The organism is Pseudomonas sp. WHRI 8519 (assembly GCF_040224055.2).
GTDB classification, from domain to species: Bacteria; Pseudomonadota; Gammaproteobacteria; order Pseudomonadales; family Pseudomonadaceae; genus Aquipseudomonas; species Aquipseudomonas putida_X.
In genome coordinates this window covers 2,908,740-3,021,796 of sequence record NZ_CP167996.1, presented here as the reverse complement: position 1 = coordinate 3,021,796, position 113,057 = coordinate 2,908,740, and the positions used below count along the sequence as shown (strand labels likewise).

General features: G+C 62.4%; 103 protein-coding genes, 3 pseudogenes and 2 riboswitches (1 of these 108 only partly in view). Of the genes and pseudogenes, 54 read left to right on the top strand and 52 right to left on the bottom strand.

What is annotated here, in order from left to right; translation table 11 throughout:
- Position 1 precedes the first annotated feature (1 nt).
- Positions 2–541, bottom strand: a complete 540-nt coding sequence (locus ABRP30_RS13895) for a gluconokinase (RefSeq protein ID WP_241803546.1) — start codon at positions 539–541, stop codon at positions 2–4.
- A gap of 207 nt (positions 542–748) precedes the next feature.
- On the opposite strand from ABRP30_RS13895, the gene ABRP30_RS13890 reads away from it, so the two are divergent.
- The 3 genes and pseudogenes from ABRP30_RS13890 (at position 749) to ABRP30_RS13880 (ending at position 3,213) form a co-directional block, all read left to right on the top strand.
- Positions 749–1,768 (top strand): LacI family DNA-binding transcriptional regulator, encoded by a 1,020-nt coding sequence (locus ABRP30_RS13890; RefSeq protein ID WP_349975611.1) that lies wholly within the window; start codon positions 749–751, stop codon positions 1,766–1,768.
- Between the two features lie 125 nt (positions 1,769–1,893).
- Positions 1,894–2,628: pseudogene (locus ABRP30_RS13885) on the top strand (PAS domain-containing protein); the annotation flags it as partial.
- Positions 2,629–2,640: 12 nt separating this feature from the next.
- Positions 2,641–3,213, top strand: coding sequence for a methyl-accepting chemotaxis protein (locus ABRP30_RS13880; RefSeq protein WP_372490490.1), 573 nt, complete (start codon positions 2,641–2,643; stop codon positions 3,211–3,213).
- Here ABRP30_RS13880 and ABRP30_RS13875 read toward each other — a convergent pair.
- The 7 genes from ABRP30_RS13875 to ABRP30_RS13845 all read right to left on the bottom strand — a co-directional run bounded on the left by ABRP30_RS13875 (position 3,188) and on the right by ABRP30_RS13845 (position 9,722).
- Positions 3,188–6,463 carry a transporter substrate-binding domain-containing protein gene (locus ABRP30_RS13875; RefSeq protein WP_349975609.1) on the bottom strand — a complete coding sequence of 1,092 codons (3,276 nt, stop codon included), beginning with the start codon at positions 6,461–6,463 and terminating at the stop codon, positions 3,188–3,190. The genes ABRP30_RS13880 and ABRP30_RS13875 overlap by 26 nt on opposite strands.
- 13 nt (positions 6,464–6,476) lie before the next feature.
- Positions 6,477–7,091, bottom strand: coding sequence for a response regulator transcription factor (locus tag ABRP30_RS13870; RefSeq protein WP_241803542.1), 615 nt, complete (start codon positions 7,089–7,091; stop codon positions 6,477–6,479).
- Positions 7,092–7,316: 225 nt separating this feature from the next.
- Positions 7,317–7,559, bottom strand: a complete 243-nt coding sequence (locus ABRP30_RS13865; protein WP_267816172.1) for a DUF1272 domain-containing protein — start codon at positions 7,557–7,559, stop codon at positions 7,317–7,319.
- A 66-nt stretch (positions 7,560–7,625) separates the two neighbouring features.
- Positions 7,626–8,378, bottom strand: coding sequence for a precorrin-4 C(11)-methyltransferase (gene cobM / locus ABRP30_RS13860; protein ID WP_241803540.1), 753 nt, complete (start codon positions 8,376–8,378; stop codon positions 7,626–7,628).
- Between the two features lie 31 nt (positions 8,379–8,409).
- Positions 8,410–8,802 carry a cobalamin biosynthesis protein gene (locus tag ABRP30_RS13855; RefSeq protein WP_267823976.1) on the bottom strand — a complete coding sequence of 131 codons (393 nt, stop codon included), beginning with the start codon at positions 8,800–8,802 and terminating at the stop codon, positions 8,410–8,412.
- 17 nt (positions 8,803–8,819) lie between these two features.
- A complete protein-coding gene (locus tag ABRP30_RS13850) occupies positions 8,820–9,527 on the bottom strand; it encodes a CbtA family protein (protein WP_349975608.1) in 708 nt (235 codons plus the stop codon).
- Positions 9,528–9,536: 9 nt separating this feature from the next.
- Positions 9,537–9,722, bottom strand: a complete 186-nt coding sequence (locus ABRP30_RS13845; protein WP_349975607.1) for a CbtB-domain containing protein — start codon at positions 9,720–9,722, stop codon at positions 9,537–9,539.
- Positions 9,723–9,830: 108 nt separating this feature from the next.
- Positions 9,831–10,056: riboswitch (cobalamin riboswitch) on the bottom strand.
- 1,020 nt (positions 10,057–11,076) lie between these two features.
- A riboswitch (cobalamin riboswitch) is annotated at positions 11,077–11,287 on the top strand.
- Positions 11,288–11,385: 98 nt separating this feature from the next.
- On the opposite strand from ABRP30_RS13845, the gene cobW reads away from it, so the two are divergent.
- From cobW to ABRP30_RS13825, 4 genes are all read left to right on the top strand, one after another.
- Positions 11,386–12,453, top strand: coding sequence for a cobalamin biosynthesis protein CobW (gene cobW / locus ABRP30_RS13840; protein ID WP_267816165.1), 1,068 nt, complete (start codon positions 11,386–11,388; stop codon positions 12,451–12,453).
- 3 nt (positions 12,454–12,456) lie between these two features.
- A complete protein-coding gene (cobN, locus tag ABRP30_RS13835) occupies positions 12,457–16,218 on the top strand; it encodes a cobaltochelatase subunit CobN (protein WP_349975282.1) in 3,762 nt (1,253 codons plus the stop codon).
- A gap of 1 nt (position 16,219) precedes the next feature.
- Complete coding sequence (locus ABRP30_RS13830) at positions 16,220–17,221, top strand: ATP-binding protein (protein WP_267816161.1); 1,002 nt, start codon at positions 16,220–16,222, stop codon at positions 17,219–17,221.
- A 77-nt stretch (positions 17,222–17,298) separates the two neighbouring features.
- Positions 17,299–17,889: a VWA domain-containing protein gene (locus ABRP30_RS13825; protein ID WP_267823974.1), complete on the top strand. Its 591-nt coding sequence runs from the start codon at positions 17,299–17,301 to the stop codon at positions 17,887–17,889.
- A gap of 114 nt (positions 17,890–18,003) precedes the next feature.
- On the opposite strand, the gene ABRP30_RS13820 is transcribed toward ABRP30_RS13825, so the two are convergent.
- Positions 18,004–18,270, bottom strand: a complete 267-nt coding sequence (locus ABRP30_RS13820) for a hypothetical protein (RefSeq protein WP_012314620.1) — start codon at positions 18,268–18,270, stop codon at positions 18,004–18,006.
- A gap of 341 nt (positions 18,271–18,611) precedes the next feature.
- Here ABRP30_RS13820 and ABRP30_RS13815 point away from each other — a divergent pair, with 341 nt between their 5' ends.
- Positions 18,612–19,937, top strand: a complete 1,326-nt coding sequence (locus ABRP30_RS13815; RefSeq protein ID WP_267816157.1) for a sigma-54 dependent transcriptional regulator — start codon at positions 18,612–18,614, stop codon at positions 19,935–19,937.
- Between the two features lie 50 nt (positions 19,938–19,987).
- Here ABRP30_RS13815 and ABRP30_RS13810 read toward each other — a convergent pair whose 3' ends face one another.
- The 13 genes from ABRP30_RS13810 to ABRP30_RS13750 form a co-directional block, all read right to left on the bottom strand.
- A complete protein-coding gene (locus tag ABRP30_RS13810) occupies positions 19,988–22,183 on the bottom strand; it encodes an LTA synthase family protein (protein ID WP_267816155.1) in 2,196 nt (731 codons plus the stop codon).
- 134 nt (positions 22,184–22,317) lie between these two features.
- Positions 22,318–23,598, bottom strand: coding sequence for a hypothetical protein (locus tag ABRP30_RS13805; RefSeq protein WP_267816153.1), 1,281 nt, complete (start codon positions 23,596–23,598; stop codon positions 22,318–22,320).
- 46 nt (positions 23,599–23,644) lie between these two features.
- Positions 23,645–24,388 carry a hypothetical protein gene (locus tag ABRP30_RS13800; RefSeq protein ID WP_267816151.1) on the bottom strand — a complete coding sequence of 248 codons (744 nt, stop codon included), beginning with the start codon at positions 24,386–24,388 and terminating at the stop codon, positions 23,645–23,647.
- Between the two features lie 32 nt (positions 24,389–24,420).
- Positions 24,421–25,101 (bottom strand): C39 family peptidase, encoded by a 681-nt coding sequence (locus tag ABRP30_RS13795; RefSeq protein ID WP_241803528.1) that lies wholly within the window; start codon positions 25,099–25,101, stop codon positions 24,421–24,423.
- 66 nt (positions 25,102–25,167) lie between these two features.
- Positions 25,168–26,664: a heme utilization protein gene (locus ABRP30_RS13790; RefSeq protein WP_267816148.1), complete on the bottom strand. Its 1,497-nt coding sequence runs from the start codon at positions 26,662–26,664 to the stop codon at positions 25,168–25,170.
- Positions 26,665–26,711: 47 nt separating this feature from the next.
- Positions 26,712–27,290, bottom strand: coding sequence for an adhesin (locus tag ABRP30_RS13785; protein WP_267816146.1), 579 nt, complete (start codon positions 27,288–27,290; stop codon positions 26,712–26,714).
- Between the two features lies 1 nt (position 27,291).
- Entirely contained in the window at positions 27,292–27,729 is a 438-nt protein-coding gene (locus tag ABRP30_RS13780; RefSeq protein ID WP_267816144.1) for a hypothetical protein, read from the bottom strand.
- 297 nt (positions 27,730–28,026) lie between these two features.
- Positions 28,027–28,578, bottom strand: coding sequence for an AAA family ATPase (locus ABRP30_RS13775; protein ID WP_267816142.1), 552 nt, complete (start codon positions 28,576–28,578; stop codon positions 28,027–28,029).
- Positions 28,575–29,153 carry a nicotinamide riboside transporter PnuC gene (gene pnuC, locus ABRP30_RS13770; RefSeq protein WP_241803523.1) on the bottom strand — a complete coding sequence of 193 codons (579 nt, stop codon included), beginning with the start codon at positions 29,151–29,153 and terminating at the stop codon, positions 28,575–28,577. The genes ABRP30_RS13775 and pnuC overlap by 4 nt, the downstream gene beginning before the upstream one ends.
- Before the next feature lie 653 nt (positions 29,154–29,806).
- The gene (locus tag ABRP30_RS13765) at positions 29,807–30,331 is read right to left on the bottom strand and encodes a hypothetical protein (RefSeq protein ID WP_267816138.1); all 525 of its coding nucleotides are present in this window, start codon (positions 30,329–30,331) and stop codon (positions 29,807–29,809) included.
- Positions 30,332–30,385: 54 nt separating this feature from the next.
- Positions 30,386–30,736 (bottom strand): hypothetical protein, encoded by a 351-nt coding sequence (locus ABRP30_RS13760; RefSeq protein ID WP_267816136.1) that lies wholly within the window; start codon positions 30,734–30,736, stop codon positions 30,386–30,388.
- 2 nt (positions 30,737–30,738) lie between these two features.
- Positions 30,739–30,930, bottom strand: coding sequence for a hypothetical protein (locus tag ABRP30_RS13755; RefSeq protein ID WP_267816133.1), 192 nt, complete (start codon positions 30,928–30,930; stop codon positions 30,739–30,741).
- A 124-nt stretch (positions 30,931–31,054) separates the two neighbouring features.
- A complete protein-coding gene (locus ABRP30_RS13750) occupies positions 31,055–32,689 on the bottom strand; it encodes a methyl-accepting chemotaxis protein (protein ID WP_267816131.1) in 1,635 nt (544 codons plus the stop codon).
- Between the two features lie 300 nt (positions 32,690–32,989).
- Here ABRP30_RS13750 and ABRP30_RS13745 point away from each other — a divergent pair, with 300 nt between their 5' ends.
- Together ABRP30_RS13745 and ABRP30_RS13740 are read left to right on the top strand one after the other, a co-directional pair.
- Complete coding sequence (locus tag ABRP30_RS13745) at positions 32,990–33,820, top strand: undecaprenyl-diphosphate phosphatase (protein WP_267816129.1); 831 nt, start codon at positions 32,990–32,992, stop codon at positions 33,818–33,820.
- Between the two features lies 1 nt (position 33,821).
- Positions 33,822–34,250 carry a DUF1294 domain-containing protein gene (locus ABRP30_RS13740; protein ID WP_349975283.1) on the top strand — a complete coding sequence of 143 codons (429 nt, stop codon included), beginning with the start codon at positions 33,822–33,824 and terminating at the stop codon, positions 34,248–34,250.
- 28 nt (positions 34,251–34,278) lie between these two features.
- Here ABRP30_RS13740 and ABRP30_RS13735 read toward each other — a convergent pair whose 3' ends face one another.
- Together ABRP30_RS13735 and ABRP30_RS13730 are read right to left on the bottom strand one after the other, a co-directional pair.
- Complete coding sequence (locus tag ABRP30_RS13735) at positions 34,279–34,623, bottom strand: MmcQ/YjbR family DNA-binding protein (protein WP_372490489.1); 345 nt, start codon at positions 34,621–34,623, stop codon at positions 34,279–34,281.
- A gap of 7 nt (positions 34,624–34,630) precedes the next feature.
- Positions 34,631–35,533, bottom strand: a complete 903-nt coding sequence (locus tag ABRP30_RS13730) for a LysR substrate-binding domain-containing protein (RefSeq protein ID WP_267816123.1) — start codon at positions 35,531–35,533, stop codon at positions 34,631–34,633.
- A 134-nt stretch (positions 35,534–35,667) separates the two neighbouring features.
- Between ABRP30_RS13730 and ABRP30_RS13725 the strand changes: the two genes are divergently transcribed.
- Positions 35,668–36,279, top strand: a complete 612-nt coding sequence (locus ABRP30_RS13725) for an FMN-dependent NADH-azoreductase (protein WP_349975285.1) — start codon at positions 35,668–35,670, stop codon at positions 36,277–36,279.
- A gap of 60 nt (positions 36,280–36,339) precedes the next feature.
- Here the strand turns inward: ABRP30_RS13725 and ABRP30_RS13720 are convergent, their stop codons facing one another.
- The 3 genes and pseudogenes from ABRP30_RS13720 to ABRP30_RS13710 all read right to left on the bottom strand — a co-directional run.
- Positions 36,340–37,533 (bottom strand): MFS transporter, encoded by a 1,194-nt coding sequence (locus ABRP30_RS13720; protein ID WP_349975286.1) that lies wholly within the window; start codon positions 37,531–37,533, stop codon positions 36,340–36,342.
- A 186-nt stretch (positions 37,534–37,719) separates the two neighbouring features.
- A complete protein-coding gene (locus ABRP30_RS13715; RefSeq protein ID WP_241803514.1) occupies positions 37,720–39,306 on the bottom strand; it encodes an ABC-F family ATPase in 1,587 nt (528 codons plus the stop codon).
- 20 nt (positions 39,307–39,326) lie between these two features.
- A pseudogene (locus tag ABRP30_RS13710) lies at positions 39,327–39,521 on the bottom strand (site-specific integrase); the annotation flags it as partial.
- A 772-nt stretch (positions 39,522–40,293) separates the two neighbouring features.
- Between ABRP30_RS13710 and ABRP30_RS13705 the strand changes: the two are divergent.
- The 7 genes and pseudogenes from ABRP30_RS13705 to ABRP30_RS13675 all read left to right on the top strand — a co-directional run bounded on the left by ABRP30_RS13705 (position 40,294) and on the right by ABRP30_RS13675 (position 51,798).
- Positions 40,294–42,849, top strand: coding sequence for a type VI secretion system Vgr family protein (locus ABRP30_RS13705; protein WP_267816116.1), 2,556 nt, complete (start codon positions 40,294–40,296; stop codon positions 42,847–42,849).
- Positions 42,846–44,870 (top strand): DUF3274 domain-containing protein, encoded by a 2,025-nt coding sequence (locus ABRP30_RS13700; RefSeq protein WP_267816114.1) that lies wholly within the window; start codon positions 42,846–42,848, stop codon positions 44,868–44,870. The genes ABRP30_RS13705 and ABRP30_RS13700 overlap by 4 nt, the downstream gene beginning before the upstream one ends.
- Positions 44,867–46,549: a DUF2875 family protein gene (locus tag ABRP30_RS13695; protein WP_267816112.1), complete on the top strand. Its 1,683-nt coding sequence runs from the start codon at positions 44,867–44,869 to the stop codon at positions 46,547–46,549. Before ABRP30_RS13700 ends, ABRP30_RS13695 begins: the two co-directional genes overlap by 4 nt.
- Before the next feature lie 2 nt (positions 46,550–46,551).
- Positions 46,552–46,821, top strand: coding sequence for a PAAR domain-containing protein (locus tag ABRP30_RS13690; RefSeq protein WP_267816110.1), 270 nt, complete (start codon positions 46,552–46,554; stop codon positions 46,819–46,821).
- A 39-nt stretch (positions 46,822–46,860) separates the two neighbouring features.
- Positions 46,861–48,484: pseudogene (locus ABRP30_RS13685) on the top strand (DUF2875 family protein).
- Positions 48,485–48,581: 97 nt separating this feature from the next.
- Positions 48,582–50,141 (top strand): DUF2875 family protein, encoded by a 1,560-nt coding sequence (locus ABRP30_RS13680; protein WP_372490466.1) that lies wholly within the window; start codon positions 48,582–48,584, stop codon positions 50,139–50,141.
- A gap of 97 nt (positions 50,142–50,238) precedes the next feature.
- On the top strand, positions 50,239–51,798 hold the full coding sequence (locus ABRP30_RS13675; RefSeq protein ID WP_372490465.1) for a DUF2875 family protein: 1,560 nt from the start codon (positions 50,239–50,241) through the stop codon (positions 51,796–51,798).
- A 205-nt stretch (positions 51,799–52,003) separates the two neighbouring features.
- Here the strand turns inward: ABRP30_RS13675 and ABRP30_RS13670 are convergent, their stop codons facing one another.
- The 3 genes from ABRP30_RS13670 to ABRP30_RS13660 form a co-directional block, all read right to left on the bottom strand.
- Positions 52,004–52,255, bottom strand: a complete 252-nt coding sequence (locus tag ABRP30_RS13670) for a helix-hairpin-helix domain-containing protein (protein WP_267816106.1) — start codon at positions 52,253–52,255, stop codon at positions 52,004–52,006.
- 228 nt (positions 52,256–52,483) lie between these two features.
- Positions 52,484–53,161, bottom strand: a complete 678-nt coding sequence (locus tag ABRP30_RS13665) for an NAD(P)H-dependent oxidoreductase (protein ID WP_349975288.1) — start codon at positions 53,159–53,161, stop codon at positions 52,484–52,486.
- Between the two features lie 30 nt (positions 53,162–53,191).
- Positions 53,192–53,674, bottom strand: coding sequence for a GNAT family N-acetyltransferase (locus tag ABRP30_RS13660; protein WP_267816103.1), 483 nt, complete (start codon positions 53,672–53,674; stop codon positions 53,192–53,194).
- Between the two features lie 90 nt (positions 53,675–53,764).
- Between ABRP30_RS13660 and ABRP30_RS13655 the strand changes: the two genes are divergently transcribed.
- A complete protein-coding gene (locus ABRP30_RS13655; protein ID WP_349975289.1) occupies positions 53,765–55,201 on the top strand; it encodes a PLP-dependent aminotransferase family protein in 1,437 nt (478 codons plus the stop codon).
- On the opposite strand, the gene ABRP30_RS13650 is transcribed toward ABRP30_RS13655, so the two are convergent.
- Positions 55,194–55,673: a carboxymuconolactone decarboxylase family protein gene (locus ABRP30_RS13650; RefSeq protein WP_241803509.1), complete on the bottom strand. Its 480-nt coding sequence runs from the start codon at positions 55,671–55,673 to the stop codon at positions 55,194–55,196. The two genes, ABRP30_RS13655 and ABRP30_RS13650, sit on opposite strands and share 8 nt — an antisense overlap.
- Before the next feature lie 162 nt (positions 55,674–55,835).
- Between ABRP30_RS13650 and ABRP30_RS13645 the strand changes: the two genes are divergently transcribed.
- Positions 55,836–56,036 (top strand): hypothetical protein, encoded by a 201-nt coding sequence (locus ABRP30_RS13645; RefSeq protein ID WP_241803508.1) that lies wholly within the window; start codon positions 55,836–55,838, stop codon positions 56,034–56,036.
- Positions 56,037–56,066: 30 nt separating this feature from the next.
- On the opposite strand, the gene ABRP30_RS13640 is transcribed toward ABRP30_RS13645, so the two are convergent.
- Positions 56,067–56,414, bottom strand: coding sequence for a hypothetical protein (locus ABRP30_RS13640; protein ID WP_267816097.1), 348 nt, complete (start codon positions 56,412–56,414; stop codon positions 56,067–56,069).
- 376 nt (positions 56,415–56,790) lie between these two features.
- Between ABRP30_RS13640 and ABRP30_RS13635 the strand changes: the two genes are divergently transcribed.
- The 8 genes from ABRP30_RS13635 to ABRP30_RS13600 all read left to right on the top strand — a co-directional run bounded on the left by ABRP30_RS13635 (position 56,791) and on the right by ABRP30_RS13600 (position 61,993).
- Complete coding sequence (locus ABRP30_RS13635) at positions 56,791–57,774, top strand: DUF1852 domain-containing protein (RefSeq protein WP_349975290.1); 984 nt, start codon at positions 56,791–56,793, stop codon at positions 57,772–57,774.
- 27 nt (positions 57,775–57,801) lie between these two features.
- A complete protein-coding gene (locus tag ABRP30_RS13630; protein ID WP_349975291.1) occupies positions 57,802–58,836 on the top strand; it encodes a methionine synthase in 1,035 nt (344 codons plus the stop codon).
- Between the two features lie 110 nt (positions 58,837–58,946).
- Positions 58,947–59,453, top strand: coding sequence for a flavin reductase family protein (locus tag ABRP30_RS13625; protein ID WP_267816091.1), 507 nt, complete (start codon positions 58,947–58,949; stop codon positions 59,451–59,453).
- A 115-nt stretch (positions 59,454–59,568) separates the two neighbouring features.
- Complete coding sequence (locus ABRP30_RS13620) at positions 59,569–59,898, top strand: hypothetical protein (RefSeq protein WP_241803503.1); 330 nt, start codon at positions 59,569–59,571, stop codon at positions 59,896–59,898.
- Positions 59,899–60,289: 391 nt separating this feature from the next.
- Entirely contained in the window at positions 60,290–60,517 is a 228-nt protein-coding gene (locus ABRP30_RS13615) for a hypothetical protein (RefSeq protein WP_349975292.1), read from the top strand.
- A gap of 103 nt (positions 60,518–60,620) precedes the next feature.
- Positions 60,621–60,917, top strand: coding sequence for a hypothetical protein (locus ABRP30_RS13610; protein ID WP_267816086.1), 297 nt, complete (start codon positions 60,621–60,623; stop codon positions 60,915–60,917).
- A 231-nt stretch (positions 60,918–61,148) separates the two neighbouring features.
- Positions 61,149–61,481: a hypothetical protein gene (locus tag ABRP30_RS13605; protein WP_241803499.1), complete on the top strand. Its 333-nt coding sequence runs from the start codon at positions 61,149–61,151 to the stop codon at positions 61,479–61,481.
- 182 nt (positions 61,482–61,663) lie between these two features.
- Positions 61,664–61,993 carry a hypothetical protein gene (locus ABRP30_RS13600; protein ID WP_349975294.1) on the top strand — a complete coding sequence of 110 codons (330 nt, stop codon included), beginning with the start codon at positions 61,664–61,666 and terminating at the stop codon, positions 61,991–61,993.
- Between the two features lie 33 nt (positions 61,994–62,026).
- On the opposite strand, the gene ABRP30_RS13595 is transcribed toward ABRP30_RS13600, so the two are convergent.
- Positions 62,027–62,224, bottom strand: a complete 198-nt coding sequence (locus ABRP30_RS13595; protein WP_349975295.1) for a hypothetical protein — start codon at positions 62,222–62,224, stop codon at positions 62,027–62,029.
- Positions 62,225–62,416: 192 nt separating this feature from the next.
- On the opposite strand from ABRP30_RS13595, the gene ABRP30_RS13590 reads away from it, so the two are divergent.
- Both ABRP30_RS13590 and ABRP30_RS13585 read left to right on the top strand, forming a co-directional pair.
- Entirely contained in the window at positions 62,417–63,217 is an 801-nt protein-coding gene (locus ABRP30_RS13590; protein ID WP_349975296.1) for a lipopolysaccharide biosynthesis protein, read from the top strand.
- Positions 63,218–63,290: 73 nt separating this feature from the next.
- On the top strand, positions 63,291–63,791 hold the full coding sequence (locus ABRP30_RS13585; RefSeq protein WP_349975297.1) for a methylated-DNA--[protein]-cysteine S-methyltransferase: 501 nt from the start codon (positions 63,291–63,293) through the stop codon (positions 63,789–63,791).
- A 41-nt stretch (positions 63,792–63,832) separates the two neighbouring features.
- Here ABRP30_RS13585 and ABRP30_RS13580 read toward each other — a convergent pair whose 3' ends face one another.
- Together ABRP30_RS13580 and ABRP30_RS13575 are read right to left on the bottom strand one after the other, a co-directional pair.
- Positions 63,833–64,075 carry a hypothetical protein gene (locus ABRP30_RS13580; protein WP_349975298.1) on the bottom strand — a complete coding sequence of 81 codons (243 nt, stop codon included), beginning with the start codon at positions 64,073–64,075 and terminating at the stop codon, positions 63,833–63,835.
- Entirely contained in the window at positions 64,072–64,815 is a 744-nt protein-coding gene (locus ABRP30_RS13575; protein ID WP_349975299.1) for a carbon-nitrogen hydrolase family protein, read from the bottom strand. Before ABRP30_RS13575 ends, ABRP30_RS13580 begins: the two co-directional genes overlap by 4 nt.
- A gap of 202 nt (positions 64,816–65,017) precedes the next feature.
- On the opposite strand from ABRP30_RS13575, the gene ABRP30_RS13570 reads away from it, so the two are divergent.
- On the top strand, positions 65,018–65,710 hold the full coding sequence (locus tag ABRP30_RS13570) for a metallophosphoesterase (protein ID WP_241803492.1): 693 nt from the start codon (positions 65,018–65,020) through the stop codon (positions 65,708–65,710).
- Here the strand turns inward: ABRP30_RS13570 and ABRP30_RS13565 are convergent.
- On the bottom strand, positions 65,691–66,305 hold the full coding sequence (locus ABRP30_RS13565) for a LysE family translocator (RefSeq protein WP_349975300.1): 615 nt from the start codon (positions 66,303–66,305) through the stop codon (positions 65,691–65,693). The two genes, ABRP30_RS13570 and ABRP30_RS13565, sit on opposite strands and share 20 nt — an antisense overlap.
- A gap of 86 nt (positions 66,306–66,391) precedes the next feature.
- A complete protein-coding gene (locus ABRP30_RS13560) occupies positions 66,392–67,213 on the bottom strand; it encodes an AraC family transcriptional regulator (protein WP_349975301.1) in 822 nt (273 codons plus the stop codon).
- 131 nt (positions 67,214–67,344) lie between these two features.
- On the opposite strand from ABRP30_RS13560, the gene ABRP30_RS13555 reads away from it, so the two are divergent.
- Entirely contained in the window at positions 67,345–67,968 is a 624-nt protein-coding gene (locus ABRP30_RS13555) for a LysE family translocator (RefSeq protein ID WP_241803489.1), read from the top strand.
- Positions 67,969–67,977: 9 nt separating this feature from the next.
- Here ABRP30_RS13555 and ABRP30_RS13550 read toward each other — a convergent pair whose 3' ends face one another.
- From ABRP30_RS13550 to ABRP30_RS13500, 11 genes are all read right to left on the bottom strand, one after another.
- Positions 67,978–68,253: a peptidylprolyl isomerase gene (locus tag ABRP30_RS13550; RefSeq protein ID WP_046786145.1), complete on the bottom strand. Its 276-nt coding sequence runs from the start codon at positions 68,251–68,253 to the stop codon at positions 67,978–67,980.
- 36 nt (positions 68,254–68,289) lie between these two features.
- Positions 68,290–70,251: an acetoacetate--CoA ligase gene (locus ABRP30_RS13545; RefSeq protein WP_349975302.1), complete on the bottom strand. Its 1,962-nt coding sequence runs from the start codon at positions 70,249–70,251 to the stop codon at positions 68,290–68,292.
- Positions 70,252–70,322: 71 nt separating this feature from the next.
- On the bottom strand, positions 70,323–70,802 hold the full coding sequence (gene eco / locus ABRP30_RS13540; protein ID WP_349975303.1) for a serine protease inhibitor ecotin: 480 nt from the start codon (positions 70,800–70,802) through the stop codon (positions 70,323–70,325).
- Between the two features lie 55 nt (positions 70,803–70,857).
- Positions 70,858–71,628 (bottom strand): 3-hydroxybutyrate dehydrogenase, encoded by a 771-nt coding sequence (gene hbdH / locus ABRP30_RS13535; protein WP_349975304.1) that lies wholly within the window; start codon positions 71,626–71,628, stop codon positions 70,858–70,860.
- Between the two features lie 11 nt (positions 71,629–71,639).
- Positions 71,640–73,031, bottom strand: a complete 1,392-nt coding sequence (locus ABRP30_RS13530; protein WP_349975305.1) for a GntP family permease — start codon at positions 73,029–73,031, stop codon at positions 71,640–71,642.
- Positions 73,032–73,252: 221 nt separating this feature from the next.
- The gene (locus ABRP30_RS13525) at positions 73,253–74,635 is read right to left on the bottom strand and encodes a sigma 54-interacting transcriptional regulator (protein ID WP_349975306.1); all 1,383 of its coding nucleotides are present in this window, start codon (positions 74,633–74,635) and stop codon (positions 73,253–73,255) included.
- Positions 74,636–74,669: 34 nt separating this feature from the next.
- On the bottom strand, positions 74,670–75,686 hold the full coding sequence (locus ABRP30_RS13520; protein ID WP_349975307.1) for an ABC transporter permease: 1,017 nt from the start codon (positions 75,684–75,686) through the stop codon (positions 74,670–74,672).
- Positions 75,686–76,744 (bottom strand): microcin C ABC transporter permease YejB, encoded by a 1,059-nt coding sequence (locus ABRP30_RS13515; RefSeq protein WP_349975308.1) that lies wholly within the window; start codon positions 76,742–76,744, stop codon positions 75,686–75,688. Before ABRP30_RS13515 ends, ABRP30_RS13520 begins: the two co-directional genes overlap by 1 nt.
- Complete coding sequence (locus ABRP30_RS13510; protein WP_267816052.1) at positions 76,741–78,666, bottom strand: extracellular solute-binding protein; 1,926 nt, start codon at positions 78,664–78,666, stop codon at positions 76,741–76,743. Before ABRP30_RS13510 ends, ABRP30_RS13515 begins: the two co-directional genes overlap by 4 nt.
- Positions 78,667–78,679: 13 nt before the next feature.
- The gene (locus ABRP30_RS13505; protein WP_003248318.1) at positions 78,680–78,961 is read right to left on the bottom strand and encodes a peptidylprolyl isomerase; all 282 of its coding nucleotides are present in this window, start codon (positions 78,959–78,961) and stop codon (positions 78,680–78,682) included.
- A gap of 79 nt (positions 78,962–79,040) precedes the next feature.
- A complete protein-coding gene (locus tag ABRP30_RS13500; protein WP_349975310.1) occupies positions 79,041–80,102 on the bottom strand; it encodes a 3-deoxy-7-phosphoheptulonate synthase in 1,062 nt (353 codons plus the stop codon).
- A 688-nt stretch (positions 80,103–80,790) separates the two neighbouring features.
- Between ABRP30_RS13500 and benA the strand changes: the two genes are divergently transcribed.
- From benA to ABRP30_RS13445, 11 genes are all read left to right on the top strand, one after another.
- The gene (gene benA, locus ABRP30_RS13495; protein WP_267816048.1) at positions 80,791–82,149 is read left to right on the top strand and encodes a benzoate 1,2-dioxygenase large subunit; all 1,359 of its coding nucleotides are present in this window, start codon (positions 80,791–80,793) and stop codon (positions 82,147–82,149) included.
- Positions 82,146–82,631 carry a benzoate 1,2-dioxygenase small subunit gene (gene benB, locus ABRP30_RS13490; protein ID WP_267816046.1) on the top strand — a complete coding sequence of 162 codons (486 nt, stop codon included), beginning with the start codon at positions 82,146–82,148 and terminating at the stop codon, positions 82,629–82,631. Before benA ends, benB begins: the two co-directional genes overlap by 4 nt.
- A gap of 70 nt (positions 82,632–82,701) precedes the next feature.
- On the top strand, positions 82,702–83,715 hold the full coding sequence (benC, locus tag ABRP30_RS13485) for a benzoate 1,2-dioxygenase electron transfer component BenC (RefSeq protein WP_349975311.1): 1,014 nt from the start codon (positions 82,702–82,704) through the stop codon (positions 83,713–83,715).
- A 169-nt stretch (positions 83,716–83,884) separates the two neighbouring features.
- Positions 83,885–84,646, top strand: coding sequence for a 1,6-dihydroxycyclohexa-2,4-diene-1-carboxylate dehydrogenase (locus tag ABRP30_RS13480; RefSeq protein ID WP_349975312.1), 762 nt, complete (start codon positions 83,885–83,887; stop codon positions 84,644–84,646).
- 54 nt (positions 84,647–84,700) lie between these two features.
- Complete coding sequence (locus ABRP30_RS13475) at positions 84,701–86,023, top strand: aromatic acid/H+ symport family MFS transporter (RefSeq protein ID WP_349975313.1); 1,323 nt, start codon at positions 84,701–84,703, stop codon at positions 86,021–86,023.
- Positions 86,024–86,142: 119 nt separating this feature from the next.
- The gene (gene catA, locus ABRP30_RS13470) at positions 86,143–87,057 is read left to right on the top strand and encodes a catechol 1,2-dioxygenase (RefSeq protein ID WP_349975314.1); all 915 of its coding nucleotides are present in this window, start codon (positions 86,143–86,145) and stop codon (positions 87,055–87,057) included.
- A gap of 131 nt (positions 87,058–87,188) precedes the next feature.
- Positions 87,189–88,388, top strand: coding sequence for a benzoate/H(+) symporter BenE family transporter (locus tag ABRP30_RS13465; protein ID WP_349975316.1), 1,200 nt, complete (start codon positions 87,189–87,191; stop codon positions 88,386–88,388).
- A 53-nt stretch (positions 88,389–88,441) separates the two neighbouring features.
- Positions 88,442–89,692 (top strand): OprD family porin, encoded by a 1,251-nt coding sequence (locus tag ABRP30_RS13460; RefSeq protein ID WP_349975317.1) that lies wholly within the window; start codon positions 88,442–88,444, stop codon positions 89,690–89,692.
- A gap of 95 nt (positions 89,693–89,787) precedes the next feature.
- On the top strand, positions 89,788–90,873 hold the full coding sequence (locus ABRP30_RS13455) for a metal-dependent hydrolase (RefSeq protein WP_349975318.1): 1,086 nt from the start codon (positions 89,788–89,790) through the stop codon (positions 90,871–90,873).
- Between the two features lie 3 nt (positions 90,874–90,876).
- Positions 90,877–91,578: a TraX family protein gene (locus ABRP30_RS13450; protein WP_349975320.1), complete on the top strand. Its 702-nt coding sequence runs from the start codon at positions 90,877–90,879 to the stop codon at positions 91,576–91,578.
- 67 nt (positions 91,579–91,645) lie between these two features.
- Entirely contained in the window at positions 91,646–92,557 is a 912-nt protein-coding gene (locus ABRP30_RS13445) for a LysR family transcriptional regulator (RefSeq protein ID WP_349975321.1), read from the top strand.
- Between the two features lie 84 nt (positions 92,558–92,641).
- Here ABRP30_RS13445 and ABRP30_RS13440 read toward each other — a convergent pair whose 3' ends face one another.
- On the bottom strand, positions 92,642–93,739 hold the full coding sequence (locus tag ABRP30_RS13440; RefSeq protein WP_349975322.1) for an alkene reductase: 1,098 nt from the start codon (positions 93,737–93,739) through the stop codon (positions 92,642–92,644).
- Positions 93,740–94,072: 333 nt separating this feature from the next.
- Between ABRP30_RS13440 and ABRP30_RS13435 the strand changes: the two genes are divergently transcribed.
- Positions 94,073–96,253, top strand: coding sequence for a PQQ-dependent dehydrogenase, methanol/ethanol family (locus ABRP30_RS13435; protein WP_349975323.1), 2,181 nt, complete (start codon positions 94,073–94,075; stop codon positions 96,251–96,253).
- Between the two features lie 7 nt (positions 96,254–96,260).
- On the top strand, positions 96,261–97,694 hold the full coding sequence (gene aldA / locus ABRP30_RS13430; RefSeq protein WP_349975324.1) for an aldehyde dehydrogenase: 1,434 nt from the start codon (positions 96,261–96,263) through the stop codon (positions 97,692–97,694).
- 388 nt (positions 97,695–98,082) lie between these two features.
- On the opposite strand, the gene ABRP30_RS13425 is transcribed toward aldA, so the two are convergent.
- From ABRP30_RS13425 to ABRP30_RS13415, 3 genes are all read right to left on the bottom strand, one after another.
- The gene (locus ABRP30_RS13425) at positions 98,083–99,996 is read right to left on the bottom strand and encodes a sigma-54-dependent Fis family transcriptional regulator (RefSeq protein ID WP_349975325.1); all 1,914 of its coding nucleotides are present in this window, start codon (positions 99,994–99,996) and stop codon (positions 98,083–98,085) included.
- 93 nt (positions 99,997–100,089) lie between these two features.
- On the bottom strand, positions 100,090–101,610 hold the full coding sequence (locus tag ABRP30_RS13420) for an apoptosis inducing factor family protein (RefSeq protein ID WP_267816021.1): 1,521 nt from the start codon (positions 101,608–101,610) through the stop codon (positions 100,090–100,092).
- A gap of 159 nt (positions 101,611–101,769) precedes the next feature.
- Positions 101,770–103,098: an MFS transporter gene (locus tag ABRP30_RS13415; protein ID WP_267816019.1), complete on the bottom strand. Its 1,329-nt coding sequence runs from the start codon at positions 103,096–103,098 to the stop codon at positions 101,770–101,772.
- 163 nt (positions 103,099–103,261) lie between these two features.
- On the opposite strand from ABRP30_RS13415, the gene ABRP30_RS13410 reads away from it, so the two are divergent.
- The 9 genes from ABRP30_RS13410 to asnB form a co-directional block, all read left to right on the top strand.
- Complete coding sequence (locus tag ABRP30_RS13410; RefSeq protein WP_349975327.1) at positions 103,262–104,359, top strand: sugar diacid recognition domain-containing protein; 1,098 nt, start codon at positions 103,262–103,264, stop codon at positions 104,357–104,359.
- A 112-nt stretch (positions 104,360–104,471) separates the two neighbouring features.
- Entirely contained in the window at positions 104,472–105,611 is a 1,140-nt protein-coding gene (locus ABRP30_RS13405) for a glycerate kinase (RefSeq protein WP_349975328.1), read from the top strand.
- Positions 105,612–105,972: 361 nt separating this feature from the next.
- Positions 105,973–107,289: an AMP-binding protein gene (locus ABRP30_RS13400; RefSeq protein ID WP_349975329.1), complete on the top strand. Its 1,317-nt coding sequence runs from the start codon at positions 105,973–105,975 to the stop codon at positions 107,287–107,289.
- Entirely contained in the window at positions 107,286–109,001 is a 1,716-nt protein-coding gene (locus ABRP30_RS13395) for a prenyltransferase/squalene oxidase repeat-containing protein (protein WP_349975330.1), read from the top strand. Before ABRP30_RS13400 ends, ABRP30_RS13395 begins: the two co-directional genes overlap by 4 nt.
- A 9-nt stretch (positions 109,002–109,010) precedes the next feature.
- A complete protein-coding gene (locus ABRP30_RS13390) occupies positions 109,011–109,418 on the top strand; it encodes a hypothetical protein (protein ID WP_349975331.1) in 408 nt (135 codons plus the stop codon).
- A complete protein-coding gene (locus ABRP30_RS13385; protein WP_349975332.1) occupies positions 109,415–109,699 on the top strand; it encodes an acyl carrier protein in 285 nt (94 codons plus the stop codon). The genes ABRP30_RS13390 and ABRP30_RS13385 overlap by 4 nt, the downstream gene beginning before the upstream one ends.
- A complete protein-coding gene (locus ABRP30_RS13380) occupies positions 109,696–110,691 on the top strand; it encodes an AMP-binding protein (RefSeq protein ID WP_349975333.1) in 996 nt (331 codons plus the stop codon). Before ABRP30_RS13385 ends, ABRP30_RS13380 begins: the two co-directional genes overlap by 4 nt.
- On the top strand, positions 110,678–112,063 hold the full coding sequence (locus ABRP30_RS13375; protein ID WP_349975334.1) for an amidase: 1,386 nt from the start codon (positions 110,678–110,680) through the stop codon (positions 112,061–112,063). Before ABRP30_RS13380 ends, ABRP30_RS13375 begins: the two co-directional genes overlap by 14 nt.
- Before the next feature lie 10 nt (positions 112,064–112,073).
- A protein-coding gene (gene asnB, locus ABRP30_RS13370) for an asparagine synthase (glutamine-hydrolyzing) (protein ID WP_349975335.1) crosses the window boundary here: on the top strand, positions 112,074–113,057 show its 5' portion. Its footprint extends 852 nt past the window's final position; 984 of the gene's 1,836 nt are visible here — the first part of the coding sequence; its start codon is at positions 112,074–112,076; the stop codon falls past the right edge of the window.

Genomic DNA, 113,057 nt, shown 5'->3' with positions numbered 1-113,057 from the left:
TTCAAGCGGTCCGCGCCAGGTCCCGCTCACCGCAGGGCTTTAGCCAAGTGTCTACCGTCTCGGCCAGCGCATCGATTGGCTGCGTGGCATCGAGGGGAAGGGTCAGAGGCTCGCCATGGGGGGGCTCAAGGGCAGCGAACTGGCTATCGATCAAGCTCGCCGGCATGAAATGGCCGGGGCGAGCGAGCACGCGCTTCTCGGCTTCTGCAGGGGTGAGTTCGAGAAACACGAAGACCAGCTCCGGCATGGCCTGGCGCAAGGTGTCGCGGTAACGGCGCTTGAGTGCCGAGCAGGTCAGGATCGGACGTTCGCCCGCCTGGACCGTGGCTTGCAACTCTTGGCCCAGGCGCACCAGCCAACCGGCGCGGTCATCGTCGTTCAATGGCGTGCCCGCGCTCATCTTGCGGATGTTTTCGGCAGGATGGAACGCGTCGCCTTCGATCAGGCGGCCGCCACTTCTGGCGGCAATGGCAGCGCCGACGCAGCTTTTGCCGCAACCGGCCACGCCCATCACCACGATGGCGGACAGGGGAGAATTCATCAGTACCTCCTGCGGGGTGAGATAGCGCTGTCTCGTTGATGACGAAACACTAGCTCCCCGATGTTGTTGATCTTGTCGTTACGCAGTATGGACGCTTGGCAGAAGGCGTGTAGTGGCCACCACCAAAGATTACGTTGCCTGCGTCCTGAGACAGCGCTACCTTAGTGGCCGTTCCCCTCCCTTGCAAGTAGTAAAATTACAACACTCATGTCGCGATCAGGCTCCCGCACTACCGGTCGACCCACTCTGGCAGAAGTGGCCAGGCTTTCCGGGGTTTCCCCTATCACAGCGTCCCGCGCGTTGCGCGGTGTCAGCACCGTGGCTCCGGCTCTGGTGGAAAAAGTGGTGGCCGCGGCAGCGAGCCTTGGCTATATCGCCAACCCCGCTGCCCGGGCGTTGGCCTCTGCACGCAGCCAGTCGGTGGTCGTGCTCATTCCGTCGCTGTCCAACCAGCTGTTCATCGACACGCTGGAGGCCATTCACGAAGTGATGCGCCCTCGAGGGCTCGAGGTGCTGATCGGCAACTATCACTACGATATCGACGAAGAAGAGAACCTGATTCGCAATTACCTGGCGTACCAGCCATGCGGCATCCTGCTCACCGGTTTCGAGCGTAGCGAGGCTTCCCGGCAGATGTTGGCTGCCAGCGGCGTGCCTTGCGTACACATGATGGAGCTGGGGGGGCCGTCAGGCATGTTGTCGGTAGGGTTCTCGCAGCAACAGGCTGGCCGGGCTGCTGCCAGGCACCTGCTCGAGCGGGGCCGGCGGCGCCTGGCATTCATCGCCGCGCAACTTGACCCACGGGTGATGCAGCGTGCCGAAGGGTTCCGCCAGGCGCTGACTGAAGCGGGCGTGCACGCAACCGAACTGGAGGTGCTGTCGCCGCAGCCTTCCTCCATTGCACTGGGCAGCGAACTGTTCAGCCAGTTGCTGGCGCAGGCACCGGATGTGGATGGCATCTTCTTCTGCAACGACGACCTCGCCCAAGGGGCTGTGCTGCAGGCCTTGCGCCAAGGTATCGACGTTCCAGGGAGCGTGGCCATGGTTGGGTTCAATGACCTGCCGGCCTCGGCGCACATGGTCCCGCGCCTGACCTCCATCCGCACACCGCGGGCCGCCGTTGGTCGGGGCGCGGCACAGGCACTGCTGGCGTTGCTCGATGGCAAGCGGGTAGCCACTGAGCAGCAGGACCTGGGGTTTGAACTGATGGTGCGGGAAAGTTCTTGAGCGGGCGAGCGCCGGTCGTCCGTGGGCTGAACGAATACACTAATCACTAAGTGATAGCAGTCTGCTTGCACGTGTTGGGCGCCGATCTATGCTCAGAAAACCCTGCGCATAAAGGACCCGGCGCCATGTTCGATTTCCATCGCAAGTCAGATCTGCTCGAGATTCAGCGCGCTCGCCAGGCTTTGGCACAAGCCCAGGCCAAACTTGCGGCGATCAGCCGCTCAATGGCGATGATCGAGTTTGGCCCCGATGGCACCATTCTCGATGCCAATGCCCAGTTCTGCCTGGCAATGGGTTACAGCGTCGACGAGTTGCGCGGCAAGCACCACCGCTTGTTCTGCGACCCTGACTACAGCAAAAGTGCCGAATACCAGCAACTGTGGCGCGAGTTGGGTGAGGGCAAGCCCATCAGCGGTACCTTCGAGCGTATCGACAAGGCCGGCCGTGAAGTCTGGCTGGAGGCCAGCTACATGCCGGTGCTCGATGAGCGTCAGCAGGTGGTCAGTGTGATCAAGGTGGCTTCCGATATCAGCCAGCGTATAAAGGATGAACACGAGAGCGAAAGCCTGCTCAAGGCCATCGGTCGGTCCATGGCGGTGGTGGAATTCACGCCGCAGGGCCGGGTGATCAAGGCTAACGAGAATTTCCTGAAGACGATGGGCTACCGCCTGGAAGAGGTGGTGGGGCGCCATCACGGTCTGTTTTGCCTGGCGCATGAACGGGAGTCCTCCGCCTACCGCGACTTCTGGGCGTCGCTGAACCGTGGTGAGTATCACTCCCATCGTTTCGAGCGGGTCAACAAGCAGGGCCAGACGGTGTACCTGGAGGCCTCATACAACCCGATCTTCGACAGCAAAGGGCGGTTGTACAAGGTGGTCAAGTTCGCCAGCGACATCACCGCGCAGGTCAGCACCCAGCAAAGCGCGGCTGAGGCGGCCCACGCCAGTTCAGTGCAGACTGACGCGTGTGCACGCAAGGGTACCGAGGTGGTACAGCAAACCGTGCAAGTGATCGAGCAGATTTCTGCAGAGCTCAACGACGCGGCGCGCAGCATCGATGCCGTCAGCAAGCAATCGGACGTCATCGGGCAGATTGTGCTGACCATTCGCGGCATTGCCGATCAGACCAACTTGCTGGCGTTGAATGCTGCGATCGAGGCGGCCCGTGCCGGTGAACATGGGCGGGGTTTCGCCGTGGTGGCGGACGAAGTGCGCAGCCTGGCGGCCCGGACCAGCAAGGCGACCCTGGAGATCGTCGACGTGGTGCGGCAGAACCATGACCTTTCGCTCACGGCTGTGGCCAGCATGCAATCGAGCCTGACACGCACGGGACGAGGTGTGGCCCTGGCTAATGAGGCAGGTACCGTGATCATGGAGATCCAGCAGGGGTCGCGCCACGTGGTCGATGCAATCAGCCAGATCAATTCGACGTTGCAATTGCACTGAGCGCGTCGGACAGTTCGCGCTGCAGGGTTTGCAGGCTGGTTTCCAGTTGCAGGCACAGGGCCTCGGTGGGCACGCCCTGCGCCAAGGCTTGTTCGATCGCTTCGCAATCCTTGACCACGCCGCGCACCTTGACCATCTTGGCGCCGCCCTTGATACGGTGTACGACAGCGCGCACCGCATCACCGTCCGCTTCACTACCCAGGCCGCGCAGCGCGGCGAGGTCTTCGCTGGCGCTTTGCGTAAGCTGCTGAAGCAGGCGCCGGACAAGCTGATCATCGTTCTGCGTCAGGTGGTGCAACTCGTCCAGGTTGAGGCTGCTTGCCTTCCGCTGTGGTGCAGTCGTAGTGGCCTGGCCTTGCGGCAAATGGGCTTTCAGGGCACTGAGCCCGACCGGTTTGAACAGGCAGTCGTCCATGCCGCTGGCCAGGCAACGTTCATGCTCTTGGGTCTGGGCGTTGGCGGTGACCCCAAGGATGGTGCAGGCAGGCAGGCCCCGTTCATGCTCCTGCGCGCGAATGCTGCGTGCCAATTGATGGCCGTCCATGATCGGCATGCTGCAGTCGGTGATGACCAGATCGAAGCGTTCAGCCTGCCAGAGGGCCAGCGCCGCTTGGCCATTTTCGGCCACCGTCACTCGATGGCCCAATGTATCGAGCTGCTTCTCCAGCAACAGCAGGTTGGCCGGGTAGTCATCCACCACCAGAATGTTCAGAGGCCCGCTTTCAGCGCCTTGGCCAGGTGCCGCGGGCTCCACCGGTGCGGGTGCTTCGCACGTCGGCAGTTGCAGCTCGACCGCTACTTTGGTGCCTACGCCTTCGACGCTTTGCAGCTCAAGGGTACCGCCCATCAGGTTGGCAAGCGTGCGGCTGATCACCAGCCCCAGCCCGGCACCCTGCCGCGCCCGTGGGCCCTCAGCCTGGACAAAGGCGCTGAACAGGCGCGCCTGGTCTGCCGAGCCAATGCCTATCCCGGTGTCACGCACGCACAACTGGATGCGCGCGCTGTTGCCGGCGGTTAGCCGCTCGAGGGCCAGGCTTACGTGAACCTCCCCGCGGTCGGTGAATTTGATCGCATTGCTCAACAGGTTGGAGAAAATCTGCTTGATCCTCAGCGCGTCTGCCAACACCCAGGCGGGCCCTTCTGGTAGCGAGCAGTGCAGGCTCAGCCCCTTGACGCGGGCATTGCCATCAAAGACCCTCACGGTGCTGCGCACCAGTTCGACCAGGTCGGTGGCCTCAGGCTGCAGGGTCATGTGGCCAGATTCGATGCGGGAAATATCCAGGATGTCGCCAATCAAACCCAGCAGGCCCACGGCCGAATCGTGCGCGGTCTGCAGGGCCTGAGCATCGCAGTGGCCTTTGCGACTATCTTCCAGCGCGAGCTCGAGCAAGCCGATGACTGCGTTCATCGGGGTGCGGATCTCGTGGCTCATGGTCGCCAGGAACGTGCTTTTGGTATGGCTGGCCCGCTCGGCATCGTCCTTGGCCTGGCGCAATTGTTCGAGCAGGCCGCGGCTCAGGGTCAATTGCGCCTGTAACGCGCGTTGTGCCTCAGTACGCTGATTTATCAGCTTGCGCAGGTAACTGTTCCAGAACACCACGCCGGCCAGCAGCAGTGCAGAGAGCACCAGCACCTGCAATGCCAGTGTCCGGTAGTTGCGCCATGGGCTGTCGCTGACCACCGTGCTGATTCGCCAGCGATTGATCAGTTGGTCGAGTTCTTCGGGAGGGATGCTCAACAGGGCTTTGTCGAGAATGGCCTGCAACTGCGGCTGGCCAGGGGCGACGGCGAACGCCGCCGTCGCCGGGTCATCACCCAGCACAGTGGCTATGCGTAGCTGGTCTTTGAACACATGGGTAATGTAGTACTTGGCGTTGATATGGCTACTGTAGGCGACGTCAGCATCGCCGTTGGCAACGGCTTCCATCAAGCCCAGCGGGTTGTTCACTTCCACCACTACCGCCTTGGGGTGCTGGCGTTGCACTTCTGCTCGCAGAGGTGAGCCACGCAGCAGGGCGATACGTTGGCCTTCCAGAGTTCGTGACTGTGGCGGCCAGGGCGCCTGGCTGCGTGTGACCAGAACTCTCGGGCTGACCAGATAGGGGCGGGTGTAGCGCAGTTGCGTCTGGCGCTGCCCACCATAGCCCAGCGCCCCGATCATTTGCGCCTCGCCCCGTGCCACTTGCTCGATCATGGTCTGCACGGCGTTGCGCTCGATGAGCTTGAATGTCAGCCCGGTGCGCAGGGTGATCTGCTTGAGCAGGTCGATGGTAATCCCGCTGGGTTGCTGTTTGGCATCGTTGAAGGTCAGCGGCGCAAGTGCGGTGTCGACCAGTACGCTGACGGTGGGGTTCTGCTCTATCCACGCCTGTTCCTCATCGGTAAGTGCTGACAGATGGCGTTCGAGCAACAGGCTGGTGTTGCCACTGGTCCAGCGGCGCAGGATGTTCAAGCGTTCGCTTTCTGTGATTCTTGCCAGTGCCATGTCGATCAGCCGGCGCAGGCGCGGGTTGTCATCGGCGAGGGCGAAGGAAAAGGTGCCCGCTGGCCCACGGCAGAAATGGTCGATCTTCACCGTACCCTGGTAACTTTTGCCAATCAGAAAGTCGGTGCTGATGGCATCCCCGAGATAGGCGTCCACCTCGCCCGTTTCCACCGCCGCCAGCCCAGCCAGGGTCGAGCGATAGAGGCTCAACTGTGCGTTGGGGTAGAGCGCACGGACTGTTTCACTCGGCAGGTAGTGATCGACCATGCCCAGGCGCAGGTCTTTCAGGTCCATGTCGTTTTTAAGGGTGCGCCCTTCGCGGGTCACGATGACTGGCAAATCGTCTGCATAGGGCTGGCTCAGGCTCAACTGGGCATCGGCCGCTTCGAAACCGTTGGAGCTGCCCAGCAAATCGATTTTGCCGTCGCGCAAGGCTGCGATCGCGGCATGGCGGCTGGGAAAGCGCCTGACCTCGACCGGTATTCCCAGAAGTTCGGAGATGAGCCCGGCATAATCTGCGCTCAAGCCCTCATAGTCGCTCGGGCTGATATTGATCTCGAACGGTGCGTAATCGGGACGCGAGCTGCCCAGCAGCAGGACTTTGCGCTGCTGCAACCAGTGGCGGTCCTGGCTATCGAGTTGCAGTGGTGAAGCGGTGCTGACAGAACGCGCCAACAACTGCCGCGTTTCCACATCTGCCGGTGTGGCGAGCGCCGAGCCACCCATGCCAATGGCCAGCAAAAGTGCCAGCAGTACGCACCTCATGCCGATCATGCGCCTAGTTGACGTTGTTGCGTTTGGCCAGGTCGACCATTTCTACCAATGATTCTGTCTTGAGCTTGTCCATGATGCGCCCACGGTAAGTGCTGATGGTCTTGGCGCTGAGGTTCATGCAATGGCCGATGTTCTTGTTGTTCTCGCCACGGGCCAGGCGCCGAAGCACTTCCATCTCCCGATTCGACAGGCTGCTCAGGCGCCCTTGCTCGCTATCCAGCGTGTTGCTGTTCACCGACATCTGCGGGAAGGTCGAGTACCCTTTGACCAGGGCTTTCATGGCAAAGACGACGGCATCGAGATCTTCATCTTTGGTTACGAAAGCGCCGATACCGGCGTCCAGGCAGCGGCGTACGTACAGTTCCGAGGCCTGCCCGGTCAGGACCATGATCCTGGGAGCGTGTTCAAGCTGCTGCAGGCGTTTGATGACTTCCATACCGTCGAGGCCGGGAAGCCCTATGTCCAGCACTACCACATCGGGGCGCAGGTTGCGTGCTACCTGCGCCACTTCGCTACCGTTGTCGACTTCACCCACAACTTTGAAGCGCTCGCGCTCAAGCAGCATGCGCAGGGCAAATCGAACGGTAGAGTGATCGTCAACGATCAGCACGGTTGTCATGAGGCTAACTCCTGTCGGAATGTGGTCCGTTTCCTAAGGCTAATCAGGAATACGTCTGCAAGGTCTTTCTGCAGCGCAGCACGATACGTCCATTCCGGTTCCTTGGTAATGGCGAGTATAGATGTGTTGAGTAAGGGGGACGACTTTGTTGAAAAGTCCTACAAAATCGGCTGAGAACAAGCATCGCCGGGGTATGTTTCGACGATGCTTGGGGCTGCAGGTTGCTCAGGCACAGCGGGCGTGGGGCTTGAGCACGCGCGCTGTGGCAGGCGGGTTGTTGCGCAAGGCGGTGCCGACCCGGGTGGGGCGTGCGACCAATTGACCTGAGCAGTTTGGGCAGCGGCCCTGGAAGTGGGTTTGTGCACAGCGCTTGCAGAATGTGCATTCGAACGAGCAGATCAGCGCGTCAGGGCTGTCGCCCGGCAGATCGGCGTTGCAGCATTCGCAATTGGGACGTAGTTCCAGCATGGGGGCGACTCCGGTCCGCGGGATGGAGCCTGGAGTCTGCTATGGCGGGGATCGGCTTGGCAATGTTCAACTGCCCTGGCGATAGAGGTGCGCATGCCCGGCACGGTACAGGGCTGATTCGGCGAACGGCGCATCACCCAGCACATGCCCGACGAGGATCAGCGCGGTGCGACGAAAACCCTTCGCGGCTACCTGCTCGACGATATCGTGGAGGGTGCCCCGTACCCAGTCCTGATCGGGCCAGGTGGCCCGGTGAACAACGGCCACGGGGCAGTCTGCGCCGTAATAAGGAACAAGCTCATCGACGATTCGTGCCAGGTGTTTCACGCCGAGGTGGATCGCCAAGGTGCAGCCATGACGTGCCAGGTCGCCCAGTTGCTCGCCTGCCGGCATGGGCGAGCTGTCACCGTAGCGGGTCAGGATGACCGTCTGTGCCACCTCAGGCAGGGTCAGTTCGCAGCCCAGCAAAGCGGCACTGGCGGCGGTAGCGGTTACGCCCGGAATGATCTGGTAGTCGATGCCCAGCTCGCGCAGGTGGCGGATCTGTTCGCCGATGGCACCATACAAGCTGGGATCGCCGCTGTGGACACGGGCGACATCCTGGCCCTGTTCATGTGCCGCGTGCATGGCCGCAACGATCTGCTCCAGGTGCAGTTCGGCGCTGTTTATCACGGTCTGGGCCTGGTGCCCTTCGAGCACGGCAGCGGGCACCAGCGAGCCGGCGTAGATGATCACTGGGCACTGACGAATCAGGCGCTGCCCTTTGACCGTGATCAATTCCGGGTCGCCTGGGCCGGCGCCGATGAAGTAGACCGTCATGGAAAATCCTTGCAGGTGAATGGTGAAACAATTATCCGCCGCTGGCGAGGGCGAGGGTAGCGCCGCCAAGGGTTTGCCGCGTGACCACGAGCGCGGCGTTGCCACATTCATGATCGGCCAGGGCCAGGGCTGCGCTCTCCGCCACGCCCCAGCAACCGCTGTGGGCGAATGCTACCGCAGAGCGGTGGCTCAGTTGCGGCTCGTATGCCTGCAGTTGCGAGGGTGCGAACACCAAAAGGGGCAGGTCGTGACGTTCGGCGAGTTGTCGCAGGCCGGGTTCGTCCGCTTTCGCTGTGATGCTGGCGATGCCTCGCAGCGCCGCCAGCGTCAGCCCGTGGCTATGCAGTGCCTGGTGTAGCAGTTCGTCGAGGGCCTCCACCGGGCAGCCCCGGCGGCAACCAAAGCCGGCGTAGAGCGCCGGCAGTGTGCATTGGCTTGCCATCAGGCCTGGCTGGAGCGGCGGTACAACCAGGCGCTGAGCAGGCCCAGGGCCAACCAGAAGGCAGCGTTGGTTACCCACGACGCGATCTTGAATTGGGTTTCCAGCGCTTCTGGGGCCAGGCTTTGGTGAACGTCGGGTTGCGGAGCACCGATCACGTGCGGGACTACCAGCAACACGGCGCCGCAGGCCTTGAGCAGCCAATGACGCGGGAACACCAGCAAAGCAAGCCCCAATGCGGTTGCGGCGGCCGTGCCAATCCACCAGCTCTGGCGCTGGCCGAGGTCGGCCGCGGCGGTGCCTGGTAGCTCTGGCGGCAGGCCCAAGGTGGGTGCCAGGCAGAACACGGCGAAGCCGGCCAAGCCCCACAATGCGCCGGTGGTGACGCGGTTGGGTTCGCGCAGGCTGTACAGCGCGGCAAGGATCAAGGCAAAGCCGACGGCTACGACCAGGTTGCCTCCGGTGGTGGAGAGGATGCGTTGCCAGCCATCCTCTGGTGACCACGCCTCTGCGCTGTGTTCGTGCGCGGCGGCGTGTTCATGCCCGGCGGTTGCCTGGCTATCGTGGTGGTGTTCGGCGGCGGGGGCTGCCGATTCATAGGTTTCTGCCTCAAGAATCAGCGGTGCGACCCAGAAGCTTTGCAGCAGGGTCAACAACAGGGCTGCGAGCAGGCCGCTGAAGCCTGCGGTGCGGGCGATGCGCTTGATCATGGGGCGGTCTCAGTGGCAAGGGAATGCGGCGCTGTGGCGGGTGTCGTGGGCGGCGTTGTGTACCGCCTCGATGTGTGAGAAGCCGGCAAAGTAGATCAGGCACAGGCCCAACAGGCTGGCAGCGGTGGCGATGACCACGCGCTGGCTGAGGGTGACGGGGGTGGCGATACCGTGTTTGGCGCTGGTGATGGGCATGACGCGTTCCTCTGCTTTGTGGGGCATTGTGCTTATTGAGCAACAGGCAAGCGCGGCAGCCCCGGGCTTGGGTGGCCCAGAGAAATGCGACAGCGCCCGCCCACCGCGGGGTGTTCATTGACGCCAGGCCGGTCTCCGGGCTTGCGAGGAGGAGCAGGGCTCCTGGTAAAGCGTCACCTTCCCATGCCGGATGGCGTGGCACAGTGGTCTAGACGCTTCGCTCGCTTACCGTTGCGGGGGCAGCACCGGGATTGTCCGGCCCTGATCGAGGGCCTGCGACGCACCGGTTTCCCGTTTCACCCCCGATGGGGGCACCTGAACGTAAGGTGCAAGGAGAGCACGGGGCAGGGTTTGCGTCAATCGCAGCCCTTATCGCATGCCACGATTTCCCTGCCGTTGCCGTTGCCGTTGCCGTTGCCGTTGCCTTGCTTTTGCTCTTGCCTTTGCTTTTCAGTGCGCGATAGATCAGACGCTGCAGATTGCGACTTCAGGAGGCCGAACGGAGGTCTTGCGGAGGGAGGTGACGGGCATGGATGCCCGTCAAGCGCTTCGGCCCATGGATGGGCCGTGAGCGCGGTCTTCCCGGGAGCAAGGCCGGAGTGAGGGAACCCCGAAGCGAAGCGTAGGGGCCGGATGATGGGAGCGGGCGGTTTTTTGGTTCCTTTTTGCCAAGACAAAAAGGGACCCGCCGTAAGGGCGGAAAGGTGATTCAGCGCCGCCCCGGCAAATGGATATTCACGCTAGCTGAAAGCCGCAAGCCGCAAGCCGCAAGCCGCAAGCCACAAGCCACAAGCTCATGCTGGGGTTTTGATTCATCTGGGCATATCCATTTGCTATGGCGACGCTCACTCACCTTTCCGCCCTTACGGCGGGTCACTTTTTGGCAAACGCCCCAAAAAGTAACCAAAAAAGGCTGGCTCCTATCATCCGGCCCCTACGCTGCGCTTCGGGGTTCCCTCGCTCCGGCCTTGCTCCCGGGAGGACCGCGCTCACGGCCCATCCATGGGCCGAAGCGCTTGACGGGCATCCATGCCCGTCACCTCCCTCCGCAAGACCTGCGCTCGGCCTCCTGAAGTCGCAATCTGCGGTGCCTGCACTTGCGCGCTAGAAAATCAAGAGCAAGAGCAAGAGCAAGAGCAAGAGCAAGAGCAAGAGCAAGAGCAAGAGCAAGAGCAAGAGCAAGAGCAAGAGCAAGAGCAAGAGCAAGAGCAAGAGCAAGAGCAAGAGCAAGAGCAAGAGCAAGAGCAAGAGCAAGAGCAAGAGCAGGGGCAGGGGCAGGGCTTGGGCTTGGGCTTGGTTCATTGCGTAGGGGGGGGACGGGCGCGTCAACAGTTGACCACCTGCCACCCCCCGCGTAGCCTTGCCGCTTCGAGGTTCTTCGGCCAGGCCGAAGCTAAGACGGGAACGCGGTACAAGCCGCGGCTGCCCCCGCAACTGTAAGCACCGGTAACGGATCGACACAGCCACTGCGCCTGAGCGCGGGAAGGCGTCATCCCGCCAGCCCCTTGATCGAAAGGGCCGCAACGGTGCAAGCCAGGAGACCTGCCTCGCAACGTTTTCGACTATCAACCGGGCGGGGTGATCCGGTGGCGAACGAGCCCGGCCGGTCCGACCGCGGCTTTCGTCCCGCATGCCCGCGCCATCCTGCCAAGGGCAACGCGACATGAAAACACTGGCCAAGCTCCCCGTCACCATCGTCACCGGCTTCCTCGGCTCGGGCAAGACCACCTTGCTCCGGCACATGCTCGACAACGCCCAAGGCCGCCGCATCGCAGTCATCGTCAACGAGTTCGGCGAACTCGGCATCGACGGCGAAATCCTCAAACAATGCAGCATCGGCTGCACCGAAGAAGAAGCCAGCGGCCGCGTCTACGAACTGGCCAACGGCTGCCTCTGCTGCACCGTTCAGGAAGAATTCTTCCCGGTCATGCGTGAACTGGTGGCGCGCCGTGGCGACCTCGACCATATCCTCATCGAAACCAGCGGTCTGGCACTGCCAAAGCCCCTTGTGCAAGCCTTCCAGTGGCCCGAAATCCGCAACGCCTGCACCGTCGACGCGGTGATTACCGTGGTCGACAGCCCGGCTGTCGCCGCCGGTACCTTCGCCGCCTACCCAGACCAGGTCGACGCCCAACGCAAGCTCGACCCCAACCTGGACCACGAGTCGCCGCTGCACGAACTGTTCGCCGATCAACTGGCCAGTGCCGATCTGGTGGTACTGAACAAAGCCGACCTGATCGACGCCGAAGGCCTGGCGAAAGTCCGCGCTGAAGTGGCCGATGAATTGCCGCCCGCGGTCAAGGTAGTCGAGGCCAGCAGCGGCCGCCTGCCGCTGAACGTGCTGCTGGGCGTCGGCGCAGAGTCCGAAGCGCACATCGATGGCCGCCGCACCCACCATGATTCGCATCACGACGGCGAAGACCACGACGACCACGACCATGATGCCTTCGACTCCATCTCCATCGACCTGCCAGAGGCCGACGAAGCGCTGCTGCTCGACGCCCTGACCCAACTGGTGGTGGAATTCGGCATCCTCCGTGCCAAAGGCTTCGCAGCCATTCCTGGCAAGCCCATGCGCCTGCTGGTGCAGGGCGTAGGTACCCGTTTCGACAAGCACTTCGACCGCGCCTGGCGTGCCGATGAGCCGCGCGTCACCCGCCTCGTGCTGATCGGCCAAGACCTTGACGCCGCACAGCTGGAAGCTCGTCTGCGCCAGGCACTGGGCGCCTGACCCATGCACTTGCTGCGGACCCAGCCCGGCGGTTTCGTGCCGGACGACAGCATCGCCGACTTCGGCCAGACACCCGCCGAGCTGGTGATTCTCTGCAGCGGCGACTCGCACTTGGCATTGCTCGCTGAAACCGCCGAGCAACTGCCGGACGACTACCCCAGCCTGCGCCTGGCCAACCCCATGCAGGTGCAGAACCATGCCTCCGTCGACCTTTATGTCGACCAGGTGCTGCGCCACGCCAAGGTGATCCTGGTGTCGTTGCACGGTGGCGTGGGCTACTGGCGCTATGGTGTGCAACAGCTGGTCGAACTGGCTTCGCGCGGGGTGCAGTTGATCCTGGTGCCCGGTGACGACCGCCCCGACCCGGAGTTGACCGGGCTGGGCAGCATCACCGGGGAGCCAGCCGAGCACCTTTGGCATTACCTGCGCCAAGGGGGCAAGGCCAATGCCATCAACCTGTTCAAATACCTGGCCAGCCAGTGGCTGGGCCGCGATTACAGCTGGGATGCACCGCAACCGTTGCCACGCACGTCGGTGTATCACCCCGGCACCCCCACTGCGACGCTCAAGGACTGGTTCGGCCAGTGGCACCCGGAGCACCCGGTAGCACCACTGCTGTTCTACCGTTCGCACCTGCAGGCCGCCAATACCGCGTTCATCGACGTGTTTTGCCAGCGCCTGCAGGCGGCGGGCCTCAATCCGTTGCCGATCGCCGTTGCCAGCCTCAAGGAATGCGCCTGCCTGGAGCAGGTCGAAAACTGGCTGGACGAAGTGGGGGCCGAGGTCCTGATCAATACCACGGGCTTTGCCATGTCCAGCCCGGAACGTCCCAACCTGCGGCCGTTTCGCCGTGACATTGCGGTGCTGCAGGCGATCTGCGCGCAGGACAACCAACCCGGTTGGGAAGCCAGCGAGCAGGGCCTGGGCGCTCGCGACCTGGCCATGCACATTGCCTTGCCCGAGCTGGACGGGCGCATCATCACGCGGCCGGTGAGCTTCAAGGACATGGCCTGGCGCAGTGAGCGCAGCCAGTCTGATGTGGTGTGCTACCGCGCCCATCCAGAGCGTATGGATTTTGTCGCCGAGCTGGCCAGGCGCTGGGTGGCGCTGGCGCGCCTGCCCAATGGGCAAAAGCGCGTTGCGCTGGTGCTCGCCAACTACCCGACCCGAGACGGGCGCATCGGAAATGGCGTTGGCCTCGATACCCCCGCAGCGGCGCTCAACATTCTCAAGGCGCTGCAGGCTGAAGGCTACCCGCTGGGCGAACTGCCAGACAGCGGCACGCAACTGATTCACCAGCTGCTCGGCGGCGTCACCAACGACCTCGATCACCTCGACCAGCGCCCCTGCACCCAGAGCCTGAGCCTGGCGGATTATCAGGCTGCTTTCGAGCGCCTGCCCGAAGCCAACCGCCAGGCCGTGCTGGAACGCTGGGGGGCGCCCGAGCAAGACCCGATGTACCGCAGCGGTCGCCTGATGGTGGCCGGGCTGCGCTATGGCCTGACGTTCGTCGGCATCCAGCCGGCCCGCGGTTACCAGGTCGACCCCAGTGCCGTTTACCACGACCCGGATCTGGTTCCGCCGCATGGCTACCTGGCATTCCATTTCTGGCTGCGCCACGCCTTCGCCGCCGATGCGGTCATCCATGTGGGCAAACATGGCAATCTGGAGTGGCTGCCCGGCAAAGGTGTCGGCCTGTCCGATCAGTGCTGGCCGGATGCACTGCTTGGCCCGCTGCCGAACATCTACCCGTTTATCGTCAACGATCCGGGCGAGGGCGCTCAGGCCAAGCGTCGCACGCAGGCTGTGATCATCGACCACCTGATGCCACCGTTGACCCGAGCCGAAACCTACGGCCCGTTGCGCCACCTTGAACAGCTGGCAGACGAGTTCTACGAAGCGCAGATGCTCGACCCACGCCGCGCCCGTGAACTGCAGCGCGATATTCTGGAGTTGGTCAAGGCCAACCACATCGACCGTGAGCTGCAACTGGAAGGGCAACTGGACGACGCTGCCGTGTGGCTGCCACGCCTGGATACCTACCTGTGCGACCTCAAGGAGTCACAGATCCGTGATGGCTTGCACGTGTTCGGCCAGTCGCCGCAAGCACGGCTGCGGATCGACACCCTGCTGGCTTTGCTGCGCGTCGAGCGCGGTGATGGTCGGGGTGGTAGCGCCAGTTTGCTGCGTACACTCGCCAAGGCTTTGGCGCTGGGCTTCGACCCGTTGGACTGTGACCTTGGGCAAAACTGGGCGGGGCCGCGTCCGGCGCTATTGCAGGGGGTGAGCGACGCGCTGTGGCGTACCTGTGGCGACACCCGGGAACGCCTTGAACTGCTGGCACTGCAGGTGATCGAGCACGCTTTGGGCGGTACGCTGCAATTGCCCGACGAGGCGCAGTGGCAGCCGGTCCATCAGGTGGTACAGGCATTACAGGGGCAGGTAGCTCCAGACTTGGACGCCTGCGGGGCGGCCGAGATCAATGGCCTGCTCGCCGCCTTGGCGGGGCGCTTCGTACCCGCCGGCCCCAGCGGAGCCCCTAGCCGCGGCCGCCTGGATGTGCTGCCCACGGGGCGTAATTTCTACACCGTGGACATACGTAACCTGCCCACCACCACTGCCTGGCGCCTGGGTTTCGCCTCAGCGAATCTGATCCTCGAACGCCATTTGCAGGACCACGGCGACCACCTGCGCCAGCTTGGCCTTTCGGTATGGGGCACGGCGACCATGCGCACCGGCGGTGACGACATTGCCCAGGCCATGGCGCTGATGGGCGTGCGCCCGGTGTGGGCCAGCGGTAGCCAGCGTGTCGATGATTTCGAGATCCTGCCGTTGAGCCTGCTCGATCGCCCTCGGGTGGATGTGACCTTGCGCGTCTCGGGGTTCTTCCGCGACGCCTTCGGCAACCTGATCCGCCTGTTCGATGCGGCGGTGCAGGCGGTAGCCGCACTGGACGAACCGCAAGACCTCAACCCCCTGGCGGCGCGGGTGCGTGCCGAGCGCGCGGCATTGCAGGCCGAGGGCGTTGAGGCCGAACAGGCTGCACGCCAGGCCGGTTGGCGGGTATTCGGCGCCAAGCCCGGCGCCTACGGGGCCGGGGTGCAGAATGCAATCGATGGCCGCCTCTGGCATAGCCGGGAGGATCTGGCCGAGGTGTACCTCAACCATGGCGGCTACGCGTACGGTGGCAGTGACGAAGGTACCCCGGCGCGTGCCCAGTTCGCCAGGCGGCTGGGCCAGGTCCAGGCGGTGCTGCAGAACCAGGACAACCATGAGCATGACCTGCTCGATTCCAACGACTATTACCAGTTCCAAGGGGGCATGCTGGCGGCGTCGGAAACCTTGTCCGGTGCGGGGGTGGCCAGTTACCACGGCGACCACAGCCAGCTCGACCGGCCGCGCATCCGTACCCTCAAAGAGGAACTGAACAGGGTCATTCGCGCCCGTGCCCTCAACCCCAAATGGATCGACGGGGCCAAGCGCCATGGCTACAAGGGCGCCTTCGAGCTGGCGGCGACGGTCGACAACCTATTCGCCTTCGATGCCACCACGCACCTGATCGATGACCATCATTATCAGTCGCTGGCCGATGCCTATGTGCTCGACCCGGCGACCCGCGACTTCATGCGTGAGCATAACCCCGAGGCTTTGCGAGACCTCACCGAGCGCTTGCTGGAGGCCCAGCAGCGCGGGCTCTGGGAAGCACCTGGTGACTACCGGGAAGCCCTCGAGGAGCAGTTGCTCAACGGCGAGGAACAAGCTTGAAATGAATGAGCCCGTACAATTTCCCTTGGCGGCGGTGGTCGGTGCAGACGACCTGAAGCTGGCGCTGTGCCTGACCGCAATCGACCCGAAGATCGGCGGTGTGCTGATCGAGGGCCCGCGTGGCATGGCCAAAAGTACCCTGGCCCGCGGCTTGGCCGACCTGCTCGGTGAGGGGCCATTCGTCACCCTGCCACTGGGCGCCAGCGAAGAACGGCTGGTCGGCACGCTCGACCTCGATGCGGCACTGGGGCAGGGCAAGGCGCAATTTTCGCCAGGGGTGCTGGCCCAGGCTGATGGCGGCGTGCTGTACGTCGATGAGGTCAACCTGCTACCCGACACCTTGGTCGATCTTCTGCTCGATGTGGCTGCCAGCGGCACCAACCGTATAGAACGTGACGGTATTTCCCACCGCCACAGTGCCCGTTTCGTTCTGATCGGCACCATGAATCCGGAAGAAGGCGAGTTGCGTCCGCAGTTGCTTGACCGCTTTGGCCTGAACGTGGTGCTGGACGGGCTACCAGAGCCACAAGCGCGCCAGCAGATCATTCGTCGCCGCTTGGCATTCGACAGCGACCCGCTGGCGTTCTGTGAACAGTGGGCCGCTGCCCAGGCGCAATTGCGGGAGCGCTGCCAGGTGGCGCGCCAAGGCCTTGCTGCGATCGCGCTGGACGACCGCGCCTTGGGTTGGATTACCGAGCGTTGCTTCGCCGCGGGGGTCGATGGCATGCGAGCCGACCTGGTGTGGCTACGTGCCGCCCGCGCCCACTGTGCCTGGCGCGGCGCGGGGGCGATCGAAGAGATCGATATCCAAGCAGTAGCAGAATTTGCGTTGCGCCATCGACGCAAAGTACCGCCTGAGGTTGCTCCTCCCTCCGAGCCCCCACAGGCAGGTGGGCGCGATGGGGATAGCCAAGGCGGGCAGGGTGACTGGGGCGCGCTGCCTGCGCAGCCCGTGGCCAGCGGCGCCCGGCGCGAGGTACCGAACTGGGCAAAAAAGCCCTGAGCATCCGCCCGTCAGGCACCAAGGTGGCGGATGCCTTGCCCCGGATTGGAAAACACAATGGAGCCAGCCGTGGGCGCGTGCGGGCGGCGGGGAAAGGCCGGGTTGCCTGGCTTTCGACGTTGCTCAAGGGGCGCCCACGCCTGCCCGAGGACCTTTGCTGGCAACAGCGCCAAGGCCGTGCTGCCGAACTGTGGGTGGTGATCGTCGATGCGTCGGCCTCGACCCGCCGGCATCAGGCGCTGGCCCAGAGTAAAGGGCTGCTGGCAGAGCTGTTCGATCAGGCTTATCGCCAGCGCGCCCGGCTAGCCTTGCTCACAGCCAGTGGCGGGGCACCGCAGTGGCAGCGCCATGGCCTGAAGGCCTCAGCGTCCCTGCAACCTTGGTTGAACGCGCTGGGTGCTGGCGGCGGTACGCCGTTGGTTGCAGCCCTGGAGCAGGGCAGACGTTGGTTGCACGCACGGCAAAAAGCCCATCCGCAAGAGCAGCAGCGCTGCCTGGTATTCACCGATGGCCGTCTGCAGCGCTCGAACGATCTACAGCCGATGCCCTGCGCCACACTGTTGGTCGACATGGAAATGGCGCCAGTTCGTCTGGGGCGAGCACGGCAGATGGCCACGCAATTACAAGCGGACTATCAGCATATCGAGCACTTCAGGCTCAAACAGTGATGCACTGTGCGAGGAAGGGGTGACACTTTGTCGCAGTTATAAAAGTTGCCTGACTGGCACTGGAAAAGTTGCCCAAGTGCGTGCCAAGCACGCACTTGCAGGCGAACGCTGATATTACTTCGGCATCGACCAGGGTTGCAGGGCATAACCTTTCTGGCACAGTTCGGCGCGCACTTCCTCGATGAGGCTGGCCCACTGGGCCGGGTCGGAATAGATGCGCGAAGACACTTGCTTGCTGCCGATACGGGTGCTGGTCCGGTCGATCACTGCCAGGCTCAGCTCACCAGTACCATTGGGTGCATCCCAGGCGACGCACTGGAAGGGTTCGAAGGCGTGGTCGGCGATCAGCAGTGCTTCGTTGACACGGAGCGGGGCATTCATGGTTCGGTCTCTCTATGGTCCCAAACATCGAAATTCAAGTCCGCTTAACTGCATCATCGCTTCAGCGAGTGGCGATTCGCAGCGCGGGGTTACTTGTACTGATGCTCCAAGTTAGGGGTGGAGTCACACGGTGGCTGTAAATTTTTTACGGCCCACACGTTTTTGTTTCCTGCGCCGCCTGTGACGCCGTTTATTATGAAAAATTCCCGAGCGCGCAAAAACCGTCGGAAATGGGCGGACAGACGGTAGTGGGCAGCGTCAAGTTCGTTGCTACTGTTAAATGGGCGCCGCAACTTACTGTTTTCTCGTAAAAAACCATAATCTGGCGCCAAGGAACGGTCATGCACGAAACCGCATCCCTTCGTCGCTTGCTCATCGTCGACCCCTGCGACGATTGCCACCGCTTGCTGCCAGGCCTTGAGAGCGCCGGCTGGGATGTGCACAGTTGTAGCCTTGACCTGGCGCTGGAGCACCGGTGCGATATCGGCCTGTTGCGCTTGCAGGATTCGCATTTGCGACACCCCGATGCGGTCAAGGACATGATCAAACGCAGCAACACCGAATGGATCGCGGTACTCAACGCCGACCAGCTGCGAATGCAGAACGTGGGTGACTTCGTCTGCGAATGGTTCTTCGACTTCCATACCTTGCCGTTCGATGTCTCACGGGTGCTGGTGACCTTGGGCCGCGCGTTCGGCATGGCGCGCTTGCGCGGCAAGGGGGCGGTGCCGATCGATGGGCTCAAGGACGAGTTGCTCGGCGACAGCCGGCCGATTCTCGAATTGCGCAAACTGCTGGGCAAGCTGGCACCCACCGAATCACCCGTGCTGATTCGCGGGGAAAGCGGTACAGGCAAGGAACTGGTCGCGCGCACCCTGCATCGCCAGTCGCAGCGCTGCGACATGCCGTTCATCGCCATCAATTGCGGTGCGATACCCGAGCACCTGATCCAGTCGGAGCTGTTCGGGCATGAGAAAGGCGCTTTTACCGGCGCCCATCAGCGTAAGGTCGGGCGTATCGAAGCGGCCCATGGTGGCACCTTGTTTCTCGACGAAATTGGTGACCTGCCGTTGGAGTTACAGGCCAATCTGCTGCGGTTTCTGCAGGAAAAGCATATCGAGCGGGTAGGTGGAAGCCAGCCGATACCGGTCGATGTGCGGGTGCTCGCGGCCACGCACGTGGACCTGGAGCGTGCCATCGAACAAGGCCGCTTTCGCGAGGACCTGTACTACCGGCTCAATGTCCTGCAGGTGGTGACCGCGCCGTTGCGAGACCGGCATGGTGACCTTTCGATGCTGGCCAACCATTTTTCTCATTTCTACAGCCTGGAAACAGGCCGCAGGCCCCGCACATTCAGTGATCACGCGTTGGCTGCGATGGGCCGCCATCATTGGCCGGGCAATGTACGGGAGCTGGCCAACCGGGTGCGTCGCGGCCTGGTGCTGGCAGAAGGGCGCCAGATCGAGCCCCAAGACCTTGGCCTGCATGTGGTGGAACAGGAAGACCTGCCGTTGGGTACCCTGGAAGACTACAAGCATCGGGCAGAACGTCAGGCGTTGTGTGATGTGCTCAACAGGCACAGCAACAACTTGAGCTTTGCCGCGAAGGTGCTCGGGATATCGCGGCCTACGTTCTACCGCCTGTTGCACAAGCATCAGATTCGCTGAACCTTTCCCAGCGGCGCCTGACCCCGGAGCCGGCTGCGACCCAGAGCCAATCAGCTCGACTGAGCGATATGCGCGTCGGGACCTTCTTCGACCGTTTCATCTTCCCCTGGCAGCGCCGTGATCACGCTGAAATCGCTGACTTCGACTTCCCCTGCACCGTACCCCAGCAGGTGGAACGAAAACGCCTTGCGCTGCGTGGGGTTGTCGAAGCCGAACTCCATCTCCAGCGGTTCAGCGGCAGTCACGCGAATTTCCTCGGGCAGGCCCAGCGGCACATCTTGTTCCCGTTCCTTGGCCTTGAGCCGAATGTAGGCCGCATGCCGTGGGTCGAGTGCGCGTACCTTGACCTTCACCCGCGTGCGTGACCCCCCCGGCATCTCCAGGTACTGGGCGCCAATCAGGTTATCGGCCCAGTCATCATGAATTCGCGCCTGCAGCTGGATGGGCGAGGGCCCACCGAACTGATAGCGCAGGTTGAGCGGCGTTTGCAGCAAGGACTGATCGAGCACGCCGACGAGGGCGCCGAGCTGAGCGCCGAGTCGGCTGTCGCCAGCGCCGAGGTATTTGGCCTTCTCGGCGATGAAGCCCTCGCTGGCGTAGCGGCGGCAGCGCTGCTGGAAGTCGCATTCGGTGAACACGCCCTGGCCATCGTGGTAGCGCAACATCGCGTTGGTGTAGGAAATCATCTCGCGGCCAGTATCGTAATCGCGATAAAGCGAGCGGCCGCCCAGGGCGGCGGGTATTGGCAAGGCGAAATAGTCGAGCAAGGACGTCGCCAGGTCGATATGCCCATAGGTGCCCTGTTTGATGTGAGGCAGCTGCGCCTGCTCCGGGGCCAATGTCAGGTTGAAGCCCCAAGCGGAGGCAAGCCGCACCCCGTCGATACCGTGGGACTCGTCCGAGGTGACTACCACCAGGGTGTCTTCGAGCACGCCCTGGTGTTCGAGGTTGTCGAGGAAGGCACCGACTGCGTCATCCAGATAAGCCACCGCGGCCTGCTTGGCTGTGTCATGGCGCTTCAGGTACTCAGCGGGCGCCGAATAGGGTTGGTGGGTACCCACGGTCAGCAGGGTGAGCATCCAGGGACGGTCTTGTTGCCTGAGCTGGCCAACGTAGTCCAGCGCACCCTCGAAGAACGCGCGGTCGTCCTTGCCCCAGGGGAATTGCAGGTAGTTCTCGTTGCTGAACCACTCCTGGCCGTGCACCGAGTCGAAACCGATGTGCGGCATGATGCGGTCTTTGGCCATGAAGCGCAGGCCAGCGCCTTGCAGGTAATGCGTGGTGAAGCCGGCCTGGCGTAGCTGGGCTGGCAGGCAAGCCTGGTTACGCTGGTGCTGGGTGAGCAGTTCCATCCCCTTCGGGGTACCGTTGGCCAGCTTGTCGTAGTCGCCGCAAAGCATCGCATACAGGCCACGAATGGTCTGGTGGGTGTGCAATACGTAGTCTGGCGTGTTCATCCCACGCTCGGCCCAGCGGCTGAGGTTGGGCATCAGGTTTTCATCGAAACGGCTGTGCAGAGCCTGACGGTTGGGCTGCACGTAGGCCCCCGGGATGCCTTCGAGGGTGATCACCAGCAGGTTACGGGCACGCCCGCTTGGCAGCTTCTGGCCGTGCAGGTCGGACTGGGTCAGGCCGGCACTGGGCAGGGGGGTGATTGGTCGCGTTTGCCCGGCCCAGCTCAGTGCCTCGCGCTGCAGCGTACCGACGCCACCGGACATGAGCTGGTGGGCAAGGTTGTACTGGCGCCACTGCTCGGCGTCGGACGGTAGCAGATGCTGAGCGCCCCAGTGCACACCAAACAACGCCAACGGGATGGCCAGCGCCTTGAACCCCAGCGGTGCGCCAGGCCTTGCGCGGTTGCGCCAGGCAGTGTGCGCCCAAACCAGCAGGCCGGCGCCCATGACCCAGGGTAGCCAGGCATGGGCAAGGCCACCGGCGGTGGAGTTTTCCATGAATTGTGTATCGAACAGGTAGCTCAGGTCGGCACTTGTTGGCAGCCGGCCCACCGCGCTGACCAGCTCCGCCGAAGCGATCCATGATGCAGCCCACGCCAGCAACACCGGTGCTGCCAACCACCCGGGCCTGCGGTGCAACAGCAGCACCAGCAGGCTGCCCAAGGCAAGGTCCGAAAGATAACCCAGCGGGTTGGACCACCCCAACAGGGTCCGCACAGCCAGGGGGATCACCAGTACCAGGGTCGCGAGGGCTACGAGCCGGGTATGCGGATGGCCGTGCAGGTTTTTCACGAAAACTTTCCTTGATTGCCGTTAAAACGTCACAAATATGTGAGCAATCATAGCAGGGCGGGGGCATGAAAGCGGCGTATTACAAGGTTGGTAACCAAAGGCCGGGCCCGCTGTGAGCCCGGTCATCAATGGCGTCAGAAGTAGTACGGGAATTTCAGGCTGAAGGAAAAGTCCGGGGCGTCGTCGGTCAGGCCGATGGCAAGGTTCGGGACGATGGTCAGGTTGTTGGAGGCCGCGAAGGTCATGCCGATGTTGAAGTTCGCCGCGTTGTAGTCGCTGTTGGTGATCGACTGCCAGTCACCGCCGTCAGGCTTGATCTTGCTTTTTCTGGAAAACTGATCGGTGACCGAGAACGACATGCTCATCTTCTCGTTCAAGGCGAACGCGATGCCCCCGCCGATCTGCCAGGAATCCCCGAGTTTCACGTCGCCAGGCACCTTGGTGTTGACGGTGGGGCTGATGTCGCTGAACGAGTCCTCCATGTTGTAGGTGTACGACAGGCTGGCGAACAACACGGCCGGGTCGAAGGTCTTGACCAGCGAGATGCCGGGCGTGATCGCCCAGACGCCGTTGCCGGTTGGCAGGTCCTCCGGGACAGCCAGGTTGTCATTGCCGGCAACCGGGATGAGTTTGATGCCGTAGGGGTCGTCGCCTGTGGGCGCCTTGATGCGCAAGGTGGCCACTGCGTCGGGCCAGTTCTCCGACTCATCCAGGAACTTGTAGGCCACGCCGACGTTGATGTCGCCAAGGGCCGGGTCGCGGGTAACGGTACCATCGGAGCTGACACCGGCAGCCCCACCTGCGCCGCCGGAAGAGTAGGTGGATTCGCGGTAGACGATGGGAACGTTGATGTCGAACTGCCAACGCTGATCGACGTTGTAGCGGGCCGTCAGGTCCAGCGTCCAGTTGTCTGCCTTGATACGGTCGATGTTGATGTTGCCGAGGAAGATCGAATCGAGGGCGAGGAAGCCGTTGAGGGTCAAGGCGCGTGTGTCGTAGTGGGTGTAGGTCAGGCCGGTTTCGACACTGAACTTGCCGCCGCCAAAGAAGCCACTGGCTTCGTCATACAGGTTGGAGACACTTTGCGCAGGTTCCGAATCGTCCTGCAGCGATTGGCCATAGGAGCTGCCGGTGGTCCCCGGTGCGCCCGATGCCACGGTTTGCCCGCCCTTGACGCCCTCTGCAGGGGACTTTGTCAGGCGCTTGGGCGCTGGCGCTTGCGGTGCTTGCTCCACCTGGCGCAGGCGTTGCTCGAGTACCATCAGTGCGTTCTGTTGGGCTTCGTAGCGCTCTTTGAGCGCCATCAGTTCCTGTTTGAGGATTTCGACCTGTGGGTCGGTTGCCGCCTGTAGCAGAGTGGCCGGGGCCAAGGTTGTCAAACAAACGATAGCTCTGAACGTCAACAAACGGTGCATGGGTTAGCCGTCCCTTCTGACTACATACGATGAGACTGAGCGTAGATCAGTATCCGAGATTACGAAGGCCTTTGAGCTGATCAAGGTTGGGGGCCATCGATCCGGCTGTGGGCGCGTCACGCAGCACCACATTGAGCGACGTCAGGTTGCTGACCCGGTTGCTGCTTCCGAGCAGGGTAGTGTTCTGCATGAGGCCGCCTTGCCCCAGGCGCTGCAGGGTGTTGCCCTGGTTGTTGCCGGCGATGATGCTCAGCTGCACGCCGCGGCCACTGGAGGTAACGCTCAGCGACCCTGCACCATTGGCGCCGACCAGCGTAGCGCCAGCGGCCAGGGCCTGCCCTTGGGGTTGTGTGGTGGGCGCCTGGTTAGCCTTGGTGACGTTGATATCGACATTGTTATGGGCGGTGTTGTAATCGCCGGCAGCACGCACGACCTGGGTCACGCCTTCGGTGGTGTTCAGGCCGGCACCGCCGGTGACGGTACCTGTACCGGAGCTGCCCGACTGCGGCCTGCCTGTGCCTTTTTCATTGATCATCGATACATAGAACTGCGGCTTGATGGTCGACTGCTGGATCTGCATCGCGGAGGTTGCACCGATCACTTCACCGTTGGCGTTCTGCCAGGTGCTGGTCATGACGATGCCAAAGCTAACGATGCGCCCCGGCATTACGTAGCGCCCGCGCAGGTCGGCCAGTTCCTGGTCCTTCAACTCGATCGGTTTGAACGTTTCTGCCTGTGTCGCAAGGCTGGCGGCCATGCAAGTGACGGCCAGCCAGATTGAGGTCTTCATGGGTTGCTCCCGGAGCGTCTTGCCCATTGTCGTTAGAAGAAGTCGCTTTGGATGAAGCCGAAGTCCATCAGCTCGGCGTCTTGCACCGGGGTGAAGTTGCTGACACGGTTCTTGGCGCTCAGCGGCAGCGGCGGATCGAGCAAGATGTTGCTCTTGTCGTACCCTTGGCCGATGACGGCGAAGATGATGCCGTTCCAGCCTTTGATGAAGTCATCGATCTTGAACCGCTTGTGTCCCAGTACCGGGTCGCCGATGTAGACCCAGCCCTTGTCGACTTTCTGCATCACTACGAAGTGCTTGTAGCCGCGGATGTCCATCAGCACGACCACCGGAATGCGGATACTGTGCAAGGTGTCCGGGGCTACCCGATAGCCGCGAGCACGCATGCCCAGGCTTTCCACGTAGCGCTTCATGTCGAGCATCGAGAAACCTTGAGTGCGGACCAGGTCCTGGTCAGCGTGTGCCAGCATGCCTTCTATGACGTGTTGTTCGTCGACGTCCAGCCAGTAGGCCTGGCGCAGGATGGTCGCCAGTGAGGCTGCACCGCAACTAAAGTCGGTTTTCTGCTGTACCAGGTCAGCGAACTTGCGCTCACGGATACTCTGGATGGGTTTGTAGATCACCGCGCCACCCGGTAGCACGGACAATGGCATCTGGGCTGCTTCGCTTACACCGGCCATGCTCAGCAACATTGCCAAGGCGATCATGCGCATGTTCGATGCCCCCTGTTTTTCTTGTTAGAAAGAGGCCCCCCGAAGGGGGCCTCCAGGCCGCAGTTGTTACATCGAGGTGTTGGAGATGGCCAGCGAGTTGCTTTGCTGGTTGCCCACACCTGCTGCCACGTTGACGCCCAGGTTGCCGCTGCCACCATTGACCGAACCACTCAGGGTAGCGGTGTTGGTCACAGGGTTGGCCCAGCCGGTCGGGGTCAGCACTTGGAACGACACGGTGTTGCTCAGTGCAAACTCGCTAGACTCGCTGAAGCTCTTCGAGATGCTGTCCGAAGATTCCGACGCTTTTTCGCCAGCTTTCTCGTAGGCCGAAGCGCTTGCTTTTTCCCATGCCGAGTCATGTGCCTTCTCGTAGGCGGTATCACGAGACTTGTCGTAGGACGAGTCACGGGTACGGTCATACGAAGAGTCATACGCCTTGTCGAAGGACGAGTTGTAGGACTTGTCAAACGACGAGTTGCTGGCCGACTCGTGCGAGGTATCGACAGATGCATCGAGCGAGGCATTGAGCGAGGCGTCGAACTCGGCGCTGCGAGAGCGCTCGAAGCGACCAAAGGTTTCAGACGAGGAGGAGCTGCCGTTGGCGCTTGCATCGAGCGATGCATTGAGCGAAGCGCTGGACGAAGCGCTGTGGTCCCGGCTGGCCGAACCACTGGCGTCCCAGCTGTTGGAGCCGTTGGCAGCCATGCTGTTGGTGCCACTGGCGCTGCTGCTGCTGGAGCCGCTGGCGGTCATGCTGCTCGAGCCGCTAGAGCTGCTGCTCTTCGAACCGCTGGCGCTGCTGCTGTTGGAGCCAGCAACGCTGAAGCTCGAGCTGGAGCTCTTGTCGATGCTCGCATCGTAAGAGCCGCTGCGCGAGGAGGACCCGCTCTTGCTGGTGGTGAAGGTCAACGTATCGACGGTATAGGTACGGTCGGCACGGTTGTTCACTTCCAGGCCAGGGCCGCTCTGATCGGCCGAAGCGGTGGCGCTCGAGTTACCGATGCCTGCGGCATTGTTGGCGATTGCCATGGTATTTTTCTGCTGGTTCAGGTCGCCGCCAGCCACGTTGATACCAATGTTGCCGCTGCTGCCATCAGCCGAGCCGCTCATGACGGCCGAGCTTTGGGTCGACCAGTTGTTGACGGTGTTATTGTTGCTGCGCTGAATTACATCGGCGGAGGCGGTGGCGGTGCCGAAGACGAAGCTGTTGTCGATGTCGGCGTTATCGGACGAGGTGTTGGCAATGGCCGCGGCGTTGTCCTGCTGGTTGCCGTTACCGGCCGCCACGTTGACGCCGACGTTGCCACTGGCACCCGCGCCGGAGCTGCTCATTTCGGCTTCGTTGATGGTGCCTTCGTTGCGGATGGAGTTACCCGTGCTCCGTTGGGAATCAGTAGCTGTGGCACTGGCGTTGGTATAAACCGCCCTGTCCATTTGCTGGTGATTGTTGTTGTTATTGTGGCCGTGGCCACCGCGTCTATCATTCTGATCCGCTTGTGCAGCAACAGCCATGACCGCAGCAATTGCGAAAACCAGAGGCTTGATTGCCATCGAGGGTTTCATGGTGTTTCTCCGTCTTTTAGGTTAAGTGTTGTTCTCACCTGTTTGGGTCAGTTCGCGACCCGTACGCTCAGGGTGTTTGCCGTCTGGTTGCCCACCCCGGCGCTCTGATTCAGCTGGATGACCCCGCGACTACCGGTGAATGCCTGGTCACCGGTGGTGACCTGGCGATAGCCGGGTGAGGTATCAGTTGGATCGGAGCTGTTGATCAGCGCCACGTTCTGCTGCAACAGGACGCTGTCATCGATGCTTTGCGGTTGTGTACTGATGCTGATGCGCAGGGCATTGGCCTGCTGGGTGCTGGCGCCTGCGCTCTGGTTGACCCCCAGAGCGCCGCTGCCATGGCTGAAGGCGCCGCCCTGGATGCTGGCGGTGGCTCCCATATTGGGGTCTACCAAAGATTGCTGGCGCTGGCGAATCTGCGTGGTTGCATCAGCCCCGTGGCCAATCGCAAAAGCCCGGGCATTGGCCTGCTGCTGCCGGTCGCCGGCGGCCTGGTTCACGCTGAAGTTGCCTTGGTATTGCGCGCCAGAACTGTCGATGGTGGCAGTGTTCAGTACGGGAACGGGAGATTGGGCGAGGGCCGAAACACTGAACAACGTGGCCAGGATAGATAACGTCTGCCTCATCTCATTTGCCTCCGGTCAGGATCTGCAAGGGGGCAAGGCCACGCTGGACGCTCGAGTTGACCATGTTTGAAATGCCGTTGCCGGAGCCTGTGCCACGGCCAGCTGCCAGGTTCGGTAGCTGGTTCTGGTTGCTGATGTTGCCGCCCAGGTTGTCGGTCTGCTGGGTAATCAACGAAGAGATGCCCGTGCCGCTGGTGATGTTGGCGAAGTCGCCGTCACTGAGTTCTGTGCTCTGTTTGAGCACGTACGCGGACGGGTTGGCATTGGCGGTGGTTGGGTTGGGGTCGGGCGCCAGTGGCGCACGGATCGCCATGCGAGGTTGCACATCGCGGGTGATGACGATGATCCCGTCGGCTGCCTGGACCGGCAGCGCCACGCTTGCCCCTAACACGCAACTGACCAACAGGAGGCGGGTAATGCCTTTATCCAGTGTGCTCACGACGGCGATTCCTTCTTTGTGCGCTGGCCTGGTTCAGCGTTGCGAGGAGGAGAGCAGGAGCCGTGCCGCTTTTGGATAACGCTTCGAATTCAGTGGGTTGCAGAAATGAGCTGGGAGAACCCGGAAGTTGTTGTATCAGTGCTGAGACAGATTTGCCGGCAGTTGCCGTTTTGCCCGCTATACACGTTGCCCGCAGCGCGCTTTTCGACAATGTCTCATCCGCTTGACACTCCCCCCGCAATCGGTGGGGAAGTGCGCAAATACGGGGGTCAAGGCCCAGGCAGGTGTATCGCCGGGTTAACACTCGGTAGGGCAGTGCGCCACGCTGCCCTGCAGTAGGTTCTGCACAGCACGCAATGCTGAAGCGCTACGCTGGGGCCAGTGGCCATCGATGATTTCCAGCCTTTGTTGATGCCGTTGCAGCCATTGCAGGCTGTCATCGAAGAAAGCCTGGCGGTCAGCCAGGTCGGGCTGGCTGCGCTGGCCATCGGCAACCCAGCCAACCCCTTGCGGGCTCAGCAGCAGATGCAGGTCGTAGTGGCGTGCAAGCAAAGCCTGTTCCAACCAGGGAGGGCAATCCTGGAACAACGCCTGGCTCCAGAGCATATTGCTGAGCAGGTGGGTATCGAGGATCAGCAACGGCGGCGCCATCGCCCGGGCCTGGTCCTCCCAGGCCAACTGGCCGCGGGCGATGGGGGTGATATCGGCATAGCAGGTGTCGCGGCAGTGCTGGTCGATGAAATGCCGCACGTACTCGCTGACCACCACGCCGCCAAAGTGCGCCTGGATTTCGCCGCTTAGCCAGCTTTTGCCGCTGGACTCGGGGCCGCACAGTACCACCACCTTCATGGCTGCACCCCGGTTGCCCGCAGGGCCGGGTCATGGCGCCACTCCAGCCAGCCACGCACGGCGATGAGGGTCAGCAAGGCGAAGAAGCCTGCCGTGAAGTACAGCTGCTGGTGCAGGTACTGGCCGACATAGACGACATCGACCACCACCCAGAGCGGCCAGCATTGCACGCGTTTCTGCGCCATCCACACTTGCGCGACGAGGCTGAAGCCGGTCAGCGTGGCATCCAGCCAGGGCAGGACGGCATCGGTCCAATAGGCCATGGCTGCGCCCAGGGCAATGCTCAGCACCAGGCCAAGCGCCAGCCCGGTGAATACCGCTCGCCTGGACAGGTGCGACACCACACGAGCATCCTCGGCGCGGTCCGGGCGTTTCCATTGCCACCAGCCGTACAGTTGCAACACCGCGTAGGCGCCTTGCAGCAGCATCCCCGAGTACAGCTTCACATCGAAGAACAACCAGCCATAAATAAGCACCATGACCAGGCCCACCGGCCAGCACCAGGCGTTCTGTTTGACGGTGAGCCACACGGCAGCAGTGCCTAGGATGGCGGCGATGAGTTCGAGGCCGGACATCGGCGATCCTTGGAACAATCGGGGGGGCGCGATTGTACCGCGAACGCCGTCCAGTGCCAGCGGTAATGTTGCCATTAAGTGCCGCCACTTCAAAAAACTATTAGTTTTGTCAGTTGTCGCCATGACTTTATAACTTAAGCCTCATTCATGCAGTTATATCAATTGCACTACTGAACAGAGGCAATGTCATGAATATATTGGCAGGCAACGTCGCGCCCGTGTTATTTATTCCGCTCATAACGTTCACCATTTCAGTGCAGGCTGCTAGTTGTGAGTCTGTCGTGTCGGAAGTTACCCGCTGGTACAACGACACGCCGTCCGGTTGCGGTAACGACCCCGCGGTGGACTGCTCAGGCGTGATGATGCGCGCGACGCATCGGTGGGATGAGGCGGGCGCAAGGCAGCCGAACCATTATGACGTGTGGAACCCTAGCCCGGCCTCGCAGGCCTCTGGGGGTGTGTCGGTGTCCTGGATGCGCAGTGATCGAATAGGTTATGAAGACCCAGGGATGAAAGCGAATAACGGCATTATTTTCACCCCGCGCCAGTTTGTCGAACGGCCTCTGGCGAAACTCGATGTTTATTGTGCCTACCCCATCGATGCCTGGACGGATGATCGCACCGAGCGCGGGTGTGGTGATAACAGGCAAACATCAAACGTCGAAAAAAGTTGCCAGGCACTGGGTATCAATGACCTCAATGGTTGGAAACAGCACTACGAGGGGTTGGGCGGTAGTGCAGACCGTCAAGAGCGCCACAAACGCCAGTGTGCGTTCAGCATGCGCGGTAGCAAACCGTTGAGCAGGGGGCTTGCTGAAGTCCAGGCGCAGGATCGGTACAGCGTAGCCCTGGGCATAGAGCTTGCGCTGGAAACTGCGCGCAGGTTCCAGCCCTTTGGTGGGTTTGGGCGTCTTGACATCGCCCCGTGTGCTGCCGACGTGGGTGCTGTTGACATCCCAGACCACCGCGTCGATGTAGGGCAGGCGTGCACTGCCATCGTCGGGTGATTTTTGTACCGCCGGTTCCACGTTGCTCAGCAATAGCTCGTTCAGCAATTCCTTGCGGGCAAACGTGTCCGTGCCGATGGTTTTGGGGTTTTCGTGAACAGCGATCATCGCCCTCCAGTCCGACGGCTGCTCGGCATTCCAGGAGCATTGAGTCACCTGGATGCGATTCATGTCGTTACGTGCGTAGCGGTAGTTTTTGCGCCATTGCTCCGCGTTGTGGACACCTCACGTATCACAGTTGCCGTAGGCGAGTGCTGCGTTGCGGTTAGGCGGGGAGGTCGCCGAATTTTTCAGGTGGTTCGCCGGCAGCGGCGCGCCATAACGGCCGCATCCGTACCATTTGCGTTCGGGGCCGGTGAAACCGTCGAAGCTATAGATGCACACGAAGCCTTTCTCCATGACCGGCAGGCCCAGCTCCCGCGCGTTCATGGGCGTAAGCAGGATATACCCGGCGGGCCGGATGAGGCGGTTGGTGCTCAAGTCCCTGCGGATCCAGCTGAATGATGTGGCGCCCGTCTTGATGGCGTAGGGGCTGTAGTCCCAAGGATTGAAATTGCCATCGTCGACCATGCGCAAGGTTACGCCGCTGCAGTAGTAGTGCCCCGCGGTGCCAGCGTATCTGGCTCACGGCAGGCATCGGTCACCTTGTTGTAGTTGCGGTTGATACGCTGCAGCGTTTGCATCGGGTCAAGTTGGATGATGAGTTGCGGGTCCGCCCAGGCAGGGGAGAGGGCGACTAGCAGCGCACCGCAAAAGTAACGGGTATCCATGGTGAAACCTCCAGGTCAAAGGAGGTTTCACAGTGTTCAGCGGGCCGTTACCGGTCTACTGGCAAAAATGTCAGGTCGGCGCTTTAGCCGCTCTAGCGCGGGGCTTGGCAAGATCGTGACGGCGCTAAACGCGGAACTGACGCAACAATTGCTCCAGCTCTTCACTCAATTGCCCCAATGCCACGCCTGCCTCACTGGATTGGCGGGCCGCAGCGGCGGTCTGCTGCGATAACCCGGCCGTATCCAGTACGTTCCGATTGATCTCCTCCACCACGTGCGACTGCTGCAACGTGGCGCTGGCAATGGTGGCGTTGAGCACGGTGAGGTTGTGCAGCGCCTGGCTGATGGCGTCCAGGCTGGAGCCGGCCTCCCGGGCTTGCTCCACTGTCTGGCGCGAAGCTTCGCTGCTGGTGTCGATGGCCTTGACCGCGGCGTCCGATTGCCCTTGCAGGTGCTCGATCATCGTGTGTATCTCTGCCGTCGACTGGGCGCTGCGTTGAGCCAGCAGCCGCACTTCATCGGCCACCACCGCGAAGCCACGGCCCTGCTCGCCGGCGCGGGCCGCTTCGATGGCTGCGTTGAGGGCCAGCAGGTTGGTCTGTTCGGCGATGGAGCGTATCACCTCCAGCACCCCGCCGATTTTCGTGCTGTGCCCGGCCAGGTCACGGATCACCTGCACAGCCTGGTCGATCGTCGCCGAAAGCCGGTCGATCTGCTGCAGGCTGCCATGGATCGCTTGCTGCCCGTGCTCCACCTGCTGCTGAGCCGCGCGCATTTCGCCTGCAGCCTGCTCCGCGGTCTTGGCCACGTCCTGCACCGCGTAGGTCACCTCATTGACCGCGGTTGCCACCTGATCCATCTGCATCGATTGCTGTGCGCTGCGTTGTTGCGCGGCACCGGCGTTGTCACCAACATGCCCGGCGGACTGCGCCAATGAGTGCGCCGCGCCCTGCAGTTGGCCGACCACACGCTGCAACTTGCCGTTGAAACGATTGAAGTGCTCGCCCAGGTGGGTAATCTCGTCTCGGCCATGGGTATCCAGGCGCCGGGTGAGGTCGCTTTCGCCGCTGGCGATGTTGCCCATCGCCTGTACCGCCTCCTGCAACGGGCGGGCGATGCTGCGGGCGATGAGCATGACCACCAGAGCCATCAGCAGGGCGATGCCCAGGCCTACCAGCGAGGCATGGCGCAACTGGCGGGCGAATTCGTTCTGCACATCATCGATGTACACGCCAGAGCCGATGATCCAGCCCCATGGCTTGAACAGCTGAATATAAGACGTCTTGGCCACCGGTTCGCTGGCACCGGGCTTGGGCCAGCGGTAATTGACCGGGCCAGCGCCCTGGCTGCGGGCGAGGGCCGCCATTTCGTTGAACACGGCGAAACCGTCAGGGTCGCGAATGGCGGAAAGGTCCTGGCCATCGAGCTTGGGGTTGGCCGGGTGCATGATCATTTTCGGCCCCAGGTCGTTGATCCAGAAGTAGTCGTTCTGGTCGTAGCGCAGCGTGCGCACCACCTGTAGGGCCTGTTGCTGGGCAGCCTCGCGGCTGAGCGTGCCGGCCGCCTCCAGGCCTTGGTAATAGGCCAGCACGCCCGCAGCGGTCTGCACCACATGGTGGGTTTTCTCCGCCTTGGCATGGTACAGGTCGCCATGGATCTGGCGCAGCATCAGCAGGCCGAGGATCACAAGCATTGCCACCGCAACCAGCAGTATTAGCCACAATCGGCGGCTGATCGACATTGACCTCAAGTTCTTCATGAACGGCACTCCCGCATTGTTATTTTTATGAAGGTGCATCCAAGCATGCTTCGGCGCTTGGCCAAACCCGACTAATGGCTAAGTGCTAGTTAACGGCTGAACTGCCGCATGCCGCGCAAGCCTTTGCAAAGCCGCTCTGCTAGGATTTCGGCCGCGCAAGATGAAACCTTTAGCCCACGTGAACTTTTGCACTGGCATTGGTCCCAACTGACGCTGTAAAAAGGCCGCGCCGCACGCGGCAATCACAAGCAAATCAAGAACAAGGGGCCTGCAAGCAGCAGCGCTCCAACCGGGGGAACGATGGATTTTTGGACTGCCTTTCAGGCAATCATCTTGGGCGTGGTCGAAGGACTGACAGAATTTTTGCCGATCTCCAGTACCGGTCACCAGATCATCGTGGCAGACCTGATCGGCTTTGGTGGCGAACGGGCCATGGCCTTCAACATCATCATCCAGTTGGCGGCCATCCTGGCGGTGGTATGGGAGTTTCGGCGCAAGATCTTCGATGTAGTGTTCGGCCTGAAAAGCCAACCGACGGCGCGGCGTTTCACCGCCAACCTGCTTCTGGCGTTCATGCCTGCGGTGGTGTTGGGCGTGCTGTTCGCCGACCTGATCCATGAATATCTGTTCAACCCGATCACCGTGGCGACAGCGCTGGTGATCGGTGGTGTGATCATGCTCTGGGCCGAGCGCCGTACCCACAGCGTGGCGGTCGACCACGTCGATGACATGCGCTGGTCGCATGCCTTGAAGATCGGCTTCGTGCAGTGCCTGGCGATGATCCCAGGCACCTCGCGCTCCGGCTCGACCATCATCGGCGGCCTGCTGTTCGGCCTGTCGCGCAAGGCAGCCACCGAGTTCTCGTTTTTCCTGGCCATGCCGACCATGGTCGGTGCGGCAGTGTACTCGGGCTACAAATACCGCGACCTGTTCCAGCCAAGCGATCTTCCGGTATTCGCGATTGGCTTCGTGACGTCGTTCATCTTCGCCATGATCGCAGTGCGCGGCCTGCTCAAGTTCATTGCGAACCACAGCTACGCCGCTTTCGCCTGGTACCGCATAGCCTTCGGTTTGTTGATCCTGGCCACCTGGCAGTTCGGCTGGGTCGATTGGTCGACGGCGCACGGCTGATATGCCTCGGGCCCAAACGGAGCAGCGGCGCGCAGCGCGCAAGGAGCAGGGCATACGCAATGTGCGCCTGAAGCTGCTGATGCTCGGGGTGTTGTGCCTGCTGCCGATGGCGGGTGCGGCGCAGATGGCCTGGAGCGGGCAGTCATGGCTGCCGCTGGCGACTTATCCTGCCGTAAGCCTGGTTACGCTGCTGTTGTATTGGCAGGATAAGCAGCAGGCCCGCACCCAGGCCTGGCGCACGCCAGAGAAGGTGCTGCATGCCGGTGAACTGCTGGGTGGCTGGCCAGGGGCGCTGATCGCCCAGCAGCTTTTCAGGCACAAGACCCGCAAGGCCTCTTACCAGATGGTGTTCTGGGCGATCGTCTTGCTGCACCAGGTGTTTTGGGTTGATCACCTGCTTCTGGGTGGGCGTGTGCTGTCGCTGGGTTGATGGTCTGCTACTGCCTTTCGCGGGCCGCTCACATCAGCAAGCCCACCTGCAATCGCTTCGCCAGCCGCCGCACTACCAACTGGTGCGAGCGCTGCAGCAGGTCACTCAACTCATCCCGGCCCATGGGGTAGGGCGGCGCCATACTGATCCAGCGCGCCCGTGCCAGATACGGTGCCGGGCGTATACCTGGCCTGTCGCAATACCCCAGAAACAGCTCATCGGCCACCTTGAACGACAAGCCAGCCCCTGCCAGGTCGAGTACCGCGAACATCTTGTTACCGGCCACCGAAAATACCCGGATGCCGCCCCACTTGTAGTCTTCCTGCGCCCGGGGCAGCGCCAGGCAGAACGCCGCCACCTGATCCTCGGTCATGGTCTGTCTAGACATAACGGTCTCCACACGCTTCGAACGATGCTGCCAGATGATCGATCCACACCCGTACTGCAGGCAGCAAACCACGCCGATGCGGGTAAACCGCTTGCAGATAGCCACCCGGCAGCGACCAGTCCGGCAGCAGCCGCACCAGCTCGCCGCGTTCGAGCTCATGCTCGCAGAACATGCTCGGCAACGCAGTAAAGCCTAGCCCGGCACGTACGGCGGCATTGCGTACCACAAAATCATCAATGGCCAATCGCGGCTCCAAGGCGATTTCCTCTTGGCGGCCGTGGGGCCCGAGCAGACGAAAATGCACCAGCCGGTCCGCTTCAGCAGCGCCCAGTACCGGCAGGGCGGTCAGCTCGGACGGCTCACGGACATGGTCGGCGAAGCCGGGAGCGGCCACCAGCTGCATCTGCGCCTGACGCAGCCGGCGCGTGACCAGCGCAGGGTCTTCGTCGCCCAGATCGCGCACGCGCAGGGCGACGTCGATGCCCTCGGAAATCAGGTCTACACGGCGGTTGAGCAGCACCATGTCCAGTTGCACCTGGGGGTACAGATCCAGAAAACGGCTGATCACATCCGGCAGGAACGCGTGGGCCAACGCTACCGGGCAGGACACCCGCAAGCGCCCACGCGGCTCGCTGCTCATGCTGGCCACTGCCTCGTCAGCGGCCTCGGCCTCCAGCAGCATGGCCTGGCAGTGATGCAGATAGCGTTCACCCACTGCGGTGAGCTTCAGTTGGCGCGTGGTGCGCTGCAGCAACCGCGTCCCCAACCGCTCTTCCAGTTCGGCGATACGCCGCGACAGACGCGATTTGGGTATGCCCAGCTGGCGTCCGGCGGCGGCGAAGCCACCGGCCTCGACTACGCGAGCAAAATAGAAGAGATCGTTGAGGTCTTGCATGAAGGCTGTCTCACTGTTCTATCAGTGGGACAAACTAACGCATTTTTGCTGGCTTATCAGCTATTCGACGGCCCGGTAGGATTCTCTCCATCCTGATCGCCCAATGCTGCGGTCTTCATTCACAGGAGAGTCCCATGAAACTGTTGCACATTGATTCGAGCATCCTGGGTGACAATTCCGCCTCGCGCCAACTGAGCCGTGAAGTGGTTCAGGCCTGGCAAGCCGCTGACCCGAGCATCGAAGTGGTCTACCGTGACCTCGCCGCCGATGCCATCGCCCACTTCTCTGCAGCCACCCTGGTTGCAGCCGGCACTCCGGAAGACGTTCGCGATGCAGCCCTGGCTTTCGAAGCCAAGCTCAGTGCCGAGACACTGGACGAGTTTCTTGCCGCCGACGCCGTAGTGATTGGTGCGCCGATGTACAACTTCACCGTGCCGACCCAGCTCAAGGCATGGATCGACCGCGTGGCAGTGGCCGGCAAGACCTTCCGCTACACCGAGGCAGGCCCTGAAGGGCTGTGCGGTGACAAAAAAGTAGTACTGGTGTCCACTGCTGGTGGCCTGCATGCCGGCCAGCCGACCGGCGCGGGCCACGAAGACTTCCTCAAGGTGTTCCTGGGCTTCATCGGTATCACCGACCTGGAAATCGTTCGCGCCCACGGCCTGGCCTATGGCCCGGAACACCGCAGCAAGGCCATCGATGCTGCTCAGGCGCAGATTGCCAGCGAACTGTTCGCCACGGCTTGAGCAACCTGTATCACAACAAACGGCTGTCGCTTGCGCGGCGGCCGTTTTCATAGGTGACGCTCAGGCGCGACGGCTGCGATGCGCCAGCAACAACGTCAGGCCAACCCCGCTCAAGGCCAGCAGGGCCGCGACGCAGAATATCGACGCGTAACCAAGGTGTGCCGCCACAGCGCCCATAACCGGGCCGGCGATCGCCAACGCCATGTCGAAGAACACTGCATAGGCCCCCAGGCCGGCACCCCGGCTGCTGCTGGGCACCTGCTTGATGGCCTCCACGCCCAGGGCGGGGTACACCAGCGACAGGCCGAAACCGGTGAGGCCGGCCCCCACCAGTGCCCACAGCGGGGAGGGTGCGAGCCACAACAGGCTCAGGCCGAGCACTTCCGTGGCCATGCAGGCTACCGCCACGTTGTAACCGCCAAAGCGGTTGACGGCGTTGACGAACAGCAACCGCGAAATGATGAAGCACACACCGAAGGCACTCAGGCACAACGCGGCGCCTACCCATCCACGTTCCAGGTAATAAAGCGTGACGAACGTGGTCAGGGTGCCATAGCCGATCGAGGCCAGGGTCAGGCCAACGCCGCAAGGCGCAACACGGCTGAACGCCGACCAGAACGGCAGGCGCTCACCGCGCACCACTACCACATCCGGGCGTTTGCGCAGCGCCAGCATGGCCAGCACGGCGAGCAGCACCAAGGCGGGGCCGAGCACGCTGAAGTTCAGGTTGTCGACGGCGAGCACGCCAACGGGGGCGCCAATGGCGATGGCTCCATATGAGGCGATACCGTTCCAGGAGATGACCCTCGCCGTATGTTCAGGCCCCACCTGGCTGATCCCCCAGCTCAGGGTGGCAACGCCGATCAGGCCTTGTGCGAGCCCGAGCAGCACGCGCCCACCGAGCAGCAGCGCGAGGCTCAGCAAGGGCGCCGACAAGGTCCAGGCCGAGGCCAGCGTCAACACCCCACAGGCCGCGATGCCCAGCAAGCCGTAGCGGATCGCCTGCTTGCCGCCCAGCGTATCGGCCACTCGGCCCGCGAAAGGCCGGCTGAGCAGGGTGGCCAGGTACTGCAGGCCGATGGTCAGCCCGGCAATTACCGCGCCGAAGCCCAGTTGGTCATGGACATAGCTGGGCAGCACCGCGATCGGCAGGCCGATGCAGAGAAACGCGATGAAAGTGTAGAAAACGATCGAGAGAATTTGCAGGGTGATGGAGGCGGTGCTGCTGGCGGGGGCGGGCTGTGGCGCGGTCATGGGCTCGTTCGCGGGCGGGCGGTGGGCGTGGCCCCATCATGGCCGTTGCGCGAAGGAAATGAAAGCAGGCTAACGAACTATTCAAGTGGCAACCGCTTCCACAGGCACTGCGCAGTGCCTGTGGAAGCGGTAACCGCAACAGAGACCGGCCTGATCACCTGAGAGGGCCAGGCCAGCTCAACGATTTCAGACCAGCACACCCTGGCTGCGCAGGTAGTCGTCGTAGGTACCGCTGAAGTCCACCACACCGTCCGCCGACAGCTCGATGATACGGGTCGCCAGCGACGACACGAATTCACGGTCATGGCTCACGAACAGCAGGGTGCCTGGGTAGTTTTCCAGGGCCAGGTTCAGCGCCTCGATAGATTCCATGTCCAGGTGGTTGGTCGGTTCGTCCATCACCAGCACGTTGGGCTTCTGCAGGATCAGCTTGCCAAACAGCATGCGGCCCTGTTCACCACCGGAAATCACCTTGACCGACTTGAGGATCTCGTCGTTGGAGAACAGCATGCGCCCCAAGGTGCCACGGATGACCTGCTCACCAGAGGTCCATTGGCCCATCCAGTCGAACAGGGTCATGTCTTCTTCGAAATCGTGCGCATGGTCCTGGGCGTAGTAGCCCACTTCGGCGCTGTCGGTCCATTTTACCGAGCCCGCATCCGGGGTCATTTCGCCGACCAGAGTGCGCAGCAGGGTGGTCTTGCCGATACCGTTGGGGCCGATGATCGCGACGCGCTCGCCGGCTTCGACCGTGATGTCGAAATTCTTGAACAGCACCTTGTCGTCGAAGGCTTTGGCCATTTTTTCCACGACCACAGCCTGGCGGTGAAGCTTCTTGGTCTGCTCGAAGCGGATGAACGGGCTGACCCGGCTCGAAGGCTTGACCTCGGCCAGCTGGATCTTGTCGATCTGCTTGGCCCGCGAAGTGGCCTGCTTGGCCTTGGAGGCGTTGGCCGAGAAGCGGCTGACGAAGGTCTGCAGTTCTGCGATCTGGGCTTTTTTCTTGGCGTTGTCCGACAGCAGCTGCTCACGCGACTGGGTGGCCGCGGTCATGTACTCGTCGTAGTTGCCTGGGAACAGGCGCAGCTCACCGTAGTCCAGGTCGGCCATGTGCGTGCACACGCTGTTCAGGAAGTGCCGGTCGTGGGAAATGATGATCATGGTGCTGTTACGCGCCGTCAGAATCGTTTCCAGCCAGCGGATGGTATTGATGTCCAGGTGGTTGGTCGGTTCGTCGAGCAGCAGCACGTCCGGGTCCGAGAACAGCGCCTGGGCCAACAGCACCCGCAGCTTCCAGCCCGGGGCCACCTCGCTCATCGGGCCAAAGTGCTGTTCCAGCGGAATACCCAGGCCCAGCAGCAGCTCGCCGGCGCGCGATTCGGCGGTGTAGCCGTCCATCTCGGCGAATTCGGTTTCCAGCTCGGCGACGGCCATGCCGTCTTCTTCGGTCATTTCCGGCAGCGAGTAGATACGGTCGCGCTCGGCCTTGACCTTCCACAGTTGGCCGTGGCCCATGATCACCGTGTCGATCACGGTGAATTCCTCGTAGGCGAACTGGTCCTGACGCAGCTTGCCCAGGCGGGTGTTCGGCTCGAGCATGACCTGACCACCGGAAGGCTCCAGGTCGCCGCCGAGGATCTTCATGAAGGTCGACTTGCCACAACCGTTGGCACCGATCAGGCCATAGCGGTTGCCGTTGTTGAATTTGACCGAGACGTTTTCGAACAGCGGCTTGGAGCCGAACTGCATGGTGATGTTAGCGGTGGAGATCAAGGAGCTTACCTATCAATAACTTACGTGGCTTCTTCGCAGCTGCGGACCAATTTCGGACCCATCTGGAGCGTTTCCGGCTCCTGCCAGTCGTTGGACGAGTTAATCCAGCGCGCATAAGTCGATGAGAGCATCTGCACGCCATGCCCGAGCTGTTGGGCGATAAATGTGGGGTTGAGACCAGACATTGAGCGTATTGTCGCATAGGTGTGGCGGCATTGGCGCATCGCGGGCACCGTTTTATTCATCGCAATCTTCTTTCTGGCCGTACAGATCGGCGCAAGGCTCTCAGGGAAAGCCGCTTTTGGCGAAGTATTTGACGGCATAGTCTTAACGACGTTCGCCGGAGGGATGTACTACCTGGCAAGCCGAGGGTGGCCCTCCCTGGTGAACTACCCTGCAGACACTTCAGGGCTTGTACTCAATGGTGTACGCCGCATCCGTTTGAGGGTCAAAGGTAATCGGCATGCCGAATATTCCCTATAGCACCAGCTTAGCCCCACCCAGCCAGACCCCCGGTTGGTGGTGCCCTGTCTCGCTGCGGTAAAAGCGCTTCATCAGCTATGGACATGCTTGCCCACCTTGCCACTAGGGCGTTGCGCGTCACCGAACCTGGCAACCGCCCGTTTTCTTGCCAATTCGATCACCTCTTTGTTTACCCCGATCTCCCTGCCCAAGGCATCCAATACATGGGGTATGGACGCAGATGCCCTATTGTGCACCGTCATCGCTGACCCAGCGCCAATCGTCTGGGTAGAACGGCTGCCACACGCGGATTGCCTGGCCTGTGTCGTCACATTCCGTCTTCCCGGGTAGTCGGCCTTCAACACCCACCACCCACGTCGGTGAAGCTGTCGGTGGTAAGCGAAAAACGCTGTCAATGGGACGACCGTCACAGTTTGTCAAATTCTGACTTGCCCCGATGGGGTTGATCCTCCCGGGCCCTGTGATACTTTCCGCAGCTAGTTTTAACAGGGAGTAATATCGTTGATGGAATTGACGAGTATCTTTGCACCACAGAACCGCCGGCTGATCAAACTCACCACTCCCATCCGAGATGACCAGGCGTTGTTGCTGGAGCATTTCAGCGGCAGTGAAGGGTTATCCACGCTGTTCAGCTTCGAGCTGTCGTTGATCAGCCAGGATGCCAGGCTCGAACTCAAATCGTTGATCGGCCAACCTGCCTGTCTCGACATCGAGCTGGCCAACGGCGGCGTACGCCACATCCATGGTCACATCACCCGGTTCAACCTGCTGGGCAGCGATGGTGGCCTGGCGCGTTACAGCGCGACACTGAGCCCGTGGCTGTGGATGCTGACCCGACGCGTTGACTCGCGGATCTTTCAAGAGCAGACCATTGAGGCGGTCATTCGCACCGTTTTCGAGCATTACGGCGGGCTGGGCACATTCGAGTTCCGCCTGCTGAAGCCTCTCAAGTCCCACAGTTACATAACCCAGTATCGCGAAACCGACCTGGATTTCGTGTTGCGTTTGCTGGAGCAGGACGGCCTGTTCTTCTACTTCGATCACGGCAGGGACGGGCACAGCCTGATCATCATGGATGAATCCCAGGCTCTGCAGGCGTTGCCCGAACAACCGCAAATCCGCTACCACAGCGCCTTTGTCACCGAAACCAGTGACTCGATCACCCAATGGCGCAGCCACCGGGTATTGCAATCGGGCAAGATGGCCATCCAGACGTTCGATTACAAGCAGCCAAGAAATCCGCTGCCCATCCACATGGGCAGCCTCAATGAACAGGGCGATGTTGCGCCCTACGAGGTGTACGATTTCCTCGGGGCCTACAGTCATCGCCTGCCTGACGAGGGCGAGGCGCTGGTCCGCCGCCACCTGGAGGTCATCGAAGCCCAGGCCAAGACCTTCACCGGCACCAGCAACTGCCGGGCCATGCGTGCGGGCTACACCTTCGAACTGACCCAGCACTTCGACCATGAGGACGGTGCGCCAGAAGATCGCCAGTTCCTGCTCGTGTCGGTCGAGCACCGGGGGCGCAACAACTATTTCTCGGATGAGTCTGCAGGTTACGACAACCAGTTTGTCTGCATTCGCCGAAGCATCCCTTACCGCCACCCGCTCACCGTGCCGCGCCCCACCGTCAACGGGCCGCTCAGTGCGATCGTGGTCGGGCCGGAGGGCGAAGAAGTCTTCACCGACGAGCTGGCGCGGATCCAGGTCAGGTTCCACTGGCAGCGCGGCGACAGCCTGCCGCAGGGTACCACCTGGGTGCGTGTGGCGATGCCCAGCGCTGGCGGGGGTTTTGGCCATCAGTTCTTGCCACGGATCGGCCAGGAAGTACTGGTCACCTTCCTGGCAGGCGATATCGACCGCCCCGTGGTCACCTCTGTGCTGTACAACGCCGAGCAGACACCGCCGCGCTTCAGCAAAGCCTCGGGCCTGCCAGGCAACCGCGCGCTTTCCGGCATCCAGACCAAGGAGCACAAGGGCCGCGGTTTCAACGAGCTGTTGTTCGACGACACACCGGGCGCTTTGCGTGCCCGCGTCGGCACCACGCACCAGGCCACAGCGCTCAATCTGGGCAAACTCACCGAGCCACGTACTGACGGCCAGGCCAAGGCCCGTGGCAACGGTGCCGAATTGCGCACCGACGCCGCGATTGCGCTGCGCGCCGCCCAAGGCATGTTGCTGACCACCTATGCACGGCAGGACGCCAAGGGCGCGCAGCTGGACCGCGAAGAACTGCTCACGCTGCTGGCCGAGTGCGGGGAGTTGTTCAAAAGCCTCGGGCAAACCGCCGCCGCGCGAGGCGGGGCAGCGGTGCACAGCGAGGGCATGGACGCCTTGAGCCAGGCGCTGAAACAGTGGCCAGCGCCCGACAGCGACGGTGCGGGCGAGCCCGTCATGGCCGTTGCGGCCCAGGCGGGTATTGCCAGCGCCACACCGCGCTCGCAAATCCACTATGCCGGCGCCAACCACGACACCACCGCACAGGACCATCTGCAGTTGACCAGCGGCGCCGCCATGCGCCTGCAAGCCGGCAAGGGCATCACTGCCTTCGCCCAGGATGAGGGCATCAATGCCATCGCCAACCGCGGCAAAGTGCTGGTCCAGGCCCAGGAAGACGACATCACCGCCAACGCGCAAAAGAACCTGCACCTGTCGGCCGCAGAAGGCGAGGTAGTCGTCACCGCACCCACCATTCGCCTGGTGGCCGATGACGGCAGTTACATCAAGATCGGTGGCGGTGTCGAAATCGGCAGCCAAGGCAAGGTGATCGTCCAGGCCAGTGAGCATGACTGGATGGGCCCCAACACCGACAGCGCCCAGGTGCCGGCATTCACCCGCGACCCGGCGGCGCAACGCCTTGCCTTCCACTACCCGGGGCACGCCGACGACAGCGTGCGAATGGCCGTTAACCACGCCTACCAAATCAAGCTCGAAGACGGCAGCACCGTGCAAGGGTTGACCGACGCCAGCGGGCTCACCGAACACGTCGAGCGCGAAGCGATGCACCAGGCGCAAGTAGCTGCCTTGCGCAGCGTCGGTAGCAAAGGAGGCAGCCAATGAGTGGCGATCAAATTACCGTGGCTGAAAGCGTCACCCGGCTGGTACCCAATTTCAGTACCGAACGCAAAATGGAGGTGCCCGCCGACCTGCCAGGGGTGGTGATCTTCTTGCACGGCGTGAATGACCCGGGGGCTTCATACGAATCGGTGGAGACGGGGTTGTGTCAGGGGGTGAATGAGCGTTTGGATCGGCCTGATCTTAAGGCGGGGCGGTATGGGGCTGACTACAATGCTGCAAAAAAAATCCCGATTCAGGACCTCGGTGAAGATCACAAAGCCACACTCGATGATCCAGACACGTTTCTTTATCAGCGAGACACGGCCGACCCCAATACCCGCAGCCTGATGATCCCGTTTTATTGGGGCTATCGCGCCGAGCCTGGCGAGATCAAGCGCGATAAAAATAACGACCCGACCAAACTGCGCGACCAATATCAGGACGTGTTCGAGAACCGTCTGGACCGGCACTTTGCCAAGGGCGGCGGTTTTTTCGCCAACGCCACCAACAACCTGCTGGAAATGTACAGCCAAGGCTTTGCCAAGCTTGTCCGGCACGTTGCGCAAGTCCAACTATCCAACACCCAGTACATGGGAAAAGGGCCCCACCGGCGTTACTTTGTGTTCGCAGCAACGCGTTTGGCCATGTTGGTCAGTGAGATCCGCCGTGTATCGCCTGATGAAACCATCACCATCATGGGCCACAGTCAAGGCACCTTGATTACCCTGCTTGCTCAAGCCATGCTGATCGACAAGGGCCAACGCTGTGCCGACACCGTCATCATGGTGGACACGCCTTACAGTGTGCTGCCAAAGGCCACACCCAAAGGCCACGACACACTCGCGACATTGATCAACATCGCCACCGCAGTCACCCAGGCACCCCATGCCCAGCCGCCGTTGTCCGCGCTCAGGGACAGCAAGACCTACGGCGGTCGCACGGGCCCCAAGTGGTCACCCACACAGGGCTCGCGCAAGGACAAGGTGGGTAACCTGACCGTTTTCCCCGAACGTGACAACCGCGGCAAGGTGTACCTGTACTTTTGCCCGGACGACACCACGGTCGCCCTGGACGACGTTCATGGCATCGGTACCTATGGGGTACCCAATGCCTTGGCTGACGGTAAACCGGCGATGGCGGCGTTGCAGTCCTTGCGCTTTTACCAGCGCATGTGGACCAAGCGTCATCGCAACGGCGAGCCGGTACTGGTCGGCGAAGCCATTCAACAAACCGTGCTGCGTGCCGAGGGTGAACCCCGCTACCCTGGCGGCTGGTCGGCCGCCGCCGTGGCCTCACAAGCATCAATCGCGAAAGGTGAAGAGCGCCTGATCAATGCCGAACCTTTGAACCCGCCCCATGCGCCACAGATGTTTGGCGGCGAGGCGGTAACCGGCACCCCCACCCAGGCAGGCCTGGACAGCCCTGATGACGTGAGCATCCGCTCCGCGCTGGGCAACCCGGAGGCCAAGTTCAAATGGTTCAAGGTGCGTACCAACCCTACCCGAATCGACCTGGAAGAAGAACGTGCCCGGTGGAACAGCGGCAAAGAGCCCGGCGATCAAACTGCAGCCATACGTCAAAAACCGGTATCGGGTAATGCAATGCTGAAGACCCAGGATCATTACGTCATTTTCCGCGAAGAGACGCCCAATGAAATCAAGGCCCGAATGCCCGTAGATCCGGATGAAATGGACCCTAACAGCTACCACTCAGCCGTTCTGCGCAGCCCGGAGAACCAACGCTGGGTAACGGCGATGGACATTGCTATTGGCCAGGCTCACAGCCTCGATGATCCCGCTATGCGGGAGGTGTTGGTAGCGATTGCAGATTGGAAGATGGATGAAGCCGCCTTCACAAAAACCTCTACATTACCGGCTTGGGAAAGACTGAGTGAAGAGGCCCAAGCATTGGTGACTGCGAGTTATCAGTATTATCAGAGCGGCCTGTTTCCGCCTTCTGGACTGGTATCACTTAAGCCACCTACCGCAATAGCCAATGCTCCTGACAAAGGAGTACGCCGATGAAGATCCACCAGCCCTCCCCTAAGACAAGACCCAACCTGAAACCGTATCAGATGATCGCTGGGGTGCTAATTGTGCTCTGGCTCAGCTTTATCTGGATTGTCCAACTCAAAGCACAGGAAACCGGCATGGTACTTCGCGACATGAAACCCGTCATGGCTTGGGGCATTGCCGCTATTGTCGGCCCGCTGCTGGTGATCTTTGGCACTCACTGGTGGGGCAATGTCCTGGCCAGTGAGAAGGCAGAGCTTGCCAATTATCGAAAACAGATAGAGGCCAAAAACGCCGAACAGCAGGCCACACAAGCGCGGACCTACGCCCTGGAAATTCGGGGAGTGGGACTTGGAATTTACACAGACGGCCAGTCCAAAATCTGGCAGTTCATAAAAAAGAAAAACGACAATTTTTCTTCGATTTACTCGCAGGACGCGAAAGACTACAACCCTTCACTAACCTCCAGGAGAAACTCTGCAGGCATCAAAGTCCGTATCGCATTCAAAAATTCAGCGGGTGAATCAGTGGCATACTGGCCAATCCCGGTGTTTGCGCTTGGGCCGCCTGATCCTTACGCAAGCGGTTTCAGTGCATCGGGCCTGATCAGTTCAGGTCGTAATGCTGCAACCTTGGGCGTTACCCAGTTCCTGTGGCAGGACGATGAGAGCACGGCCCATGCGCAAGGCATGATCGAGCGGCTGTTCACGTTTTTTGACGATAACCCCAAGGTGCCACAGGCCTTGATCGCAAGCCGTGACGGTGACGTAACACGAGACCCTTACCGCAAACCCGGCACACCGGGATTGCAGGATGGCCATGTGGTTCCGACGATCTACGAGAGTATGACTGGCCTTCTGGTCACGCGCTCAGACCGGGTTGACCGCTACGTACGCCCTTTCGTCACCCAAGACGCCGAGGATAATCAGGACAAAAACACTGACTTGGGCAAGCTGTGGGCATTTTATTGGGACCGGAACAGAGCATTTACGGAGTGGTATGTAGCGGCCGAGCGTGCCAAAGGCGCTAAAGTCTCTATCCCCCCCAGCACTATGTCGACCGCCTACTGGCAATCGCAACTCCCTAACTTGTGGAAAACCATCGACAACCGTGGCCCAGGCCATTTCGAACCGTCCCCCTGGCTGCCGGTGCGTTGGGCCGAACACCAACTGAAAGAGTTCGACGCAGCGCCAGTGCTGGGCTACCTGCACCGTCCGATCAAGGTTTCCATGCAGGACGAGCACGGCAAGCGCCTCAAACCCGCGTTGCAGGCCAAGGCCTTGCAAGCAGGTTGGCTCAAGGCCCTCGACACGCTGCCCGATGGGCAAAAACCGGTGCGCGTGTTCTACGACACTACTAACAACGCTGAAGCAGAAATCGCCCTGACCAACGCCTTGCACAGCCTCAATACCGACGGCCATGGCCTGGACGTGGGCAATGTCGACGAGGGCTATGACATCGGTCGACGCCTGGGCAATACCGGCGTCAGCAGCGCGCTGGTGGAAATCAACCTGGCCACCATCGCCAGCTACCACGATGGCGGTGCCAGTGCCGTGGTGTACGCCGGCAGCGACGGCAGCCTCACCGTGCAGATGATCAGCCCGCCCGATGAGGCACGCAAAGCGAAAAACCAGCAAAACCGTGGCGCTGACCCCTTCAAGTATGGCCTGCCAAGTGTCGGACGATCCTAGGCATGAACCATCCGATCTGCCTGGGCGACCCCACCAGCAGCGGGGGCAGCGTGCTGTCATGCCAACTGGCTGGCACCCACACCGTCAACGGTAAAACACCAGCGGTGCTGGGCGACAAGGCTAGTTGCCCGCTTCACAAAGGGATTTTTGCCTTTGTCGAAGGGCATCCAAGCCGACGCATGAATGGTAGGCCGGTGGTGCTGCATGGCCATCGGCTGGCATGCGGGTGCCACGGCGTGGCCAGCCATGCGCTGACTGTGAGCGTCGAGTAGTCACGAGTCAGACCGCCCGACTTCAAACCTCATCAGCGGATCGCCGGGGTGCAGCTTGTGCTCTGGCTCTGTTGGATTGTCCAAAAAAGCACAGGAGTGCGACATGGTACTTCGCAACATGAAACCCGTCATGGCCTGGGGCGTTGCCGCTATTGTCGGCCCGCTGCTGGTTATCTTTGGCACTCACTGGTGGGGCAATGCCCTGGCAAGTGATAAGGCAGAGCTTACCAATTATCGAAACCAGATAGAGGGCAAAAACGCCGAACAGCAGGCCACGCAAGCGCGGACCTACGCCCTGGAAATTCGGGGAGTGGGACTTGGAATTTACACTGACGGCCAGTCCGAAATCTGGCAGTTTATCCAGAAAAAGAACGACAATTTTTCTTCGATCTACTCGCAGGACGCGAAAGACTACAACCCGTCACTAACCTCCAGGAGAAACTCTGCAAACATCAAAGTGCGTATCGCATTCAAAAAGTCGGCAGGTGAGGCAGTTGCGTACTGGCCAATCCCGGTGTTTGCGCTGGGGCCGCCTGCCCCCTACGACAGCTCCTATAGCGCCGCGGGCCTGATCAATTCAGGCCGTAATGCTGCAACCTTGGGCGTTACCCAGTTTCTGTGGCAAGACGATGAAAGCACTACCCATGCTCAAGGCATGATCGAACGACTGTTTACGTTTTTTGACGATAACCCGAAGGTGCCACAGGCTTTGATCGCGAGCCGAGAAGGTGACGTGACACGAAACGGTTATCGCAAGCCCGGCACACCGGGATTGCAGAATGGCCACGTGGTTCCGACGATCTACGAAAACGCGACTGGCCTGCTGGTCACGCGTTCAGAGCGAGTGGATTGCTACGTGCGCCCCTTCGTCAGCCATGACGCCGAGGACAATCAGGACAAAAAAACTGACTTCGGGAAATTGTGGGCGTTTTATTGGGACCGGAGCAGGGCATTCATGGACTGGTATGAAGCCGCTGAGCATGCCAAAGGCGTTAAAATCTTGCTAGGCCCGACCACCATGTCCAGCGCCTACTGGCAATCGCAACTACCTGACTTGTGGAAAACCATCGATAACCGCGGCCCAGGCCATTTCGAACCGTCCCCCTGGCTGCCCGTGCGTTGGGCCGAACACCAACTGAAAGAGTTCGACGCAGCGCCAGTGTTGGGCTACCTGCACCGTCCGATCAAGGTTTCCATGCAGGACGAGCACGGCAAGCGCCTCAAACCCGCATTGCAGGCCAAGGCCTTGCAGGCAGGTTGGCTCAAGGCCCTCGACACGCTGCCCGATGGACAAAAAACGGTGCGCGTGTTCTACGACACCACTAACAACGCTGAAGCAGAAATCGCCCTGACCAACGCCTTGCACAGCCTCAATACCGACGGCCATGGCCTGGACGTGGGCAATGTCGACGAGGGCTATGACATCGGTCGACGCCTGGGCAATACCGGCGTCAGCAGCGCGCTGGTGGAAATCAACCTGGCCACCATCGCCAGCTACCACGACGGCGGTGCCAGTGCCGTGGTGTACGCCGGCAGCGACGGCAGCCTCACCGTGCAGATGATCAGCCCGCCCGATGAGGCACGCAAGGCGAAAAACCAGCAGAACCGTGGCGCTGACCCCTTCAAGCATGGCCTCCCAAGTGTCGGGCGACCCAAGGCATGAAGCGTCCCATCTGCCTGGGTGACTCATCAGCGGATCCCCGGAGTGCAGCTTGTGCTCTGGCTCTGTTGGATTGTCCAAAAAAGCACAGGAGTGCGACATGGTACTTCGCAACATGAAACCCGTCATGGCCTGGGGCATTGCCGCTACTGTCGGCCCGCTGCTGATGATCTTTGGCACTCACTGGTGGAGCAATGTCCTGGCAAGTGAGAAGGCAGAGCTTGCCAATTATCGGAACCAGATAGAGGCCAAAAACGCCGAACAGCAGGCCACGCAAGCGCGGACCTACGCCCTGGAAATTCGGGGAGTGGGACTTGGAGTTTACACAGACGGCCAGTCCAAAATCTGGCAGTTCATAAAAAAGAAAAACGACAATTTTTCTTCGATTTACTCGCGGGACGCGAAAGACTACAGCCCGTCATTAGACGACAGGGAAATTTCCCGAGATATCAAAGTGCGTATTGCATTCAAGAATTCAGCTGGTGAGGCAGTGGCTTACTGGCCGATTCCGGTGTTTGCGCTTGGGCCGCCTGATCCTTATGCAAGCGGTTTCAGTGCATCGGGCCTGATCAGTTCAGGTCGTAATGCTGCAACCTTGGGCGTTACCCAGTTCCTGTGGCAAGACGATGAGAGCACGGCCCATGCGCAAGGCATGATCGAGCGACTGTTCACGTTTTTTGACGATAACCCCAAGGTGCCACAGGCCTTGATCGCAAGCCGTGACGGTGACGTAACACGAGACCCTTACCGCAAACCCGGCACACCGGGATTGCAGGATGGCCATGTGGTTCCGACGATCTACGAGAGTATGACTGGCCTTCTGGTCACGCGCTCAGACCGGGTTGACCGCTACGTGCGCCCTTTCGTCACCCAAGACGCCGAGGATAATCAGGACAAAAACACTGACCTGGGCAAGCTGTGGGCATTTTATTGGGACCGGAACAGAGCATTTACGGAGTGGTATGTAGCGGCCGAGCGTGCCAAAGGCGCTAAAGTCTCTATCCCCCCCAGCACTATGTCGACCGCCTACTGGCAATCGCAACTACCTAACTTGTGGAAAACCATCGACAACCGTGGCCCAGGCCATTTCGAACCGTCCCCCTGGCTGCCCGTGCGTTGGGCCGAACACCAACTGAAAGAGTTCGACGCAGCGCCAGTGCTGGGCTACCTGCACCGTCCGATCAAGGTTTCCATGCAGGACGAGCACGGCAAGCGCCTCAAACCCGCGTTGCAGGCCAAGGCCTTGCAAGCAGGTTGGCTCAAGGCCCTCGACACGCTGCCCGCTGGGCAAAAACCGGTGCGCGTGTTCTACGACACCACTAACGGCGCTGAAGCAGAAATTGCCCTGACCAACGCCTTGCACAGCCTCAATACCGACGGCCAAGGCCTGGACGTGGGCAATGTCGATGAGGGCTATGACATCGGTCGACGCCTGGGCAATACCGGCGTAAGCAGCGCGTTGGTAGAAATCAACCTGGCCACCATCGCCAGCTACCACGACGGCGGTGCCAGTGCCGTGGTGTACGCCGGCAGCGACGGCAGCCTCACCGTGCAGATGATCAGCCCGCCCGATGAGGCACGCAAGGCGAAAAACCAGCAGAACCGTGGCGCTGACCCCTTCAAGTATGGCCTCCCAAGTGCCGGGCGACCCAAGGCATGAAACGTCCCATCTGCCTGGGTGACTCATCAGCGGATCCCCGGAGTGCAGCTTGTGCTCTGGCTCTGTTGGATTGTCCAAAAAAGCACAGGAGTGCGACATGGTACTTCGCAACATGAAACCCGTCATGGCTTGGGGCATTGCCGCTATTGTCGGCCCGCTGCTGGTGATCTTTGGCACTCACTGGTGGGGCAGTGCCCTGGCAAGTGATAAGGCAGAGCTTGCCAATTATCGAAACCAGATAGAGGCCAGAAACGCTGAACAATTGGCCATGCAAGCGCGGACCTACGCTCTGGAAATTCGGGGAGCGGGACTTGGAATTTACACTGACGGCCAGTCCGAAATCTGGCAGTTTATCCAGAAAAAGAACGACAATTTCGCTTCGATCTACCCGCAGTACGCGAAAGATTACGATCCGTCATTAGACACTAGGCGAATCTCAGCAGACATCAAAGTCCGTATCGCGTTCAAAAACTCGGCAGGTGAGGCAGTAGCGTACTGGCCAATCCCGGTGTTTGCGCTGGGGCCGCCTGCCCCCTACGACAGCTCCTATAGCGCCGCGGGCCTGATCAATTCAGGCCGTAATGCTGCAACCTTGGGCGTTACCCAGTTTCTGTGGCAAGACGATGAAAGCACTACCCATGCGCAAGGCATGATCGAGCGACTGTTTACGTTTTTTGACGATAACCCGAAGGTGCCCCAGGCTTTGATCGCGAGCCGAGACGGTGACGTGACACGAAACGGTTATCGCAAGCCCGGCACACCGGGATTGCAGAATGGCCACGTGGTTCCGACGATCTACGAAAACGCGACTGGCCTGCTGGTCACGCGTTCAGAGCGAGTGGATCGCTACGTGCGCCCCTTCGTCAGCCATGACGCCGAGGACAATCAGGACAAACAAACTGACTTCGGGAAATTGTGGGCGTTTTATTGGGACCGGAGCAGGGCATTCATGGACTGGTATGAAGCCGCTGAGAATGCCAAAGGCGTTAAAATCTTGCTAGGCCCGACCACCATGTCCAGCGCCTACTGGCAATCGCAACTACCTGACTTGTGGAAAACCATCGACAACCGCGGCCCAGGGCATTTCGAACCGTCCCCCTGGCTGCCCGTGCGTTGGGCCGAGCACCAACTGAAAGAGTTCGACGCAGCGCCAGTGCTGGGCTACCTGCACCGTCCGATCAAGGTTTCCATGCAGGACGAGCACGGCAAGCGCCTCAAACCCGCGTTGCAAGCCAAGGCCTTGCAGGCAGGTTGGCTCAAGGCCCTAGACACGCTGCCCGCTGGACAAAAACCGGTGCGCGTGTTCTACGACACCACTAACGACGCTGAAGCAGAAATTGCCCTGACCAACGCCTTGCACAGCCTCAATACCGACGGCCATGGCCTGGACGTGGGCAATGTCGACGAGGGCTATGACATCGGTCGACGCCTGGGCAATACCGGCGTCAGCAGCGCGCTGGTGGAAATCAACCTGGCCACCATCGCCAGCTACCACGACGGCGGTGCCAGCGCCGTGCTGTACGCCGGCAGCGACGGCAGCCTCACCGTGCAGATGATCAGCCCGCCAGATGAGGCACGCAAAGCGAAAAACCAGCAGAACCGTGGCGCTGACCCCTTCAAGTACGGCCTGCCAAGTGCCGGACGACCCAAGGCATGAACCGTCCCATCCTCATCAGCGGATCGAAAGCATGACTGGCCAACTGGTCACGCGCTCGGACCGAGTGGATCGCTACATTAGCCCATTTGTCACCCATGTCGCATTCACGAGGGCCATGGCCAGTTACACGCCCTGCACCGCGACATCAGCGCCATGGCTACGCCTTCATCATCCCCACGCTGAAATGCCCAAAAGCGTGGCCAAGTCAGGATGAGCTATTCGTTAACGAGCCTTTCGCAAGCTCGACGGCGGCGGTCACCGCTGCTTTTGCTTGAGGACTATTTTTCCAGCATGTCGACCCTACGGCAGCGGATGCCCGGGCCAAGATGTCGGTAACGCTGGCCCTGCTCAGCTCGAACATTGATTCGATACCCAACTGCTCAAGTCTGGTGATGACGGTGGGGCCTACGCCCTTAAGGGCTAATAGTGCAGCACGTTCCTTCGGTGAAAACGGCATCCATGCAATCCTTTTATGCGATGTTGACCGCCCGAATATTGCCTGATGCTGAATGGCGCCGCTACAAGCGCTACAAGTGCGTGCAGTCAAAACATCACGGCTGAGCCAACACCGCCTAAGGAACGATTTGAGTCTCTGCCGCAGGCCAGCGAACATGGACGCTGACCAGGCCAGGAATTTGCCCATGGCGATCTACACCGCCAGTGCGGGCGCGCCGACCGGTTGGTCTTAACGCGGACTACAGACTTGATCCACTCTTTGCCCACTCTTACTGAAGAACGCCCGCACTTCACCGTACGCTGTTTCTCTTCCAGTATTCAGTGACTCCACCCCCTTGGCCGTGCCTTCAACGGTAAAGTAATCCACGTGATTCAGCCCAATGGTGGCGAGGACGGCGGACAGGTAGGGGCGCAGAAAATCGGGTTGCCGGGCATTTGAGCCGCTGATCGCGCCACCGCTGGCTATGGCGACGTAAACCGGCCGATCCGCCAGCGTGCCCACCTTGCCTTTGGCGGTGCCGAGAAACGTTTTGCCCACGCGCACCACTTGGTCGATCCACGTCTTGAGCGAGGCGGGCACGCTGTAGTTGTGCATCGGCGTGGCAATCAGCAGTACGTCGCAGGCCAGCAGTTGGTCGATCAATTCGTCGGAACGGCTCAAGGTACCTTCCTGGCCGCTTGCTACGGTCACGCCCTGATTGGCTAACGCCTGGGCATATGGCGCATCGACTGGGGCCAAGGTGTTGAGGTCAAGATTGGTCAACTGGATGCCCCTTCTGCCGGACTGGTTGGCCAGGGCGAACAGGATCTGCTGGGACAGTTTCAAACTTTCAGAAGCGTCTGCATTGGGGCTGGCGATCAGGCGAAGAATACGCACAGGAGCAAGTGGCTGCTGGGACGTTGTCATGCTGGTTGCCTCCTTGGAAGAGTAGGGGGGTTATGGCGTAACGAACTGTTTTTGAAAGCGCAGAGCACCGGTCAACAGGCCTTCGCGGAAGTAGAACCGTTGTGCGCGGGCGTTAGCCAAACCCGTGTCGAGCACCAGGCGTGCACAACCGCTGGCACGGGCCAGTCGTTCCAAGCCCTGCAATAAGCGCGAACCCCAATGACCACCGCGCTGAGCCTCGGCGGTTACCAGGTCATCGACATACAGGAATGCGCCGTAGACCAGGTTTTCCTGGAGGCGGTAACCCGCCAGCGCCACGAGAACGCCTGAGTCGTAGGCGCCAATCAGGCGATAGCCGTCAACGCGCATACGCTCGATGCGGCTGATGAAGTCGGCTTCGCTGGTCAGGTGTGGGCGCAATTGCTGCATTACCGGGAATGCGCTGCGCAGATCTTGGGTGCTGTCCAAGGGACGCAGGGCGGTGTCGTTCAGATCGAGCACGCTGGGTACGAAGTTGTGCGAAGTGAATGTCATGGGGGTTAGCCTCATCAGTAGCTGATGGCGCTATAGTGAACGTGCAATGACCCACTTGCCTGAGCCAAGAAATGGGATATGAACTAGGCCATGATGACTCCCCCCACGCCGTCTTTTGCACCCTTGCAAGAGCAGTCCGGTTTGCCTCTGTATCGTCAACTCTACGACCGCGTGCTGGCTGCCGTTGCCGCCGGCACGTTGTCTCCCGGTGACCGCTTGCCGTCGGCGCGCGCCATGGCCAAGGACCTGGGGGTGGCCCGTGGTACCGTCGAACTGGCCTATTCGCTGCTGGTCAGCGAGGGTTACCTTCTGGCGCTCGGGCAGAAAGGCACCGTGGTCAACCCCGAACTGCAGAAGCCTGTATCGACGGCCACCGCGTTACCGGTCAGCAGCCCAGTGATCGAAGACTGTGCTGATTCGCTCTGGCGTCCGCCGCAACTGTTGCCGTTCCAGATGGGGGTGCCGGCGCTGGATGCATTTCCGCGCAAGATATGGGCGCGCCTCGGTGCTCGGTATCTGCGCGGGATGCGCCTGGGGGACCTGGACTATCCGGCCCCCCACGGCCTGGCGGCGTTGCGCAGCGCCATCGCCTCGTACCTGCAGGTGTCCCGAGGTATCGATTGCGGTGCTCATCAGGTGTTCATCACCAGCGGTTGGCGCAATAGCCTGTCGTTGGTCGCGCATACCTTGTTGCAGCCAGGCGAGCGCGCCTGGGTGGAAGACCCGGGCTATCCCACTACGCGCCAGGTGCTTCGCCAGTTCGGCTTGGCGCTCGAAGCGGTGCCGGTCGATGCCGATGGAATGAATGTGGAGCAGGCCATCGCCGCTTCTCGGCCGGCTCAGGTGGCCATGGTGACACCGGGGCATCAGAGCCCGCTGTCCATGGCGCTGTCGCTGCCGCGCCGACAGTTGCTACTGGATTGGGCTGCCCGCACCGGTGCCTGGATCGTCGAGGACGATTACGATGGCGAGTATCGCTACGTCAGTCGTCCACTTCCTGCGCTGGCCAGCCTGGATCGCCATGGGCGCGTGCTGTATGCCGGCACCTTCAGCAAGGTGCTGTTCCCTGGCATTCGGCTGGCTTACCTGGTGGTGCCGCAGGCTCAGGTGGCAGCGTTCGAGCGCGTGGGCCGAGCCTTGTTCGCGGCCGGATCACCGTCCATTACCCAGGCCTTGGTGGCGGAGTTCGCTGCCGAGGGGCACTTCGCTCGGCATATTCAACGCATGCGCCGACTGTACAACGAGCGACGGGCACTGACCATCGAAGCGCTGGAGCGAACATTGCCCAGGGGTATGCAGGTGGAGCGCTCGCCAGGCGGCATGCACCTGGTACTGCGTTTGCCGGAGGAGGTGAGCGACACAGCCCTGGCCGAGCAGCTGCTGGCCAAGGGCATGTCGGTACAAGCGTTGTCGCGCTGGGCTGCCTCATCGCAGCGCCAGTCAGGCCTGCTGCTGAGTTTTACCAACTGTGCCACGGCTGCTCCGGGCGAGCAGCTTGGCACTTTGATCAGCCAGCTCCTCAGTTGAGGTTGGCCTTGTTCAGGCCGAACAGCTCATCGGACGAGCCCGGGACCGCCTGGAAAGCCACATTGAGGCGATTCCAGCCGTTGATGGCAACGATCAGGAACGTCAAGTCCGACAGCTCCTGCTCGGAAAACTGCTCGCGCACACGTGCATACAGGCTGTTGGAAACACCATGAGGCGGCAGTTGGGTCAGGGCTTCAGTCCACTCCAGCGCCGCTCGCTCTACTGGCGAGAACAGCTGCGATTCACGCCAGACGGCGACATGGTGAAGACGCAGCTCGCGCTCGCCATGGATCTTGGCCTCTTTCACATGCATATCCACGCAGAACGCACAGCCGTTGAGCTGCGAAGCCCGTAGCATGATCAGGTGGGCAAGCTCGGCCAGTGGCGGCTTCTTGCTCAGCTGCAGGGTGAGCTCGACCAGTTTGTTGGACGCTTGGGGAGACAGCTTGAAGTAGTCAAGGCGGTTGTTCATGGGGAGTTACTCGCAGTGGGTTGGTGTTCGTTGGCGCCCACTGTAGCTACGCTTGGACTAGCCCCACAGGGCCAAGAGGGTGATTTCGAACTAGGCCATGTCGGTATCGATGCGCGCGTCGGGTTATCCTGAGTTCATCAGTGAACACGAAAGGAGGCATGCATGCTGTGGTTCGGAACCGACAAGGCCAGGTTCAAGGTTCAGCGCCGCATCGCGGGCGCCGTGTTATTCATCGCGGTCTTTTTCCTGGCCACGCAGATCGAGGCATGGTGTTCAGGTAAAGCCTCTTTTGGCGATGTGTTTGACGGCATCGTCTTGACGGCGCTTGGTGGAGGGATGTTCTACCTGGCAGGCAGAGGGTGACCCTCGCTGGCAAGCTACCCTGCAGACGCCTCAGGGCTTGTATTCAATGGTGTACGATGCATCGGTTTGCGGGTCGATGATGACCGGCAGGCCGAACAGCTTGCCTTTACACTCACTGACGACGCAGCGGTAAATGGACCCCTGCTTGAGCTGAGCCCACAAGCCTTCGTCATGTATCACGATACACAGGACGCGGGCTTCTGGATCCTCTCTGACCTGAGCGACGTGGTGGTCCAGGTCGCAACCGAAATCAGGGGTGGTGAACTCTGGATCGTAGCCAATCAACACGCCATGCCTTTTCAGATCTTCCCTGATACGCTCAATCACGTCGTCTGCTTCTTGTTTTAGCATGATCGTCATCTCACGGTGCGTGGACATACCAAAACTCTAGCTCACCCTGCCTGTGTTCGCCGGCTTCCGGTATTGCCTAGACGTTTTTTTTGACCACCCAAACACCCAGCCGATTGTGAGTACTGCTGGCGTCAGGGCGTCAGGGCGTCAGGGCGGGGCGTGGGGTGAAGATCAGCAATCGCGAGCGTCCAAGGCCTAAAAGCTCAGCTGAGTGAAGGGTATTCATCTGATCCTGGCCTGATCATGAGCAGCGCTAACGATCCTTTGAAATCAATTCATTAGCCACCGCTCAACCGCGCTCTATAAACTGCCCCTCAATTAGCGCCAGTGACCCACTAATTAGCTGATCAAAAAAGCTATACGGTGCACTGAACGGATTACGAGATCAGGACGTCAGGCCAACATGAGCAATGAATTTGCATTTGCCCTCAAAAGCATTCGCTTCGATGAGCATTATCAGCCATCGGACAATACGCGCACAACGACCAATTTCGCCAATTTGGCGAGAGGGGCGAGTCGTCAAGAGAATTTGCGCAATACGCTGAAGATGATCGACAATCGCTTCAATGCCTTGGCACATTGGGACAACCCCAATGCTGATCGTTATGCGGTCGAGCTTGAAATCATTTCCGTTGAAATGAATATCGGTGCTGTACGCAGCACGCATGCCTTGCCATTGATCGAGGTCTTGAAAACGACGGTCGTCGACCGTCACACCAATGAGCGTATCGCCGGTATGGTGGGGAATAACTTCTCCTCGTACGTCAGGGATTATGATTTCAGCGTGCTGTTGTTGAGCCACAACAAGGGCCAGGCGCAATTCAGCACTCCCGACAAATTTGGCGACCTCCACGGCAAGCTGTTCAAGTCCTTCGTCAGTTCGGACACGTATAAGGCGCATTTCAGCAAGCCGCCGGTCATCTGCCTGAGCGTCTCCAGCGCCAGGACCTACCAGCGCACAGAGAATCAGCACCCCGTGCTCGGCGTCGAGTACCGGCAGGACGAGTATTCCCTGACCGATGAGTATTTCAGCAAGATGGGCCTGAAGGTTCGCTACTTCATGCCGCCGAACAGTGTTGCACCGCTGGCCTTCTATTTTGCCGGTGATTTGCTGGGTGACTACACCAATCTGGAATTGATCAGCACCATCAGCACGATGGACACGTTCCAGAAAATTTACCGGCCTGAAATCTACAACGCGAACTCCGCAGCCGGGAAGTCTTACCAGCCCAGCTTGCAACACCAGGATTATTCGCTGACGCGTATTGTTTATGATCGTGAAGAACGCAGCCGGCTCGCTATCGAGCAGGGGAAGTTTGCCGAGCAGCACTTCATCAAACCCTATTACGCCATTCTTGAGCAGTGGTCTGCCAGTTACGCCGCTTGAATCGTCTAACGTATAAGGTCTTTTATTGTGAAAAAATTGCTCCCCACGTCAACGGCTGGCAGCTTGCCTAAACCGTCCTGGCTCGCTGAACCTGAAAAACTTTGGTCCCCGTGGAAGTTGGAAGGTGATCAACTGATCGAAGGCAAGCAGGACGCGCTGCGCTTGTCTTTGCAAGAACAGCAACATGCCGGTATCGACATCGTCAGCGATGGCGAGCAAACACGTCAGCATTTCGTCACGACCTTTATCGAGCATCTCGATGGCGTGGATTTCGAACAACGTGAAACCGTCAGGATTCGCGATCGCTACGATGCCAGCGTGCCAACGGTGGTGGGCGCCGTTGCGCGGCGCAAGCCGGTCTTCGTCGAGGACGCCAAGTTCCTGCGTCAGCAAACCTCGCAACCGATCAAATGGGCGCTACCAGGCCCCATGACCATGATCGACACGCTGTACGACGCGCATTACAAGAGCCGCGAAAAGCTGGCTTGGGAATTCGCCAAGATCCTCAACCAGGAAGCGCGCGAACTGGAAGCCGCCGGTGTCGACATCATCCAGTTCGACGAGCCCGCGTTCAACGTCTTCTTCGACGAGGTGAACGAGTGGGGTGTCGCTACCTTGGAGCGCGCCATCGAAGGCCTCAAGTGCGAAACCGCCGTGCACATCTGCTACGGCTATGGAATCAAGGCCAATACCGACTGGAAAAAGACCTTGGGCTCGGAATGGCGTCAATACGAAGAAGCCTTCCCCAAGCTGCAGAAGTCCAGCATCGATATCGTCTCGTTGGAGTGCCACAACTCCCACGTGCCCATGGAATTGATCGAGTTGATCCGTGGCAAGAAAGTGATGGTCGGCGCCATCGATGTGGCAAACCACGCCATCGAAACCCCGGAAGAGGTAGCAAACACGCTGCGCAAGGCCCTGCAGTTCGTAGATGCCGACAAGCTCTACCCCTGCACCAACTGCGGTATGGCGCCGCTGCCGCGTGAGGTGGCAAGAGGCAAGCTCAATGCGCTGAGCGCGGGCGCGGAAATCGTCCGTCAAGAGCTCCTGAACAAACGCTGAGCCCAAGTCGAAGGTGCTCAGCGAAGGCTCAGGTAAGGTTCAGCCCGAATGCTCGGGCTGACTAGGCTTTTGCTGCACCTTCGCGCGGTAATCAATACCCAGGACCTACTATGTCATTCCCTAATGCTATCGAGCCGACGCGCTTGCGCGAAGCGCTTGGGCACTACGCCTCCGGCATCACGGTGATCACAACCCACATGGGTGACGAGCCGATTGGCTTCACGTGCCAGTCCTTTTACAGCGTGTCGATGAGCCCGCCGCTGGTGTCATTCAGCGTAATGTCCAACTCGGCCAGCTATCCGAAGATTCGCCAGGCAGGTCGCTTCGCGGTCAACATTCTGTCCGGTGAACAGGTCGGGATCTCCAACCAGTTCGCGCGGCGCGGGACGGATAAGTGGCACGGGGTCGAGTGGCAGCAATCGCCTTTGGGCAACCCGATCATCGCTGGCAGTCTGTATTGGCTCGATTGCGAAATTCACGCAGAGCACGAAGCCGGCGACCATCTGATCGTGATCGGTGAAGTGAAGGCGCTGAACCTGCACAAAGCCGCTGATGCGCAGCCATTGCTGTATTTCAAGGGACAATACTGCAACCTCGCCGAACCCATCGCGGTTTGAGCACGCCGCTTGCAAATGTAAAAGAATGTAACCTTGTCGTTCCTGCCTGGATTCCCCGGTGCAGCTGTGTATGCTGTCTTCCCGGTCAGGAATGTCAAAGGTGAAGGTCCGCTCCATGCGCAATCGCGGCAAGATTTATTGGGACTGGGCCAGTCCAGAATTACATGTGCGCAACTACGACGAGCGGCTCTCCTGCGGCACCTTGATCAATATCCAGGCACGGCTTTCAAGGGATAACGTCACGCAGCTGTTCCTGGGCATCTATGGGAAAAAAGGCGTGCTCCTGCTCGAGGAGAGCTTTACTGATTGCCCTGGACAGAAGCTCTCCGCAGCCATGGCCTGGGCGCTGGACAGGGCTCGCGATTGGGTTGCCCGCACGTTTCCAGCGCCACAGCCACCCGCCCCAGAGCCGCTGCCGCGAAAAGGCTCGCGACTTTCCAGGTAACCGCACTGGAAAACGGAACGCACGCGTGAACGCACCAGTCGTATTTGCAGTAGAGGTGCAATCAGGGCGCCCGTTGGAGAATCAGATGAACCTTCAGTCCACCAATCATGACCTTTATGTGCATTCTTACCTGGGTTACCAGGCATCCATTTACGTTTTGTGGGAATCGTGCACTGAATCACCCACCGGCATGCTGGTAGAGGTCGGCCGACCAGGCAGTGTTTCGAGAACGCTGCGAGTGAGTCGGGCATTTTCGTCCTCCACGGAGGCCATCCTCGAAGGCAAGGTGATGGCTGAGCAGTATGTCCAGAGCCAGGCGGGCAGAGCCTGATGCCTGCCACTCGATCGAGCGCATGCATGGCCGGCAAGGGCCCGGCACCTGGCAGGTCGAATGGACATTGCTGACCAATACCAACTGATAGCCGACGCCTCCGGCCTCACCATTGGCCAAGTGGGTAGTTACCTGGCCCACGTGGCTGTTCAGGCAGACGGTGCCTGGCTCGTCTGTTTCGCACATGAAGTGGCGCGTGACCCCGATGTCGCCAGCAAGCTTCCTGCTTCAAGGACCGTGCTGATCCCGAAGCAGCAGGTGGACGCTTACGAGCGTGCCAGAGGCTGAGGCGCCTGGCGGGCAGCTTCGACGGCCTTGTCAGGTTGCAGGCGCGCGCGCTCACATTCGTCTATGCCTATAACTGAGGTTGTATTCGGATCAGGAGGTTTGAATGAAGCGGCCAATGCTGGGCGTTTTTCTGATTGCTGTTGCAGGTATGGCCAACGCAGGCATCCCATTGGTGAATGCCACATGCCCGGGCGACATCGAAGTGCACGCGGATGAAGGCGGCCCTGTCTACATCAATGCCAAGGAGGCAAAGGTGAAGAAATTCAGTGACGCGTATTACGAAGCCAAGGGCGCTGGGGTTACCGTCTCCATCATGGTCAACCCGGATGAGTCTGTGGGAGTCTCGTACACGGGCAAGGGCGGTGCAAATGGCGTTTGTGAACTGACCGAGCAAGATTGAGCGCTGCGGTTGGCACTCCTCATGCCGAGTGCCCGTCAGCAACAAACCAGCTAGGACGCTGTCGCCAGCCATATAGCGAAGAAGAATATTGCCCTGCTAATAGTGAGGGTAATATGAGCAGGGCAAAATAAAAACAGGGCGTTTCTCATTAGCTGTTTTTCGAGGGTTGTTGACGGGGGCGCCGGAGCGTGTCGCGTGAAAAACTCTAGATCGTTCGCAAGCGCAATACTGATGTCAGCCTTGGCTGCAACTTTTTTGGCCGGGTGTGCACATAACCCCGATGTTCGGGATGGGCATGATCAGACCTCTGGTATCACTGAGAAGAGCCCACCGGATTATCTGGGGTGCGTCAAGGAAGAGTTGCATGGGAGTGCTACCACCTATGAGGTGGGTAGTGGCGACTCGGTCCGCCTGTTCGTCGACAGTACCGACCCCAATACAGCCAATGGCCTTGTAGAGTTGCGTAGCTACGGCACGCGTCACCAGTTCATGGCCTATCAGCGTGATGCCTGGTATGACCACGGGCGGCTGCTCGACGCAGCGCTCATGTGTTCGAAGGCCTAATTCGCCAACTGCAACCCTGAGCATGAAAGCCCGCGCCACACAGGTGCGGGCTTTTCATTCTCAGCGCCCGCGCCTGAGCAGGCTTGATTGCATGCGGAACGATTTCGAGTCCTACCTTGGTGGATTAGTGCTGATGCAAAACCGTGGTTAAAATGCACCCTGTTCACTTGAGTCAAATGCAAATGCCTAACTTTCGCATCTTTTTCTGCTCCGTTCTGGTGATGAGCCTGGCCGGTTGTGCAAACCCCGGAAAGCCGACAGCCAGCAAGCTGACCCGCAAGTCGCCAGAAGGCTATGTCGCCTGTGTATTGCCCAAATGGCAAGCGCTGGCGCCAATGACGACGCAAAAAACCATTTCCCACGGCTACCGCCTGACCGCACCCAGCGCAGTGACTTCCGACGAAGTCCTTGAAGTCGTGGAGTCCGGGGAGGGCAGCCGGGCGACGTTCTACAAAGGTAGTTTCCTCTCGGGCAACAAACTGCGCCTGGCGGCCAGGGAGTGCCTGGATTGAGGTGACGCCTGGCTCCTGGCACTCCCATGCCTTCTAGGCCTTCAGGTTCATCTGCCGGCATTGCACCTGCGCATCCTCTTTGCTGGAGTAACTGGGCTTGAGACGCTCCTTTGCTTGGTTGTCGTAGATGTCGTAGCCGCCGCTGACGGTTGCTGCGTAATAACGGCCGGCGACACGGAATGATTCCCTTTCGATAGGTACTGCGGGAACGATAACGAATCTTGGTTGCATTGTTCGTGCCTCCCCAGGCAGAGAGTTAAGTATTAGTACCGCCAGGGGTAACCAGCAAGGAGACTCATGAATAAATGACGCCGGCGCTTGATACGCAGGGCCAGACATTGCCCAGGTGTGTGCGCTCTGTATAAATGATCGTACGGTGCCCGGGGTATTGTGTTTTGAGTACTGCAAACCGATGATGGCACGATGAATACATCTCCTACACGGCTCAACGCCGAGCGTGGCGCGTTCTCAAGTTTCGAGGCGTGCCGAAATACCCAGAAAGGGCCTGTGGTGATTCTTGCGTCGGGCGCTTCTGCCAAACAGTTCCCCTTGCTTGAATTTGCACACCTTCCTGTGATTGCCATGAATGGTTCGGTTTCCCTCACCGATGCGTGTGGTGTGAAGCCGTTCTTTTACCTCTGCACCGACAAAAGCTTTCCCACGCAGCAGCCGGCGTTGTTTGCCCTGGCGTTGCGCGATAGCCAGCGCTTGGCATTGTGGCCCGAGCAGTTTGTCGGCGCGGATATCCCGCTCGGTACCGCGTGTTACCCACTGCATAAAGCCGACAACCCCGGCTTGCTCGACGGGTTGCGCGGGCACGGCGCGTCCCATGTCTGCAGCAGGGCGTTGTGGAGCAAACGGGCGCGATCGATCGCCTTCAGCAAAGACCTCTCAAGGGGCTACTACGATGCCCGGACAGTGGTTTATGTAGCGCTGCAACTGGCCTATCACCTGGGTTTCGAGCAGGTGTTGCTGGTCGGTGTCGACCTCGACCAGTCACTGGGGCGCTTTTACGAGCAGGCCGAGGGGCAGCATTCCCCCTGTGGGCTCGATCAGCACTGGGAGAGCCGCATACTGCCGTCGCTGACGCTGATGGCCGAGCAGGTTGTCAGCGAGCGGTTCCGGGTTTACAACCTGTCCGAGGTTTCTCGCATTCCCGCGACGTTGATCCCGAAAATTGACCTGGCCCAAGCCCGCCGCATCGCGAGCGGCGTGGATGCCTGAGCAAGAAAACGGATGCGCGGTGCCAGGGCCGACGCTACAGTGCCCGCACCCAGCCTTGCAGTGAGAAAATCCCATGTCCAGTGCCTTCACCTTGATGCAGTCCCCGGTCGGCACCTTGACCCTGGTGGCCCGCGGCGAGTGCCTGGCCGCTGTACTGTGGGAACAGGAGCGGGAGAACCGCGTGCGCCTGGGTGAGGTGCATCGCGATGATGAAAAGCCAATACTGCGCCAAGCCGCTGGTCAGTTGGATGAGTATTTTGCTGGCAAGCGCCAACGTTTCGAGTTGGCACTGGACTTTGCCGGCACCGCGTTTCAGCGCCAGGTGTGGGCGGCGTTGCTCACCATTCCGTTCGGCCAGACCCGAAGCTACAGCGACATTGCCCGGCAGATCGGTAACCCCAGCGCCGTACGCGCGGTCGGTGCGGCCAACGGCCGTAATCCGATCTCGATCATTGCCCCGTGCCACCGGGTGATCGGCGCATCCGGGAGCCTGACCGGGTTTGCCGGGGGAATACCGACCAAGCAGTACCTCCTGGCGCTGGAAGGCCAACAGAGCCAGGCTTGGGACTTTTAGCCAGGTATTGGCGGTGAAGGGTCGCGACTGAAACTGGCCACTCAACTGACCCAGTATGCGATCAGGCAAACCACCACTGCCAGCGTCGAGCCTGCCATCAGCGTGTACTGCCGATGCGCCCGGCGGGCCTGGGGCCTTACTTCGCGCAGGTACTGGCCGGGCGGTGGCGCATCCGGGCGATGGCGCAACCCCTCGGCCAGCTCATTCAGATGGCTGTCGATCAACAGGCCCACCACGTGATGGGTGCTGGCAAAACAGGCCGCTGTCAAAAGCAGATACTTCATGGCGACGGCATGCTCAGCGATACGCCGCTGGCGCTGGCGTTCGTGGTATCCAGCAAGATGATGCCTTCCTGGCGGCCGTCCAGCGCTGCCAGCAGGTTGCCCTGGCTGTCCCAGGCCGCCGAGCCGCCGGCACCCACGAAGTTGTCGGCCGGCCCCACGCAGTTGGCCATCAATACCGGCATACCCAAAGTGCGAGCGACTTGGGGGTAGTGCTCATGGCCTTCACGGACGCCCTTTGCCGTTTTCGCCACGCTCACCAGATACAGTTCGGCGCCGCTGTCGCGGGCTTGTGCTGCGTGCGCGAGGAACATCGACTCGTAACAGATGGCGGGCGCTATCTGCAGTTGCCCTGCGGCGAAAACCAAGGGCTGATCGCCCGCGGAGAAAAACGCCAACTCGTCCTCGTGCAGCCGTTGTTTGGCGTAGGCCAGCCGCGGTTGACCGGGACGCAGGATCGGCATTGCGATCTGAATGCCATCAGCCGTGGGCAGCGGCAGGCCCACGGCTACGCAGATTTCCAGGCGGTCGCAGAGTTGCTGTAACGGATCGAGCCGGGCCGAGGTGATCGGCAAGGCCACCTGCCGTGCCAGGGTCGGCTCGTAACCGGTCAGCGACAGCTCGGGGAATACCACCAGTTCGGCGCCCAGGCCTGCGGCCTGCTCTATGCAGTGCAGGTGACGGTCGAGATTGACTTGCAGGTCGCCTTTGACGGATGCCAGCTGTACGGCACAGAGTTTCATGGGTAATCCCTTTCCCTGGTACAGGTCGAAGGCCGAGCATACTACCGCCACGGATGCCTGTACCAGTGAAGGGTATTTCAGCGGGCCGCAGGCGGGGCGAAACTTGTGCCATGCTGTTGCTTGACAGGGGCATGAGCACGTCATGGACGAGCGCGGCACCCGTCGTCCGCTCCCCAGCGTGCAGCAGCAGAGGAAGAATGCAATGAGCCGGTTTCGGCGGGTAGCCGCCAACAGCCACGGCCGTGATCTGGCAGTTGGCGATATTCACGGGCATTTTCGGCGGCTTGAGCAATGCCTGGCGGCGGTAGGGTTCGACCCAGCAGTGGACCGGCTGTTCAGCGTCGGCGACCTGGTCGACCGCGGCCCTCATAGTCTCGAGGCACTGACGTGGCTGACCAAGCCGTGGTTTTACGCTGTGCAGGGCAACCACGAATCGTTGGCCATCACCTGTCATTACGGGGGGCGGCTGGATCTGGACATGTATCGGGCAGCGGGCGGCGGTTGGTTTCTCGACCTGCCAAAAGATGAGCAGGCGGTATTCGTCGAACACTTCCTGCAGCTGCCGATAGCCATGGAAGTGCAGACAGAGGCCGGACTGATTGGTGTGCTGCATGCCGACAGCCCCTTTACAGACTGGGCCGAGCTGCGCGCCAGTCTGCTGGAAGATGATGACCCGGGCGTGCGTGAAGTGTGCCAATGGTCCCGGCGGCGGCTCAAAGAAGGGGACACCGGCGCCGTTGAAGGCGTGCGTGCCCTGCTGGTGGGGCATACGCCGGTGCTCCAGGCCAAGCGGTTGGGCAACGTCTGGCACCTGGACACCGGGGGGTGGGCAAGCGGGCATTTCAGCTTGATGGGCTTGGCTGACCTGGCATTGCTCAACCCTGCGCCAGTTTGAACAGCAATGCACCTGCCAGTGCTATCAGCATCATCCCCGAGGCCCGCTCCAGCCAGGGCAGGGCATGAGCAAAGCGCCGCAGAAGGCGCTGGTTGCCGATCGCTGCCGCTACCAGTAAGTCCCACAACAGAACGGCGCTGAACATCCAGACACCATAGGCCCATTTCCAGCCAACACTGCTGCTGGCGACCATGCTGGCGAGGCTGGCGTAGAACAGTCCGTTCTTGGGGTTGAGCCCGCCCGATACGAAGCCCATGCCCAGCCCTCGCCACCACCCGCTCACTGCCCCTCGGGTACCGACCGCAGCCAGACTGGATCGTCCGGCGTGGCGCAGGAACAGCGCGCCTATGTAAAGCAGGTAAAGCGCGCCGGCCAGCTGCAAGGCGATGAACACCAGGCTGCTTTCCTGCAGTACCGCCAGGCCTGCGAAAGCCAGGCTGATGAACAGGCCATTGGCCAGGGCGATGCCCAGGCAGGCGCCGCTGGCAACGCGCCAACCGGCGCTGATCGAGGTGCGGGCGACCAGGAAGAAATCCGGGCCAGGGGACAGCAGGGCCAGGAAGTGGGCGAGGGCGACGATCAGAAACTGCTCCATGGGGCGGCTTTCTCAAGGGGTGGAGCCGCAGTGTGCAGGTGCGTCAGGAGCAGGTATTGAAGATTATTGCAGGTTGCCCAAGGCGGCTAACCCCGGCGCAGCCGATACTGACCCGGCGTCACGCCCACATGCGCCTTGAATACCCGCTGAAAATGGCTCTGATCGGCAAAACCCAATCGATAGGCCACCTCGGCCAGCGCCAGCCCGTCGCTTAGCAGCCGGCGGCCACGGTTGATGCGGGCATTGATCAGGTAGGCATGCGGCGTCAGCCCGGTGGCGGCGCGAAACGCACGGATCAACTGATAGCGGCCAAGCCCTGCTTGCCGGGCAAGCACTTCAAGGCTGAGCCGGGCAGGGTCCTGTGCTTCGATGTACTCAATCAGGCTACCCAGGGCCGGCAGGCCTAACACAGGCGCTGGCGCGGCTTCCAGGTGCGGATGCTGGGCAAAATCATGATCACCCATGAAGGCGATAAGGGCGGCTTCCTTTTCGCCGCTGCTTGCAGCCGAGAACAGCAATTCATTCAACGCACAGAATTCCCGGTACAACGCAGGCAGCCGGCTTATCCGTGCCGGGGCCCCCGGCGCGGCCGCATCGAGCCCCGACTCCAGCCGCAGCTGCGCAAGCCACTGGGCCTCGACATGCAGCATCTGGTAGCTCCAGGCCTGACCGGGTTCGGGGTTACAGGCATGCACCCGCTGCGCCGGCACCAACACCAGCGTGCCTGGGGTCAGGCGCTGTTGCCCATCACCTGCCCCGGTGAAGAGGCTGTACCCCGCGTCCACCGCTCCGATGGAGAAGGTCGGGTGACTATGGGCCTTGTAGCAGGCGCGGCTGTGGCAGGCCCGGCGGCTTTCCACCCAGGGCAGGGCCGGATCGCGCCAGAGTGAGGTGCGGGTAGGGTGCATGCTGAAGTCCTTGGTCTGGCTGGCAGCTTAACAGCGCCGAACGCACTGCCGTACAGTTTTTGCCTGTGGCTGTACCTTGACCCGGTACCGCTTGAGCATCGAAATTGGCGGCAGATTTCCAGGAGAACGAAATGGACCTGTCGAGCCTGCTGTTATTCATCCCTGCCTGCTTTGCCCTGAACATGGCACCTGGGCCGAACAACCTGTTGTCGTTGCACAATGCCAGCCGCTATGGCCTGCGTACCGCCTGCGTGGCAGGTGGCGGGCGCATCATCGCCTTCAGCGGCATGATTGCCTTGGCGGCGATGGGCCTGGCGGTGGTGCTGCACACCAGCGAATACCTGTTCCTGGTGATCAAGGTGGTGGGTGCGGCCTACCTGTTCTACATCGCCTGGCAGCTGTGGTGCGCTCCGGTGGGCGAGGCGCTGGTGGCCAGCGAGCAACCGCGTGGCAGTTGGCGCCTGGCGCGGCAGGAGTTCTGGGTGGCCGCGGGCAACCCGAAAGCGATCCTGATTTTTACTGCTTTCCTGCCACAGTTCGTCACGGTAGGCAGCACCACCCCGGTCAGTGAGCAGTTTCTCTGGTTGGGGGTACTGTTCCTGCTGCTGGAATGGGTGGCGATTGCCCTCTATGCCGGCCTTGGCGCCTACCTGCAGCGCTGGTTCAGCCAGCCGGGCCCGCGCCGGGTGTTCAACCGGGTCAGCGCCGGCCTGCTTGGTTGCGCAGGTCTCGGCTTGCTGGCCGCGCGCCGTTAACGGCGGGTTTCAGTCGCGGTAGAACGTCTGCACCAGGTGGTAGCCGAACTTGCTTTTTATCGGCCCGTGCACCACACGCAGGGGTTTCTTGAAAATCACCTGGTCGATCGCCCCGACCAGCTGCCCTGGCCGCACTTCGCCCAGGTCGCCGCCGCGCTTACCTGAAGGGCAGGTGGAGAACTTCTTGGCCAGCACGTCGAAGGCCTCGCCATTGGCGATGCGCTGTTTGAGCTTTTCGGCCTCTTCAGCGGTCTTGACCAGGATGTGGCGAGCTTGAGCTTTCATGAGACACCTGTGCTTCGGGGTGAAAAAAGGGCGCCATTATGCCTGAACGTGCAACTCCGTGCGGTCACGAAAGTATTCGAGCGCTTCGGGGTTGGCCAACGCGTCGGTGTTTTTCACGGGTAGCCCGTGCACCACGTTGCGCACCGCCAGCTCCACCAGCTTGCCGCTGATGGTCCGTGGAATATCACCGACCTGTACGATCACCGCCGGTACATGGCGCGGCGTGGTGTACTGGCGGATCACCTGGCGAATGCGCTGTTGCAAAGCGTCATCGAGCGTGAGGCCATCACGCAGGCGCACGAACAGCACGACACGTACATCGCCTTTGCACTGCTGGCCGATGGCGACGCTCTCAAGCACCTCTTCGACCTTTTCTACCTGGCGGTAGATTTCCGCCGTGCCGATGCGCACGCCCCCTGGGTTGAGCACGGCATCGGAACGCCCATGGATCACCATGCCGCCTGTGCTGAGCTGCTCGGCGTAGTCGCCCTGCGCCCAGACACCGGGAAATTGACTGAAGTAGGCCTCGCGGTAGCGGCTGCCATCGTCGTCGTTCCAGAAGCCCAGGGGCATCGACGGGAAGTGGCGGGTGCACACGAGCTCGCCTTTTTCACCGGTCACCGGGCGACCATGCTCATCCCAAACTTCGACAGCCATACCCAGGCCCTTGCAGGCAATTTCGCCTCGGCGTACCGGCAGCGTGGGGTTGCCCAGCACGAAGCAGGACACGATATCGGTGCCCCCGGACATGGACGCCAGGCACACTTCGGCCTTTATCTTGCGGTAAACGTAGTCGTAGCTGTGCGGCGACAGCGGTGAGCCAGTGGAGAGGATCAGGCGCAGGCTGTCCAGTCGATGACTGCGTGCCGGCTCCAGGCCCTCCTGTTCGAGCGCGGCCAGGTACTTGGCGCTGGTGCCGAAGGCCTGGATGCCTTCGGCGTCGATCAGGTCGAGCAGGCGCTCGGGGCTCGGGTGGAAGGGGGAGCCGTCGTACAGTATCAACGTGGCCCCCACTGCCAGGCCACTGGCCAGCCAGTTCCACATCATCCAGCCGCAGGTGGTGTAGTAGAACAGCACGTCATCGGCCTTGAGGTCATTGTGCAGGCCGTGTTCCTTGAGGTGTTGCAGCAACACACCGCCCGCGCTGTGGACGATGCACTTGGGCACGCCGGTGGTGCCGCTGGAATAGAGGATGTACAGCGGGTGATCGAACGGTAGCGGGGTGAAGCCTGGCTCACCGCCTGCCTGGTAGAAGTCGCCCCACAGGCTGACCTTTGCAGGGGTACTGAATTCGTCGGCTTGGGTCTGCTCGCGCGTGTAGGGCACCACGATCAGTTGCTGCAGCCCGGGCAACTGCGCGCAGACCTGGTTGATCTTGTCGACCTGGTCGATCTGCTTGCCGGCGTACTGGTAACCGGCACAGACGATCAGCAGCTTGGGCTCGATCTGGCCGAAGCGATCGATGATGCCGTGCAGGCCAAACTCCGGCGATGACGTCGACCAGATGGCGCCGAGGCTGGTGCAGGCCAGCATGGCCACGAGGGTTTCCCAGGTGTTGGGCATCACCGCGCCAATACGGTCACCTGGCTCGATGCCGGCATCCTTGAAGGCCGTTTGCAGCCCGGCCACTTCCGCGGCCAGTTGCGCGTGGCTCAGTGACCTGCGCTGGCCGTCCTCGCGCAGGGCCGTCACCGCAGTGTGATCGTCACGCCGGCGTAGCAGGTGCTCGGCGAAATTGAGCGTGGCGTCGGCGAACCAACGCGCATCGGGCATGTGCGCACCTTCGCTCAGCACCTGGCTGGGCGGGGTATGCCACAGCACCTGAAAATAGTCGGCAATGGCTTGCCAGAACGCGGCGCGTTGCTCGATGCTCCAGCGGTGCAGGGCTGCGTATTCGGTGAGCTGTAGGTTGTAGCGCCGGTTGATCCAGCGGCGAAAGGCATCCATCGTGCTGGCCTCGATTTGCGCCGCAGCAGGACTCCAAAGCACATCATTCATGCCATACCTCCCAGTGCCATGACGCACCTGATCAGCGGCTTGCCGGCGATCAGGTACCGCTACGCTTGAATTTACTCCACCTTGGCCGTTTGCACCTCCTGCGCTGCCGACCACACCCGGTAACGCACCTGCACACCTTCGGGCACATACACCACCACAGGCAACTTGCTGTTGTAGCGCAGCAGGAAGCCTTCACCGACCACTGGCACGAACGCCTCGGTCTTTTTGCCATCCGGGCAGGCCATCAGGGTGCTGGCCGGCCCGCCGACTTTGTCCAGGCGGTAATAACTGTAGCCCCAGCCTTCAAGGGTGTGTTCCTCCAGGCTGCCGGCCAGGCGCTGGCGGTTGCAGTCCACCTGGAGCGTCTTGCCAGCGATGATTTCAAGTTTGTGGGCTTGCTCGTCGGCTTGCGTGGGCAGGTGGATGACCTGCCGGGTAAAGCCTTTTTCGGCCTCGGGGTAAGGTGCGACGTCCTTCAGGCTGGCGGCCATCGCCGGGGCAGTGGCCGTCAGGGTCAGGGCCAGGATCGCGGATGGGGGGATCGGGCGCATAGGGCCTCCTTGCAGTTGAACGATGGCAAGCGCCGCGCCAGGCCGAGGCCACCCATCACTGGGCCAGCCAGCCACCATCGACATTCCAGGCGGCGCCGCGGACCTGGCTTGCGGCCTCGCTGCAGAGGAATAGTACCAGTTCGCCCAGTTGCTCAGGCGTGACGAAGGCCAATGACGGTTGCTTCTCGGCCAGCAAGTCCTCTTGCGCCTGCTGCGGGGTGACACCCTTGGCGGCACGTTCGTCGATCTGCTTTTGCACCAGCGGGGTCAGCACCCAGCCTGGGCAGATGGCGTTGCAGGTGACATTGCCGGTGGCGGTTTCCAGCCCCACGACCTTGGTCAGGCCGACCACGCCATGCTTGGCCGCCACATAAGCTGCTTTGCCGGTGGAGCCGACCAAGCCGTGCACCGAAGCGACGTTGACGATGCGCCCCCAGTTGCGCGCACGCATGCCGGGCAGGGCCAGGCGCGTGCCATGGAATACCGCCGACAGGTTCAGGGCGATGATCTTGTCCCAGCTTTGCAGCGGAAACTGCTCGACCGGCGCCACATGCTGGATGCCCGCGTTGTTGACCAGGATGTCGACGCCACCGAAGGTCTGTTCGGCAAACGCGAACAAGGCTTCTATCTGGGCGACATCGCTAAGGTCGGCCGGATGGTGCGCAACCTTCGCCCCCTGTTGCGCAACCTCGGCCACCGCCGCTGCCGGGTCGCCGAAACCGTTGAGCAGGATGTTGGCGCCGGCGCGGGCCAGCACCTGGGCGATGCCCAGGCCAATGCCGCTGGTGGATCCGGTGATGAGTGCAGTCTTGCCTTTGAGGGTCATGCAAAAGCTCCTTAGACGATGCCGGTGGCGTAGAACGTGGCGATGACCACGAAGACCGCCAGGGTCTTGATCAGGGTAATACCGAAAATGTCCTTGTAGGCCTCGCGGTGGGTCAAGCCGGTGACGGCCAGCAAGGTGATCACCGCACCGTTGTGCGGCAGGGTGTCCATGCCGCCGCTGGCCATCGCGGCCACCCGGTGTAGCACCTCGAGCGGGATGTTGGCGGCGTTCGCCGCGGCGATGAAGCTGTCGCCCATGGCCGCCAGGGCAATGCTCATGCCGCCCGAAGCGGAACCGGTGATACCCGCCAGCAGCGTCACGGTGATGGCTTCATTGACCAGCGGGTTGGGGATGCCGCGCAGGGCATCGGCCAGCACCAGAAAGCCTGGCAGCGAAGCGATCACTGCACCAAAGCCGTATTCTGACGCTGTGTTCATGGCGGCCAGCAAGGCGCCACCGACAGCACTTTTGGTGCCTTCGGCCAGCCGCGCACGGATGGCGCCGAAGGCGCAGACCAGCACCATCAGGATGCCCACCAGAAGCGCGGCCTGCACTGCCCAGATTGCCGTGAGCTTGGCCACGTCGCTGTTCACCGGCGCACTCATGCCCGGCAGCTGCAGGGTATGGCTGGCGCCGTACCACTGCGGGATCCAGTGGGTGAACAGCAGGTTCATCACACCCACCAGCACCAGCGGCGAGAGCGCCAGCCAAGGGTTGGGCAAGGTCAGGTCGGCGGCAGTCTCCGGTTCGTTGCGCAGGTTGCTGCCATAGCCCTCGCTGGCGCGCTGGGCTTTGTTGCGCTGGCGTTGCAGGTAAAGCATGCCGCTGCAGAACACGAACACCGTGCCGATCAGCCCCAGCCAGGGCGCGGCCCAGGCAGTGGTGTTGAAGAAGGTGCTGGGGATGATGTTCTGGATCTGTGGGGTGCCGGGCAGGGCGTCCATGGTGAACGAGAAGGCGCCCAAGGCGATGGTCGCCGGGATCAGGCGCTTGGGTATATCGCTTTGACGGAACATTTCTGCAGCGAACGGATACACCGCGAACACCACCACAAACAGCGATACCCCGCCATAGGTGAGCAAGGCGCAGACCAGCACGATCACCAGCATGGCCTGTCGCGTGCCGAGCAGGCGGATGGCCGCGGCGACGATCGAGCGCGAGAAACCGGACAGTTCGATGAGCTTGCCGAACACTGCGCCCAGCAGGAACACCGGGAAGTACAGCTTGATGAAGCCGACCATCTTTTCCATGAACACCCCGGTGAAGGCGGGCGCCACGGCGGCGGGGTCGGTCAGCAGCACCGCGCCGAGGGCGGCGATGGGCGCGAAAAGGATCACGCTGTAACCGCGGTAGGCGGCCAGCATCAGCAGGGCCAAAGCGGCGAGAGCGATGAGCACGGTCATCGGGTAGATCTCCTGGGTAAGTCTTGTTGTTATCGGTAGCCGGGAGATAGCGGGAATCGTGCCAATATTTAAGTCATTGATTTGTATCGTTTTTTACTAAAAACAAGATCGCTGTGTCTCCCATTCGAGACTGACTTGGGCAAGAATCCAACCCAAACGCCGCGTCTGTCAGAGCGCTAAGCGCTGTCTCCGATCAGAAACATTAGTCTCTAAAAAGAGACTTACACTCCCAAAGCCACCCTTTTCTTGTAGAACGTCGAACGACCCAAGCCCAATGCTTTCGCTGCTTCGACCACATTTCCGGCGTGCTCGGCCAAGGCATCGGCAATCAGTTTGCGCTCGAATTGCGCACAGGCATCGCGGTAGCTTTGCCGCTGGGGTGGCGTAGCAACGGGCGTCACCGGCCCGAGTGCCTCGCGCACGTCCATGGCGGCAAGGCGCGGCTGGTCCGCCAGCAGGGTCGCCCGCTCCAGCACGTTGCGCAGCTCACGGATGTTCCCGGGCCAGGCATGGCGGGCCAGCAATTGCAGCGCATCGGGCTCCAGCTCGAACTGGCTGCCCAGTTCGGCGAGGATCGCCTCGCACAATGCCGGCAGGTCTTCGAGGCGCTCGCGCAGCGGCGGGGCCTGGATTGGCAGCACATTCAGGCGGTAATACAGATCGGCGCGGAACGCCCCGCGGGCGATGGCCGCCTGCAAATCGATCGAAGTGGCAGCGATGATACGCACGTCGCTGCGCAGCATCTGGTTCGAGCCCACCGGTTCGTATTCCTTCTCCTGCAGCACTCGCAGCAGCTTGCTTTGCAGGGCCAAAGGCATGTCGCCGATTTCGTCGAGGAACAAGGTGCCGCCTTCGGCCAACTGCAACTTGCCGCTACGCCCCTTGCGGTCAGCGCCGGTAAAGGCGCCTGGTGCCGTGCCGAAGAACTCGGCCTCCAGCAGCGCCTCGGGAATCGCTGCGCTGTTGATGCTGACAAAGGCTTTGTGCGCACGTGCCGACGCTGCGTGGATGGCGTGGGCCAGCAGCTCCTTGCCGGTGCCGGTTTCGCCAAGCAGCAACACGGGTGATTCGCTGGCCGCGCCACGCCTGGCCCGGCGTTTGGCCTCAAGGCTCGCGGCGCTGCTGCCGACGAACTGGGCAAAACTGTATTTGGCCTGGCGCGCGCGCAACTGCGAGCGTGTCGTGGCCAGTTCCTGCTGCATGCTCGAATAGCGCTTGAGCAGTGGCGACAGGCTGCGCAATTGGTCGAACAGGGCAAAGCCGATGGCACCGATCAGCGCCCCTTGGGCATCGTGAATAGGCAGGCGCATGACCACCAGTGGCTCGTTGGGAGTGTCGAGCATGTCCAGCAGGATCGGCCGGCCGTTACTCACCACCTCGCGCATCAGGCTGCCCGGGATCACCGTTTCGCATGGCTGGCCGATGGCACTGGCTGCGTCGGCCAGGCCAAAACGCCGGGCGTAGCGTTCGTTCATCCACACGATTCGCGCCTCGCGGTCGACGATCACCGTGCCTTCGCTGGACTGCTCGATGATTTCGAACAGCGAGCGGATCGCCAGTTGCCGTACCTGAGGGTAGTCCTTGAGGGTGTTGCTTTCGTGCATGGCAGTTCCCTGAAACTGTGATGGCCGCGCCAGCCTAAACTCTCGGGTCGAAAGCCTCGCGCATGGCATCTCCGATAAACACCAGCAATGACAGCACCAGCGCCAGCGCAAAGAACGCGGTGAAGCCCAGCCAAGGTGCCTCCAGGTGCTGTTTGCCCTGGGTGACCAACTCGCCCAGCGAAGCACTGCCGGCCGGCATGCCAAAGCCGAGGAAGTCCAATGCGGTCAGTGTGGTGATGGCCCCGGTGAGCATGAATGGCACATAGGTCAGCGTGGCATTCATCGCATTGGGCAGGATGTGCCGCAGCATCACCTGGCTGTCCGGCAGGCCCAGCGCGCGGGCGGCCTTGACGTACTCCAGGTTGCGCCCCCGCAGGAACTCGGCACGCACCACATCCACCAGGGTCAACCACGAGAACAGCGCCATGATCCCCAGCAGCCACCAGAAGTCCGGCTCAACGAAACCGCTGAGGATGATCAGCAGGTACAGTACCGGCAACCCTGACCACACCTCCAGCACGCGTTGCCCGAGCAGGTCCACCCAACCACCGTGGTAGCCCTGCAGGGCCCCGGCGGTGACGCCGATCAGCACGCTGACCACGGTCAGGGCAAAAGCGAACAGCAGCGATACCCGGGTGCCGTACAACACCCGCGCGAGCACGTCGCGGCCCTGGTCGTCGGTACCCAGCCAGTTGCTGCTGCTCGGTGGGCTTGGCGTGGGGACTTGCAGGTCATAGTTAGGGGTGTCGGCACTGAACGGAATCGGTGCGAACAGCATCCAGCCCCCCTGGCCCTCGATCAACTGGCGTACATACGCGCTACGGTAGTCCGGCTGGAACGGCAGTTGGCCACCAAACTGCTGCTCGCTGTAGCGCTTGAGCGCAGGCATGTACAGCTCGCCCTTGTAGCCCAGCAGCAAGGGTTTGTCGTTGGCCACGAGCTCTGCGCCGAGGCTGAGCAGCAGCACGCCAGCGAACAGCCACAACGACACCCAGCCACGACGGTTGCGACGAAAGCGTTGCAGTCGGCGACGCGAAACCGGCGAGAGCATCAGTGCGCCCTCGCGTCGAAGTCGATGCGCGGATCGAGCAAGGTGTACGACAAATCGCCGATCAGGCGGATCAACAGGCCGGCCAGGGTGAAGATGAACAGCGTGCCGAACACTACCGGGTAATCACGCGAGACCGCTGCCTCGTAGCTCATGCGGCCGAGGCCATCGAGTGAGAAAATCACCTCGATCAGCAGGGACCCGGCAAAGAACACCGTGATCAGCGCCTGCGGCAAGCCGGCCAGCACCACCAGCATGGCATTGCGCAGTACGTGGCCGTACAGCACCCGGCGCTCGCTCAGGCCTTTGGCCCGCGCTGTGACCACGTACTGACGGGAGATTTCGTCGAGGAAGGCGTTCTTGGTCAGCAAGGTCAGCGTAGCGAACCCGCCGACCACCAGTGCCCCCACCGGCAGCACCAGGTGCCAGAAGTAGTCGGCGACTTTGCCCAGCAGGCTGAGCTGGTCGAAGTGCTCCGAAACCAGGCCACGTACCGGGAACCAGTTCAACGAGGTGCCACCGGCGAACAGCACGATCAGCAACAGGGCGAACAGGAAGGAGGGCAGGGCGTAACCGATCACGATCAGCGCACTGCTCCAGGCGTCGAAGCGGCTGCCGTGGCGCACCGCCTTGCGGATGCCCAGCGGGATCGACACCAGGTAGGTGATCAACGTGGCCCAGAACCCCAGTGACAAGGTCACCGGCAGTTTGTCCAGGATCAGGTCGGTGACCTTGGCACCGCGGAAGAAGCTTTGGCCGAAATCCAGCCGCGCATATTGGCCGAGCATCAGCCACAAACGCTCCGGCGCCGTTTTGTCGAAGCCGTACTGGCGCTTGATCTCTTCGATCAGTTTCGGGTCCAGGCCACGGGTGGCGCGGGATTGGCCTTGAACCACCTCGGCCCGCGCGCCCGGCGCCCCGCCGCCGATGCCTTGCAGCCTGGCCACGGCCTGCTCCACTGGCCCGCCAGGGGCGGCCTGGACAATGGCGAAGTTGACCAGCAGGATCGCCAGCAGCGTGGGAATGATCAGCAGCAGGCGGCGCAGAATGTAGGACGTCATGGCGCAGCCTTCTGGCGCTCGGCCATCTGTGCGTTGGTCAGGGCGGTAGGGCTGACTTCCCACCAGCTGTCCAGCCCTTCGTCATAGGCAGGCTGGACCTTGGGCAGGCCGAAGCGGTTCCACCACACGGTCGAACTGCCTGGCGGGTAGTAGTTGGGGATCCAGTAGTAGTTCCATTGCAGCACACGGTCCAGCGCATGGGCGTGATGCAGCATGTCAGCCTGGGTGTCGGCGCGCACCAGCCCGTCGATCAGGCTGTCTACCGCAGGGTCCTTGAGCACCATCAGGTTGTTCGAGCCTGGATCGTTGGCTGCCGCAGACCCGAAATAGTTGTAGAGCTCGGCACCCGGCGACAGGGTGACCGGGTAGCCGGTGACGATCAGGTCGTAGTCACGGGCCATCAGGCGATTGACGTACTGGGCCGAGTCGACATTGCGGATGTTCAGGGTAACCCCGATCTGCGCCAGGTTACGCTTCCAGGGCAGCAGCAGGCGCTCGAGGCCGGCCTGGCCATTGAGGAAAGTGAATGTCAGCGGCTGGCCTTCGGCGTTGACCAGGTGATCACCCTCAGGCTGCCAGCCGGCCTGCTGCAGCAGGGCCAGGGCCTGCAACTGCTGCGTGCGCACGATCCCCGAACCGTCGGTTACCGGTGCTGTGAAGACTTGGGTGAATACTTCGTCCGGGACCTTGCCGCGCAGCGGCTCAAGCAATTGCAGCTCACCGGTATCCGGCAGTTCACGCGCCGCCAGCGGGGTGTTGGAAAAAATACTCTGCTGGCGGATGTACAGGTTGCGCATCATCTGCCGGTTGCTCCACTCGAAGTCCCATAGCATGGCCAGCGCCTGGCGCACGCGGCGGTCCTTGAACTGCGGCCTGTCCAGGTTGAACACGAAGCCCTGGGCGGTCTGTGGCTTGGCCGGGCCCAGGTGGGCGCGCTGCAGGCGGCCGTCATCCAGTTGTGCACCGTTGTAACCCAGGGTGAATGCCGTGGCCGAGAACTCGCGGTTGTAGTCGTAGCCACCGCCCTTGAGCACCTGGCGCGCCACTTCGGTATCGCCAAAGTACTCGACGCGAATGCGCTCGAAATTGAAACGACCGCGGCTGACGGGCAGGTCCTTGGCCCACCAGTGGCGGTCACGCTCGAAGGTGATGCTGCGGCCATTGTCGATCCGCCCGATGCGGTACGGGCCGCTGCCGACCGGGGTGTCAAAGCCGGCGCCGTTGGCGAAGTCGCGGTTTTTCCAGTCGTGTTCGGGCAGGACCGGCAAACTGGCAAGGTCCAGGGGCAAGGTGCGGCCATGGGGCTGCTTGAAGTCGAAGCGCACGCGGTGTGGGCCTTCGACCGTCACACCCGCCACATCGGCGAACTGGGTCCGGTACTTGAGGCTGCCCTCGCTCATCAGTTTGTCGTAACTGAAGCGCACATCCTCGGCACGCACGGGCTTGCCGTCGGCGAAGGTTGCCCTGGGGTCGATATCGAAACGCAGCCAGGCGTCCCGGGGGCCGCGCTCCATGCGCCGGGCGATCAGGCCATAGACGGTGTAGGGCTCATCGAACGAACGCACTGCCAAGGGCGCGTACAGCCAGCCATCGACCTCACTGACGCCGATGCCTTTGTCGATGTACGGCAGAATGTGGTCGAACTGACCGATTTCGGTAGCTGAGCGGCGCAGGGTGCCGCCCTTTGGGGCGTTGGGGTTGACGTAGTCGAAGTGGCGGAACGTCTGGGCGTAGCGCGGGGTTTCACCGTAGACGGTGAGGGCGTGGGTCGGTTCGGCTAGGGCAGTAAAACCCATGCAGGCCAGCACGAGCCCCAGAAACGCCTGGGGGAGCTGGCGTGCCCGCGAAAAGGCCTGGCCAGGCAACGGTGTTGCCTGCACGGGCGCATTCGCGGGCAACGCCGCTCCCCCAGAGGTGGTCATGGTCAGCGTGGACTTAGTCCTGGCGGCTGGTCACTTCCAGCAGGTGGTAGCCGAACTGGGTCTTGACCGGGCCTTGCACGGTGTTGACCGGGGCGCTGAACACAACGGTATCGAACTCCTTGACCATCTGGCCTGGGCCGAACGAGCCCAGGTCACCGCCCTGGCGGCTGGACGGGCAGGTGGAGTTGGCTTTGGCGATTTCAGCGAAGTCGGCACCGGCTTCGATCTGGGCTTTCAGTTCGTTGCACTTGTCTTCGCTGCTGACGAGGATGTGGCGGGCAGTGGCGCGTGCCATGGGTACTACTCCTTGGGTGAAAAGGGCAAGCCTAGCGCACTTGCTTGGGAAAAGTCTCGCAAGGCTTGCTGTACAGCTCCTACATACGTGTCGCAGCCTCGCGCAGCAGGGTTTGTGTCGCTTCCCAGCCCAGGCAGCCATCGGTGATCGACACGCCGTACTTCAGCGGGCCTTTGCCCAGCGCCTGGCACCCGTCGAAAAGGTGGCCTTCAAGCATCACCCCGACAATCGATGTGTCGCCGGCCAGGCGCTGGGCCAGCACCTCCTCGAACACCGCCGGCTGACGCGCGGGGTCCTTGCCACTGTTGGCATGGCTGCAATCAACCATGATCCGCGCCTGCAATCCCGCTTTGGCCAGCCCTTGGCGGGCTTGGGCAATGCTGGTGCTGTCGTAATTCGGGCCTTTGTGGCCGCCGCGCAGCACCAGGTGGGTGTCCGGGTTACCCAGGGTCTCGATGATTGCCGGGTGCCCTTGCGCATCCATGCCGAAATGGCGGTGGGCGGCGGCGGCGCTGCGCATCGCGTCGCACGCGATGGCGACACCGCCATCGGTGCCGTTCTTGAAGCCGACCGGCAACGCCAGGCCGCTGACCATCTCACGATGGACCTGCGATTCGGTGGTCCGCGCGCCAATCGCCGCCCAGCCCAACAGGTCATCGAAGTAACCGGCCACCAGCGGCTGCAGCAGCTCGGTGGCGATCGGCAGGCCGCGTTCGATCATGTTCAGCATCAAGCCGCGGGACAGGGCGATGCCGCCATGCATGTCGTCGCTGCCATCGAGGTGCGGGTCGTAGGCCAGGCCTTTCCAGCCCACTGTGGTGCGCGGTTTCTCCACATAGGCGCGCATCACCAGCAGCAACTTGTCGTCGACTTCGCGGCTCAGGGCCGCCAGGCGGTCGGCGTATTCAAGGGCCGAGCGCGGGTCGTGGATCGAGCACGGGCCGACGACCACCAGCAGGCGCGGGTCGCGGCCTTCGAGGATGGCGCGAATGGCCTGGCGCTGGGCCTGGACGTGCTGGGCATGTTCGATTGGAAGCGGCATCTGCTGCTTGAGCAGGTGCGGGCTGGGCAGGCGACGGCTGACGATGGTGTTGGCAGCGTTTGGCTGGGTCAGGGGCAGAGCGAGGTTCGAGGCTTGCATGGCGTAGGTTCCCTGGGCGGACGGCGGGTTCTGACCCGCGCAGTCGGCCCCTATCGAGATGTTCGACTGATCGTTGAATTCAGATTGGCTGCAGCATTGCCACCGTGGACGAACCGGTCGGAGGCGGCAGGCTGGCCCGAGCGGGATTGGCTAAATCGCCAGGCGTAGGTGCTTGCGTAGTAATAAGTGGCGTAGTTCATGGAAGTGTCCTCAGTGTGATTCGGTAATGTGCAAAGGCCAGAAAAGCAAAACCCCCGGTCGGGGGGCCGACCGGGGGTTTGAGTATTCTCATGTTCGGCGGCCCCTCGAAGGTGGGCGCCGTGTGGGTATCAGCGGCGCCTAGTGGCTAAACCAATACCCAAAATAAAAGCAGGCAACAGCCTTGCAGCCGGCAACGGCCAGCACAGGGCGCAGGTTGCGACCGGTGTGGTTGGCGTGGTTGCGGGGGTGTTTCGGCATGTTGCTCTCCAGTTGATGTCCCCGAGCTTACTTCAGGTGGCACGGCGCGTTCAATGGATAATTGCGATGGCCGCACAAACGTCATTCGCCTTGGCCGGGCCAAGGCGCCGCACCCAGCGGGCCACAGGCCTGCAGGAACTGGATAGCCACGTGCACGATCTGGATATTCGCCCTCGAATCTCTGCCCTAACCTGACCCGGTCTGAACAATAACAATGGAGACCCTGGCCATGTCCCTGGGATTCGACTACCTCAATGCCATGCTCGAGGACGACCGTGAAAAGGGCATCTATCGCTGCAAGCGCGAGATGTTCACCGACCCACGCCTGTTCGACCTGGAGATGAAACACATCTTCGAGGGCAACTGGATCTACCTGGCTCACGAAAGCCAGATCCCCGAAAAAAACGACTTCCTCACCCTGTCCATGGGGCGCCAGCCGATCTTCATCGCGCGCAACAAAGACGGTGAACTCAATGCGTTCCTCAATGCCTGCAGCCACCGCGGTGCCATGCTCTGCCGGCACAAGCGCGGAAACCGCGCAAGCTATACCTGCCCGTTCCATGGCTGGACCTTCAACAACAGCGGCAAACTGCTCAAGGTCAAAGACCCGAGCAACGCCGGCTACCCCGACAGTTTCAACTGCGACGGCTCCCATGACCTGACCAAGGTTGCCCGGTTCGAATCCTACCGTGGCTTCCTGTTCGGCAGCCTCAATGCCGATGTCAAACCGCTGGCCGAACACCTGGGCGAGTCGGCCAAGATCATCGACATGATCGTTGACCAGTCCCCCGAGGGCCTGGAGGTGCTGCGCGGGGCCAGTTCGTACATCTACGAAGGCAACTGGAAGCTGACCGCCGAGAACGGCGCCGATGGCTACCATGTGAGCTCCGTGCACTGGAACTACGCCGCCACCCAGAACCAGCGCAAGCAGCGCGAAGCGGGCGAAGAGATCAAGACCATGAGCGCGGGCGCATGGGCCAAGCAGGGGGGTGGTTTCTACTCCTTCGACCACGGCCACCTGCTGCTGTGGACCCGCTGGGCCAATCCCGAAGACCGCCCGGCCTTCGAGCGCCGCGAACAACTCGCCGCAGACTTCGGCCAGGCGCGTGCCGACTGGATGATCGAGAACTCGCGCAACCTGTGCCTGTACCCCAACGTCTACCTGATGGACCAGTTCAGCTCGCAGATCCGCATCGCGCGGCCGATATCGGTGAACAAGACCGAAATCACCATCTACTGCATCGCGCCAAAAGGCGAGAGTGCCGAGGCCCGGGCCAGCCGCATTCGGCAGTACGAAGACTTCTTCAACGTCAGTGGCATGGCCACGCCGGACGATCTCGAGGAATTCCGCTCGTGCCAAACCGGTTACGGCGGTGGTACCGGATGGAACGACATGTCGCGTGGCGCGGCACACTGGGTCGAGGGCGCCGACGAGGCCGCCCGCGAAATCGAACTCAGCCCGCTGCTGTCGGGCGTGCGTACCGAGGACGAGGGCCTGTTCGTCCTGCAGCACAAGTACTGGCAGGACACCATGCTCAAGGCCCTCGAGGACGAGCAGCGACTGATCCCCGTGGAGGCCGTGCAATGAGCCTTCATGAGACCGTGCGCGACTTCCTGTACCGCGAAGCGCGCTACCTGGACGATGCACAGTGGGACCAGTGGCTGGAATTGTATGCCAGCGACGCAAGCTTCTGGATGCCTGCCTGGGATGACGACGACCGCCTGACGACCGACCCGCAAAGCGAGATCTCGCTGATCTGGTACGGCAACCGTGGCGGCCTCGAGGACCGGGTGTTCCGCATCAAGACCGAGCGTTCCAGCGCGACCGTGCCCGACACCCGCACCTCGCACAACATCAGCAACATCGAGATCGTCGAGCAGGGCGAGGGTCATTGCCAGGTGCGCTTCAACTGGCACACGTTGAGCTTTCGCTACAAGACCACCGACAGCTACTTCGGTACGAGCTTCTACACCCTGGACCTGCGCGGCGAACAGCCGCTGATCAAGGCCAAGAAGGTGGTGCTGAAGAACGACTACGTGCGCCAGGTCATCGACATCTACCACATCTGAACCGAGGTTACGCGAACGGCCCGGTGTGCCCCATGGCGCACCGTGGCCAGGTTCGCCCGCGAGGTGCAACATGAGCTTCCAGATCGCGCTTAATTTCGAAGACGGGGTAACCCGCTTCATCGAGGCCAGCGGCCATGAAACCGTGGCCGACGCCGCTTACCGCCAAGGCATCAATATTCCGCTGGACTGCCGCGATGGCGCCTGCGGTACATGCAAGTGCAAGGCCGAATCCGGCCGTTATGACCTGGGCGACAACTTCATCGAAGACGCCCTCAGTGAAGACGAAATCGCCGAAGGCTATGTACTGACCTGCCAGATGCGCGCCGAAAGCGACTGCGTGGTACGCATCCCGGCATCTTCGCAACTGTGCAAGACCGAACAGGCGAGCTTCCAGGCCGCCATCAGTGATGTACGCCAGTTGTCAGCCAGTACCATCGCCCTGTCGATCAAGGGTGAATCGCTGAACAGGCTGGCTTTCCTGCCCGGGCAGTACGTCAACCTCACAGTGCCAGGCAGCGACCAGAGTCGCGCCTACTCCTTCAGTTCGTTGCAGAAGGACGGTGAGGTCAGTTTCCTGATCCGCAACGTGCCGGGCGGGCTGATGAGCAGCTTCCTCACCAGCCTGGCCAAGGCCGGCGACAACATGAGCCTGGCCGGGCCCCTGGGCAGCTTCTACCTGCGCCCGATCCAGCGCCCCTTGCTGCTGCTGGCCGGTGGCACGGGCCTGGCACCGTTCACGGCGATGCTGGAAAAGATCGCCGAACAGGGCAGCGAGCATCCCCTGCACCTGATCTATGGGGTGACCAATGATTTCGACCTGGTCGAGCTGGACCGTTTGCAGGCCCTGGCTGCGCGCATCCCCAACTTCACCTTCAGCGCCTGCGTGGCCAACCCCGAAAGCCAGTACCCGCAAAAGGGCTACGTGACCCAGCACATCGCGCCGTGCCACCTCAACGATGGCGATGTCGATGTTTACCTGTGCGGCCCGCCACCGATGGTCGAGGCGGTCAGCCAGTACATCCGCGAGCAGGGCATCACACCGGCCAACTTCTACTACGAGAAGTTCGCTGCTGCCGCAGCCTGAGTTTCCTTGGGGCCACCCCATCGTGCGGGTGAAGGTGGCCTTTTTTTCTTCCAAAGCCGGCAGTTGGGCCTGATAGCACCGCTGTGCCTGCGGACGCCGGCTTGCCGGCGATCGGGCCAGTGCAGGCAAGGCAAGGTTGCGCCTGAAAAACAGGATAAGGAAGTAGCAGATGAACAACCGATTCCATAACAAAGTAGCCCTGGTCACCGGCGCCGCCCAAGGCATCGGCCGTGGCGTGTGCTGGCGGCTCAAGGCCGAGGGCGCGCAGGTGGTTGCTGTGGACCGCTCCGAACTGGTTCACGAACTGGCCGGGGAGGGCGTGCTGACACTCACCGCCGACCTTGAGCAATACCCCGACTGCGCCCGCGTCATGGCCTCGGCGGTAGAGGCGTTCGGTCGCATCGACATTCTGGTCAACAACGTTGGCGGCACCATCTGGGCCAAGCCGTTCGAACACTATGAAGTGGCGCAGATCGAAGCCGAAGTCCGCCGCTCGCTGTTCCCCACCCTGTGGTGCTGCCACGCGGCGCTCCCCTACATGCTCGAACGCGGCAGTGGCGCCATCGTCAACGTCTCCTCGATCGCCACCCGCGGCGTCAACCGTGTGCCGTACGGCGCAGCCAAAGGCGGCGTCAACGCACTCACCGCGTGCCTTGCGTTCGAGACCGCAGGGCGCGGCATCCGCGTCAACGCCACCGCCCCTGGCGGCACCGAGGCGCCACCCCGGCGGGTGCCACGCAATGAGGCGGCGCAGAGCGAGCAGGACAAGCGCTGGTACCAGCAGATTGTCGACCAGACCCTGGACAGCAGCCTGATGCACCGCTACGGCAGCATTGACGAACAGGTTGGCGCGATCCTTTTCCTGGCCAGCGACGAAGCCTCCTACATCACCGGTGTGACCCTGCCGGTGGGGGGCGGCGACCTCGGCTGAGCAGCACCCCAAAGGCAGTTTTACTCCACAACAAAAACAACAGAGACACATGCCATGCGAACCCTTGACGTTCACCCGATCATCGACAACGCCCGTTTCACCGCCTTCCACTGGATGGTCATGGCCTGGTGCGGCCTGCTGCTGGTCTTCGACGGCTACGACCTGTTCATCTACGGCGTGGTACTGCCAGTCATCATGAAAGAATGGGGCTTGGCCCCGTTGCAGGCCGGCGTCCTGGGCAGCTATGCGCTGTTCGGCATGATGTTCGGTGCCCTGGCCTTTGGCAGCCTGGCCGATCGCATCGGGCGCAAGAAAGGGATTGCCCTCTGTTTCGCCCTGTTCTCGGGGGCGACCATCCTCAACGGCTTCGCCAGCAGCCCCAGCGAGTTCGGCATCTATCGCTTCATCGCCGGCCTTGGCTGCGGCGGCCTGATGCCCAATGCCGTAGCGTTGATGAATGAATACGCGCCCAAGCGCCTGCGCAGCACGCTGGTGGCAATCATGTTCAGTGGCTATTCGCTGGGCGGCATGCTTTCGGCAGGCGTGGGCATCTTCATGCTGCCGCGCTTTGGCTGGGAGTCGATGTTCTTCGCCGCCGCAGTGCCGCTGCTGCTGTTGCCGGTGATCCTGTATTACCTGCCCGAATCGATCGGCTTTCTGGTGCGCCAGGGCCGTACCGACGAGGCGCGCACGTTGCTCAAGCGCCTCGACCCTGACTGCGATGTGCATGCTGACGACCAGTTGCAGGCCAATGACCGTCAATCCAAGGGTGGCTCTGTGCTGGACCTGTTCCGTAACGGCCTGGCAACCCGCACCCTGGCCCTGTGGCTGGCGTTTTTCTGCTGCTTGCTGATGGTCTACGCGCTCAGCTCGTGGCTGCCGAAACTGATGGCCAACGCCGGTTACAGCCTGGGCTCGAGCCTGTCCTTCCTGCTGGCACTGAACTTCGGCGGCATGGCCGGGGCAATTCTTGGGGGCTGGCTGGGCGACCGCTACAACCTGGTGAAAGTGAAAGTCGCGTTTTTCCTGGCAGCTGCAATATCGATCAGCCTGCTCGGGGTCAACAGCCCAATGCCGGTGCTGTACCTGCTGATCTTCATCGCCGGCGCCACCACCATTGGCACGCAGATCCTGCTGTACGCCGGTGCTGCCCAGCTTTACGGCCTGGCGGTGCGTTCCACCGGCCTGGGCTGGGCCTCGGGCATAGGGCGCAACGGCGCCATTGTCGGGCCACTGCTGGGCGGTGCGCTGATGGGCATCAACCTGCCGCTGCAACTCAATTTCATCGCCTTCGCCATTCCCGGCGCAATCGCCGCCCTGGCCATGGCCGTGCACCTGGCCAGCAGCCGGCGTCACGCCTTGTCCGTGACGGCCTGAACCTTCCGTTTTCCTGAAGGGACATCCAGCTCGACGGCCTGTGTCGTCACTCGTCGTCGATCCACGGCGACGACTGTTGCAACACGCCTTAGGCACAACAACAAGACGAGATGAGCATCATGACCGTGAAAATTTCCCACACTGCCGACGCCCAGAAGTTTTTCGAGGAGGCAGCAGGCTTTGGCAACGACGACGGCAGCCCACGCCTCAAACGTATCGTTCAGCGTGTGCTGCAAGACACCGCACGCCTGATCGAAGACCTGGAAATCAGTGAGGACGAGTTCTGGCTGGCGGTGGACTACCTCAACCGCCTTGGCGCACGGGGCGAGGCCGGGCTTCTGGTAGCGGGGCTGGGCATCGAGCACTTTCTCGACCTGCTGCAGGATGCCAAGGATGCCGAGGCAGGCCTGAGCGGCGGCACCCCGCGCACCATCGAAGGCCCGCTGTACGTTGCCGGTGCGCCGATTGCCCAGGGCCAGGTGCGCATGGATGACGGCAGCGAGGAGGGTGTGGCCACGGTCATGTTCCTCGAAGGCCAGGTGCTCGGCCCACAGGGCCAGCCGCTGGCCGGCGCCGTGGTCGACCTGTGGCATGCCAACACCCGAGGCACTTACTCGTTCTTCGACCCTGGCCAGTCCGACTACAACTTGCGTCGGCGCATCGTCACCGACGCCGAAGGCCGCTACCGCGCGCGCTCCATCGTGCCCTCGGGCTACGGCTGCGACCCGCAGGGGCCGACCCAGGAATGTCTGGACCTGTTGGGCCGGCACGGCCAGCGCCCGGCGCATGTGCACTTCTTCATCTCGGCGCCGGGGCATCGGCACCTGACCACCCAGATCAACCTGTCTGGCGACAAGTACCTGTGGGATGACTTCGCCTATGCCACGCGCGATGGGCTGGTCGGTGAGGTGGTGTTCCGGGAGGGGGCCGACGGCCGTTTTGCCGAACTGAAGTTCGACTTCCAGTTGCAGAAGGCGCTGCAAGGCGCGGATGAGCAGCGTAGCGGACGGCCTCGGGCCTTGCAGGAAGGCTAAGCCGCGATCGCGGGCAGGTCGGCGTCTGCAGGTCCAGCGCAGGCATTCGACTCAGCGGCGTCTGGGTCGCAGGCGCCTAGCCGGCGATCGAGCGCAAAGCCCTTGCAACCCACCACTGCAGCGAGAGGCCCATGAAAAACCTGATCAAGGACTGCTCCCTTTCCGCCATCGTCGCAGGTTGCCTGGCGACGATGATTTCCTACGCCGGCCCCCTGGTGATCATCTTCCACGCCGCCGAAGCCGCCGGTCTGTCCCAAGGCCTGCTGTCTTCGTGGGTGTGGGCCATCTCCATGGGCAGCGCGGTACTCGGCGGCGTGTTGAGCCTGTACTACCGGGTGCCGGTGGTGATCGCCTGGTCCATCCCGGGTTCGGCACTGTTGGTCACGGCCTTGCCCCAGCTAGGACTGGAGCAGGCGGTAGGGGCGTATCTGATGGCCAACCTGGTCCTGCTGGTGATCGGCATCAGTGGGGCCTTCGACCGCATCATCGCGCGCCTGCCGGGCTCGATCGCCGCCGGCATGCAGGCCGGCATTCTGTTCAGCTTCGGCATCGAGGTGTTCCGGGCATTGCCGCTGCAGCCGGGCCTGGTGCTGGCGATGTTCGTTACCTATGTGCTGATGCGCAGGCTGCAACCTCGCTACGCCGTGGCTGCGGTGTTGGGGGTCGGTGCCGTTGTCACCTTTGCCAGTGGCGCACTGCGCAGCGAGGCGCTGGTCGTGCAACTGGCCTCGCCGCAATGGATCACCCCGCAGTTCAGCCTGGCGGCGCTGTTCAGCCTGGCACTGCCAATGGTGCTGGTGGCGCTGACCGGGCAATTCATGCCGGGCATGGCAGTGCTGCGTAACGCCGGCTATGCAACGCCTGCCAGCCCGTTGATCAGCGCCAGTGCCATCGGTGGAGCCTTGTTGGCGCCGTTCGGTTGCCATGGGCTGAACCTCGCTGCCGTCACCGCCAGCCTGTGCACGGGGCACGAGGCCCATGACAACCCGCGCCGGCGCTATGTGGCGGCGCTCGCCGGCAGTGCGCTGTACCTGTTGCTGGGCATCGCCGGGGCGACGCTGATGTCGCTGTTCGCTGCTTTTCCTGCTGCGTTGATTGCCGCGCTGGCCGGGCTTGCGTTGTATGGCGCGATCAGCGACGCCCTGGCCCGCAGCCTAGCTGAGCCGCAGGAGCGCGACGCTGGCTTGTTCACCTTCCTGGTCACCGCTTCCGGGGTGTCTTTCCTTGGCCTTTCGGCGGCGTTCTGGGGGCTGCTGTTCGGCCTGCTGGCCCACGCGCTGCTCAGGCTGCGTCGCCCCCATGCCCGCGAGGCCCTGCGCCGTTCACTGTGAAGTCCGTACCGCCAACGCTTTACCCATAACAACAAGATCAAGAGAGCTTCGGAATGAACCCAACCCCTTGCGTCGCCATCGGGCTGACCCTGCTCAGCCAACCGTTACTCGCCGCCGAAGGCGGTTTCTTCACGGATGCCAAAGCCAGCCTCAGCGCCCGTAACTACTACTTCAGCCGTGACTTTTCCGACATCGTCGGCGCCAATCAGCAGTCCAAGGCCCAGGAGTGGGCTCAGGGCTTCATTCTTGATTTCAAGTCTGGTTACACACCTGGCACCGTAGGTGTTGGGATCGACGCGCTGGGCGTGCTCGGCATCAAGCTCGACAGCAGCCCGGACCGGGTCAATACAGGGCTGCTGCCGGTGCACGGTGATGGCAGAGCCGCCGACGAGTACAGCCGCCTGGCACCTACGTTCAAGGCCAAGGTGTCGAAAACCGAGCTGCGCGTGGGTGAACTGCAGCCCAACCTGCCGGTGCTGACCTTCAGCGATATCCGCCTGTTGCCGCCCACTTACCAAGGCGTCAGCCTCAGCTCATCCGACCTGGACGGCCTGACGGTGCAGGCCGGGCACCTGAGCGGCTCGCACCTGCGTAACGAAGGCGGCGACGGCAAAATGAACGCCATGCTCGGCCATGTGCCCCAGCGCCAGGTCGAGAGCGACGCGTTCAACTATGTGGGCGGCGACTATGCCTTCAATGGCAACCAGACCAGTGCCAGCCTCTGGTACGGGCAACTGCAGGACATCTATGCCCAGGGCTTTGCCGGGTTCAAGCACAGCAAACCGATCGGCGACTGGGTGCTCAGTGCCAACCTGGGCTATTTCACCGCCCGTGAGCAAGGTGACGCCTTGCTGGGCAGCATCGACAACCAGGCATTCTTTTCACTGCTCACAGCCAGGCGAGGGGGGCACAGCTTTCACGCGGGCTACCAGGCCATGTACGGTGACAGCCCGTTCCCCAGGGTATTCGCCAATATTTCCCCGCTGGGCAATGAGGTGCCGACCTATGAATTCGCCTACACCGATGAGCGCTCCTATCAGCTGCGCTATGACTACAACTTCGCGGCCATGGGCATCCCGGGGCTGACGGCGACGGTGCGCTACATCACCGGTAACAACGTCGACACAGGCCAAGGGTACGAGGGCAAGGATCGCGAACGAGACATCGATCTGGGGTATGCGGTGCAGAGCGGTGTGCTCAAAGGGCTGGGAATTCGGGTGAGAAATGCCATGGCGCGGTCCAATTACCGCAGCGACATCGATGAGAACCGGTTGATCCTGGTATACACCTGGCAGCTGTTCTGAGCCCGTACCGGCCACGCGTTGTCACACAGCAGCAATTGCATCAACGGGGTTCGCAGGGTTAGGTTTCCAGTATTGCCCGCTCAGGAAACCTTCCCTTGGACTCCATTACCCAAGCCGTACTCGGCGCTGCCCTGCAAGGCACAGTGCTCGGCCGCATCCAGGGCCGCCGCTCGTTGATCTACGGTGCCGTACTGGGCACCGTGCCGGACCTGGACGTGGTCATCCGCTACGCCGACCCGGTGTCGCAAATGACCTACCACCGGGGCTTTTCCCACTCGATCTTCGTGCTGACCGGCCTGGCCCTGGCGCTCGCCTGGCTGGTCAACTGGCTGGGGCGCAAGCGCTGGCCTGACAAAGGCTATACCTTGCCCAGGCTGTTCCTGGCGTTCTGGCTGGTGCTGGTCACCCACCCGATCCTCGATTCATTCACGGTGTACGGCACGCAACTGTTCTGGCCATTGCAGTTCACCCCGCAAAGCTGGGCCAGTGTGTTCATCATCGACCCTGTCTATACCGTGCCACTGCTGGCGGCCGTGCTCTACGCTGCGGTCAGGGGCGTCAGCGCCCAGGCGCTGCGGCTGATGAGCCTGGCCCTGGTGTTCAGCACGGCCTACCTGGGTTTCGGCCTGGCCGGGCGCATGGCAGCCGAGCAGCGTTTCCAGGCGGCCCTCGACCAGCAGGGGGTTGTCGCCAGCGACGTGCGTGCGGTACCGATCGCGTTCAACAGCCTGGTCTGGCGCGTGCTGGCCAAGACCCCGGAGGGTGACTATTACGAGGGCATCAGCAGTGTGTTCGACCGTGCGCCCCCGGAAATGCAGCGCCTGCCGCGTAACCTGCAGCTTGCCGCTGCATTGGCCGACAACCCCCTGTTGCAGCGGCTGCGCTGGTTTACCGATGACTGGCTGCGCTACGACGAGGTGGACGGTGCGCTGGTGGTCACCGACCTGCGCATGGGGATCCCGGGCAATTACACCTTCCGCTTCAACATGGGCCACCGCGATGCTCAGGGGCAATGGGTTGCCGACACGCCCACCGCGTGGCGCGGCAGCGGAGCAGGCTCGATGTTCAACCGCCACGACCTGGCGTTGATCTGGCGCCGTATCCTGGACCAGCAACCCCCGCTGCCGTTGGCCGCCTGGACCACCCAATACCTGCATCAGGCCGACGGCCCCGGGCGCTGAGGCGTGCGTTCGGCAGGGCTGGACCTGGTCAAGTGGACGGCGATCGTGACCATGGTCGCCGACCATCTACGTTTCATCTGGCCAGCCGCGGACGGGCTGTTCATCGTCGGTCGCCTGGCCTTCCCCTTGTTCTGCCTGGCGATCGCAGTGAATGTCGGGCGCAGCCCAGCGGGTCGGCTGTTGACCCGCCCCAACCTGCGCTACCTGGGCTGGATGCTGACGTTCATGGTCCTGTCTGAAGGCCCTTACCGTTGGCTGGACGCCACCACCCAGACCTTCAGCGTGATCCCCACACTGACCTTGGGGCTGCTGGTGGCGTGGGCGGTGCACCACCCAACGGCGGCAGCGCGGCTGATCGGCCTTGTCGCCTTGGTGATCGCAACGTTGGGCAGCGCGCAGCTGATGTATGGGTTGCCCGGCGTCCTGCTGCCTAGCGCCTGGCTGATGGCGCGCAGCCGAGGGGGCGTGGCCTGGCTGCTGCCGTGCCTGTTGGCTGTGGCGGGCAACCTGACCAACAGTTGGTTGTTCGAACACCTGCTGGCACCGGTCACGTTGTTGACCATGGCCGCTGCAGCCCTGGCCATTCCTGTCGGGTGCAGATTGCTGCGCAACGACCATTGGCCCGTGCCTGCGGTGGGGCGTTGGGGGTATCTGTTCTACCCGGTGCACCTGCTGGTCATCAAGGGCCTGCAGTGGATGCTGTAACGACGCCCTTGCATTACTGCAATATGCACCCATCTAAGCGGGTCTTGAGTCTCTGCAGGTACCGGACATGGAACCCAACCGCTTCGGCGACATCACCGCTTTCGTCAGTGCCGCGAAGGCGGGCAGCTTTACCGCTGCAGCGGCGAGCCTGGGGCTGACCCGTTCAGCCGTGGGCAAGAGCATCGCGCGGCTGGAGGCGCGCATGGCGGTACGCCTGCTCAACCGTACCACTCGCAAATTGAGCCTGACCGATGAGGGTTTGGTGGCGTATGAGCGTTGGCGGCAGATTCTGGATGACCTGGACGAGGTGGAAACCACCATGGCCCAGCGGCGCGGCAAGCCCAGCGGCACACTGCGCCTGACCGCCCCGTTGTCGTTGGGCCAGCGCCATGTGCTGCCGGTGCTCGATGCTTACCTCAAGCAATGGCCGGAACTGCGCGCCGACATCCGCTTTACCGACCGGTTCGTCGACCTGGTCGAGGAGGGCATTGACGTGGCCGTGCGGATCGGTGCTCCCAAGGAAGACTCACAGCTGCTCACACGCACTGTGGCCTGGCAGCAGTTCGTCACCTGCGCTTCGCCCGATTATCTGCGCCGGCACGGGGTGCCGCAGGTGCCGGCAGACCTTTACGGGCACGACAAGATCGCCTTCCTGACAGGTGAAAAATCCATGCCCTGGCGCTTTCACACCCTGGAGGGCCTGCACCTGTGCGAGGAGCCGGGGCGGCTCAATATCGACAGTTCCGAAGCCATGCTCGATGGTGCACGGGCAGGGTTCGGGCTGATTCACCTGCCCACCTACATCACCGGGGAGGACCTTCGCGCCGGCACCCTGGTGGAAGTGCTGCACGCCTACAGGCCGCCGGCGGATCCCATTCGGGTGGTGTACCCCAGCAAACGCCACCTGTCGCCGCGCGTACGCGGGTTCATCGATCTGCTGGTGGCGAGCTGGGAGCAGGGCGTGCCCTGGGAACAATGATTGCGCACGTCAGGCCCCTGAAGCCGGGTTCATCCCGGCTGCCTCTACGGCGTCTGATCCGTAGATGCGGGGCCGGTCATGCCATCAAGCCTGTTGCAGGAACGGGTAATCCGTATACCCCTGCGGCCCGTTCGCATAGTCGAACTGTGGCCGATGTTCATTCAGTGGCGCCTTGATCAGCAGGCGTTCCACCAGGTCTGGGTTGGCGATGAAGCTGCGGCCGAACGCCACGGCATCGATCAACCCACGCCCGATCAGGTCTTCGCCTTTCTCTGCGGTATAGGCGCCTGCGGCAATGATCACACCTGGGTAAGCGGCCCGAATAGCCTCACGGAAGTTATCGCGCAGCGGCTTGCCACCCGCCCAGTCCGGCTCGGACAGGTGCAGGTAGGCCAGGTTGCGCTTGGCCAGTTCCTTGATCAGGTACAGCCCTGCGGCCTCTTGATCTTCGCCATTGTCCACGCCATTGAAGCCACCCAACGGGAAAATACGGATACCCACGCGCTCGGCGCTCCAGCCGGCAATGGCGGCATCCACTGCTTCGAGCACGATACGGGCGCGGTTCTCGACACTGCCGCCATAACGGTCCTCGCGCTGGTTGGCGCTGGGGGTGAGGAACTGATGCAAAAGGTAGCCGTGAGCGGCATGCAATTCGATGAAGTCGAAGTCGGCTTCGCGAGCATTTACCGCGGCCTGGCCGAAATCGGCGACGATGCCGGCGATTTCTTCCTCGCTCAGCGCACGCGGTGCAGAGGTCTCGGTGCGTACCAGGTTGCCTTGTTCGTCCCGCAACGTGGTACGGGCACTGGCAGCCAGGGCGCTGGGCGCCACAGGTGCCTGGCCACCAGGCTGCAAGGACGTGTGCGAAACACGGCCGGTGTGCCAGACCTGCACGGCGCTGTGGCCGCCTGCAGCATGAATGCCTTCGTTGACCAGGCGCCAGGCGGCGATCTGCTCGGCGCTGTGAATGCCTGGCGAGCCCGAGTAACCCTTGGCCTGGAAGGAGATTTGCGTAGCCTCGGTGATGATCAGGCCGGCACTGGCACGCTGGGCGTAGTACTCGGCCATCATCTGGGTGGGTACATCACCGGGCTCCCGGCTGCGCAGGCGGGTGAGGGGCGCCATGAACACGCGGTTGGGCAATGTCAGTGGGCCGATCTGCAAGGGTTGGAAGAGTTTCATTGCCGCTCCGAAGGTGAAAAACCAATGGCGCGCACGATACCGGGATCATTGGGGAATGGGGGGACCGGCACCCCGGCTGCGAGCTCCCCAATGGTCTTTGTTCATGCAACTCAGCACCTTTTGGGCCGGCGAGCGGCTGGCACACCTGTGTCATGCCTGCAGCAATTGTTTCATCGCTGCGCCAGTGGCACTGGCCTGGTGGTTCCCTACAAGGTAGTGCCGAACCGCTCTGGCATGGGGGGTTGGCGAGCGCGTGCTATCAGTGGCACAGCCGTTGCTCTGTGTGTTACCGACGCCTGATGCGGTGTCCATAACAAGAACGGAGAACCGAGCATGAATCGAACAGGCCCACACCGTCGGCCTCTGCCGCACTTGCTGAGCTGCCTGGCCTTGAGCCTGGCGTGCAGCGCACCTGCTTTAGCCGCCGAAGTCGACGGCCAGCGCATCATCGACGCCGACAAGGAACCCGGCAACTGGATGAGCCACGGCCGAACCTATGACGAGCAGCGCTACAGCCCGCTCAAGGCGATCAACCAGGACAATGTCAACCAGCTCGGTCTTGCCTGGAGTTACAAGCTAGACCTTGACCGGGGTGTGGAAGCGACACCGATCGTGGTTGACGGGGTGATGTACACCACCGGGCCGTTCTCGGTGGTATATGCCCTGGACGCGCGCAATGGCGCGCTGCTGTGGAAGTACGACCCGCAGTCCGACCGCCACCGCGCCGGTGAAGCCTGCTGTGACGCGGTCAACCGCGGGGTGGCGGTGTGGCAGGGCAAGGTCTACGTTGGCGTGCTCGATGGCCGCCTGGAGGCGATCGATGCCAAGACCGGCAAGCGCGTGTGGTCGGTGGACACCCGCGATGACACCAAGCGCAGCTACACCATCACCGGGGCACCGCGGGTGGTCAATGGCAAGGTGATCATTGGCAATGGCGGCGCCGAATTCGGTGTGCGCGGGTACGTGACGGCGTACGACGCCGAAACCGGCAAACAGGCCTGGCGCTTCTTCACCGTACCGGGCGACCCCAAGCTGCCGCCCGAGAACAAAGCCATGGAAATCGCCAGCAAGACCTGGCACGGCGACGCTTATGTCGAGTGGGGCGGCGGCGGTACCGCCTGGGACTCGTTCGCCTACGACCCGGAACTCAACCTGTTGTATATCGGCGTGGGCAATGGCTCGATGTGGGACCCGAAATGGCGCAGCCAGGCCAAGGGCGACAACCTGTTCCTGTCCTCGATCGTCGCGGTCAACGCTGACACCGGCGAATACGCCTGGCACTACCAGACCACGCCAGGCGATGCCTGGGATTTCACCGCCACCCAGCACATGATCCTGGCCGAGCTGCCAATTGACGGCAAACCACGCAAAGTGCTGATGCAAGCCCCGAAAAACGGCTTCTTCTACGTCCTGGACCGTGCCACCGGCGAGCTGCTGTCGGCGAAGAACATCGTGCCGGTCAACTGGGCCAAGGGTATCGACATGAAAACCGGACGGCCGATCCTCGACGATGAGGCGGCCGCCTACTGGAAGGACGGCAAGCGCAAGCTGGTGACCCCAGCGTTCTGGGGCGCCCACGATTGGCACCCGATGTCCTACAACCCCGACACGGGCCTGGTGTACATCCCGGCGCATATCATGTCGGCCTACTACGAACACATCCCCGAGGCGCCCAGGCGCAACCCGTTCAAGAGCGTTTACCAGCTGGGGCTGCGTACCGGCATGATGCCCGAAGGCGCTGAAGGCCTGCTGGACATGGCCAAGAGCTGGTCGGGCAAGCTGATCGCCTGGGACCCGGTCAAGCAAGCGCCTGCGTGGGAAGTACCGTACATCACCATCTTCAACGGCGGCACCCTGAGCACTGGCGGCAACCTGGTGTTCGAAGGCAGCGCCGATGGCCGGGTGATCGCCTATGCCGCCGATTCAGGCAAAAAGCTCTGGGAGTCGCCCGCCGCCAGTGGAGTGATGGCAGCGCCGATCACCTATTCGGTGGACGGCGAGCAGTACGTGACGTTCATGGCCGGCTGGGGCGGGGCGTTCTCCACCTTTGCCGGGGCGCTGTCGCTGCGCGCCGGGGTGCAGCCGTTCGCTCAGGTGCTGACCTACAAGATCGGCGGTACCGCCAAGTTGCGCGAGCCGGCGCCACCGGCCGATGCACCGGAGCCGCCCGCGTTGAGCGCCGATGCGCAGACGGTCGCTGCCGGGGCAGCGCTGTATGACGGCAACTGCTCGCAGTGCCACGGCATTCACGCCGTCAGTGGCGGCGTGCTGCCCGACTTGCGCAAGCTCACTGCCGAAAAGCACCAGATGTTCCTTGGCATCCTCTATGGCGGCCGGGTACCCGATGGCATGCCTTCGTTCGCCGACAACCTCAACCCCGAGCAGGTCGAGCAGGTGCACCAGTACCTGATCAAGCGCGCCCATGACTTGAAGGCCGAAGGCGATGCGTGGCAGCGCTTCAGCGCCAAGCCCGTCGCCCAGCCGCCCCTGGCCGACAACACACCACAGGAGTGACACGAGCATGACTGACACGACCTACCAGAACTTCATCGACAACACGTTCGTGCCCAGCGAGGCGCTGATCGAGGTGTACAACCCGGCCAACGCTCAGTTGCTCGGCCGGGTGCCGGAAACCCCGGCTGAACAGGTGGAGCGCGCCATTGCCGCGGCGCGCAAGGCGCAAAAGGGCTGGGCGGCGAAGACAGCCATCGAACGGGCAGGCTACTTGCGCCAGATCGCCAACAAGGTGCGGGCCAATGCCGACCGCCTGGCGCGGATCATTACCCAAGAGGGCGGCAAGGTGCCGGCGTTGGCCCAGGTCGAGGTCAACTTTACCGCTGACTACCTGGACTACATGGCTGAATGGGCGCGGCGCCTGGAAGGCGAGGTACTGAGCAGCGACCGCGCCCACGAACACATCTTCCTGATGCGCAAGCCATTGGGCGTGGTGGCGGGGATTCTGCCGTGGAATTTCCCGTTCTTCCTCATCGCACGCAAGATGGCGCCGGCGCTGCTCACCGGCAATACCATCGTGGTCAAGCCCAGTGAGGAAACGCCCATCAATTGCTACGCGTTCGCCCAGTTGGTGGCCGAGACAGACCTGCCTGCGGGGGTATTCAACGTGGTCGGTGGCAAAGGGGCGAGCGTTGGTCACGGCCTGTCGAGCCATGCCGGTGTCGACCTGGTGAGCTTCACCGGCAGCGTGGCGACTGGTGCACGGATCATGGCTGCGGCGGCACCGAACATTACCAAGCTCAACCTCGAACTGGGCGGCAAGGCGCCGGCGATCGTGCTGGCTGATGCCGACCTGGAGCTGGCGGTGAAAGCCATCGTAGCCTCGCGCGTGATCAACACCGGCCAGGTCTGCAACTGTGCCGAACGGGTGTATGTGCAGCGCAAGGTGGCCGACGCCTTCGTCGACAAGGTAGGCCAAGCCATGGCGGCCACCCGTTATGGCGACCCCTCGCGCCAGGCCGACCTGGACATGGGGCCGTTGATCAACCAGGCCGGCCTCGACAAGGTGGCGCAGATGGTGCGCACGGCCGTAGGGCAGGGCGCCCAGGTGGTGACCGGGGGGCAGGTGGCCGACCTCGGCGCCGGGTTCCATTACCAGCCGACCGTGTTGGCCGGGTGTACGGCGGACATGGAGATCATGCGCAAGGAGGTTTTCGGACCGGTATTGCCGATCCAGGTGGTCGATGATCTGGACGAGGCGATTGCCTTGGCCAATGACAGCGAGTACGGGCTGACTTCGTCACTCTATACCCGTGACCTCAATGCCGCGCTGAAGGCCTGCCGCGAGATCGACTTTGGCGAGACCTACATCAACCGTGAGAACTTCGAAGCCATGCAGGGCTTCCACGCCGGTGCGCGCAAGTCCGGCATCGGCGGGGCGGATGGCAAGCACGGGTTGTATGAGTACACGCGTACGCAGGTGGTGTATATCCAGGGGTAAGTGATCACAGCATCTCCCTGTCGCCGGCCAGCTGAGTGGGGGCTGGCGACGGGCTGTAAAGCCGACCCAGATGCTCGCTGGTCTCATCGAGCGCGCCCGGGCTATCACAGCTGTGCTATGGGGGGCTGCTGCGCAACCCATCGCCGGCAAGCCGGCTCCCACCCCGACCGCGCTGTTCTTCAGACCTGGGCTTTACCTGTGGAAGCAACGGTCTTACCCATTTCTAAAACTCGGCGCAATCCAAGTGGGAGCCGGCAAGCCAGCTCACACCGAGACCGCGTAGTTCTTCAGGCCTGCGCTTTACCTGTGGAAGCAACGGTCTTACCCATTTCTAATACTCGGCGCAATCCAGGTGGGAGCCGGCTTGCCGGCGATTGGGCCGCACGGGTCACACCATCAGGTTCGGCTGCACGATCCCGTAGCGCTTCATCTTGCGGTACAGCGTCGAGCGCGAAATACCCAACGCCTGCGCCGCTGCACTCATGTTCCAGCGCTCACGCTTCAAAACCTCCAACAAGTGCCGCACCTCAAGGTCTTCCACCTGCTGCTCGAGCGCACCAGGCTGCGCCAGCGCAGGGCAGTCCAGCAGCTCCTGGGGCAAGTCGGCCAGCTCGATCACCCCGCCTTCGGCCAGCGCCACCGCCTGGCGCAATGCGTTGAGTAGTTGGCGCACATTTCCCGGCCACGCATGCTCCTGCAGGCAACGATGCGCCTCTGCGCTCAAACGCAAACGCAAACCGGCCGACAGGCTACACAGCAGTGTATCGATCAGCTCGCGGCGGTCGCTGCGTTCACGCAGGGCCGGCAACCGCATGCGCATCCCGCACAGGCGATAGTAAAGGTCCTCGCGAAAGCGCTTCTCGCCAATCATGGCCTGCAGGTCCTGGTGGGTCGCCGATATCACCTGGATATCCAGCGGCACCGGCGTTTCGGCCCCCAGCGGTACCAGTTCACGTTCGGCCAGCACTCGCAGCAGCCGCGTTTGCAGGTGTGCGGGCATGTCACCGATCTCATCGAGAAACAGCGTGCCGCCATTGGCGTGCTCCAGCTTGCCTTTCATGCCTTTGCGGCTGGCACCGGTGAAACTGCCAGCGCGGTAGCCGAACAGTTCGCTTTCGATCAATGACTCGGGTATCGCTGCGCAATTGAGCGCCACGAACGGCTTGGCATGGCGCTGGCTGGCCTGGTGCAGGGCGCGGGCGAACGCCTCCTTGCCAGTACCGGTTTCGCCGTTGAGGAGAATGGCGATGTCCTTGTCCAACACCTTGCGCAGCCGGCGCACGCCTTGTTGCAGTTGCGCGTCTTGGCCGGCCAGCTGATCGAGGCCGGGGTGGCCAGCCCGCGCTGGCATCGGCGGTGCAGCCCGCAGCGGGCGGTAGCCTGCCGGGACGCGCAGGCCCACGTCCAGTAAAAGCGGTTGAGCCGGGCCGCGCAACTGCGTACCGCGGGCGCCGCCACGGGTGAGGTCAAGCAATTGGCCGATATCGGCGTGCAACAGCTGTTCGACAGGCGCCCCTAGTAACCTGCCGTCATACGCAAGGAAGGCTGCCCGATTGGCACCGATCACCCGGCCACCCTCATCCAGCGCCAGCAACTGCTCGGCCGCCAGGTCCGAGAACTCGTCACGCGGTTTCAGCGCCAGGGTCAGGCGGTCGCGGTAGCGTTCGCGGAAATGGCTGTTCTCGATCAGCCGGGCGTAGAGGGTCACCAGTTGCAAGGTCAGGTGCTGTGCTTGCTTGGGGCCATCGTTGTACAGGCAGGTGGCATTGAGGCAACCGAGCAATCGATTGTGGGCATCGAAGATCGGCGACACCGAGCAGCTCAGGCGCGCGTTGGCGGCCAGGAAGTGCTCTTGACGGTGGATGGTCAGGGCTTGGCCGCATGCCAGCGCGGTGCCGATGCCGTTGGTGCCGGCTACCGACTCGTCCCAGCGCGCGCCGACGATCAGCCCCGAGCGCGTATAGCGTTGCGGGTCGGGCGGCAAGCGGGCATCGAGGGTAATACCCTCGGCGTCGCTGAGCAGCACGGCGAAGCCTGCATCCACCACCCGCCGCGCCAGGCCGCTGACACCTTGGCTGGCGATGGCCAGGTAGGCCTCATGCTGGGCTTGGTGCAGGCGGATTTCGGTTGCACTGAGCATGTTGTCGACATGGCGCAATTCAGGGTCCAGGTGATGCTGGTTGATGCTGCGGTACCAGGACTCGGCGATAACAGGTTCTGGCATCAGGCCGCGTTCGGCGAAATGGCAATCGACGAACGCAGCCAGCTCACTGGCGGGGGGTGAGGCGGTGTGCGCGGCCATGGGCGCTCCACGAAATTCTTGTTATTGGAGGTGGGGAAAACCATAGCTGATTTTTGCAGGATCGGCAGCCAGGCTGGCGCGGGGCGAAAGCGTTCAACCGATCAACTCAAGCGCCTGCGCCAGGCTCAGTGACCGCTTCATGCGCTGCGACAACTGCGCCATGGCATCAGAATAGCCCCTGGCGATCACCGCTTGCACCTGCTCACCTGCACATTGCAAGGCAATGAAGTCGCCTTGTTCCGGCTGCCCGACAAATTCGATGCGGTCCCAGTCGCGCGCATGCCCCAGTACTTCATAAGTGAGCCCATGCTGATAGGTCCAGAAGAACGGTACGTCGGCATACCGGCGCTGCTCGCCCAGCATGTTGGCAGCCGCGATGACACCGTGTTGTTGAGCCAGGCGCCAATGCTCGATGCGCACCGGGCGGCCGGTGAGGGGGAAGGTCGCGATATCGCCGGCAACCCATAGCCGATCGGCGGCCTGCAAGTGGGCGTCCGCTGAAATGGACCGGTCTTCGGCCAATTGCACGCCCTGCACGAAGGCAGTGGCCGGGGTGACGCCGGTACCGAGCAAGGCCAGTGACGTGTCGAGGGTCTCACCGTTGCTCAGCTGCACGGCTTCGACGTGCTGCGTACCGACGAAGCGTTCGACCTCGGTCGGGCCATGAAACACCACGCCCTTGCCCTCATGCAGCGCGCGAATGGAGCGGCCGATGCGCTCCCCCAACGGCGTGCGTAACGGAACTTCGTGGCGGGTGACCACGTGGACCTGTGCGCCGTATGCGCACAGTGCCGATGCGGCCTCCAGGCCGATGAAACCGTCACCGACGATCACCACGGGCTGGCCGGGTTCGGCGGCATCGAGCAGGCGCGCTGCATCTTCGCGCGAGCGCAGCGTCAGGATGCCCGCCAGGCCTGCACCGGGCAGGTCTGGGCGTTGCGGTTTGCCGCCGGTGGCCAGCAAGGCTGCGTCATAATCGATGCGTTGGCCGTCAGCGAGGATGATCTGGCGCTTTTTGGCATCCAGCAGGCGCACCTTGGCCGAGCGCCGCTCCAGTTGGCCGGTGCGCAACTGGTCAGCTTCAAGCAGCGCCGGTACCTCGTCCGGCGGCATTTCGCCGGCAATCACGAATTTGCTCAGCGCAGTCCGGTCATACGCCGGTTGCCGTTCCTGGTCGAGCCACACCAGGCGCCCGCCGAACCCATGGGCCAGCAGCGTGGCAACTGCCGCCGAGCCTGCGGCTCCGGCGCCGATGACGACGAAGCAGCGCGCATCGCTGTGGCGCGGTGGCTCGGGTTGCGGCAGAGGCTGGTCATCGACCCAGACATCGCCATCCTTGACCCAGGCGCGGTAGCGGCGCAGGTCTGCCAACGCCGGGGGCTCGCAGACCACACCCTCGTCGATGGCGAAAGCAGCCTTGTGCCAGGGGCAGACCAGCAGGCCGTCGCACACCACGCCTTCATCCAGCGGCGCTCCGGCGTGCGGGCAATTGGCCTGAAAGGCGCGGACCTGCCCGGCACTGCGGATCAGGATCACTTCTTCGCTGCCGGCCTGTACCCGCAGGGGGCGTTTCGGGTCCAGCTGGTCAAAGCGGGCCACGGCGTGGTCGGTCATGGGAGTCTCCAAAGGGGGCCTTTGGAATCATTTGACGCCTCGGACGGGAGGGTGATGCGTTGACCTGACGACCGGAAACGCCGAGTCGCTTCCCGGCGAAACATGCCCGATGTGGCAGCCGCCTTGCCGTCAACGGGGCCGCAGAGCGGCCCCACGCACTCAATGGGCCCGGGCCGCCGCCAGGGCACTGGCGCGCGTCACCCGCAGCGCCACGAGGCTCCCCAGCACGATCAGTGCTGCCAGTGAATACAAAGCGGCGTCGGTCGAACCGGTCTGGTCCTTGATGAAGCCAACCCAGTACGGGCTGAGGAACCCGGCCATCTGCCCCACCGAGTTGATGATCGCCAGGCCCGCGACCGCGGCACTGGCGCTGAGCAGTGCGGTGGGCATCGGCCAGAACATCGGCAGGCCGGTGAGGGCCCCCATGGTGGCGATCGACAGGCCCAGGATGGCGATGGCCGGTGTGGCGGCAAAGTTGACCGCAATCAGCAAACCGCCAGCGCCCATCAGCATCGGCACCACCAGGTGCCAGCGGCGTTCGTTGCGCAGGTCCGCCGAGCGGCCACAGAGGATCATGAACACACCCGCCAGCAGGTACGGAATGGCGCTCAGCCAGCCGATCAGCAGCGGGTTGTCGAAGCCCATGTTCTTGATGATCGACGGCAGCCAGAAGTTGATCGCGTAGACACCGCTCTGAATGCAGAAATAAACGAAGCCGAAGGTCCAGATCAATGGGTTGGTCAGCACGGCGAGCACACCGTCACCCTTGGCGACGGGTTTGCTGGCGGCATCTGCCTTCAAATCGGCCTCGATCAGCTGGCGTTCGGCGGGGCTCAGCCAGGCGGCTTTGTGGTAACCATCGCTGAGCATGCCAATGGCCAGGAAACCCAGCGCCACGGTTGGCAGGCCCTGTATCAGGAACATCCACTGCCAGCCTGCCAGGCCATGCTGGCCCGTGGCGAAGTGTTCGAGGATCCAGCCGGAGAAAGGCCCGCCGAGCAGGCCCGATACAGGGATCGCCGACATGAACAAAGCCATGATCCGGCCACGGCGGTCTGCCGGGAACCAGCGCGAGAGGTACAGCACCACACCCGGAAAGAAGCCTGCTTCAGCAGCGCCGGTCAGCAAGCGCAGGGTGTAGAACTCGGTTGGGGTGGTGACGAACAGCAGGCAGGTCGAGAGACTGCCCCAGGCGATCATCATCGCCGCAATCCAGCGCCGCGGGCCGAAGCGGTTGAGCGCCAGGTTGCTTGGCAGGCCACAGAGCACATAGCCGATGAAGAAGATTCCGGCACCCAAGCCGTAGACGGTTTCGCTGAATTTGAGCGCGTCGAGCATTTGCAGCTTGGCGAAGCCGACATTGACGCGGTCGAGGTAGTTGAACAGGTAGCAGATGAAAATGAACGGAATCAGCCGCAGGGTGATGCGCCGGTAAAGCGCGTTGCGGGTGATGTCTGTGCCTTGGTCAGGGGCAGGGCTGTGTGCCATGATCGGGTTCTCTATTGTTATGGTTGTCGCCGCGTCGCCTGTGCCGGCGCTCGCCCTGATGAGTCTCGGGCAGTGCGACGCAGCTGTCTTTGTGCTTTTGCACAGCCATCTGGGCAAGACGCTGTGCTCGCGAACAAAGCCTAACACCCTCAAGGATCACCGAATGTTCGAACTGGACCATGACCTGGCGCAGGATATTGTCGATCGGGCAATGGCCATTCTGCCGTGCAATGTCAATGTCATGGACAGCCAGGGGCTGATCCTGGGCAGTGGCGAGCCGGAGCGCATCAATACCCGCCACGAAGGCGCGCAACTGGTATTGGCCAACGGCCGGATCGTTGAGCTCGATGCAGAGGCCGCCAAGTGCCTCAAAGGTGTGCAACCGGGGGTGAACCTGCCGCTGATGCTCGATGGGCGGCTGATCGGGGTGCTGGGGCTGACGGGTGAGCCGCAGCAGCTGCGCACCTACGGCGAACTGGTGCGCATGACCGCCGAAATGCTCTTGGCTCAGCGCCACTTGCAGGTTGAGCAGCAATGGCGGCGCCAGCGTTGTGACGACCTGCTGGCGTTGCTGCTCGGTGGCACCGGCGACTCGCCGCGGCTGCTGGACGAAGCGCAGCAATTGGGCCTGAAACCGCAATTGCCACGGGTGCCGTGCTTGTTCGAACTGAGCGCCGGCCCGGCGGCCGAGGCCTTGGCCGCCTGGTTGATGAGCCGTTACCCGGACAGTTGGTGCGTGAGCCCGGCGCGCGATTCCTTGCTATGGTGCCGCCCGGCCGGTGTCGTGCTGGACGATCAGCGCCTGTTCGAGCGCGTGCAGCGCAGCGGCTGGCAGATCGAGCGCCTGGCGCTGGGCAGCCCGGCACAGAGCCTTGAGCAGTTGCGCCGCGGTTACCGGCGGGTCCGTGACCTGCTCGCCTATGGCCGCGAAGTGTTGCCAGGCGAGAAACTGTTGAGCCTTGCGCGTTACCGTCTGCCGGCCTTGTTGTGGCGCCATCGCAATGAAGATGCGCTGGATGAGCTGCTTGAGCCGCTGCGCCGCATTGGCGCCAAGGATGCCAGCGGGCAACTGCTCGCCACCCTGCGCGCGTGGTGTGCGCATGATGGCCAGAGCCAAGCCTGCGCCGATGCCCTTGGCATCCACCGCAACAGCCTGCGTTACCGCCTGGAACGCATTGCCGAGCTGGGCGAGGTCGACCCGCTGCGTCTGGAAGGCATGTTGAGCCTGTACCTGGGGTTGCAGCTGTTGCCAGCGGCTTGAGCGGGGCAAAAAAGGCATTTGCCCAAACAAGCTACCGGCCATTTGTGCATCCGACCGAGGCCCGCACGCCAGACAACTGTCAGCATGCGGCTATCTGGACAGGAGAATCACCATGAAAATCGTCATCGCCCCCGACTCGTTCAAGGACAGCCTCGATGCTGCCGGTGTCGCCCGTGCCATTGCCGCCGGCTTGGCCGAAGCGCTGCCGACCGCCGAGTTGCTCGAGTGCCCCATGGCCGATGGTGGCGAAGGCACCATGCAGGCGATTGTCGCTGCCAGCCACGGCGATCTGCGCCGGCAAACCGTACGCGGGCCACTGGGCCAGCGCGTGCAGGCCAGCTGGGGCTGGCTGGCCGACAGCCGCACGGCAATCATCGAGATGGCCCAGGCCAGTGGTATCCAGCTGCTGCCGAGTGCGCAGCGCGATGCCTGCCGCAGCTGCACCTGGGGTACCGGCGAGCTGATCGACGCCGCACTCAGCGCAGGGGCACAGCGCATCGTCCTGGCGATTGGTGGCAGTGCGACCAACGATGGCGGCAGCGGCATGCTGCGGGCCTTGGGCCTGCGCTTGCTGGACGCCGACGGCCAGCCACTGGCAGACGGCGGCCTGGCCCTGGCCGGGCTGGCACGCATCGATGCCAGTGGCTTTGACCCGCGCCTGGCGCAGGTTCAGGTCGACGTGGCGGCCGATGTCGACAACCCCCTGTGCGGGCCCAATGGTGCTTCGGCGATCTTCGGGCCACAAAAGGGCGCCAGCCCCGAGCAGGTCCAGGCCCTGGACAAAGCGCTGAGCCACTTTGCCGACCATTGTGCGCAGCTGCTGGGCCAAGACGTGAGAGCACTGCCAGGGTGTGGCGCGGCCGGCGGCATGGGCTTCGCTGCCAAGGCCTTCATGCAGGCGCAGTTCCGCCCTGGCGTGGAAGTGGTCGCGGAGCTGGCCGGCCTCGATGCGCTGGTACAAGGCGCCGACCTTGTGATCACAGGTGAGGGCCGCTTCGATGCTCAGACCCTGCGGGGCAAGACCCCGGTGGGCGTGGCCCGGGTCGCCAAGCGCCACGGGGTGCCCGTGGTGGTGCTGGCGGGCACGTTGGGCGACGGCTATCAGCAGCTGTATGCGCATGGCATCGATGCGGCCTTTGCCCTGGCCAGCGGGCCGATGACCCTGGAGCAGGCGTGCGCCGACGCCGCGCACTTGTTGCAGGCCCGGGCAAACGATATCGCGCGGGTATGGCGGTGCGCCCAAGGGCGTTGAAGCCTCTGCGGCAAACATGGCGATGCGCCGCGTGGGCGGCGCACGATCGCAAAGATGCGGATAAAGCCCTTGGCATGCCCTAAATACCTCACCTGCTCGACAGCCTGCCTGGCTGCGTGGCGATAGTGCTGCAGGCGGACACCCTTTGGGAAATACCAAAAACATCTTTATCTGATATCCCGCCGGATCCACGGTGCGATGAGGGAAATGCGTTCAGAAAAAGCGCACTTAATGATCAGGTTTTACCTGCTGAAGTTGCTGAATAATACCCCGCACCTATCACCGACGGTTTCAAATAAGTATTTTACTTGAGCCGGACGCTCGCCAATTCTCTGCGCTGTTCATTCGAGAGGGCGAGTCGATGTTAGTTCATAGCGACCAGGATTACGGCGTGCTGCAGGCCGCGGAACGCGAGCTTCAGCTGCAAGCGGGGCAGGTGCCCGACGCCGCATTTTATGAACGCAAGTTGCAAGCAGTTTGGACGCGAGCACAACACAGCGCCCATTACGCGAACATAGGTCCTTACAGTGCAGCGGCCTTCCAGCAGTTGCCCGTGACCGCCAAGGCATTGCTCAAGGATCAACCGCTCAAGTTCTGCACCGTAGAACTCGGTGAGGCGGCCAAGTATTACGCGACCACCGGCACCACTGGCGAGCCGACACCAACCCCGCGTGTGAAAGAGGACATCATCTGGAACGCCGTCAGCGTCGCCAGCCATTGGCGGACGGTGCTGCGCCCGGGTGCTCGGGTGGCCAACCTGATGCCATCGGACATCGTGCCGGTAGGTGACCTGATCGCCAATGTCTGCGAGTACCTGGACGTTTCCCACGTGCGCCTCTATCCCTTCACCACCGGGATTACCGACTGGGAACGTGTGTGCAAGACCTTCGACACCTATCGGCCTACGGTGCTGTTCATCGCGCCGGGTGTGTTGGTGCAACTGACCCGCTACCTGAAACAGCGCGAAATGCTGCACAGCTTCGCCGGGTCGGTGCGCTCGATCATGTTGCTTGGCGAGGTCAACACCCAGCCGTTCCGTGAACGCCTGGCGCGTTGGTGGCAATGCGATGTGTTCGATGCCAGCTACGGCAGTACCGAAACAGGCACCCTGGCCGCAGTGGGCGAAGACCTGCAGATGCGCCTGGCCACGGCGAGCAATCATTTCGAACTGCTGTTGCCCGACGGCAAGCTGGTGACCCCGGCCGAGGGTCTCACGGGCCGCCTCGTAGTTACGCCGCTGAACCTCTATGCACGGCCGCTGTTGCGTCTGGACACCGGTGACAGCGTGACCATCACCTCGCCTTGGGCGCCAGGCCGGATCAGCCCGACACTGCAGGTCAATGGGCGTGACAGCGACAGCGTCCGGGTGGCGGGGGTAGGCCTTGAAATCCGCGCGGTCGAGGAGGTGGTCTACGGCAGTTGCGATGCCACCGGGTATGTCATCGAAGTGGACCGCCAGGCTGACAGCGCCGCGCTGATCCTCGAACGTGACGTGGTCTGGGACACCAGCCAGGAAGCGCGCCTGCAAGCGCATCTGCTGGAGCGCTCCGAGCAGCACATGGGGCTGCGCTGGAGCCGTGTACTGTTCGTCAACAACCTGTCGGCGCTGAACAAGAGTGGCGGGTCGCAAAAGAGCTGGAAGAAAACCAACCTGCGCTACGTCGGTGGCCAGCAATGACGCCGCCACGCTTCCCTGCGGGGCAGGGCCTGGGCAACGGCCAGGCGGATTTGTGGTGCACCTATGCGGCCATACGCAGCCTGGCCTGGGTCGAGCGCCTTGAGCAAGCCGATGCGCCGGTATTGCAGGCCTACATCCTGTCTCGGCGTAACCGCGATGGCGGCTTTGCCTGGAGCAAGGGGATGCCGTCCGATGCCTGGGCCACGTTTTACTGCACCGAAACCCTGCACGACCTGGGCGTTGCGATTGAAAAGAGCGACGAGACAGCGGCCTGGATCACTACCCTGTTCGATGGAAACGCCTATGCCATGTGCCCGGGCCAGACGGCGGACGTGTGGGCCAGCCACTATGCGCTGCGCACCTTGATCGAAGTGTGCCAGGGCCAGGTAGCGGATTCCGCGCCCTTGTATGAATGGCTCGAAGGGTTGCAGTGTGCCAATGGTGGCTTGAGCTGGTCGGCGGATTTCGCCCGACGCAACCTCGCCGACACCCGTGCCTGTTTCTACGGCGTGATGGCTGCGCGAGCGTTGGCGCGCCAGGGCTTGCCGGCGCCGCAATGGGACCTGCCACGTTTGATCGGCTGGCTGCAGGCGCAGCAGCTGGAGTGTGGCGGCTTTCGCTTCAGCGAAGCGGCGGCTGTGCCGTGCCTGTGGGCGACGTATCGCGCCACCGCCAGCCTTGCTGCATTGCAGGCGCAACCGCTGGGCCGTCAGCGCTGCGCCGAGTGGATCGATGCCTTGCGCGGCCCGACCGGTGCGTTCGTACGCTGGGCCGGTTATGACGGTGAGGACGTCTGGGCGGCATTCTGCGCAGTGGGTTCACTCAAGGCACTGGGCGAGCCGGTGGCGCACCTGGCCGATGACGTGGCTGCATTCATCGCCACGTTGTGCATGCCCCAAGGCGGTTATTCGTACCGCCGCGCCGACACCGCCGCCGACGTGCTGACCACTGCGGCGGCGGTGCTGGGCGATCGCCTGGCCCCGCAGCAGCGCGATGCAGCCCTGTTCTGGATCGAAGGCTGTCAGATGCCCAACGAAGCCGGGATCATGTATATGCCAGGCCGTGGTGCCGAGGTGCGGTGCACCAACTGGTGCCTTGCAGCGGGCGCCTTCGGTGGCCAGCCCGGACCTCGCCAGGCGATCGGCCGCTGGCTGGCCCCGCTGCAGAACCCTGACGGCGGCTTCGGGTTCTGGGAGGGACGCGGCTCGGACATGGTGTCCACCGCATCGGCCGTGTCGATCGTGCGGCAGTTGGGCGATGACAACGGCGTGGACCTCGCGGCCATCGAACGCTTCGTCGGCAGCTGCCGGCAAGCCCATGGCTACGCATCGTTCCCGCGGGGCGAAGTGTCCCTGCGCGCCGGGTTGCAGGCCCTGGCCTGCCTGGCCTACACCGGCAACGACGTCACTGAGGCGGCCGCCGCGTTACTGGCTGCGCACAAAGTGCGCCAGGGGGGCTTCGCCAACCAGGGGCAGCGCATACCTGACCTGCTCAGTACCTACCAGGCGGTGGCACTGGCTGCCGAACTGGGCCTGCCGGTGGACCTTGCCCACCTGCGCTTTTTCCTCGACAAGGTGCACGGCGACGCCGGCCACGCCTGGTCGCCCTTGTTCCTGCAAGGGGTGGACGCGCTGTCCATTTGCCTGGGCCGCCTGCTCGACGCCTTTGCCCAAGGCCTGCGCCAACAGCTGCCCAGCTTGCAGTTGTCGTAAGGAGCCGCCATGCCCACCCTCACTGTTTGCTGTGCACCGCTGCAACCCTTGGAGCGCAAGCGCCTGGCACTGGCCTTTACCCGCCAGCTCAAGCAGCTGGGCGCTGACGCTGCGCATTGCATGGTGTTCTTCAACCCACTACCTGAGGCCAGTGTGTTCAGCGCCGGCATGCCGATGCCGGTTGCCGACCGCGACGGCGCACCGGCGCAGTTCCATGTGCGCATCACCTTGTCGCAGGCCCGCGATCGTCACGCCCACCAGGCGCTGGCTGAAGGGCTGCACGGCTGCCTGCGCACGCAGTACCCCAAAGCCTTCATTTACCTGCACTTCGATCCGATCCTGCCCGAGCACGTGTTCTTCAGTGCCGGAGCGGAATTGACCAACGCTGCCCACCAACAAGGAAAGACCGGCTCGTGAACGACCTCAGCATTGAACAGCGTATCCGCCAAACCCTCGGCCAGTTGCTTGGCGAGCACGTCGACGCGATCGACAAGCGCGACAGCTTTCGTGACTTTCTTGGTGAACGCTTCGACAGCCTCATGGCTGTTGAAGTGATCACCGCCATCGAAGGCTGCTTCGACATCGAAGTGGACTACCTCAGCGACGATGTGCGCTTCTGGTTCGAAACCCTGGAAAAGATGGAACGCTTCGTCGGGCAAAAACTGCAAGATCAACTGACCCTGCAGGCCGCCAAGTGAACGCCGAGCATCTGTTCACCACCTCCGGCTCAACGGGTGCGCCCCGGCAATGGCTGCGCAGCCAGGCGCAGATGGCGTGCGAAGCGGCCCTGATCCTCGGCCGCTGGGCGCCTGATGCACGGGAGATTTTCTCGTTCGCGCCCGCCTGCCACAGCTACGGCATGATCCTTGGCGAGGTCGGTGCGCGGGTTTTGCATGCGCGGTTGCACGCCTGTTCGCTGGAGCAGCAGCGCCTGCCAGCGCTCGAGGGCGAGGGGCCGTGCGTGATTCTGGCCATTGCCAGTACCTGGCGCGTGCTGCCGGCGCTGCTGGCCCGGCTGAGCACCCGGCGTCAGGTACTGGTGGTGCACAGCGCCTCGCTGCTGCCCGCCGGTGCCATGGCCACGGTGCAGCGCCATGCCGGGCCGCAGGTACGTTTCATCGAACTGCTGGGTTCCACCGAAACCGGGGCCATGGCTTACCGCGAGCTGGATGCGCACAGTGACGCTGAGCAGCCCTGGACGCTGCTGGACGATGTGACACTGCTCAGCCCCCCTGGCCAGCCCTGTGCGCTGAACGTGGCCAGCCCGCGCATCGCCCGCCAGCCGGGCCAGGCACGCGCTGCCGCGACGCACCGTTGCGATGACCTGGTACGGGTGCTGGACGCACAGCGGTTCCAATGGTTGGGGCGGGCCAGCAGCCTGATCAAGGTCAATGGCCTGCGCGTCGATCTGGCCCGCTTGGCCAGTGATCTCGCCCAGCGCCTGGACTGCCCGACGCTGGCCTGCGTTGCCGTGGCCGATGCGTTGCGCGGCGAAGCGTTCGAGGTGCTGTACAGCGGCGAGACCCTCACCGAGCACGCGGTGCGGGAGGCTTTGCGCCAATTACCGCCGGGCCATCCATGGCCGGTTGCGGTACGCCGTGTCACCGACCTGCCTTTGTCCGCCACCGGCAAGCCTCTGCCGTGGGCGGCTTCTACCTCTGTCAAGGAATGCACCCATGAACCACGTTGACACCAAAGACGCCATCGCCCACTACCTGAGCAACTGCGGCGCCGACGCCACCCGCGGACGTGAGCAGCCCGAATACCTGGGATTGAGCCTGCGCAAACGCCACGAATTGCTGCAGCGCAACCCCGAGCTTGCCGCGGACTGGGCGCAGCAGTACGCACACTGGAGCGTGCATGCCGACAGCCACTACCGTTGCCTGACCAGCACCCGCGAGGTCGAGGCACCGTGGTACCGCCTTGGGGTGAAGGACACCGTCGATGTGCAAGGCTTGCCGACCCGCCTGGGCCTGCGCAGCTACCGCCACTACCCCCAGCGCAGCGCCGAGGCGCTGGCTTTTCTCGACCCGCGCATTGCCCTGACCTGCAAGGTCGCCACTACCGAGCTGAACATTGCCTTTGGCGCAGGCTGCCGCAACCCGCGCTTCCCGAGCATCGATCCGTCTGGCTCCAGCACCGGTTCGGCCGTGTCGGTGGCAGCAGGGCTGTGCGATATCTCCTTGGGCACCGATGTGCTCGGCTCGGTACGCTGGCCGGCCTCGCACTGCGGCATGGTCGGCCTGCGCATGACCCAGAAGCCGGAGAGCCTGGCCGGCGTGTTTCCGCTGTCACCGCGTATGGACGCGCTGGGGTGGGTGGCCCGCAGCGCCGACGATCTTGGCCTGCTGTTCCCGTTGCTGGGGCTGGAGCCGCTGCTCGGCGAGCAACAGCCACTCAAAGAGCGCTATCGGGTCGCCATGCTGGAGCATGCGCTGGACCCGGCGCTGACCAGCGCGGCCATGCTCGACATGCTGGGCCAGGCGCGCAACGCGCTGGCAGACCTGGGCATGACGCCCGGTGAGGTTGCCATGCCGGACCTGTGGGCCTGCCGTGGCGACGCCTGGCAGCTGTGCGCGCGCGATGCGTGGCTGGCCTCGGCTGCCTGGGCACGGCGCTTCGACTGCGAGCTGCACTGGTCCACGCTCAGCGCCCTGAAGGTGGGTGAGGGCGTGAGCGATGCTGACTACCGGCGCATCCACCAGCGCATGGACAACGTCCGCGCCGGTATCGACGCCTGGTTCAACGAGGCTCAAGTGGATTTCGTGGTATTCCCCATGGACCCAAACCGACCCTTCGACCGGCGCAACCCGCAGCCAGGCGACTCGACCATCCCTTCGCCCGCGGACGAAGGCTATGAGCAGAAAATCAGCTTCACTCCGCTGGCCAGTTTCAGCGGCCTGCCGGCCATTACCGTGCCGATCTGCCTGAGTGCCGACGGCAAGGCACCGCTGGCCGTGCAGATCATGGGCCGGCGTGACAGCGAGCGCCAGTTGCTGGATGTCGCCAAGCGCCTGCAGGCCCTGACCGGCCTGCTGCCAACCCGTCGTCTTCACGTGTAAGGAGCACAGCATGTGCGGAATCACAGGCTGGGTGGACTACACCCGCAACCTGAGCCAGGCCGGCGAGATCATCGACGCCATGACCGATACCCTGGCACTGCGCGGGCCGGATGCCAGTGGCAGCTGGCGGCACCGCAATGCCCTGCTGGGCCACCGGCGGCTGGCGATCATCGACCTCAGCGGCGGCGTGCAGCCGATGACTTACCGCTGCGCCAGTGGCGAGGAAGTCGCGCTGATCTACACCGGCGAGGTCTACAACCACGACGCGCTGCGTGAGCGTCTGCGCCTGGCGGGCCACCAGTTCCAGACGCGCAGCGACACCGAAGTGGTGTTGCACGCTTATCTGGAATGGGGCGAACACTGCTGTGAGCACCTGAGCGGTATGTTCGCCTTCGCTGTGTTCGACGGGCGCGACGGCCACTTTTTGCTGGTGCGTGACCGGTTGGGGGTCAAGCCGCTGTACTACGCCCACCACCAGCAGGGGCTGCTGTTCGGTTCGGAAATCAAGGCAATCCTGGCGCACCCAGCGTTCGCCAGTGCGCTCGATGTGGTCGGCCTGGTGGACGCGCTGAGCCTCTCTCGCGGCACGGCGCGCACGGCCTTGCGCGGGGTCAGCGAACTGCCGCCAGGGCATCGCTTGTCCTGGCGGCCCAACGGGCGCGCCAAACTCAGCCGCTATTGGCAGTTGCAGCGCCGCGAACACCAGGATGACCTGCCCGGCACCGTGGCGCGCACCCGCGCGCTGCTCGGCAAAGCGCTGGGCGAGCAGTTGCATGCCGATGTGCCGGTCTGTTCGCTGCTCTCCGGGGGGCTGGACTCGACCATCCTCACGGCCATGGCGCAACAGCGCCTGACGGCAGCGCAGGGCGGCAGGGTCAATTCGTTTTCGGTGGATTTCGTTGGCCAGGCCGAGCAGTTCCAGAGCGACAGCTTTCGCCCGGAACGCGATCAGCCCTATGCACTGGCAGCTGCCGAACACATTGGCAGCCATCAC

Excerpts from the sequence above, each read along its gene's own strand:
- ABRP30_RS13895 (WP_241803546.1), bottom strand. The coding sequence starts at position 541 with ATGAATTCTCCCCTGTCCGCCATCGTGGTGATGGGCGTGGCCGGTTGC.
- ABRP30_RS13890 (WP_349975611.1), top strand. The coding sequence starts at position 749 with ATGTCGCGATCAGGCTCCCGCACTACCGGTCGACCCACTCTGGCAGAA.
- ABRP30_RS13875 (WP_349975609.1), bottom strand. The coding sequence starts at position 6,463 with ATGAGGTGCGTACTGCTGGCACTTTTGCTGGCCATTGGCATGGGTGGC.
- ABRP30_RS13870 (WP_241803542.1), bottom strand. The coding sequence starts at position 7,091 with ATGACAACCGTGCTGATCGTTGACGATCACTCTACCGTTCGATTTGCC.
- ABRP30_RS13865 (WP_267816172.1), bottom strand. The coding sequence starts at position 7,559 with ATGCTGGAACTACGTCCCAATTGCGAATGCTGCAACGCCGATCTGCCG.
- cobM (WP_241803540.1), bottom strand. The coding sequence starts at position 8,378 with ATGACGGTCTACTTCATCGGCGCCGGCCCAGGCGACCCGGAATTGATC.
- ABRP30_RS13850 (WP_349975608.1), bottom strand. The coding sequence starts at position 9,527 with ATGATCAAGCGCATCGCCCGCACCGCAGGCTTCAGCGGCCTGCTCGCA.
- ABRP30_RS13845 (WP_349975607.1), bottom strand. The coding sequence starts at position 9,722 with ATGCCCATCACCAGCGCCAAACACGGTATCGCCACCCCCGTCACCCTC.
- cobW (WP_267816165.1), top strand. The coding sequence starts at position 11,386 with ATGAAAACACTGGCCAAGCTCCCCGTCACCATCGTCACCGGCTTCCTC.
- cobN (WP_349975282.1), top strand. The coding sequence starts at position 12,457 with ATGCACTTGCTGCGGACCCAGCCCGGCGGTTTCGTGCCGGACGACAGC.
- ABRP30_RS13830 (WP_267816161.1), top strand. The coding sequence starts at position 16,220 with ATGAATGAGCCCGTACAATTTCCCTTGGCGGCGGTGGTCGGTGCAGAC.
- ABRP30_RS13820 (WP_012314620.1), bottom strand. The coding sequence starts at position 18,270 with ATGAATGCCCCGCTCCGTGTCAACGAAGCACTGCTGATCGCCGACCAC.
- ABRP30_RS13815 (WP_267816157.1), top strand. The coding sequence starts at position 18,612 with ATGCACGAAACCGCATCCCTTCGTCGCTTGCTCATCGTCGACCCCTGC.
- ABRP30_RS13805 (WP_267816153.1), bottom strand. The coding sequence starts at position 23,598 with ATGCACCGTTTGTTGACGTTCAGAGCTATCGTTTGTTTGACAACCTTG.
- ABRP30_RS13800 (WP_267816151.1), bottom strand. The coding sequence starts at position 24,388 with ATGAAGACCTCAATCTGGCTGGCCGTCACTTGCATGGCCGCCAGCCTT.
- ABRP30_RS13795 (WP_241803528.1), bottom strand. The coding sequence starts at position 25,101 with ATGCGCATGATCGCCTTGGCAATGTTGCTGAGCATGGCCGGTGTAAGC.
- ABRP30_RS13790 (WP_267816148.1), bottom strand. The coding sequence starts at position 26,664 with ATGAAACCCTCGATGGCAATCAAGCCTCTGGTTTTCGCAATTGCTGCG.
- ABRP30_RS13785 (WP_267816146.1), bottom strand. The coding sequence starts at position 27,290 with ATGAGGCAGACGTTATCTATCCTGGCCACGTTGTTCAGTGTTTCGGCC.
- ABRP30_RS13775 (WP_267816142.1), bottom strand. The coding sequence starts at position 28,578 with ATGAAGGTGGTGGTACTGTGCGGCCCCGAGTCCAGCGGCAAAAGCTGG.
- pnuC (WP_241803523.1), bottom strand. The coding sequence starts at position 29,153 with ATGTCCGGCCTCGAACTCATCGCCGCCATCCTAGGCACTGCTGCCGTG.
- ABRP30_RS13765 (WP_267816138.1), bottom strand. The coding sequence starts at position 30,331 with ATGAATCGCATCCAGGTGACTCAATGCTCCTGGAATGCCGAGCAGCCG.
- ABRP30_RS13755 (WP_267816133.1), bottom strand. The coding sequence starts at position 30,930 with ATGGATACCCGTTACTTTTGCGGTGCGCTGCTAGTCGCCCTCTCCCCT.
- ABRP30_RS13750 (WP_267816131.1), bottom strand. The coding sequence starts at position 32,689 with ATGAAGAACTTGAGGTCAATGTCGATCAGCCGCCGATTGTGGCTAATA.
- ABRP30_RS13745 (WP_267816129.1), top strand. The coding sequence starts at position 32,990 with ATGGATTTTTGGACTGCCTTTCAGGCAATCATCTTGGGCGTGGTCGAA.
- ABRP30_RS13740 (WP_349975283.1), top strand. The coding sequence starts at position 33,822 with ATGCCTCGGGCCCAAACGGAGCAGCGGCGCGCAGCGCGCAAGGAGCAG.
- ABRP30_RS13735 (WP_372490489.1), bottom strand. The coding sequence starts at position 34,623 with ATGACCGAGGATCAGGTGGCGGCGTTCTGCCTGGCGCTGCCCCGGGCG.
- ABRP30_RS13730 (WP_267816123.1), bottom strand. The coding sequence starts at position 35,533 with ATGCAAGACCTCAACGATCTCTTCTATTTTGCTCGCGTAGTCGAGGCC.
- ABRP30_RS13725 (WP_349975285.1), top strand. The coding sequence starts at position 35,668 with ATGAAACTGTTGCACATTGATTCGAGCATCCTGGGTGACAATTCCGCC.
- ABRP30_RS13720 (WP_349975286.1), bottom strand. The coding sequence starts at position 37,533 with ATGACCGCGCCACAGCCCGCCCCCGCCAGCAGCACCGCCTCCATCACC.
- ABRP30_RS13705 (WP_267816116.1), top strand. The coding sequence starts at position 40,294 with ATGGAATTGACGAGTATCTTTGCACCACAGAACCGCCGGCTGATCAAA.
- ABRP30_RS13700 (WP_267816114.1), top strand. The coding sequence starts at position 42,846 with ATGAGTGGCGATCAAATTACCGTGGCTGAAAGCGTCACCCGGCTGGTA.
- ABRP30_RS13695 (WP_267816112.1), top strand. The coding sequence starts at position 44,867 with ATGAAGATCCACCAGCCCTCCCCTAAGACAAGACCCAACCTGAAACCG.
- ABRP30_RS13690 (WP_267816110.1), top strand. The coding sequence starts at position 46,552 with ATGAACCATCCGATCTGCCTGGGCGACCCCACCAGCAGCGGGGGCAGC.
- ABRP30_RS13680 (WP_372490466.1), top strand. The coding sequence starts at position 48,582 with ATGGTACTTCGCAACATGAAACCCGTCATGGCCTGGGGCATTGCCGCT.
- ABRP30_RS13675 (WP_372490465.1), top strand. The coding sequence starts at position 50,239 with ATGGTACTTCGCAACATGAAACCCGTCATGGCTTGGGGCATTGCCGCT.
- ABRP30_RS13670 (WP_267816106.1), bottom strand. The coding sequence starts at position 52,255 with ATGCCGTTTTCACCGAAGGAACGTGCTGCACTATTAGCCCTTAAGGGC.
- ABRP30_RS13665 (WP_349975288.1), bottom strand. The coding sequence starts at position 53,161 with ATGACAACGTCCCAGCAGCCACTTGCTCCTGTGCGTATTCTTCGCCTG.
- ABRP30_RS13660 (WP_267816103.1), bottom strand. The coding sequence starts at position 53,674 with ATGACATTCACTTCGCACAACTTCGTACCCAGCGTGCTCGATCTGAAC.
- ABRP30_RS13655 (WP_349975289.1), top strand. The coding sequence starts at position 53,765 with ATGATGACTCCCCCCACGCCGTCTTTTGCACCCTTGCAAGAGCAGTCC.
- ABRP30_RS13650 (WP_241803509.1), bottom strand. The coding sequence starts at position 55,673 with ATGAACAACCGCCTTGACTACTTCAAGCTGTCTCCCCAAGCGTCCAAC.
- ABRP30_RS13645 (WP_241803508.1), top strand. The coding sequence starts at position 55,836 with ATGCTGTGGTTCGGAACCGACAAGGCCAGGTTCAAGGTTCAGCGCCGC.
- ABRP30_RS13640 (WP_267816097.1), bottom strand. The coding sequence starts at position 56,414 with ATGTCCACGCACCGTGAGATGACGATCATGCTAAAACAAGAAGCAGAC.
- ABRP30_RS13635 (WP_349975290.1), top strand. The coding sequence starts at position 56,791 with ATGAGCAATGAATTTGCATTTGCCCTCAAAAGCATTCGCTTCGATGAG.
- ABRP30_RS13625 (WP_267816091.1), top strand. The coding sequence starts at position 58,947 with ATGTCATTCCCTAATGCTATCGAGCCGACGCGCTTGCGCGAAGCGCTT.
- ABRP30_RS13620 (WP_241803503.1), top strand. The coding sequence starts at position 59,569 with ATGCGCAATCGCGGCAAGATTTATTGGGACTGGGCCAGTCCAGAATTA.
- ABRP30_RS13615 (WP_349975292.1), top strand. The coding sequence starts at position 60,290 with ATGGACATTGCTGACCAATACCAACTGATAGCCGACGCCTCCGGCCTC.
- ABRP30_RS13610 (WP_267816086.1), top strand. The coding sequence starts at position 60,621 with ATGAAGCGGCCAATGCTGGGCGTTTTTCTGATTGCTGTTGCAGGTATG.
- ABRP30_RS13605 (WP_241803499.1), top strand. The coding sequence starts at position 61,149 with ATGTCAGCCTTGGCTGCAACTTTTTTGGCCGGGTGTGCACATAACCCC.
- ABRP30_RS13600 (WP_349975294.1), top strand. The coding sequence starts at position 61,664 with ATGCCTAACTTTCGCATCTTTTTCTGCTCCGTTCTGGTGATGAGCCTG.
- ABRP30_RS13595 (WP_349975295.1), bottom strand. The coding sequence starts at position 62,224 with ATGCAACCAAGATTCGTTATCGTTCCCGCAGTACCTATCGAAAGGGAA.
- ABRP30_RS13590 (WP_349975296.1), top strand. The coding sequence starts at position 62,417 with ATGAATACATCTCCTACACGGCTCAACGCCGAGCGTGGCGCGTTCTCA.
- ABRP30_RS13585 (WP_349975297.1), top strand. The coding sequence starts at position 63,291 with ATGTCCAGTGCCTTCACCTTGATGCAGTCCCCGGTCGGCACCTTGACC.
- ABRP30_RS13580 (WP_349975298.1), bottom strand. The coding sequence starts at position 64,075 with ATGAAGTATCTGCTTTTGACAGCGGCCTGTTTTGCCAGCACCCATCAC.
- ABRP30_RS13575 (WP_349975299.1), bottom strand. The coding sequence starts at position 64,815 with ATGAAACTCTGTGCCGTACAGCTGGCATCCGTCAAAGGCGACCTGCAA.
- ABRP30_RS13570 (WP_241803492.1), top strand. The coding sequence starts at position 65,018 with ATGAGCCGGTTTCGGCGGGTAGCCGCCAACAGCCACGGCCGTGATCTG.
- ABRP30_RS13565 (WP_349975300.1), bottom strand. The coding sequence starts at position 66,305 with ATGGAGCAGTTTCTGATCGTCGCCCTCGCCCACTTCCTGGCCCTGCTG.
- ABRP30_RS13560 (WP_349975301.1), bottom strand. The coding sequence starts at position 67,213 with ATGCACCCTACCCGCACCTCACTCTGGCGCGATCCGGCCCTGCCCTGG.
- ABRP30_RS13555 (WP_241803489.1), top strand. The coding sequence starts at position 67,345 with ATGGACCTGTCGAGCCTGCTGTTATTCATCCCTGCCTGCTTTGCCCTG.
- ABRP30_RS13550 (WP_046786145.1), bottom strand. The coding sequence starts at position 68,253 with ATGAAAGCTCAAGCTCGCCACATCCTGGTCAAGACCGCTGAAGAGGCC.
- ABRP30_RS13545 (WP_349975302.1), bottom strand. The coding sequence starts at position 70,251 with ATGAATGATGTGCTTTGGAGTCCTGCTGCGGCGCAAATCGAGGCCAGC.
- eco (WP_349975303.1), bottom strand. The coding sequence starts at position 70,802 with ATGCGCCCGATCCCCCCATCCGCGATCCTGGCCCTGACCCTGACGGCC.
- hbdH (WP_349975304.1), bottom strand. The coding sequence starts at position 71,628 with ATGACCCTCAAAGGCAAGACTGCACTCATCACCGGATCCACCAGCGGC.
- ABRP30_RS13530 (WP_349975305.1), bottom strand. The coding sequence starts at position 73,031 with ATGACCGTGCTCATCGCTCTCGCCGCTTTGGCCCTGCTGATGCTGGCC.
- ABRP30_RS13525 (WP_349975306.1), bottom strand. The coding sequence starts at position 74,635 with ATGCACGAAAGCAACACCCTCAAGGACTACCCTCAGGTACGGCAACTG.
- ABRP30_RS13520 (WP_349975307.1), bottom strand. The coding sequence starts at position 75,686 with ATGCTCTCGCCGGTTTCGCGTCGCCGACTGCAACGCTTTCGTCGCAAC.
- ABRP30_RS13515 (WP_349975308.1), bottom strand. The coding sequence starts at position 76,744 with ATGACGTCCTACATTCTGCGCCGCCTGCTGCTGATCATTCCCACGCTG.
- ABRP30_RS13510 (WP_267816052.1), bottom strand. The coding sequence starts at position 78,666 with ATGACCACCTCTGGGGGAGCGGCGTTGCCCGCGAATGCGCCCGTGCAG.
- ABRP30_RS13505 (WP_003248318.1), bottom strand. The coding sequence starts at position 78,961 with ATGGCACGCGCCACTGCCCGCCACATCCTCGTCAGCAGCGAAGACAAG.
- ABRP30_RS13500 (WP_349975310.1), bottom strand. The coding sequence starts at position 80,102 with ATGCAAGCCTCGAACCTCGCTCTGCCCCTGACCCAGCCAAACGCTGCC.
- benA (WP_267816048.1), top strand. The coding sequence starts at position 80,791 with ATGTCCCTGGGATTCGACTACCTCAATGCCATGCTCGAGGACGACCGT.
- benB (WP_267816046.1), top strand. The coding sequence starts at position 82,146 with ATGAGCCTTCATGAGACCGTGCGCGACTTCCTGTACCGCGAAGCGCGC.
- benC (WP_349975311.1), top strand. The coding sequence starts at position 82,702 with ATGAGCTTCCAGATCGCGCTTAATTTCGAAGACGGGGTAACCCGCTTC.
- ABRP30_RS13480 (WP_349975312.1), top strand. The coding sequence starts at position 83,885 with ATGAACAACCGATTCCATAACAAAGTAGCCCTGGTCACCGGCGCCGCC.
- ABRP30_RS13475 (WP_349975313.1), top strand. The coding sequence starts at position 84,701 with ATGCGAACCCTTGACGTTCACCCGATCATCGACAACGCCCGTTTCACC.
- catA (WP_349975314.1), top strand. The coding sequence starts at position 86,143 with ATGACCGTGAAAATTTCCCACACTGCCGACGCCCAGAAGTTTTTCGAG.
- ABRP30_RS13465 (WP_349975316.1), top strand. The coding sequence starts at position 87,189 with ATGAAAAACCTGATCAAGGACTGCTCCCTTTCCGCCATCGTCGCAGGT.
- ABRP30_RS13460 (WP_349975317.1), top strand. The coding sequence starts at position 88,442 with ATGAACCCAACCCCTTGCGTCGCCATCGGGCTGACCCTGCTCAGCCAA.
- ABRP30_RS13445 (WP_349975321.1), top strand. The coding sequence starts at position 91,646 with ATGGAACCCAACCGCTTCGGCGACATCACCGCTTTCGTCAGTGCCGCG.
- ABRP30_RS13440 (WP_349975322.1), bottom strand. The coding sequence starts at position 93,739 with ATGAAACTCTTCCAACCCTTGCAGATCGGCCCACTGACATTGCCCAAC.
- ABRP30_RS13435 (WP_349975323.1), top strand. The coding sequence starts at position 94,073 with ATGAATCGAACAGGCCCACACCGTCGGCCTCTGCCGCACTTGCTGAGC.
- aldA (WP_349975324.1), top strand. The coding sequence starts at position 96,261 with ATGACTGACACGACCTACCAGAACTTCATCGACAACACGTTCGTGCCC.
- ABRP30_RS13425 (WP_349975325.1), bottom strand. The coding sequence starts at position 99,996 with ATGGCCGCGCACACCGCCTCACCCCCCGCCAGTGAGCTGGCTGCGTTC.
- ABRP30_RS13420 (WP_267816021.1), bottom strand. The coding sequence starts at position 101,610 with ATGACCGACCACGCCGTGGCCCGCTTTGACCAGCTGGACCCGAAACGC.
- ABRP30_RS13415 (WP_267816019.1), bottom strand. The coding sequence starts at position 103,098 with ATGGCACACAGCCCTGCCCCTGACCAAGGCACAGACATCACCCGCAAC.
- ABRP30_RS13410 (WP_349975327.1), top strand. The coding sequence starts at position 103,262 with ATGTTCGAACTGGACCATGACCTGGCGCAGGATATTGTCGATCGGGCA.
- ABRP30_RS13405 (WP_349975328.1), top strand. The coding sequence starts at position 104,472 with ATGAAAATCGTCATCGCCCCCGACTCGTTCAAGGACAGCCTCGATGCT.
- ABRP30_RS13400 (WP_349975329.1), top strand. The coding sequence starts at position 105,973 with ATGTTAGTTCATAGCGACCAGGATTACGGCGTGCTGCAGGCCGCGGAA.
- ABRP30_RS13395 (WP_349975330.1), top strand. The coding sequence starts at position 107,286 with ATGACGCCGCCACGCTTCCCTGCGGGGCAGGGCCTGGGCAACGGCCAG.
- ABRP30_RS13390 (WP_349975331.1), top strand. The coding sequence starts at position 109,011 with ATGCCCACCCTCACTGTTTGCTGTGCACCGCTGCAACCCTTGGAGCGC.
- ABRP30_RS13375 (WP_349975334.1), top strand. The coding sequence starts at position 110,678 with ATGAACCACGTTGACACCAAAGACGCCATCGCCCACTACCTGAGCAAC.